Genomic DNA, 107,665 nt, shown 5'->3' with positions numbered 1-107,665 from the left:
CCACCAACCCGTTCCCGTGGATGAGCGAGATCATGGACTTGAAGAAAGAGAAAAACTTCTTCGAGACCCGTGTGATCGAGTATCAGACTGGCGGCGCGTTGAGCTGGGACTAATCAACACGAACCAAAAAATGTGGGAGCGGGCTTGCCCGCGATAGCGGTGTATCAGTCACGGATGTACCCACTGACACACAGCTATCGCGGGCAAGCCAGCTCCCACATTGGCTATTGTGATCCATAGACTTTGCAAGTAAGCCTTTATGCCCAACCACACCATTAAAACCCCCTGCGTCGGGCTGTGTTCCACCGTCTACGGTGACCTGGTCTGTCGGGGCTGCAAGCGTTATCACCACGAGGTGATCCAGTGGAATGGCTATAACGCCGAGGAAAAACAGGCGGTGTGGCTGCGCCTGGAACAACTGCTGGTGCAGGTGATGGCCAGCAAGCTGGAAGTGTTCGACCCGCACTGCCTGCGACAGCAGCTGGAAGCGCGCAAGATTCGTTTTATGCCGCACCAGTCGCCGTATTGCTGGGCATACCAGTTGATTGCGCGCGGAGCACGGGTGATTTCCAAGCTGGATGCCTATGGGTTGACGCTGTTACCGGAGTTTCGCGAACGCCACCTGGCGGATTTGCGCGATGCGATAGATCGAGAGTTTTTTCTGCTGTCCGAGGCACATTACGAGCGCTATATCGCCCCGGTTTTCTTGAAAGAGTCATTCGGCCCGGCGCTGATTGCCACGCGCTGACCCACAGTTGTGTTTAAAATGCCGCCCGCCCGATGACTGACCCTTAACGATGAACCCAGACGCACTCGCTACCCTGCACGCCCACTTGCTCACTGCCCTGGCTGACGCGCCCGCGGAAACCCGGCGCCTGTTCCATGGCCGTGGCCGCTGCTGGCCGGGCCTGGAACAACTGACGGTGGACTGGCTGCAAGGGGTGGTGCTGGTGGCGTTGTTCAAGGAAACCGAGCACCTGCAGGCCCTGAAGCAGACGCTACTGCACATCGACTGGGCCGCTTTCGGCGCGCACACCGTGGCCCTGCAACACCGCTACCTGCCGCAAAGCACCACCGAATGGCTGGTGGGCGAGGCCATCGACGAGTTGACCATCACCGAGGGCGGCCTGCGCTACCTGATCGACCTGGGTAAAAAACAGAACAGCGGGCTGTTTCTCGACATGCGTTACGGGCGCAACTGGGTACGTGAGCAAGCACAGGGCCAGCGCGTGCTGAATTTGTTTGCCTATACCTGCGGTTTTTCCGTGGCCGCCATCGAAGGCGGCGCCGACCATGTGGTGAACCTGGATATGGCCCGTGGTGCCCTCAGCCGTGGCCGCGACAACCATCGTTTGAATGGGCACGACCTGAGCCGGGTGAGTTTCCTGGGCCACGACCTGTTCAAGTCCTGGGCCAAGGTGACGAACAACGGTCCTTATGACCTGGTGATCATCGACCCGCCCTCCTTCCAGAAAGGCAGTTTCCTGCTGACCAAGGATTACCAGCGCGTGCTGCGCCGCCTGCCGGACTTGCTCAGTGCCCACGGCACCGTACTGGCATGCATGAACGATCCGGCCTTCGGCGAAGATTTCCTGATCGACGGCGTGACCCGCGAAGCACCGGGCCTGCGGTTTGTACAGCGGCTGGAAAACCCACCGGAATTTCCTGACATTGATCCGCAGAGTGGACTAAAGGCACTGGTGTTCCGTCAGGGCTGATGCCGAAACATCCTACGCTTGCTACGCTAACGGATACGCCGGGCGGTGAACCTTATCCTCCCCTTCCCGGTCGATACCTGCATTCCCTGGCCAGACTCGACGGCGCTACGTCGTCGGCTGCCCCGTTTGACCTTTTGGAGAACCGCCCGTGATATCGACCCTGCATGTAGCCAGACTCAAAGCCTGGGGCGCCCACGGCTTTACCGCCACCGGTGTGGTACTGGCCTTTTTGGCCACCCTGGCGCTGCTGGAAAACTCCCCCAAGGCGTGCCTGCTGTGGCTGGGCCTGGCACTGGTGGTGGATGGCGTCGACGGCTCGCTGGCGCGACGGGTGAATGTCAGCACGGTGCTGCCCAGCTTTGACGGCTCGGTGCTCGACCTGGTGATCGACTACCTCACCTACGTGTTCATTCCTGCCCTGTTTATCTACCGCTACATCGACCTGCCCGAGTTCACCCACCTGTTTGCGGTGTCGGTGATCCTGGTGTCGTCGCTGTTCTGCTTTTGCAATGTGAACATGAAGAGCAAGGACAACTACTTCGTCGGCTTCCCTGCCGCCTGGAACGTCGTTGCCCTGTGCGTCTATATCATCCAGCCGGATGCCTGGGTCACCTTGCTGACCGTGATCGGCCTGGCGCTGTTGACCGTGACGCCGATGAAGTTCCTGCACCCGTTCCGGGTCAAGCGTTTCATGCCGATCAACATCGCGGTGACCACTATCTGGCTGCTGTGCAGCTTCCTGATGGTGGTGGATTACCCGAATACCAACCCTTGGACATTTGGCTTGTGGTCGCTGATGTCGGCGTACTTCCTGGGTATCTGCATCTGGCGCACGGCCGTGGAATGGCTGGGCGCGCACAAATAACCAGGCGGGCCCGGTAAAAGATGTGGGAGAGGCTTGCCACCTCCCACATTTGAGTCACATCGCAGTAAGATGCTGGCCTTCTGCGGCCCTCCAACAATAAGCCCTGCCCATGCCCTTCGAACTCAGCGTAGACCTCACCACCCTGGCCATCCTGGCCGTTGTCGCTTTTATCGCCGGTTTTATCGACGCCATCGCCGGCGGTGGCGGTTTGTTGACCACCCCGGCCCTGCTCACCGCCGGTATGCCGCCGCATCTGGTGCTGGGCACCAACAAGCTCAGCTCCACCTTCGGCTCGGCCACCGCCAGTTTTACCTTCTACCGCCGCAAGCTGTTCCACCCACGCCAATGGGTGCACGCCATTGTCGGTACCTTGATCGGTGCACTGACCGGCGCGGTCGTCGCTCATTACTTGCCTGCCGAAACCCTGAACAAGATGCTTCCGGTGATCGTCTTCGCCTGCGGTGTGTACCTGTTGTTCGGGGGCACGCCCAAGGCGCCACTGGACGCGGAGGCACCGATCAAAAAGAAATGGCAAGCCACCCAGGGCTTTGGTCTGGGTTTTTACGATGGAGTGGCCGGGCCCGGCACGGGGGCGTTCTGGACGGTCAGCACGATGCTGCTGCACCCCATCGACCTGGTGAAGGCCAGCGGCGTGGCGCGCAGCATGAACTTCGTCAGCAACGCCGCGGCGCTGACGGTGTTCATCATCAATGGGTCGGTGGACTGGATCGTCGGCCTGGCGATGGGTGTGTCGGTGATGTGTGGCGCGTTCTTTGGCGCACGCAGCGCGATCAGCGGCGGCGCCAAATTCATCCGCCCAGTGTTTATCACCGTGGTGCTGGGCCTGACCGTGCGCCTAGCCTGGCAGCATTGGTTCAGCGTGGCCTAGGCGGCGGGCCACGTAGAGGTCGATCAGGTAACGCGCAATCGAGCGTGACGCCGGCAACGGCGGCAGCTCGTGGATATTGAACCACTGCGCGTCCTCGATCTCGTCGGCCTGGGGCACGATATCGCCACCGGCGTATTCGGCGTGAAAGCCCAGCATCATCGAGTGAGGGAACGGCCAGCATTGGCTGCCCATGTACTGGATGTTCTTGACCTCCAACTGCACCTCTTCGCGCACTTCACGGATCAGGCAGTCTTCGGCGGACTCACCCGGCTCGGCAAAACCGGCCAGGGTGCTGTAGACCCCCGTGACGAAACGCGGCGAGCGCGCCAGCAGGATGTCATCGCCACGAGTCACCAGCACGATCATGCTTGGCGAGATGCGTGGATAGCTGCGCAGGTCGCAGGCCTGGCAATACATCGCCCGCTCCCGCGGCACCTGTACCATCGCCTGGCCGCAACTGCCACAAAAACGGTGCTCCCGCGCCCAGGTGCCGATCTGCGCGGCGTAGCCCAGCACCTTGTACAGGGTGTGATCACCTTGCAGCATAAAGCCGCGCAAGCCTTGCCAACTGCACCCTGGCACATCAGCCGGCGAGTCGAGTTCCAACAGGTACACCGGCTCGCCGTCGAGGTGGCCGATGCCGTGTTCGGCAAACACCGACAGGTCCTGGCGCTTGAGCCATTCGCGCGGGAACAGCGGGCCGTTGGTATCGTGTAAAAAGCCTTCGCGGCTGCGGGCGACGGCCCAGCCGCCGGGGGCGTCGTTGTCCAGCAGCGTTGTGGTAATCCAGCCTGGGGTCATGTCAGTCAATCCACGAATTCGGGTTTCTGCTTACTCATATGGGCCGCGATGGCCACGCGCAGGTCGTTGGATTGCAACATAGCCGAGTTCCAGGTGGCAACGTATTCCAGGCCGTCATTGACTGTGTGGTCACGCATGTAGCTGATCATGGCCTTGGTGCCAGTCACGGCAATCGGCGACTTGGCGGCGATTTGATGGGCCAGGTCCATGACACCCGCCAGCAGGCTTTGCTGATCGGCAAACACGCGATTGACCAGGCCGATACTGCGCGCTTCTTCGGCGCCGAATTGACGACCGGTGTAGGCCAGCTCACGCAGCATGCCATCGCCGATAATGCGCGGCAGGCGTTGCAAGGTGCCGACGTCAGCGGCCATGCCGATGTCGATTTCCTTGATCGAGAATTGCGCGTCTTCGGCCGCGTAGCGCATGTCGCACGCGCTGATCAGGTCGATGGCACCGCCAATGCAGTAGCCCTGGATCGCCGCCAGCACGGGCTTGCGGCAAGTGTCCACGGCGTTGAACGAAGCTTGCAGCTCGAGAATCTTGCGGCGCAGCAGGCGCGCATTGCGACCCACGTCCTTGCCAAAATCATTGGCGATCGAGGCCAGCATCATCAGGTCGATGCCCGAGGAAAAATGCTTGCCCGCGCCGCTGAGCACCACGGCACGCACGGCGTCGGTCTCGTCGACCCATTGGAAGATGTCGATGATTTCGGTCCAGAACGCCGCGTTCATGGCGTTGATCTTTTCCGGGCGATTGATCTGCACATGGGCAACGTTGCCACTGAGTTCGACAACGAAGGCTTGGTATTCGGACATGGCAGTGATCCCTGACTGGCGATTGAGAAAGGCCAGACTATATCAAGGGTGCGCCACGGCGCATCGGCCAAAAACGGGACTGGCCACGGTGAAGGAAAAGACGCTGGATAAAACCCGATGCACAGGCCATCCTTTGTGCTTTAAGCCGCGCTGTGCGCGGCGCTCGACGTTTTAAGGATATGCCATGCACGCCCAACCTCTCGCTCCCGCCGATTTCGAATTCATTGACGCCACCTTGCTCAAATACGGCGAAGACCACTCGGTGCTGAACATGGCCGAACTCGACGGTTATTTCACCGCCCTGGTTTCCAGCCCGGCCAAGGTGGATGTGTCCGAGTGGTTCCCGGCGATCTGGGGTGGGCAAAACCCTGAATGGGACAACATGGACGAGGCCCAGGCTTTTCTCGAGCTGTGTGTACGCCATATGAATACCCTGGCCGCGCAATTGGCCACTGACTCCCAGGCATTCAAAGCCCGTTTCGATGAAACCGAACATCAAGGCCAGGCGGTGACCCTTGCCGAGGAATGGTGCTTTGGTTATGTGCGCGGCGTGACAATCGCCAACTGGCCGCCATTGCCCGCTGTACAAGCCGGGCAACTGGAGCGGATTTCCTGGTGCGCCGAACAGGACAATTTCGAATTGCCGGCGGATCTGGATGTAAACGCCCATCAACTGCAGGTCAGCGCAATCGAACCGGCTGCGCGGGCGCTGCATGACTACTGGTTGAGCCAGCGTTAAGGCAGTAGGAGCGCATGCCAATAAATCACGCAGATCACCCACTCACTCGACAAGCATGGCGTGTTTGCCTGATGATTCGGGTCCGCACGTCGGCCACTCCACGCCACCTTGCCTTGACCAGGAGCCTTGTACCTTGAGTTCGCAGAAAACCGTGACCGTTACACCGCCCAACTTCCCCCTCACTGGCAAGGTCGCGCCCCCCGGCTCCAAATCCATTACCAACCGTGCGCTGTTGCTGGCGGCACTGGCCAAGGGCACCAGCCGTTTGAGCGGTGCGCTCAAAAGTGATGACACGCGCCACATGTCGGTCGCCCTGCGGCAGATGGGCGTCACCATCGAGGAGCCGGACGACACCACCTTTGTCGTCACCAGCCAAGGCTCGCTGCAATTGCCGGCCCAGCCGTTGTTCCTCGGCAACGCCGGCACCGCCATGCGCTTTCTCACGGCTGCCGTCGCCACCGTGCAAGGCACCGTGGTACTGGACGGTGACGAGTACATGCAAAAACGCCCCATCGGCCCGCTGCTGGCCACCCTGGGCCAGAACGGCATCCAGGTCGACAGCCCCACCGGTTGCCCACCGGTAACCGTGCACGGCGCGGGCAAGGTCCAGGCCAGGCGTTTTGAGATTGACGCAGGTTTGTCCAGCCAGTACGTATCGGCCCTGCTGATGCTGGCGGCGTGCGGCGAAGCGCCGATTGAAGTGGCGCTGACCGGCAAGGACATTGGCGCCCGTGGCTACGTGGACCTGACCCTCGATTGCATGCGTGCGTTCGGGGCCCAGGTCGACGCCGTGGACGACACCACCTGGCGCGTGGCCCCCACCGGCTATACCGCCCATGACTACCTGATCGAACCCGACGCTTCCGCCGCCACTTACCTGTGGGCCGCAGAAGTACTGACCGGTGGCCGTATCGATATTGGTGTAGCCCCACAGGATTTCACCCAGCCCGACGCCAAGGCCCAGGCCGTGATCGCGCAATTCCCGAACATGCAGGCCACGGTGGTGGGTTCACAAATGCAGGATGCGATCCCGACCCTGGCAGTGCTCGCCGCGTTCAACAACACCCCGGTGCGCTTCACTGAACTGGCGAACCTGCGCGTCAAGGAATGTGACCGCGTGCAGGCGCTGCACGATGGCCTCAACGAAATTCGCCCGAGCCTGGCGACCATCGAGGGTGATGACTTGCTGGTTGCCAGCGACCCCGCTTTGGCTGGCACCGCCTGCACCGCACTGATCGACACCCACGCCGACCATCGCATCGCCATGTGCTTTGCCCTGGCCGGGCTGAAAGTCTCGGGCATTCGCATCCAAGACCCGGACTGCGTAGCCAAGACCTACCCTGACTACTGGAAAGCGCTGGCCAGCCTGGGCGTTCACTTGAGCTACTGACACACAAACCTGTAGGGGCGAGCAAGCTCGCTCCTACAACTGAACCTTGCCGGGAGCGTCAATGACCCTTCGCCAACCCTGCCCACCCGGCGCCTGTGTCTGCAACCGTGAACAACTGCTGGAAGCTCCCGGCGCTGATCTGCGCATTCTGCAACTGACGCGCCAGCAGGAAAAAATCCTGCTGGCGCGCCTGGAGAACCTCAAGAGCCTGCAAGACCTCGAACACCTGCAACAGCGGATGTACGACCAACTGGGCATCCGCGTCCACATCGCGCCCGGGCATACCGAGGTCAAAAGCATGCGCGGGATCCAGATCGTCATCGACGAACTGCCGGGCATGTGCCGCAAGACTCGCCAGTCGATCCCCGCCTCCATTCGCCGCGGCCTGGAGAAAAAACCAGAGATTGCCTACCGCTTGCTGGACGCCCACGACCTGTTTCGCGACGCTTGAATTATCCCGCGACGGCCTCACGCTCAAACAACCCCTGCCCCACCGCCCGGGCCTTGTGCAAATGCGCCTGGGCCGTGCCACTTTCCGAGTCCAACAACAACTCGGAAGTGAGTACCCGCGCCCCGCAATAATCAAAGATGCCGTAGTCGATCTGGGTATTCATGGCCTTGGCATAACCGTGTCGCTCAAATGCACTGTCATCAGCCCCACCCAGGGCCAGCAGATGCACCTGCAAATGCCTTAGTTTCTTCTGCACCGGTGTATCGGGGCCGTAATCAATCGCCCAGCCATTGACGAATACGCGGTCGACCCAACCCTTGAGCAATGCCGGCATTGACCACCAGTAGATGGGGAATGCCAGCACCAGCGCGTCGGCGCGATCGATGCGGGCCTGCTCGGCCACCACGTCGGCTGGCGGCGTCGCCCGAGTACGGTGCACCCGATGGTCGGCCGCGCTGTAGCGTGGGTCGAACCCTTCAGCGGCAAGGTCGGCTATTTCAAAGGTGTGGCCAGAGGCGCTCAAGCCCGCGCCCACCTCGGCGGCCACGCTATGGGTGAGGGATTGCGGGTCGTGATGGGCAACAACGATCAGTGCGTGCATGACTTTGACTCCGTTTCGGCTTAATCTACTTTTAGTAAGTTACGTCGAATAAGTTACTTTTGGTATATAAGCATGTCAAGCAATGAATCCCCTGCCCCCCGTCGTCGTTTGTCCCGTGAAGATCGCCTGCGCCAGTTACTCGACGTCGCCTGGCAATTGGTGCGTGACGAAGGCACCGACGCCCTGACCCTGGGCCGCCTGGCCGAGCTGGCGGGCGTCACCAAACCAGTGGTGTACGACCACTTCGCTACACGCGCGGGGTTGCTGGCCGCGCTGTATGCAGACTTCGACGCGCGCCAGGACCAGGTGTTTGCCGATGCCATCGCCACCAGCAAGGCGACGCTTGAGGACCGCGCGTGGGTTATCGCGTCGTCGTATGTCGATTGTGTGTTGTTGCAAGGTCGGGAAATCCCCGGGGTGATTGCCGCCTTGAGCGGTTCACCGGAGTTGGAAGCGTCCAAGCGCGAATACGAGGCGATCTTCCTCGATAAGTGCAGAGACGCGCTGTCGCCCTTCACCCACGGCGGCAGTATTTCCCAGGCCGGGTTGCGCGCCATGCTCGGCGCGGCGGAAGCCCTGTCCCATGCGGCGGCCAATGGCGAGATCAGCCGCGAGGAAGCTCAGCAGGAACTGCTGGAGACTATCCTCGGGATGGTCAAGCGCGTCAGGCCGTAGGCAGACGGCCCTGGACGAACAGTTGCGCCTTGCGCGTCAACTGGTCCAGGTGCCGATCACGCTGTTTCTCCGCATCGACCATGGCGCGCTTGCCGTGTTTTTGCAGCAGGTAGGTGTGGATCTGCCGCACTTCCAGCGAGCTGTAGATTGAAGCCACATCCAACACGCCCATCAGCCCATCGGTGCCGTAGTTGCGGGTGTTCATCACGACCTGGGTGCCACGCGCACCGCGTACCTGGAAACCCATGGCTTCGAACACCGCAACCTTCTCTACCGCACAGGCCAGTTCGGCGTGGGGATAACGCGCCAACACCTCGTCCAGCATGCTGCGTGCCACACCCTGGCGACGAAAGCCGGCCTGCACCGCCATAAACGCGATGCCACACGCGTTCGGGTCATCCTTCACCGGCAGGTACAGGCAAAAGCCCACCACCGTCTCGTCTTCCATCGCCACGACCACCTCGACGGCGATGCCCTTTTCGCCATTCAACGCCTCAAGGTACAGGTGTACCTCAAACCCGATGGCGTACTGGTAGATGTTGTAGAGCAGGTTGCTCGGTGCCAGCGCTACGCTGCTGATATCGGTGAGGTTGTCCACCACCATCTGCAGGATCTGGCTGTTGACCGGTTCGGGGCACGGCGTGGTGTAGCGTGTAAGGCTGAACATGCAAATTCCTGGGGTTTCGCGTCAAGGCAGCGGCGATTGTACCTGTTGCGCGCCGCTCATGGCCCGCACACCTCGCGCAAACACGCGCGCAGCCAGCGATGGGCCAGGTCGGCATCCTGTCGTGGATGCCACAGCATCGCCACGGTAAACGGCGGCAACGTCACCGGCAGCTCAAAACAGTGCAACCCTCGAGGCGGCACAGTGATGTAGCGCTCAGGCACGCAGGCGATCAGGTCGGTGTCACGCGCCAGGGCGATGGCCGTATTGAAACCGGCGACCACGATGCTGACCTGCCGAACCAGACCTTGCGCCTCAAGGGCCTCATCGATCTGGCCACGGTCCTGGCCGCGCCGCGACACGTAGACATGTTGTCCCTGGGCGAAACGCGCTGCGCTCAAGGGGCCGCGGCTCAGAGCATGGCCCTCGCGCACCACGCCCACCAGGCGATCACGGAACAGCGCCTGGGTCAGCACCTCCGGGCTGGCGCCGACATCGACCACACCGGTTTCCAGGTCGACGCCACCGTCGCGCAGCAGCGCACTGTGCTTGTCGCTCTTGTGCACGAAACGCAAGCGCACCCCTGGAGCCTCCTGGGCGATACGCGCGAGCAATGCAGGGCCGAAGCGTTCGACGAACTCCTCACTGGTGCGCAGGGTGAAGGTACGCACCACCTCACCCAAGTCCAGGGTGTGCGCCGGGCGCAATACCGCATGGGCGTCCTGCACCAGTTGGCTAACCTGTTCGCGCAATTGCAACGCCCGGGGCGTCGGCACCAGGCCGCGCCCGGCACGTACCAGCAGCGGATCGCCAGTGGCCGCACGCAAACGCGCCAGGGCCCGGCTCATGGCCGAAGGGCTCAGGCGCAGGCGCTGGGCGGCGCGAGCGACGCTGCCTTCGGCAAGCAACACGTCGAGGGTGATGAGTAAATTGAGGTCGGGCATGCGGGCTCCTGATCAGGCGTTGGGTGCAGCTATAGCCTGCAAGCCATGCGTCTTCCGCCATGTTAGGCGACGCCGTAGATTTGTGACAGGTGCATTCACTCAAGGAAACGCGCATGCAAATCTCCACACGCGGCGGCCTGGTCGCCTTGTCGCTGTCCATGTTGCTGGCCGCCCTGGGCACCAGCATCGCCAATGTCGGCCTGCCCAGCCTGGCGCACGCCTTCGGTGCCTCGTTTCAGGCCGTGCAGTGGGTGGTGCTCGCCTACCTGCTGGCCATCACCGCCGTGATTGTCAGCGCCGGGCGCCTGGGCGACCGTCTGGGGCGCCGGCGCTTGCTGCTGGCCGGGTTGCTGGTGTTTGCCCTGGCCTGCGCCGGGTGTGCCGCCGCGCCAACCCTGCCCTGGCTGATCGGCGCACGGGCATTCCAGGGCCTGGGCGCGGCGATCATGATGGCGATGACCCTGGGCATGGTGGGTGACACTGTCACGAAAGAGAATACCGGCCGAGTCATGGGCCTGCTGGGCACCCTGTCGGCACTCGGCACGGCCATGGGTCCGAGTGTCGGCGGGGTATTGCTCAGCCTGTGGAGCTGGCGCGCGCTGTTTTTGATCGGCCTGCCCTTGGCGGGTGTGGCTGCCGCCTTCGCCTACCGTTATTTGCCGGTAGATGCTCACCGCCGCGACGCTTGGCCAGGCGATACAGTCTGGGCGCCCCTGCGCGATGCGCCGTTGCGCGCCGGCCTGGCCATGAGTGCCCTGGTGTCGGCGGTGATCATGGCCACGTTCGTGGTGGGGCCGTTCTACCTGTCACGTGGCCTGGGCCTCGATCCCGCCTGGATGGGCTTGGCCATGGCCGTCGGGCCAACGGTCGCGGCGGTGACCGGTGTACCGGCGGGTTACCTGACCGATCGCCTTGGCAGCCAACGCCTGACCCTCGTGGGGCTAAGCGTGATGCTGTGCGGGGCCCTGTTGCTGTCGCAGGCGTCCGGGCTTGGCGTCTATCTCGCGGCGCTGATCGTGTTGACGGCCGGCTACAGCCTGTTCCAGGCGGCCAACAACACGGCGGTGATGAGCGATATACAGGCGACACGCCGAGGCACAGTGTCCGGCCTGCTGAATCTGTCACGGAACCTGGGCCTGATTTTCGGCGCCTCGGCCCTCGGCGCGGTGTTCGCCCGCGCCACCCCGGATGTCAGCCTCGCCGCGCCCCAGGCGGTGGCAGCCGGCCTGCACGCCACCTTCGCCATGGCGGTAGGTTTGCTGTTATTGGCGGTGCTGATTGCCTGGAGACGTGGGTATTCCCTGGCCAGCGCGAAGCAGACAAATATTGACAAGCTAAAATCGTAACGACTATTGTCTGACAACCTGATCACCAAGGTTTTCCCATGCTTGAGCTCCAGCGCCCCGATTCGCTTGTCGTACGGGTTGTCAGCGCCATTCGCGCAGAAATCGAATCCGGCCAACTGGCCCCGGAGTCGCGCCTGCCGACCGAACAGCAACTGGCCGAACAACTCAACGTCAGCCGTTCCGTGGTGCGTGAAGCCATTGCCCAGCTCAAGGCCGACGGTGTGCTCACCGCCCGCCGTGGCCTGGGCTCGTTTATTTCGCAGACCCCTGCGGGCACGGTGTTTCGGTTTCCGCAGCCCAACGGGCGACGACCTGACCTGGCGCAGATGTTCGAAGTGCGCCTGTGGATCGAAACCCAGGCCGCTTCGATTGCCGCCCAGCGCCGCGACAGCGCCGACCTGCAGCGCATGAAAAGCGCGTTGCAGGCCATGCAGGACAACCGCGACGACTTTGAAGCCGCAGCCCTGGCCGATGTGGAATTCCACCGTGCCATTGCCGACGCCAGCAAGAATGACTACTTCGTGGCCTTCCATGACTTCCTCAGGAGCCAGTTGGCCAGTGCGCGTAAAACCGCGTGGGAGAACTCGGCGTCGCGCTTTGCCACCGGTTCGGCCGATGCCACCCAGGAACATCAACAGCTCTACCAAGCCATTGCCGACGGCGACGCCCAACGCGCCGCCGCCAGTGCCGAGGCACACCTGCGTGCCGCGGCGCGACGCCTGCAGCTGGAATTACCGACCACGAACTGATCCACCTTGTTTGCAGCGTGTCCGCGGACACGCCATTTTTTTAACAAAAACATTAGTCTGACAACCTGATAAGCAGACTGAAATGTACAACCTAGGTACTTCTGCAATGATTCATGACTTTTGCATTATCGGCGGCGGCATCGTCGGCCTGGCCACCGCCATGGAGCTGCTCAAGCGCCAACCGGGCGCGTCGCTGGTGATCCTGGAAAAAGAGACGGTGCTGGCCAAGCACCAGACCGGCCACAACAGCGGCGTGATCCATGCCGGCATCTACTATGCACCCGGCAGCCTCAAGGCCGACTTGTGCAAGCGCGGCGCCGAAGCCACCAAGCAGTTCTGCCGCGAACACGGGATCAAATTCGAGGTGTGCGGCAAGCTGCTGGTGGCCTCAAGCCCGCTTGAAATGCAACGCATGGAAGCGCTGTACGCCCGTGCCCAGCTCAATGGCATGCAGGTCGAGCGCTTGAATGCCGAACAACTGCGCCAGCGTGAACCGAACATCGTCGGCCTCGGCGGCTTGTTTCTCGATGCCACCGGGATTGTCGATTACCGCCAGGTGTGCGAGACCATGGCCCAGGTGATTCGTCGCAGCGGTGGGCAGATCTGCCTGGAACGCACCGTCACTGCCATCCACGAAAACACCGACACGGTCACCGTCAACACCGAGGGCGAGACCTGGCAGGCCCGCCACCTGGTGGTGTGCGCCGGCTTGCAGTCAGACCGCCTGGCCCGCCTGGCCGGCATCCGTATCGACCATCAGATCATCCCGTTTCGGGGCGAATACTTCCGCCTGCCCGCCGCCAAGAACAACATCGTCAACCATCTGATCTACCCGATCCCCGACCCGGAGCTGCCCTTCCTCGGCGTGCACCTGACCCGCATGATCGACGGCAGCGTCACCGTCGGCCCGAATGCCGTGCTGGGCCTGGGCCGCGAGAAATACCGCAAGTTTTCGGTGAACTGGCGCGACGTGGCGCAGTACGCCAGCTTCCCGGGTTTCTGGAAAACCCTGTGGCAAAACCTCGGTTCCGGCACCACCGAGATGAAGAACTCGTTGTTCAAGTCCGGCTACCTGGAGCAGTGCCGCAAGTACTGCCCGTCCCTGACGCTCGATGACCTGCTGCCCTACGAGGCCGGCATCCGTGCCCAGGCGGTAATGCGCGACGGCAGCCTGGTGCACGACTTTCTGTTCGCCCAAACCTCACGAATGCTGCATGTGTGCAATGCGCCCTCACCGGCCGCCACCTCAGCCATGCCCATCGGCGCGATGATCGCCGACCGCCTGTTCCACCCCCAGTAAGACCGCACCGCCCGCTCACCCAACAATAACTACAAAGACCCAGAAGGAAGTCCAGCATGTCGGCATCCGCCTCCATTCCCGGTACCGAAACGCCCGAACAAACCCGCAAGCGCCTACGCAAAGTAGCCGCCGCCACCATCTTCGGCTCGATGCTGGAGTGGTATGACTTTTACCTGTACGCCACCATGGCGGCGATTGTGTTTTCGAAGATCTTCTTCGATAACAGCGACCCGAAGACCGCCACGCTGATGGCCTTTTCGACCTTTGCCATCGGCTTTATCGCCCGCCCCTTCGGCGGCATCCTGTTTGGCTACCTGGGCGACAAGTTCGGGCGCAAGCAAGTGCTGGTGCTGACCTTCTGCCTGATGGGCGTGTGCACCACCTTGATCGGCTTGATCCCCAGCTACGCCTCCATCGGCATCTGGGCCCCGATCCTGCTGGTGTTTATCCGCATCATCCAGGGCCTGGGCGCAGGTGCCGAGTTGTCGGGCGCGGCAGTCACCTCCTACGAGCATGCCTCCCAAGGCAAGCGTGGCAGCCAGGGCGCCTGGCCGGCACTGGGCCTGAACCTGGGCCTGTTGCTGTCCTCACTGACTATTTACCTGCTGACCATCAACGGCAACGAGTTCCTGCTGGCCGGCGGCTGGCGCATTCCGTTTATCTGCAGCATCGTGCTGGTAGGCGTCGGCCTGTGGGTGCGCAACAGCATTCCGGAGACCCCACAGTTCGAAGCGCTGAGCACAGAAAAAGCCAAGGCCAAGCCATCGCCTCTCAAAGCCTTGTTCAAGAATGACCTCAAGGGCCTCGCCGTGGTGTTTTTTGTCGCGATTGGCTACAACGCCCTGAGCTACATCTTCAAGACCTTCTCCCTGGCGTACCTGACCCAATTCAAAGGCGTGGACGTGCATGTCACCTCGCTGTCGGTGACCATCGCCAGCCTGGTAGCCATCGTCGCCGTGCCCTGCTTCGGCTGGCTGTGTGACAAGTGGAGCAGCAAGACCGTGTTGATGCTCGGCGGGCTGTGCTCGCTGTTGTTCGCCTACCCGTTCCTGGCCCTGCTCAACAGTGGTGAAAGCCTGATGATTTACCTCGCCATCGGGGTGGGCACCGGAATCCTCGCGCCGATGATGTTCGCCCCCCAGGGTTCGTTCCTGAGCCGGCAGTTCCCGACGCAAACGCGCTCATCGGGCTTTGGCACCGGGCGGGAGATCGGCACCGCCATTGCCGGTGGCCTGGCACCGCTGGGCGCGCTGTCGATGGTAGCGGCCTCGGCCACCCACTCCACCGATGGCGTGGTGGTGATCCTCGCGATTTCTGCCTTGTTGGTGGTGGTGTTTGCCCTCTGCGATCAGGGCGCGAAACACTCGACATTCAAGAACTGAGCAAAAAAAGTTCGGACCAACGGGTGCATGGATGCACCTGGATCGCGCATCATGGGCACTTTCAAGCTCAAGGGTAACGTCCATGCGCGTTCTGTCATTGATGATGGGTCTTACGACGCTGGCCGCCACTACGGTGTTCTGCGCCAGCGCGATGGCGAATGAAGAAAGTCAGTTAGTCCAACAGATCAACCAATACCGCAGCCAGGTGCAACGCTGCGGTGACCAGGGTTCCCAGGAGCTTCCGCCGCTGACCAGCGACACGCGACTGGTGTTGCCGGCCTCCAATGTCGGCGATTTGCAGCAGTCGCTGGCGCGCGCTGCCTACCCGATGGTGAATGTGCAGGCCATCAGCCTGTCCGGGCCCAAGGATGCCGAGGCCGCGATGAAAGCGGTGCGCGAAAGCTTTTGCCGCGTAGTGCTCGACCCGCAATTTGTCGACATCGGCGTCAGCAACAGCGGCCAGGACTGGCGCATCGTGCTGGCCCGCCCGTTGGTGACCAGCGGCCTGGGCGATTGGCAGACCGAAGGCAGAAAACTGCTCGACCTGATCAACACCGCCCGTGCCGAGCCGCGCCAGTGTGGCACCCAGGCGTTCACCGCCACGGCGCCCCTGTCGTGGAACGACACCCTGGCCGGCGCAGCCAACAGCCATACCCGCAACATGGCCAACGGCAATTTCTTCGACCACCTGGACCCCGACGGCCGCACGCCGGGTGACCGCGCCGAGTTGGCGGGGTATATCGCGAAGAATATCGGCGAAAACATCGCCGCCGGCCTCGACACGCCGCGCAAGGTCGTCGACGGTTGGCTCGCCAGCCCCGGCCACTGCGCCAACCTGATGAACCCGCAGTTTCGCGAATTGGGTGCTGCCTACGCCATGGACCCCAAGAGTGACGCGGGCATCTATTGGACGGGCTTATTCGGCACGCAATAAGGTTGGGCGCCGGCCCAACCGGCCAATAATGAAGGCGTGCAAATAGACAGTGAAATCAAAGTGCTATCAGGGAGATAATCGCGCTGAACTGAATGCGGTCATTCCGGTCTGTTGCTAGTCGGTATGACTCTTCAAAGCTAAACAGTACGTAGCAAGCAAGGTGTGAACCCCATGATGAATTGGCTGCAAGGCAGCAGCGAAATGGCAGAGCGGGTTCGTCAGCACGATTGGGCCAGTACGCCCCTGGGGCCACTTGAACACTGGCCCGATGTGTTGAAGACAACCGTTGCGCTGTGCTTCGCGTCGAGTTTCCCCCAGGCCATCGTCTGGGGGCCTCAGTTGATTACCCTCTACAACGACGCGTTCACGCCGATCCTGGGTAGCAAACCCGACGCCTTGGGCCGCCCGTTCAACGAGATCTGGCACGAGGTGTGGGACGATATCAGCCCTATCGCCGACGCCGCGTTCGATGGGCACGCCACCTATATCGAAAACTTCCCGCTGTTGATCCAACGCAACGAAGCGCCGGAACAAGCCTATTTCACCTTCTGCTACAGCCCGATTCGCAATGCCCAAGGTGTAGTGGTCGGTTTGCTCGACACGGTGACCGAAACCACTGCCACGGTGTTCCTCGCCCGTCGTCTTGAAGTGCTGGACGCCATTAGCAATAGCGTGACCAACGCTACCGACGCCGAAACCATCCTGACGTCTACGACTCGCCTGCTGGCCGAACATCTGCAGGTGTCCATCTGTGCCTACGCCGACATGGACGAGGATGAAGATGGCTTTACCATTCGAGGCGACTGGTCGGCGCAAGGCTCGCCGAGCATCATCGGCCATTACAGCCTGGCGGCGTTTGGCGAATGCGCGGTCAACTGCCTGCGTGCCGGCGAGCCACTGGTGATACGCAATAATCTGATCGAGCTGCCGCCCCATGACGCCGCGAGCTTCCAGGCACTCGGTGTGACGGCCACCATTTGCATGCCCTTGATCAAAGACGGGCGGCTCACCGCACTGATGGCCGTACACGACAAAGTGCCGCGTTTTTGGTCGTCCTACGACATCGCGCTGTTGGGCGAAGTCACCGAACGTTCATGGGCGCATATCGAGCGCGTGCGTGCCGACGCCGCCGTGCGTAAGGGCCTGGCCGCCTATGCGGAACTCAATGCCAGCCTGGAGCAGCGCGTGAATGAGCGTACCCGTGCGCTGGCCGAAGCCGAAGCTGCACTGCGCCAGTCACAAAAACTTGAGGCCATCGGCCAACTGACCGGTGGCGTCGCCCATGACTTCAATAACCTGCTGACCATTATCCGCTCATCCGTGGATTTCCTGCGCCAACCGGGCCTGTCCGAAGAGCGTCGGCAACGTTATATGTGCGCGGTATCCGACACGGTGGAGCGGGCCAGCAAGCTCACCAGCCAACTGCTCGCTTTTGCCCGTCGCCAACCATTGAACCCGCAGGTGTTCGATGTCGGCCAGCGCGTGCAGAACATCGGCGAGATGCTCGAAAGCGTCACCGGCGCACGCATTCATGTGCAGGTGCAATTGCCCGATCGGCCCTGCTATGCACGCATCGACCCAAGCCAGTTCGAAACCGCGCTGATCAACATCGCCCTCAACGCCCGCGATGCGATGGACGGCCAGGGTACCCTGACCCTCAAAGTCGCCAGCGAGCAAACGCTGCCACGTATTCGCGGGGATGCCGAGTCGTGCATGCCCTACATCGCCATTTCTCTGGCCGATACCGGCACCGGGATTCCCAGCGATACCTTCGAACGCATCTTCGAGCCGTTCTTCACCACCAAGGCCGTGGGCAAAGGCACGGGCCTTGGCCTGTCGCAGGTATTCGGCTTTGCCAAGCAGTCAGGCGGCAATATCGATGTGGCCAGCACCCTTGGCCAGGGTACGGTGTTTACCTTGTACCTGCCGCAGGTCGAAGGCGAAGCGGCGCCGGATCAAGACCCGCATACAGACTTGCCAGCGCCGCAAGAGGCTGCTCATCAGCACGTGCTGATCGTCGAGGACAACCTTGAGGTAGGACGCTTCGCCAGCCAGATCCTCAAGGACCTGGGTTACCAGACCACGTGGGCGACCAATGCCGAACAGGCGCTGAACCTCGCCGGCACAGACGTCCAGGGGTTCGATGCGATTTTCTCCGACGTGGTGATGCCCGGCATGACCGGCGTGGCCATGGCCAAGCTACTGCGCCAGCGCCGCCCGGACCTGCCCGTGGTACTCGTCTCCGGCTACAGCGAGGAACTGGCGGACAGCGGCTATGAAGGCTTTGAGTTCCTCGCCAAGCCCTACTCCGCCGACCAAGTTGCGCGAGTGCTGGCAAAGGCGATGAGCAAGGATCAGTCGACAACCGCCACCTGATTGCGGCCCGATGCCTTGGCCTGGTACAGGGCCTTGTCGGCGCTGTTCATCAAGCCGTTCAAATCCAGAGGCTGAGCGTGGGTCGATGCCACGCCCAAGCTTGCGCTCACCCCTTGTACCGGGTCGGCGGGCAAGTGATAAATCGTCTGGAGCAACTGCTCGGCAATGCTGCGTGCGGTCTCCAATGAGGTATTGGGCAGCAGCACTGCAAACTCCTCGCCCCCCAGGCGACCGTAGATATCGGTCTGGCGAAAGGACGCGCTGATCACCGCGCCAATCTGACGCAACACCTGGTCGCCGGCCTGGTGGCCGTAGGTGTCATTGATGGCTTTGAAGTGGTCCATGTCCATCATCAATGCACACAACGGCTGCTGCTCGCGAAGGCACTGGGCATACAGCAACTGAGCCTGTTCGTAGAACGCCCGACGGTTCATCAGCCCGGTCAGTTCATCGGTCTGAGCGGCGCGGGTGGAAATATGATGAGCGCGTTCCATTTGCCTCGTCAGGCGAAAGGCTTTTTCCAGGGCATCGGAGAGTTTGCGCGTGGCACCGGCCACAAACGAAGCAAACACCAGCACCGCCAACGCCACGCCGACCTGCATCGGCGAAGGCTGAAACAGCATCCATACCGTACAGGGAAGCAACACCAGCGCCATCGAGCCCAGCGTCATGTAGCGATAGGCTGAATAACAGGACACCGCGCTGACCGACATGCCCACGGTAAACAGCATCACCAGCACCTGGGATAAGCGGTCATCGACCGGCATCACCGCCAGCGCCCCGCCGCCCCAGATACCCGCCGACAGCATCAGCGTGACCCAGTAGCGGCGTTCCCAACGGGCGGGCGTGCGCGCCGCGTCAGGGCAGCGAAACCATTGCACGAACAGATGCAGGCGCACCAATGACGAGCCCGCCAACAGTACCAACCACACCAGGATGACCTGATGATCGAACCGATCCCAGCACAGCCAGCAGAGCATGACGGCGCCCAGGTAGCTGCCGAAGATCGCCGAGAATGATTGACGAAACAGCTGGTGCAAACGGTCGGTTCGCACCTGCTCTTCGATGGAGTGACCCTGGTCCTGCCCGAGGCTATTCATGGGGTTGGCCTGTTTGACCGGCGACGGCAAAGGCGCCATTGTGGCACCTTGCCAGCAAGCCGAACAGCGGCATACGCCGCGCTAGAGCGTTTCAGGCTCTTGAGGTCGCAAAATCAGCACGCCCAGGGGCGGCAGGTTCAACGACAACGACACCGGTTGCCCATGGCGCGGCTCATCCTGGGTAAACACGGCTCCGCCATTCCCGTAATTGGAGCCGGCGTAGGTATCGGCATCACTGTTGATCACCTCACTCCAACGCCCACCAAACGGCACACCGACTGCGTAGCCTTCACGGGGCACCGGGGTGAAGTTGGCAACCACCAACACCGGCTTGCCACCCTTGCTCCAGCGCAGCCAGGCGTAGACGCTGTTGATCGCGTCATCACCGATCAGCCATTGGAAGCCCTGGGGCGCATCGTCCTGTTCGTGCAACGCCGGTTCTTCGCGGTACAGGCGGTTCAGGTCGCCAACCAGCTTCTGCACCCCACGGTGCTCGGGGTATTGCAGCAAATACCAATCCAGTTGCTGGTCGTGGTTCCACTCGCGCCATTGGCCAAATTCGCAGCCCATGAACAGCAGCTTCTTGCCGGGGTGCATCCACATGAAACTGAGGTAGGCGCGCAGGTTGGCAAATTTCTGCCAGCGGTCGCCGGGCATCTTGTCGATCAGCGAGTGCTTGCCGTGCACCACCTCATCATGGGAAATCGGCAGGATAAAGCGCTCCGACCAGGCGTACACCAGCCCGAAACTCAGCTCGTTGTGATGATGGGCGCGGTACACCGGGTCTTGCTGGATGTAATGCAGGGAGTCGTGCATCCAGCCCATGTTCCATTTGTAGTTGAAGCCCAGGCCTCCCTGTTGGGTCGGCTGGCTGACGCCGGGCCAGGCCGTGGACTCCTCGGCAATTACCAACGCGCCCGGCGCTTCAAGGGCAACCACGTCGTTCAGGTGCCGCAAGAAATCGATGGCTTCCAGGTTCTCGCGGCCGCCATGACGGTTGGGCACCCATTCACCGGCCTTGCGCGAATAATCGCGATACAGCATGGAGGCCACTGCGTCCACACGCAGGCCGTCCACGTGGAAATGCTTGAGCCAGTGCAAGGCCGACGCGAGCATGAAACCGTGGACCTCGGTGCGGCCCAGGTTGTAGATCAGCGTGTCCCAGTCCTGGTGAAACCCTTCCAGCGGGTTGGCGTATTCGTAGAGCGCGGTACCGTCAAATTGCGCCAGGCCGTGGGTATCGGTGGGGAAATGCGCTGGCACCCAATCAAGGATCACGCCGATATCGGCCTGATGGCAGGCATTGACGAACCAGGCGAAGTCTTCCGGCGAGCCAAAGCGCGCGCTGGGGGCAAACTGGGATAACGCTTGATAACCCCACGAGCCACCAAAGGGGTGCTCCATGATCGGCATCAGTTCGATATGGGTGAAGCCCAATTGTTGAACGTAAGGAATCAGCCGCTCGGCCAATTCGCGCCAGCCATATTGCCGAGCCACTTCACCGGCCTCGTCCAGCTCGCACTGCCAGGACCCCACATGCAGCTCGTAGATCGACAACGGCGCGGTGGCTTTCTGCTTGTCTCCCCGCGATTGCATCCACTCATGGTCCTGCCAATCCACCTGCAAAGGTGCGGCGACCTTCGAGGCGGTGTCCGGCGGTAGTTGGGTGGCCAGCGCCACAGGGTCGGCCTTGAGCGGCAGAATGCCGTGGGCACCGAGAATTTCATACTTGTAGGCCGCGCCCGGTTGCAGGCGCGGGATAAAGATTTCCCACACCCCCGATGGATGACGCAGGCGCATCGGGTGGCGGCGCCCGTCCCAGATATTGAAGTCGCCCACCACCGAAACCCGCCGTGCGTTCGGCGCCCACACGGCAAAGCGCACGCCTTGCACGCCATCGACGCTGACCACCTGAGCCCCCAGGCAGTTGCCCAGGTCACGGTGATTGCCTTCGGCAAACAGGTACAGGTCCATTTCCCCCAGCAGCAATTGGCTGAAGCTGTAGGGGTCTTCGGTGATCTGCTCACCGCCGGCCCACTGGATTTTCAGCAGGTAGGGCTGGCGAGTGCTGAAGTGCCCAATAAACAGGCCTGGCACCTGGGTGGCATCGAGGCTGCCAAACGGCTCACCTGTGTCACGCGCCAGTACCTGGACACTCAGGGCCTCGGGCAGGAACGCACGGATAAACTGGCCGCCCTGCTCGTCATCATGGGGCCCCAGGATCGAAAAGGGGTCGGGGTGCTCGGCGCGCACCAGCGCATCGACGTCCTTGGACGCCGGCAATGCAGTCAACTTGGGCTGCAGCGGTTCTCTCTGTGTAAAACTCATGACGTCTCCCCACCGCGTACAGGTTTAGATATAGGTGTCAGCCCGCTCAGCAAGCTGTGCAGCCCTTGCAGGGGCACCGGCAGCCAGGTCGGGCGGTTTTCTGCTTCGTAGGCCACTTCGTACGCGGCCTTTTCCAAGCTGAACAAGGTCAGCGCTGCGTCTTGGCCGTTGGCATCCTGCCAGTCATGCGCCAGTGTAGACGCAGCGGCCTGGTAAGCCTGGGTAAATGCTACGCGGGCTTCATTCAGGTAGCGGTCGGTCACGCGTTTGCGCGCAGCGTTCGCTTCTGGCGTGTGATCCACCCCTTGTACATTCAGCGCCATGGCCGCGGCATAATCAAAGGAACGCAGCACACCGCTCACATCTTTATAAGGGCTGTGTTTGCCGCGCCGCTCATGCAGCGGTCGCGCCGGTTCGCCCTCGAAGTCGATCAAGTAGGCATCGCCCTTGACCACCAATACCTGGCCCAGGTGCAAGTCACCGTGGACGCGAATGCGCAATCCGCCCGCCGTGGCTTTGGCCAACGCCTGGACATGCGCCGCGATGGCTTTTTTCTGCGCCAGTAATTCACTGACCAACGCCTGGTCGGCGGGGTTCAATTGGCTTTGATTAAGCTTGAGCAACTGCAAGGCACGGTCGATCTGGGCGCCGACATCCTTGGCCCAGGCTTGGGTGTCTTTGATTGTGGTGGGTTCGGGTTTGAAGGCCTTGTCGGCCGTTGGCGCACCCAGCACCAGGTGCATTTCACCCAGGCGCTGACCGAGCAAACCGGCAAAATCTGCCAGTTCCCCGAGGGCGTTGTAATGCTGTTCCTGTTCAGAGATCGCGTCGGCCAGCTCATCGCGGATCGCCCGCTCCAGGTTGTTCTGGGTCCAGCTCCAGGCATCGCCCTGATTGCTCAAGTAACCCTGGGCAATCATCAGCAAGTTGTCCTGTCCCTGCCCGTCCTGGCGGCTCATAAAGCCCAGCAGCGGCGAGATGTTCGGGTAGCCAGCGGCGGTCAGGTACGCACTCATTTCCAGCTCCGGGTGCACGCCGGCGCTGACTTTGCGAATCAGCTTGAGCACCAGACTCTCACCGACCACCACCGAGCTGTTGGACTGCTCGGCGGACAAGTAACGCACCGGCGATTCACGGGTCAGTTGCAATGCGGCCAAGTGTTGAGTGGCCTCGAATCGCAGATCGCCGTCAGGGGTATTGAGCACGGTGCCGGCCTGCATGGCCTGGATCACCTCAAGGATAAAATGCTCAAGGCTGAAGGCATCGGTCACCAAACCTACCTGGCGGGTGCGTCGCACTCGGGCCAACGCCAATTGCTGGGGCAAGGCGCTGGTGAACCGGTCTTCGCCAAGGAAGCCCAAGGGCAGTTGGTAGCGGCTGACCTGGCCGGCACTGGTCACTTCGATCTCACTGAGCAACACCGGATGCTGCGGGTCGCCAAAACGCACGCCATATGCGATGTGCACCGTGTCGATTGCCGTATCTTTGCCGGCAAACCAGCGCCGCTTGGGCAGCCAGGCGGGCAGTGACGTATGTTCCAGGCTGGTGCGGCAAGGTTCTTCGAGTAGCTCTTCCATGCGTTTTTTCAGTACCAAAGTGGTGAAGTCGGGCATGCTTTGCGCCGGTTCCACATGCCAGCTGGGCATCTGGTTTTCCGCTGCCAGCACGAACCAATAGAAACCATAGGGCGCCAGGGTCAGCAGGAAATTCAGCTGGCCGATTGGCGGGAAGGCATTACCGCCAAGCATCTCCACCGGCACCATGCCGGCAAAGGCCGACAGGTCCAGCTCCGCCGCCTGGGCGCTGCGCGACACGTTGGCCACGCACAGGATGATCTCGGTGTGGCCGTCTTCACCGGTGTACTCACGGGTGTAAGCCAGGATGCGCCGGTTAGTCGGCGAGAGCATTTTCAAGCTGCCACGACCAAACGCCTTGGACTGCTTGCGCACTGCGAGCATGCGCCGGGTCCAGTTGAGCAATGAATGCGGGTCCTGGGCCTGGGTCTCGACGTTGACCGACTGGTAGCCGTATTGCGGGTCCATGATCGGCGGCAACACCAGACTGGCCGGGTCGGCACGGGAAAACCCGCCATTGCGGTCGATGGACCATTGCATGGGCGTGCGCACGCCGTCACGGTCGCCCAGGTAGATGTTGTCGCCCATGCCGATTTCATCGCCGTAGTACAGGGTCGGCGTGCCCGGCATCGACAGCAACAGGCTGTTGAGCAATTCCACCCGCCGACGATCGCGCTCCACCAGCGGCGCCAGGCGTCGCCGAATGCCCAGGTTGATGCGGGCGCGGCGGTCTGCGGCGTAGTAGTTCCACAGGTAGTCGCGCTCTTTGTCGGTGACCATTTCCAGGGTCAGCTCATCATGGTTGCGCAGGAAAATTGCCCACTGGCAGTTGGCGGGAATCTCCGGGGTCTGGCGCAGAATGTCGGTAATGGGGAAGCGATCTTCCTGGGCCAACGCCATGTACATGCGCGGCATCAGTGGAAAGTGAAAGGCCATGTGGCATTCATCGCCGTCATCACCCTTTCTATCCCCAAAGTACAGCTGCGTGTCTTCCGGCCACTGGTTGGCTTCGGCCAGCAGCATGCGGTCGGGATAATGGGCATCGATCTCAGCGCGGATCTGCTTGAGGACGTTGTGGGTTTCCGCCAGGTTTTCGTTGTTGGTGCCGTCCCGTTCGATCAGATAGGGAATGGCGTCCAGGCGCAGGCCGTCGATGCCCAGGTCGAGCCAATAGCGCATCACCGACAGCACCGCTTTCATGACCTGCGGGTTATCGAAGTTGAGGTCCGGTTGGTGCGAGTAAAAGCGGTGCCAGAAGTACTGGCCGGCCACCGGGTCCCAGGTCCAGTTGGACTTTTCGGTGTCCAGGAAAATAATGCGCGTGCCGTCGTATTTCTGGTCATCGTCCGACCACACATAAAAGTCCCGCGCCGCCGAGCCTGGCTTGGCCTTGCGCGCGCGCTGGAACCAGGGGTGCTGGTCGGAGGTGTGGTTGATCACAAGCTCGGTGATCACGCGCAGCCCGCGTTGGTGGGCTTGGGCAATAAAGCGCTTGGCGTCGGCCATCGTCCCGTAGTCGCTGTGCACGCCGCGGTATTCGGCAATGTCGTAGCCGTCATCACGGCGGGGAGACGGGTAGAACGGCAGCAGCCAGATGGTGTTCACGCCCAGGTCGGCAATGTAGTCGAGTTTGGCGATCAGCCCGGCAAAGTCACCAATGCCGTCGTTATTGGAGTCGAAATAGGATTTGACGTGTACCTGGTAGATCACCGCGTCTTTGTACCAGAGCGGGTCTTTGATGAAGGTGGCTGCCTTGGGTTTCTTGGCCATTGCAAACTCCTGAAAATACAAAGTTCTCGAGGATCGTTCCCAGGCTCCGCGTGGGAATGCAGCCCCGGACGCTCCGCGTCCCAAGCGCGACGCAGAGCGTCCAGTGAGGCATTCCCACGCAGAGCGAAGTGAGGCGTTCCCACGCAGAGCGTGGGAACGAGCACTCAGGGGGTGCTGATGCGCCATATCCCGAACGGCATCTGCGGCTCCAGCCGGGTCCATTGGGTCTTGCCGTACCAGGTCCAGCGATGGCCGTTCATCAAGTCTTCGCCCTGGGTCTGGGCATCGTCGGGCAACCCCATCTCCCACAGCGGCAATTCAAAGTGGGCTTCCTGGGCGTTGTGCGGGTCGAGGTTGACGGCGACCAGAATGAAATTGCTGCCGTCCTCGCTGCGCTTGCCGAAGTACAGGATGTTGTCGTTCCAGGCGTTGTAGAGCTTGAGCCCCAGGTGCGTGTGCAACGCCGGGTTCTGGCGGCGGATGCGGTTGAGCTGGGCGATCTCGGCGATGATGTTGCCGGGGGCGGTAAAGTCGCGGGGGCGGATCTCGTACTTCTCGGAGTCGAGGTATTCTTCTTTGCCTGGCACGGGCGCCGACTCACACAACTCAAAGCCTGAATACATCCCCCACAGGCCCGAGCCCATCGTGGCCAGCGCAGCGCGGATCAGGAAGCCTGCGCGGCCGGAGTCACGCAGGAAACCCGGGTTGATGTCCGGCGTATTGACGAAGAAGTTCGGACGGTAGCACTCACGCCAGGGCGATTGGTTCAGTTGAGTGAGGTACTCGCTCAGTTCAGCCTTGGTGTTGCGCCACGTAAAGTAGGTATAGCTCTGGGAATAGCCGACCTTGCCCAGGCGCGCCATCATTGCCGGGGTGGTGAAAGCTTCGGCGAGGAAGATCACCTCCGGGTACTTGGCACGCACGTCGCTGATCAGCCATTGCCAGAACGGCAGCGGCTTGGTGTGCGGGTTGTCGACGCGAAAGGTCTTCACGCCCTCTTCCACCCAGCCCACCACAATGTCGCGCAGTTCTGTCCATAAGCCCGGAATCGCATCCGCCGCATAGAAATCGACGTTGACGATGTCCTGATACTTTTTCGGCGGGTTCTCGGCGTACTTAATCGTGCCGTCGGGGCGCCAGTTGAACCAGCCAGGGTGCTGTTCAAGCCATGGGTGGTCCTGGGAGCACTGGATGGCGAAGTCCAGGGCAATTTCCAGGCCGTGGTCGGCAGCGGCCTTGACCAGGCGACGGAAATCCTCACGGCTGCCCAGTTGCGGGTGAATCGCCTCATGCCCGCCCTCCGCGCTGCCGATGGCATACGGACTGCCCGGATCATCGGGGCCTGCGGTGAGTGAGTTGTTCTTGCCCTTGCGGTGGCTGCGGCCGATAGGATGGATCGGCGGGAAGTACAGCACGTCAAAACCCATGTCGTGGATCATCGACAAGCGCGAGTGCACGTCGTTGAATGTACCGTGGCGGGCCGGATCATCGGTGATCGAGCGGGGAAACAGCTCATACCAACTGGCGAACTGCGCCGCCTCACGCTCTACGTCAATTGGGTAGGCGGGGCTGACGCTCAGATACGCGCGATGATCGGCCTGGGTCATCAGGTGTGCACTGTCTTCGTGCAGGAACAACGCCACCTGCTCGGTTTCCAGCAGGCCCGACAGTTCGTGGTGCAACACCATCAAACGGTCGCGCAATTCGTTGTCACTGCGCTCGGCAGCCTGCAACACCAGGCTGCGGCCTTCCTGCAATTCAAGGCTGACCGGCACCCCGGCCTCATGTTTCTTGCGCAATTCATAGCAGAAGCTGGCGAAGGTATCGATCCATGCCTCGATGCAGTATTCATGCGGCCCGAGTTGGGCGACGGTGAACGCGCCTTCCCAGCCATCGTTGCCGACATCGGTCATGACCACGCTGTGCCAGCTTTCTTCCTCCAGCACGCGCCAGCGGATCAGCACCGCCAGCTTGTCGTGACCATCAGCGAACACTTTGCTGGTGACATTGACACGCTGGCCGACCACAGCCTTGACGGCGAACTCACCATTGTCGATCACCGGCATGGTGCTTTCGATAGCGATCCTGGGTAACAACAGCGCTTGCGACAGCGGCAGTATCGAGCCTTCTGGAGCCAGTGTTTCAGCAATCATCGAGCATCTTCCCCTTACGCCCTGTGGACGCTCTTGGCTTGATCCGAATTCAAAGGCGGCGACGCTTTCCCTGAGCGTGGCCGTATAAGGTCCGAGCCTGGGCGCGCCGCAAAAGTTCAGGTGGATATGCCGCCGCTGGGCAGGGAATCAATTGCCCCAGGCAGCGGTCCACCGCTAGAGCAAAGCACAAAGGAGGCCACACCGATGAATATCCCGATACCACCTGAACCTGAAGATCCGAATATCGACACTCCGCCACTACCGACGCCACCCAGTGAACCGGCGCCCATTCCAGAGAGAGAGCCGCCGGAAAACGACCCACCGCCCGTGCAAGAGCCGCCGACGACCCTGCCTCCGGTGATCGTCTAAATCATCAGAGCAAGAACACGGCCTGCTCGAACACCTAGACGTCCTGGTGTTCGAGCACACAAAAAAACGAGGAGTCCTACGAAGTTCCACGTCAAGGCTGAATGTTCGTTTTACTGTTCCTTTTTATATTGATCTCGCGTGAATGCTCAGCCTTTTTTTCACCTGGCCTTTAGCCCATTTATCACGAGTAGCCCCATGTCGACTATCACCTCCCCATCAACGCCCACTGCTCCAGTCACAACACCCACATCCTCCAATCCCGTCTCCAATCAACAGGCGCTGACACCCGAGCGAATAAATACGTTGCTAAAGGCCGGCCCGAACTGGTCCTCCTCCCCTAAGGCGCCTGACCGCTCACCCCATCCCCCTCTATCGCCAACGACGAAGTCCAACACCTCACCTTCTATGTCGGAGGTAGAGGCGAAGAATAAGTTGGACGACCTGAATACGGCATTGACCCCAGACACCATCAAGGAGATACAACGCAATCCAAGCTCGCCGAAATCTCGCGCAATCACTGAGCAGTTCAACACCACATTGACCCCAGAGAATGTCAAATTAATGTCGAGGGGCGCCAACGCGAAAAAAAACCGCGAAACACTTCGAGAGATCAGGGACAAGCTCGACAAAAAAAATATTGATTCAAACCTGGAGTCTGCCAAGCACCAGGTGATCAATGAGGCGGCCGATAAAATGAGGCTCAAACTTCTGGAAATCATTACCGCCGCGTTCGACGGCGACATCTGGAACACCGTTGACCATCACAAAAATTGGCTCGAAGAACTGGGTGCTTTGAGCAAAAATTTTTCTGCAATGGAGACCAAGTCCAAAGCCCTCACGGATGCAGCTTCGTCCCTGAGCGACGAAAAGCTCGACCAATCGGCGGCGCCTGAAACGCAGGACTCATCGCCTGCCGACACTCGCGCTGCAACCTACAGTTTCAACGCCACCAGTGAATCTACCCTGGAGGCCCCCAGCGAGATCCGCAATTTCAAATCGGGAGATAAACTGGACCTGTCCGGCATCCAGCGGCAGCTGAACACGTCGCTGCGGCCGGTCGATCGGTTTCCAGAAGTAATCGGTGAAATGCAGATCCATCACTCGCCCAGCGCCAACACCAGCGTAATTGTCATCGCCGATGCGCCGGGCAAAGACCCCTTTTTGCTCAAGGTGTTTGGTGAGGTACGCCAAAGCAACATCGTGACCTGATCCGCGGTATGACTCAGGATCACTTTTCCAACAATCTGACGATTCTCGGCATGATGCTGAACACCGCCAGGGCCAGCAGTGTACTGAGTACTGCCGTCGATTCACGCCCCATCCCCGCCGCCACACCAATGGCGGCGGTCATCCACAACCCGGCAGCCGTGGTCAGGCCCTTCACATGCTGGCCCTCTTCATCTTCCTTGCCCTTGAGGATGGTGCCGGCGCCAAGGAAGCCGATACCCGCAATCACCCCCTGAACCACACGGCTCATGGCGTCCGCCTGGTTGCCGGACATCTGCGGCACCAGCACGAACAGCGCCGCACCAAGCGCAACCAGCATATGGGTGCGCACGCCAGCCGCCTTGCCCTTGTGCTCACGCTCAAAACCCAGGATGCCGCCCAGGATCGCGGCGATCAGCAGGCGCACCGTCACTTGGGTGAGTTGCCGGGCATCGCCGATGTCCGCGAATTCGGCTTGCAGTGTTTGCCACACTTGATGCCACCAGGCGTCCATGGATGCGCTCCTTTTATTATGGATAGATAAAGGATGGACAGCGCAGACCGCCAGTCAGTTGCCTGGAACCCCTTGTCATAGGGGTCGCCTAACGTGATAGAGCCCATAGAAAGGAGATCGCCATGCCCCTGCGCATCGAAAACCATTTGTGCTACTTCACGCTCGACGTGGACGGCCAGGAACAAAGCCTGCCAGCCACCCGCGTGAAGATCCTTACCGACCATGACAAAGCCATGTCCTATGTGGAGTTGGCGGGCGAGCGGGTCTATATCACTGAAGCCGAAGCCGACGCGCTGACGGTTGAAGGGGCCACGGATGGCCGTAACCATGTAAAGGCGCAAAAGCCTGGTTCGGTGATTTGATTGATCTGTATCATCGAACCCTTTGAATCCCTGCACCCCTATAGACTCGGGGTGCAGCACATTGACGCACAAGAACGCATCAAGCCTATCTGATCCGCTTTTTATCCTTCCACCTGAGTCTGTTATGCAAACAGTCTGTCGCCCATAGTTCATCCGCCTGATGGAGGCTGATGAGCGAATGACCATGAGCGAACGAATCCCAACCGTGGAAACCTTTGAGCCCATTCACCCAAAGAAGGTGAAGGCCAAATCCAGCGACAACCTGATCCATACCCGCAGTTTTACCGGTGTGTTCCGCACCTTGCGCGTGGGCGGTGCCGGCCTGCTGTTTCTGGCTTTTTTTGGCACTGTGTGGCTGAACTGGGGTGGACGCCAAGCCGTACTATGGGACTTGGCCGAGAGCAAGTTCCATATCTTTGGTGCGACATTCTGGCCCCAGGATTTCATCCTGCTCTCGGCGCTGTTGATCATCTGTGCCTTCGGCCTCTTCGCGATCACGGTGTTTGCCGGCCGCGTCTGGTGCGGCTACACCTGCCCGCAAAGCTCGTTTACCTGGCTGTTCATGTGGTGCGAGAAGGTGACCGAGGGTGAACGCAACCAACGTATCAAACTGCAGGCGGCACCCTGGAGCCTGAATAAGCTGGCACGGCGCTCGGCCAAACATACGTTGTGGCTGGGTATCAGTGTGTTGACCGGGCTGACGTTTGTGGGCTACTTCACCCCCATCCGCCCCTTGGCCGCCGAACTGCTGACGTGGCAGATGGGCGGTGTGAGCCTGTTTTGGGTATTGTTTTTCACGGGGGCCACTTACATCAATGCCGGCTGGCTACGCGAAGCCGTATGCATGCATATGTGCCCCTATGCACGCTTCCAGAGCGTGATGTTTGATAAAGACACCCTGACTATTTCCTACGACGCCGCCCGCGGCGAGCAACGTGGCCCGCGTAAACGTGACGTGCCGCCAGCGCAGGTTGGCCTCGGTGACTGCATCGATTGCCAGCTATGCGTGCAGGTATGCCCCACGGGCATCGATATCCGCGACGGCCTGCAGATGGAATGCATCGGCTGCGCAGCCTGCATCGACGCCTGCGATTCGATCATGGACAAAATGGGCTATGCCCGTGGCTTGGTCAGTTATACCAGTGAGCACCAATTGCAGGGTGGCAAGACTCATCTGCTGCGGCCACGCCTGATCGGCTACAGTGCCGTGCTGGTGGTGATGCTCGCGGCACTGGTGGTGGCCCTGATTGAACGGCCGATGGTGTCGCTGGATGTGACCAAAGACCGTGGCATGTTCCGCGAAAACAGCCTGGGTTTGATCGAAAACATCTACAGCCTCAAGGTGATCAACAAAACCCAGCAGCGCCAGGAATACCGCCTGGAACTGGTGGATGCCGAGGGGTTCCAGTTGCAAGGCAAGACCCAGGTCAGCCTGGCTGCCGGGGAAATTGTCGATATACCGGTGTCGGTAGCATTGCTGGCGGACACACCGGCCAGCAGCTCTCAAACCTTACGTTTTAAAGTCACTGATGTGGATGAACCTTGGATCTATACCGCTGCTGACAGCCGCTTCGTAGCGCCCTTGAATCGCTGATACTTCATCAACAACAGAGATCAAATGTGGGAGCTGGCTTGCCTGCGAAAGCGGTAGAGCAGTAACAGATGCAGTGACTGACACACCGCCTTCGCAGGCAAGCCAGCGCCTACAATTTGCCCTGCGTACACATTCAAAAAGCTAATTAGGCCGCCATGAAACGCTACGAAAAATTTGCCGACGACATCGCAGAACTGATCCGCTCCGGCGTCCTCGGCCCCGGCCAGCGCGTGCCATCGGTGCGCTATGCCAGCCAGGCCTACGGCGTCAGCCCGTCCACCGTGTTCCAGGCCTACTACCTGCTGGAGCGTCGTGGCCTGATTCGCGCACGCCCCCGCTCTGGCTACTTCGTCAACACCCATGCGCCCAGCCCGTTTTCCGAACCGGTGGTGAGTGAGCAGGTGCATGAGTCCACCGAGGTGGGCGTGAGTGAGCTGGTGTTCTCGGTACTGGACTCCATCAAAGACCCCAACACCGTGCCCTTCGGCTCGGCCTTCCCCTGCCCCATGCTGTTCCCGCTGCCGCGCCTGGCCCGTTCCCTGGCCAGCGCCAGCCGCGAAATGGACCCACGCTTGGTGGTCACCGACATGTCGCCGGGCAACCCGCAACTGCGCCGGCAGATTGCCCTGCGCTATATGGTCGGTGGCCTGATGCTGCCGATGGAGGAGCTGTTGATCACCAACGGTGCTCTCGAAGCGTTGAACCTGTGCCTGCAGGCCGTGACCGAACCGGGCGACCTGGTGGCCATCGAGGCGCCGGCGTTCTACGCGTGTTTGCAAGTGCTTGAACGCCTGAAGCTCAAGGCCGTGGAGATCCCGGTGCACCCGCGCGACGGTATTGACCTGAACGCCCTGGCCCAAAGCCTTGAGCGCTATCCGATCAAGGCCTGCTGGACCATGACCAGTTTCCAGAACCCCATGGGCGCCACGCTGCCTGAAGAGAAAAAACAGGCGCTGGTGGAACTGCTGCGCAGCCATCAAGTGCCGCTGATCGAAGATGACGTCTACGCCGAGCTGTACTACGGGCAACAAGCGCCTAAGCCGGCCAAGGCCTTCGATACCGAAGGGCTGGTGATGCATTGCGGCTCCTTTGCCAAGAGCCTGGCGCCGGGTTACCGAGTGGGCTGGGTCGCCGCCGGGCGCTTTGCACAGAAGGTCGAGCGGCTCAAGTTGATGACCTCGTTATGCCCGTCGATGCCGGCCCAGGCGGCAATTGCCGACTACCTGCAACACGGCGGCTATGACCGCCACCTGCGCAAACTGCGCTACGCCCTGGAAGAACAGCAAAGCGCCATGCTCGCGGCTATCGCTCGCTACTTCCCGGCCCAGACACGGGTCAGCCAGCCGGCGGGGGGCTATTTCCTGTGGTTGGAATTGCCGGAGCAGACCGACTCGCTGAAGTTGTTCCAGATGGCCTTGGCCCAGGGCATCAGCATTGCGCCGGGGCCGATCTTTTCCGCAACTCAGCGGTTCAGAAACTGCATACGCTTGAACTATGGCAGCCCGTGGAACGAGGCATCGGAAAAGGCCATGGAGACATTAGGGCGGATTGTGCGATCGTTTTAACGGCCGCCCCCCAAGTCGATAAACGTTCCGGTGGAATACGATGCCTTGTCCGACAGTAACCAGATAATCGCCTCCGCCACTTCATCCGGACGCCCGCCGCGCGCCATCGGGATGCCGGACTCCAGCTTGCTGACTCGGTCCGGGTCGCCGCTCAGGGCATGGAAATCGGTAAAGATATAGCCTGGGCGCACGGCGTTGACGCGAATGCCCTCGCCCGCCACCTCCTTCGACAACCCCAGGGTAAAGGTATCCAGCGCGCCCTTGGAGGCGGCGTAGTCGACATACTCACCCGGCGAGCCCAGCCGCGCCGCCACCGAGGACACGTTGACGATACTGCCGCCCTGCCCGCCATGCCGGGGCGACATGCGTAACACCGCGTGCTTGGCACACAGAATCGGGCCCAGCACATTGGTCTTGAGGATTTTGAGGATACGAAACTCGGACATCTCGTCGACCCGCGATTTTTGCCCCACGGTACCGGCATTATTGACCAGCGCAGTGACACGCCCCAATTCGGCATCCACACGATTGAACAGCGCAATCACCTCATCTTCGATGCTGACATCGGCGCGCACCGCGATGGCCTGTGCTCCGAGGCCGCGCACTTGTTCAACCACAGCATGGGCAGCCTTCTCGTCCGACTGATAATTAATGCAGATGCGATAACCTTCGCGAGCGGCCAGCAAGGCCGTCTCGGCGCCAATCCCTCGGCTGCCCCCGGTGATGATGACGACTTTGTCCATGGCTGCGGTCTCCTGAATCAACCTGATGTTTAGGGTTGGATCCAAGAATACCCGTCACTCAGGGCGTTTGTCAGGCACTGCTGCCTGTTCGGCACTGCGGATATTGGTCATGAAGCTGTCGGCCGGCAATGGATGCCCCAACAGATAGCCTTGCAAGGAATCACACCCCAGGCGGGTAAGGAAATTTTGCTGCGCATCGGTTTCCACGCCTTCGGCGACAATCCGTAAGTCCAGAGCCTGGCCGAGGGCCACGATGGCCGAGACGATGGCGGCGTCGTCGCTGTCGTGTTCCAGGTCACGTACAAAGCCGCGGTCGATCTTCAACTCATTGGCCGGCAGGCGCTTGAGGTACATGAGGCTGGAGTACCCGGTGCCAAAGTCATCGATGGACAGGTCCACACCCATGTCCGACAGTTGCTGCAATACCTTCATGCTCGCGTCGGCATCGCTCATGGCGGTGGTCTCGGTGATCTCCAGCGTGAGGCTGTTGGCCGGTAATTGGTGACGCTCCAGCGCGGCCGCTACGCTGTTGACCAACCCGGCGTGGCAGAACTGCAACGCCGAGAGGTTTACGGCAATGCGCCAGTGCTCATAACCCTGTGCGTACCACAGGCTCATCTGGCGACAAGCTTCATCGAGTACCCATTCGCCGATGGGGATGATCAGCCCGGTTTTCTCCGCCAGTGCAATAAACGTAGCGGGCATCAACAAGCCTTGTTGCGGATGCTCCCAGCGCAACAGCGCCTCGGCCCCCACGGCAAGACCGCTGACGGCGTCGAACTTGGGTTGGTAGTGCAAACGAAATTGCCCCTGCTCCAGGGCATTGCGCAGGTCCTGCAGCAATTGCAGTTGTTTGCGCGCATTGGTGTTCATCGACACATCGAAGAAGCTGTAGCCGTTCTTGCCCATGCCCTTGGCGTGATACATCGCCGCGTCGGCGTTCATCAGCAGTTCCTGAGGACTATTACCGTTACCGGGGAACATGGCGATACCGACGCTGGCCGAGATCTGCAACTCATGCTCGGCCACCGTGAAGGTGCGGTTGATCAGGCTCACCTGGCGCTCGGCCAAGCCCATGGCATCGTCGGGCTGGGTGAGTTGCACCAGCAATACGAACTCATCGCCGCCGATACGGGCCAGGGTGTCCTGGCTGCGCAAGTCCTCACGCAAGCGCAAGCCGACCTCGCGCAGTAACTGGTCGCCCAAGTGATGACCAAAGGCATCGTTGACCGGTTTGAAGCCATCCAGGTCGATAAACATCAAGGCAAAGCAACCGCCCCGCTCGTTCACCGCCTGGATGCCTTGTTGAATGCGATCAGCCAACAACGTGCGATTGGGCAGGCCGGTGAGCATGTCATGCAGGGCCAGGTGAGTAAGTTCCTGATTGGCCAGGGTCAGGGAATCGGCGAGTACGGCGGTGCGCGCTTCCAGGCGCGCATCCAGCACCGAGGTCAAGAGCGCAATGACCAGCACCGCCAGCGAAGTGACCAAGACCAGGTTATCCAGGCCCTTGCCGCTCAAGCCGGTCAATGCGGCGCCGCAGAAGCTGCCATCGGCAAAGCGCGCCGCAGCCATCCCGGTGTAGTGCATCCCCACGATGGCCACGCCCATCACGACGGCGGCGCCACCCCGTGCCAGCCGCACATAAGGTGTGTTGCGCCGCAGGTTGAAGGCGATCCACAGGGCGGCGCCGGAAGCCACCACCGCGATCACCAACGAAGCGCCAAATAAGGTCGGGTCGTAATCAATGCCGGGTGTCATGCGCATCGCGGCCATGCCGGTGTAATGCATGCTGGCAATTCCAGCGCCCATTACCAACGCCCCGAATGCCAGTTGCCAGACCGGCAAGCGTGGCTGGCTGACCAGCCATAACGCGAAACCACTGGATAGCACGGCGATCAACAGCGAAAACAGGGTAATGCCTACCTCAAACCCGAGGGCAAACGGCAGGCGCAGGGCCAACATCCCGATAAAGTGCATGGACCAGATGCCCACGCCCATCGCCACTGCGCCGCCAGTGATCCATAGGTATACAGCCCGCCCCTTGGCGGTCGCGATACGCCCGGCCAGGTCCAAGGCCGTGTAGGACGCCAGGATGGCCACGCACAGGGAAATCACGACAAGGGAGGTTGAATAGCTACCGATCAACATAGGTTTTCTCGCTGGCGACGGGGCGAAAAAGCCCGTGCCGGGTGGCAAAGCGGGCGATTGTAGCGAGTATGAATCCGAGGCAGGTGATTAATTAATCAGTTGGCCATTAGTGAGTTTTTGGCGTCAATCGGATGGCTTCGCCAGGCTGTTTTCAACGACGTCATGGACATCAAAATGTGGCCTGCGCAGATCCCCTGTGGGAGCGGGCTTGCCCGCGAAGGCGGTGTGTCAGTCACCGCAACTACTACTGCACTAACGCTATCGCAGGCAAGCCAGCTCCCACAGGGTACTGTGCTTAACTGACTGGCATTGGGGCAAGCCCACACAGTTGATCTTGCTCCCCCAGGATGCGCGGCGCATCCGGTTACTCCTTTTCAGCCAGGGAGGTCTGGCCGTCCCAGCCTCCGCCCAACGCTGCAATCAATTGCACACTCGCCACCAGGCGCGATTGCAGCAAGGTCAACACGGTGCGCTCGTTGCTCAAGGCCGTTGCCTGCACCGTGACCACATCCAGATAGGCAATCAACCCGGCCTTGTATTGGTTTTCGGTCAAGCGCAAGGATTCACGCGCCGATTCCAGCGCTTCATTGCTGACCACCGCCTCATCGGCGAGCACCTTGAGCTGGACCATGTAGTTTTCCACCTCACGGAAACCGTCCAGCACGGTCTGGCGGTACTTGGCCACGGTCTCGTCATAGCTGGCCACGCTGCGGTCGACTTCCGCCGAGCGCTGGCCGCCATCGAACAGGGTCATGGCCAGTTTCGGCCCCACCGACCAGAAGCGGTTCGGCAGGCTGATCCAATCTTCATAAGTGCTGCTGGAATAGCCGCCCTGCAGGCTCAGGCTGAGGTCCGGGTAATAGGCCGCCTTGGCCACGCCGATATTGGCGTTGGCGGCGATCACCGAGCGTTCGGCCGAGGCAATATCGGGGCGACGCTCCAGCAGTTGGGACGGCAGGCTCACCGGTATTTGCGGTAGCGCCGGAATATCTTTGCTCACCGCCAGATTGAAGTTGGCCGGGGCTTCGCCAATCAGCACGGCTATGGCGTTTTCCAGCTGGGCGCGTTGCCAGATCAAGTCGATCAGGCTGGCCTGGGTGGTCTTGAGCTGGGTTTGCGCCTGGGCAATGGCGTCCTTGCCGGCCACACCGGCGCGGTATTGGTTTTCGGTCATTTTCAATGAACGCTGGTAGGTGTCCAGCGTGGCTTGCAGCAGCCGCGTCTGTTCGTCCATGACCCGCAGTTGCAGGTAGCTTTGCACCAGTTCGGACTGCTGGCTCAGACGCATTGCGGCCAAGTCGGCCGAGCTTGCCTCGGCGCTGGCTTCGTTGGCCTCCAGACCACGGCGCAACTTGCCCCAGATATCGGCTTCCCAGCTCACACCCAACTGGGCATTGAGGGTGTCGCGGATACCACTGCTGGAGCTGCTGAGGCTGGCGCTGCTGCTGCCGGTGCCCTGGCTGGCGCGGGTTTTACCCACGCTCAGGTCAACGCTGGGGTAAAACGCCCCGCGTGAGCTGCGCACCAGCGCCTTTGCCTGACGAAAACGCGCTTCGGCCTGGGCGACGGTCTGGTTGGACGCGTTGAGGCGCACCACCAGGTCATTGAGTTGTCGGTCACCGTACAGCTCCCACCAGGCGCCGCGGGCCAGGGAGTCGCTCGGATTGGCCTGGCGCCAGCCCTGGGCCTCCTTGAACTGCACCGGCTCGATGACGTCCGGGCGTTTGTAGTCAGGGCCGATGGCGCAGGCGCTGAGCAACATGGCCAAGCCCACTGTAGGAGCAAGCTTGCTCGCGAAGACTGCCAACGTTAACGCGTTCATTCTGGATGAGCGCGGCGTCTGGGCCTTTTTCGCGAGCAAGCTCGCTCCTACAGAGGTCGCAGGGGCGTTGGTTGAGTCGGTCATAGCGCAGTGTCCAGGGCAGCATCGGTACGCACGCCGCGCCAGGCGTTGAAGCGATGGCGCGCGCGGTCCAGGTAAAGGTAAACCACCGGGGTGGTGTAAAGGGTCAGGATCTGGCTGAACACCAGGCCGCCAATAATGGTCAGGCCCAACGGGTGGCGCATTTCCGCGCCATCACCACTGCCGAGCAGCAACGGCAAGGCACCGAGGATCGCGGCCAGGGTGGTCATCAGGATCGGCCGCAGGCGCAACAGGCAGGCGCTGCGGATCGACTCCAGCGGGCTCATGCCATCGTTGCGCTCCAGTTGCAGCGCCAGGTCGATCATCAGGATCGCGTTTTTCTTCACCACGCCGATCAACAGGAACAAGCCCAGCAAGGAGATCAGGCTGAACTCGCCGCCCAGCAGGTAAATCGCAAGCAACGCGCCGACACCGGCCGACGGCAGCGTCGACAGGATGGTCAGCGGGTGAATGTAGCTTTCATACAGAATACCCAGCACCAGGTACACCGCCACCAGCGCGCCGAGAATCATGAACGGCTGGCCTTTCTGGGTCGCGGCGAACGCATCGGCAGTACCGGCCATCTTGGCGATCACGTCCTCGGGCAACCCGACTTTGGCAATCGCACGCTCGATAGCCGCCGTGCCCTGCTCCACCGTGACCCCGGGCGCCATGTCGAAGGCGATATTCTCCGAAGCGAACTGGCCTTCATGGCTGACGCGATCGTCGGCCAGGCTGTTCTCATAGTGGGCAATGGTCGACAACGGCACCCGTGCGCCGTCGGCAGTGATCACCTGCATCTGGTTAAGGGTGATCGGGTCCTGGGCGTATTTGGGGTTGACCTCCATCACCACCTGGTACTGGTTGAGGCTGTCGTAGATGGTGGAAATCTGCCGCTGACTGTAGGCGTTGTTGAGCACTGCCGTGACCATGTTCATGTCGATGCCCAGGCGCTTGGCCTGGTCGCGGTCGACAATCAGCGTGACCTGGGCCGCGCCCCGGCCTTCACGGGCGTCGATGGCGGTCAGCTCTGGCAATTCACGCATGGCCGCCACCACTTTCGGGTACCACAGGCGCAGCGCGGCCAAGTCACCGCTTTGCAGGATGTAAGAGTATTGCGCGCTGGTCTGGTCACGGCTGCCGCCAAATTGCAGGTCCTGGTCGGCCATCAGGAACAAGCGCCCGCCCGGCACCAGTGGCACCTCTTTGCGCAGGCGCTCGATCACCGCCTGGGCGGAAATTTTGCGTTCGCCGATCGGCTTGAGGCGTACCAGCATCACCGCATTGTTAGTGCCTTGGTTGCCACCGATAAAGCCGGCCACGCTGAGCACCGCCGGGTCCTTGAGCACCGCCTGGCGAAAGATCTCCATCTTCGGCTGCATCACGCTGAACGACAGGCCATCGTCGCCGCGCACAAAACCGATCAACTGACCGGTGTCCTGCTGGGGCATGAAGGTTTTGGGCACCACCACGTACAGCGCGATATTCACGCCCACGGTGACCAACAGGCTGAGCAAGGTCAGGCGCCGATGGCGCAGCACCCAGTCCAGGCTGGTGGCGTAGCCGGCGACCATGCGGTCGTTGACCTTCTGGCTCCAGCGCTGCAAACCGGTCTGCCGATCCTTGACGTGGGGCTTGAGCCAGCGGGCGCACAGCATGGGCGTCAAGGTCAGCGAGACAATCAGCGAAACGATGATCGCCGCCGACAAGGTGATCGAAAACTCACGGAACAGGTTAGTGACGATCCCGCCCATGAACAGGATGGACAGGAACACCGCCACCAGCGACACGTTCATCGAGAGCAAGGTAAAGCCGACTTCCTGAGCGCCCAGGTACGCGGCTTTCATCGGTGGCACGCCGTCGTCGATGTGCCGGGAAATGTTCTCCAGCACCACGATGGCATCGTCCACCACCAGCCCGGTGGCGAGGATCAGCGCCATCAGCGAGAAGTTGTTCAGAGAAAACCCGTACAGGTACATCACCGCGAAGGTGCCCACCAGCGATACCGGCACCGCCAGGGTCGGGATCAACGAAGCGCGGAAGTTGCCCAGGAACAGGTACACCACCAGGATCACCAGCCCTACAGCGATCAGCAAGGTCATTTCCGCCTCATGCAGGGTGGCGGTAATCACGGGCGAGCGGTCCATGGCCAGGCTGAGCTTGACGCTGGACGGCAGCACCGCCTGCAACGCCGGCAACTGCGCCTTGATCTGCCGCACGGTTTCGATGATGTTGGCGCCGGACTGGCGGTTGATCACCAGCAACACCGCCGAATCATTGTTGAAGAAGCCGCTGTTGTAGCGGTCTTCCACACCATCAGTGATCTTCGCCACGTCCTTGAGGCGCAGAGCGGCGCCGTCCTGGTAGCGAATCAGCAGGGGCTCATAGTCCTTGGCTTTTTCCAACTGGTCGTTGGCCTGGATCTGCCAGTTGCGCTCGCTGTCTTCCAAGGAGCCCTTGGGCCGGCGCTGGTTGGCATTGGCGATGGTGTTGCGCACATCGTCCAGGGCCACGCCGTACTGATCGAGGGCCTTGGGCTCCAGCTCGATACGCACCGCCGGCAGCGAACTGCCGCCGATCTGCACTTCGCCCACGCCCGGCACCTGGGACAGGCTCTGGGACAGGATGGTCGAGGCCAGGTCGTACAACTGGCCCTTCTGCAACACGTCAGAGGTCAGCGACAGCACCATGATCGGCGCCTGGGACGGGTTGATCTTCTTGTAGGTGGGCATGCTGCGCATACCGCTGGGCAGCAGGTTGCGCGACGCGTTGATGGCCGCTTGAACTTCCCGCGCCGCACCGTTGATATCGCGGTCGGAATCGAACGCCAGAATCACCCGGGTAGAGCCCTGGCTCGACGAACTGCTCATGGTGGTGATACCGGCAATCGCGCCGAACGAGCGCTCCAGCGGCGTGGCCACCGTGGACGCCATCACCTCGGGGCTGGCACCGGGCAAGCTGGCCGACACCACGATCACCGGGAAGTCGATCTGCGGCAGCGGCGACACCGGCAGCAAGTTGAAGCTGACGCCACCGAGCAACATGATCGCCAGGCTCAGCAGCATGGTCGCTACCGGCCGGCGAATGAAAGGTCCGGACAGGTTCATGGCTCAACCGGCTCCAGGCGTTGCGGCTCTTTGCGCCAGCGACGGCCAAGACGATCGAAGTACAGGTAGATCACCGGCGTGGTGAACAGCGTCAACACCTGGCTCACCAGCAAGCCACCGACCATCACCAGGCCCAGGGGCTGGCGCAGTTCGGCGCCGGAACCGCTGGCGAGCATCAACGGCACCGCACCGAACAACGCGGCCAGGGTGGTCATCAAAATTGGCCGGAAGCGCAACAGCGCCGCCTGGTAGATCGCCGTCTGCGGGTCCAGGCCCTGGTTGCGTTCGGCGTCGAGGGCGAAGTCGATCATCATGATCGCGTTCTTTTTCACGATACCGATCAGCAGGATGATGCCGATGATCGCAATCATGCCCAGGTCATTGCCACTGAGCAGCAACGCCAGCAAGGCCCCCACCGCCGCCGATGGCAGGGTCGAGAGGATAGTGATCGGGTGGATATAGCTCTCATAGAGCACACCGAGCACGATGTACATGGTGACCACCGCCGCCAGGATCAACAGCAAGGTGCTCGACAACGAGGCTTCGAACGCCTGGGCCGCGCCCTGGAACTGGGTTTGCACGCCCACCGGCATGCCGATGTCCTTCTGGGTCTGGTTGATCAGTTCCACGCCTTTGCCCAGCGCTACGCCGGGCGCCAGGTTGAACGACATCATCACCGCCGGGAACTGGCCGATATGGGCAATCGCCAACTGCGCCTGGCGCTGCTCGACATGGGCCAGGCTCGACAGCCGCACCTGGCCACCGTCGGTGGTTTTCACATGGATCTGGTTGAGGGCCGCCGGGCCGAGGGTTTCGCCGGACTGGGCCTGCAACACCACCCGGTACTGGCTGGCCTGGGTGTAGATGGTGGAAATCTGGCGCTGGCCGAAGGCGTCATACAACGCGTCGGTAATGGTCGAGACACTCACGCCCAGGCGCGAGGCCGCGTCGCGGTCTATCACCAGGTACACCTGCAAGCCTTTGTCCTGGAGGTCGCTGGCGACGTCGGTGAGTTCCGGCAACTGGCTGAGGGCGTGTACCAGCTTGCCGCTCCACAACGCCAGCAACTCGGCGTCCGGGGAGGACATGCTGAACTGGTACTGGGTACGGCTGACGCGGTCTTCGATGGTGAGGTCCTGCACCGGCTGCATGAACAGGCGGATGCCCACCAGCTTGTCGATTTGCGGTTGCAGGCGGGTGATCACCTCGGCTGCGCTCAAATCGCGCTGGCCGTGGGCCTTGAGATTGATCAACAAGCGGCCGCTGTTGAGGGTGGCGTTATCGCCGTCCACGCCAATGTAGGACGACAGGCTCTCGACCGCCGGGTCGGCAAGGATGATCTTCGCCAACTCCTGCTGGCGTTGGCTCATCGCCGCAAAGGAAATCGACTGCGGCGCTTCGGAAATACCCTGGATCACGCCGGTGTCCTGCACCGGAAAAAAGCCCTTGGGCACCACCAGGTACAGCACCACCGTGAGCCCCAGGGTGGCGATCGCCACCAGCAACGTCAGCGGCTGGTGCTTGAGCACCCATTGCAGCTTGCGGCCGTAGGCTTCGATCAGCCAGTCGATCCAGGCGCCGCTGGCCTTGTAGAAGCGGCCCTGCTCTTCCTCCTTGGGTTCGCGCTTGAGCAGGCGCGCGCACATCATGGGCGTGAGGGTCAGGGACACCACCAGGGAAATCAGGATCGCCACTGCCAGGGTGATGGCGAACTCACGGAACAACCGCCCGACCACGTCGGCCATGAACAGCAAAGGGATCAACACCGCGATCAACGACAGCGTCAGGGACACCAGGGTGAAACCGATCTGCTTGGCGCCCTTGAGCGCGGCCGCCATCGGCGTCTGGCCTTCCTCGATATAGCGCGAGATGTTCTCCAGCATCACGATCGCGTCGTCCACCACAAACCCGGTGGCGATGGTCAGGGCCATCAGCGTCAGGTTATTGATGGAGAATCCGGCCAGGTACATCACACCAAAGGTGCCCACCAGGGACAGCGGCACGGCGATGGACGGAATGATCGTAGCGCTGACCCGGCGCAGGAACAGAAACGTCACCATGACCACCAGGGCAATGGCGATCAGAAGCTCGTGCTGTACGTCTTTGACCGAGGCGCGGATGGTCTGGGTGCGGTCGGTGAGCACCGTCACGTCCAGGCCGGCCGGCAGGTTGTCGGTGATGCTGGGCAGGAGGGCCTTGATGCGGTCCACCACCTCGATCACGTTGGCGCCCGGCTGGCGCTGGATATTGAGCAACACGGCCTGGTTCTCATTGGCCCAGGCGGCGAGGCGTTCGTTTTCGGCACCGTCGACAATCTGCGCGACATCCTTGAGCCGCAGCGGGGCGCCGTTGTTGTAGGCCAGGATCAGTTCGGCATATTGCTCGGGCGAGACCAACTGGTCGTTGGCGTCGAGCATCGACACGCGGGTGGGGCCGTCGAAGTTGCCCTTGGGCTGGTTGACGTTGGAGGCGGCGATCAGGGCGCGCACGTCCGAGAGGTTCAAGCCATTGGCCGCCAGGGCCTCGGGGTTGACCTTGATGCGCACGGCCTGGCGCTGGCCACCGGCGATGCTGACCATGCCGACGCCGCTGATCTGCGCGATTTTCTGCGCCATGCGCGTGTCGACCAAATCATTGAGCTTGGGCAGCAACATGGTCTTGGAGGTAATTGCCAGGGTCAGCACCGGGGTGTCCGCCGGGTTGACCTTGTTGTATACCGGCGGCGCCGGCAAATCCTTGGGCAACAGGTTGGTGGCGGCGTTGATCGCGGCCTGCACCTGTTGCTCGGCGACATCCATATTGATGTCGAGGTTGAAACGCAGGGTCAGCACCGACGCGCCGCCGGAGCTGGTGGACGCCATCTGGGTCAGCCCGGGCATCTGCCCGAACTGACGCTCCAGCGGTGCGGTGACCGCACTGGTCATCACGTCGGGGCTGGCGCCGGGGTACAGGGTCATCACCCGGATAGTCGGGTAATCCACCTGGGGCAACGCCGATACCGGCAGCAGGCGGTACGAAATGATGCCGGCCAGGACAATGGCCAGCATGCTCAGCGTGGTGGCGACCGGGCGAAGGATGAACAGGCGCGACAGGTTCATGAACCGACCTTTTGCGCCTTGCCGGCGTCTGCCCCGGTCTCCCCTTTAGCTGCGGGCTTGCCTTGCAGGTGTTCGGTCGGCGTGGTCGGCACCTCGCTGCTGGCGTTGACCACTTCGATCTCGCTACCGTCCTTGAGGCGGTCGGTGCCTTCCAGCACCACGCGGTCGCCAGCGACCAGGCCCTCTTTGATCACGGTATTTTCGCCATCGGTATCCCCCACCACCAGCGGCTGGACCTTGACCTTCTTGTCACCGTCGAGCTTATAGACAAAGGTGCCATTGTTGCCGAACTGGATCGCCGCAGAGGGTGCCAGCACCACGTTCTTCAAGGTATCGGCCAGCAGGTGCACATTGACGAACTGGTTGGGGAACAGCGCCTGGTCCTTGTTATCGAACCGCGCCTTGAACTTCAGGGTGCCGGTGGTGACATCGATCTGGTTGTCCAGGCTTTGCAGTACACCGACCGCCTGTTTTTTCACGTCGCTACGGTCCCAGGCTTCCACTGGCAATTTGTTGCCGGCGTGGTAACGGGCCAACACGGTTTCCAGGGTATTTTCCGGCAGGGTGAAGGCCACGCTGATTGGCTGGGTCTGGGTGATCACCGCGAGGGCGGTAGTGTCGTTGGCCGCAACCAGGTTGCCGACGTCAAGCTGGCGCAAACCGACGCGGCCGCTGATGGGCGCACGGATCTTGGTGAATTCCAAGTTGAGCTTGGCGTCGTCCACCGCGCCCTGGTTGGTCTTGACCGTGCCCTGGTACTGCAACACCAGCGCTTCGGCGGTGTCCAGGGTTTGCTTGGCGATACTGTCCTGGGCGTACAGGTCGCGATAACGCTGTACATCGACCTGGGCGTTCTTCAACTGGGCCTGGTTTTGCAGCAAGGTGCCCTGGGCCTGGAGCAAGGCGTTCTGGTAGCTGCGCGGGTCGATTTCTGCCAGCAGGTCACCGGCCTTGACCATCTGCCCTTCCTCGAAGGCGATCTTGACCAACTCGCCGCCCACCCGGCTGCGCACATTAATGGTGTTCAGTGCAGTGACCGTCCCCAGGGCCTTGTAGTACACAGGAAACTCCCCCAGCACCGCCGGCGCCACACGCACCGGTACCGGCCCGGTGGAACCACCGAAGCCTGGGCGCGCCATGCCGGTCTTGCCCGTGTGTCCCGCCGGAGCATCTTTATGGGCCGCGCCACTGGGCCAGAATTTCCAGCACAGGCCGGCGATAACCAGCAGCACGAGCAGGCCAAACAGCCAGCGGCGGGAGTTGCGGGAGGAGGATTGCATGGAGTGATCAACCATTGGGGGTGAGAGCTTCTTCTTCGGGAGGCTGAAAGATAAGCACTGGGGTGCGTTTAGAAAAGCACCTTTACCGGCTATTTACCTTAGGCTTACAACGTTTAACTTTTTGATCTTAGTCCACCGGCTATTTCGCTAAGCCGCTGACGCTCAAATAAAAACGGCCTGGACTAGGCCAGGCCGCAATCATGCATCATACGTGTTACTGCCAAACGACAGTCATACGTAGAAACAGTTACTTCAACACAGCCAGGGCGGCGTCGTAGTTTGGCTCTTCAGCGATTTCCTTGACCAACTCGCTGTGCAGCACGTTGTCGTTTTCATCCAGCACCACGACAGCGCGAGCGGTCAGGCCCTGCAGCGGGCCGTCAGCGATGGAAACACCATAGTCGACGGCGAAGTCGGCGTTGCGGAAATCCGACAGGTTCTTAACGTTTTCCAGGCCTTCGGAACCACAGAAACGCGCTTGGGCGAATGGCAGGTCGGAGGAGATGCACAGCACCACGGTGTTGGCCACATCGTTGGCCTGGGCGTTGAACTTGCGCACCGAAGTGGCGCAGGTTGGGGTGTCAACGCTTGGGAAAATATTCAGCACTTTGCGCTTGCCGGCAAAGGTAGCCAGGGTGGCGTTGGACAGATCGCCGGCGGTCAGGGTGAAGTCTGCAGCTTTGGCGCCGACTTTCGGCAATTCGCCTTCAACCTGGACCGGGTTGCCTTTAAGGGTGACTTGAGCCATGAACGGAATCCTTATGCTGGGTTTGGTTAAACGAATTCGAGAGGCGGAAGTTAACCACAAAGTGCCGAAGCTACCTACCGCCAGACACAAATTGTCATGTCCTGAGGTTGTGGTTTAATTGCGCGCTTTGCGCTTGCCCTTCAAGGAAACCTTCGTCGATGAATCAGCCCGCCACCAAAGTCCTGGTCATTGGCTACGTCTGGCCCGAGCCCCGCTCCTCGGCAGCGGGCGGGCATATGATGCAAATCCTTGAGAGCTTTCTTACGCAAGGTTGGGACATTACCTTCAGCAGCCCGGCCACCATTGGCGAGCACAAGGCCGACTTGCCGGCACTCGGGATCGCCGAACGCGCCATCGAACTGAATAACAGCAGTTTCGACGACTTTATTCGCGAACTGGCCCCGGATATCGTGCTGTTCGACCGTTTCATGATGGAGGAGCAATTCGGCTGGCGCGTAGAACAATGCTGCCCCGACGCCCTGCGCGTGCTGGAAACCTCCGACCTGCAAAGCCTGCGCGACGCCCGCCACCAGCGTTTCAAAGAACAAGTAAAAGCCAACCCCGACAGCGACGACTTCAGCGCCCTGTTCGCGCCGGCGCTGGAGGACGAATTCCAGCGCATGGCCGATACCGACCTGGCCAAGCGCGAAATCGCCGCGATTTACCGCTGCGACATCAGCCTGATGATCTCCGACGTGGAAATCCGCCTGCTCACCGAACAGTTCAAGGTGCCTGCCGCCCTGCTCCACTGGTGCCCCTTGATGCTGCAACCGCCCACTGCAGCCTTTGCGCCCTTTGAAGACCGTGCGCATTTCCTCAGCATCGGCAACTTCCGCCACGCGCCCAATTGGGACGCAGTGCTGTGGATGAAGCACAGCCTGTGGCCGCTGATCCGCCAACAGTTGCCGGGCGCGCAGTTGCACATCTACGGCGCCTACACCCCGCCCAAAGCCACCGCCCTGCACAACCCGGCACAGGGTTTTCATGTGATGAACTGGGCCGAAGATGCCTTGCAAGTCATGACGGCGGCGCGTATTTGCCTGGCGCCACTGCGCTTTGGCGCCGGCATCAAGGGCAAGTTGGTGGACGCCATGCTGTGCGGCACACCCAATGTCACCACCCCGATCGGCGCCGAAGCCATGGGCGATGACCAGCCCTGGCCCGGCGAGATCGCACAGGACGCCCCGGCCCTGGCCGCCGCTGCCGTTACCCTTTACCAAAACCGCGAGCGCTGGACTCAAGCCCAGGAGCATGGGCGCCAACTCCTGGCCCGACGCTATGACCAGGACGTGCACGGGCCCGCCTTGGTGGAATGCCTGGAACGTTGCCGCAGCAACCTCGCCGCCCATCGCCGGGACAACTTCACCGGCAGCATGCTGCGCCATCACGCGCATAAAAGTACCCAGTACATGTCCCAGTGGATCGAGGCCAAAAACCGCACCCTATAAACACTGCTGCTGGCGAGGTCGCGCGCGACGGGGCATTATCCTACGCAGCGACCACAATAAAGCGACGGCAGCATGACCCGAGCAACGCGCATCACCGACCCTTCCTACGAACTGATGGACGACCACAACGGCCTGTCCATCATCTATCGTCAGCATGGCTTCCCCTGCCCGTTGGTGCGCTGGCACTTCCACAAGGAATACGAACTGCACCTGATCGTCGCCAGCTCCGGCAAGGTGTTTATCGGCGACTACATCGGCAACTTCTACCCGGAAAGCCTGTTCCTCACCGGCCCCAACCTGCCCCATAACTGGATCAGCCAGGTGGAGGAAGATGAAGTGGTGCCCAAGCGTGACATGCTGGTGAACTTCACCGATGAGTTGTTCGAACACGGCAGCCACATCTTCACCGAACTCAAGAGCCTGGCGCCGCTGCTTGAACGTGCGCAATACGGCATCGAATTTCGCTGCAAAAAAACCATCGCCCACGCCATGACCCTGATGCAACGCATCGAAGACGCCCAAGGCATGGCACGCCTGGGGCACTTCTTTATCTTGCTGGAGGTGTTGAGCGCCTGTGAGGACTACCAGTTACTGTCCGGCGTCACCACGCCACAGCAAGCCGACGAACACAGCATCGACCGCACCAACCGCGCAGTGGACTACATCTTTGCCCACTACGCCCGAGAGCTGCCGTTGGAAGAAGTGGCGGAGTACCTGGGGATGAAGCCGACGTATTTTTCCCGGGTGTTCAAACAGGCGACCGGGCGGACTTTTATTGAATTCGTCAATCGGCTGCGCATCAGCAAGTCCTGTGAATTGCTGGCCGATGGGGACAAGGCCGTGACTGATGTGTGTTTTGAGTCGGGGTTTAATAATATTTCCAACTTTAATCGGCGGTTTCAACAGCTTAAGGGGATGACGCCGTCTCACTATCGGCGGTTGGCGGTGCAGCGGCTGACTGAGCAGAATTTGGCTTGAGGTTGATCGTTCATCTAGGTGGTGGGAAACAGAAACGTCTTACAAGGCTTTGAGGTTGCCCCTAGGACACTCGATCTCTAGTCTCCGTACACCGCTGCACAGGCAGCGTCGGGCGTCGCGGCCCGGTTTAATCAGATGCAAAGTGCCATTTCCGCTTTTAGTCGGCGTTTTTTTATCGTCTACTGTGCGGCTTCATGGTGGCTGTGCGCGGGATACCTTCGGGTATGCCGGTTTCCTGATTCCGGTCCGCGAACCTGCGTACGGCTACCACCCCATAGCGTCGCGGCGAAAGGGTGGCAGCTCCACTTAAATCAGGAGTTTCACCATGATCAAACCCACCCCAGCGGCGTTACCACGCGGAGCGTGGGAACGATCAAGCGTTAAGCACTGCACTGAGGATCGTTCCCGCACTCTGCGTGGGCATGCATTCCGTGACGCTCTGCATCACTCGGGGACGCAGAGCGTCCCAAGCGGCGTTACCACGCGGAGCGTGGGAACGATCAGGTGGTCGATGAGTGCAAAAAAGTATCAGTGAGCGTGCGCCCAAGGATTTGTCACCGCCGCTTTTGAAGGCTGTAATCAACGCACACTCTTCCTGACTTCTCGTAGGAAGACACAACAACAATAACCGTCCTTCTGTAGCCCTCTGGGCGCGGAAATGGAGTGCGCGATGAAGTTCACAGCAAAAGCATTGCTTGCCTGTACCTGCATGACCCTCAGCGCCGTCAGCCTTGGCGCGCAAACCCTGACCATTGCCACCGTCAATAACAGCGACATGATCCGCATGCAGAAGCTCTCGAAAACCTTCGAGGCCGAGCATCCGGAGATTAAGTTGAACTGGGTGGTGCTCGAAGAAAACGTGCTGCGCCAACGCCTGACCACCGACATCGCCACACAAGGCGGGCAGTTCGATGTGTTGACCATCGGCATGTACGAAGCCGCACTCTGGGGCGCCAAGGGGTGGCTGGAGCCGATGAAGGACTTGCCGGCTTCCTACGACCTCGACGATGTGTTCCCTTCGGTGCGTGACGGTTTGTCGGTCAAGGGCTCGTTGTACGCCCTGCCGTTCTATGCCGAAAGCTCGATCACCTATTACCGCACCGACCTGTTCAAGGACGCCGGGCTGAGCATGCCTGAGCACCCGACCTGGAGCCAGATCAGCGAATTCGCCGCCAAACTCACCGACAAATCCAAAGAGCAATACGGCCTGTGCCTGCGCGGCAAAGCCGGTTGGGGTGAGAACATGGCGCTGATCACCACCCTGGCCAACGGCTTCGGCGCGCGCTGGTTCGATGAGAAGTGGCAGCCAGAATTCAACGGCTCCGAGTGGAAGAACGCGCTGAACTTCTACGTCGACAACATGAAGAAATCCGGCCCGCCGGGCGCCTCCAGCAACGGTTTCAACGAAAACCTGGCGCTGTTCAACAGCGGCAAATGCGCGATCTGGGTGGATGCCAGCGTGGCCGGCTCGTTTGTTACCGACAAGAGCCAGAGCAAGGTCGCAGACCATGTCGGCTTTACCTTCGCGCCCCATGAGAAAACCGACAAGGGCACGTCGTGGCTGTACTCCTGGAGCCTGGCGATCCCCACCAGTTCCAAGGCCAAGGACGCCGCCAAGGTGTTCACCAGTTGGGCCACCTCCAAGGAATACGGCCAGCTCGTGGCCAAGACCGATGGCATCGCCAACGTGCCGCCGGGTACCCGCCAATCCACCTATAGCGACGAGTACATGAAGGCCGCGCCGTTCGCCAAGGTGACGCTGGAATCGCTGAAAGTGGCCGACCCGACCAAGCCGACCGAGAAGCCGGTGCCGTATATCGGTATCCAGTTGGTGACCATTCCTGAATTCCAGGCGATTGGTACCCAGGTGGGCAAGTTCTTCTCGGGTGCGCTGACCGGTCAGCAAACCGTCGATGCTGCATTGACCGCCGCGCAGAACACCACCGAGCGGGAAATGAAGCGGGCTGGTTACCCCAAGTAAACCAGCCTCACCACCGCAAATACAGGAGCAGAGCTTTTGTGGGAGCTGGCTTGCCTGCGATGCAAACGACTCGGTCTATCCGTAACACCGAGGCGATACCATCGCAGGCAAGCCAGCTCCCACAGTGACCGCGCTCCGACGCAGATTCTGTAGGCATCTGACTGGTTCTGATCACCATGAATACACCCACCAAAAACCGCCTGGCCAACCCCGGCTGGTTTCTCGTCAGCCCCTCGGTGGCCTTGTTGCTGCTGTGGATGATCGTGCCGCTGGGCATGACCCTGTACTTTTCGCTGATCCGCTACAACCTGCTCTACCCCGGCGAAAACCAATTCGTGGGGCTGGAAAACTTCAGCTACTTCATCACCGATTCGGGGTTCCTGCCCGGCGCCACCAATACCCTGTTGCTGGTGGGCAGCGTCTTGCTGATCAGCGTGGTGTTCGGCGTGTTGATCAGTGCGCTGCTGGAGGCCAGTGAGTTCCTGGGGCGCGGCATCGTCAGGGTGATGCTGATTTCGCCGTTCTTCATCATGCCCACGGTGGGCGCGCTGATCTGGAAGAACCTGATTTTTCACCCGGTGTCGGGGATTCTCGCCGCCGTGTGGAAGTTCTTCGGCGCCGAGCCGGTGGACTGGCTGGCGCATTACCCGCTGCTGTCGATCATCATCATTGTGTCGTGGCAATGGCTGCCCTTCGCGATCCTGCTGCTGATGACCGCCATGCAGTCCCTGGACCAGGAGCAGAAGGAAGCCGCACGCCTGGACGGTGCCGGCGCCATTGCGATCTTCTGGCACCTGACCTTGCCCCACCTGGCCCGCCCGATTGCCGTGGTGGTGATGATCGAAACCATCTTCCTGCTCTCGGTATTCGCCGAAATCTTCACCACCACCAACGGCGGCCCGGGCTACGCCTCGACCAACCTCGCCTACCTGATCTACAACCAGGCACTGGTGCAGTTCGATGTGGGCATGGCCTCGGCCGGCGGCTTGATTGCCGTGGTCATCGCCAATATCGCGGCGATCATCCTGGTGCGGATGATCGGCAAAAACCTGACTGACAAGCCTTGAGGGCCGCGCCATGACGCTTCAACAATCCCGCCGCCTGCAAAGCCTGCTGCTCGGCACATTGGCCTGGGCCATCGCGATCCTGATTTTCTTCCCGATCTTCTGGATGGTGCTGACCAGCTTCAAAACCGAAATCGACGCGTTCGCCACCCCGCCGCAGTTCATCTTCACGCCGACGCTGGAGAACTACCTGCACATCAACGAGCGCAGCAACTACTTCGCCTATGCCTGGAACTCGGTGGTGATTTCGTTCAGCGCCACCGCCCTGTGCCTGCTCATTTCGGTACCGGCCGCCTATTCCATGGCGTTCTACGAAACCCAGCGCACCAAGGGCACGCTGCTGTGGATGCTGTCGACCAAGATGCTGCCGCCGGTGGGCGTGCTGATGCCGATCTACCTGTTGGCCAAGAGCTTTGGCCTGTTGGACACGCGCATTGCGCTGATCATCATCTACACCCTGATCAACCTGCCGATTGTGGTGTGGATGGTGTACACCTACTTCAAGGACATCCCCAAGGACATCCTCGAAGCCGCCCGCCTGGACGGCGCCACCCTGTGGCAGGAAATGGTGCGCGTGCTGCTGCCCATCGCCAAGGGTGGCCTGGCCTCCACGGTACTGCTGTCGTTGATCCTGTGCTGGAACGAGGCCTTCTGGTCGCTGAACCTGACCTCCTCCAGCGCCGCGCCGCTGACCGCCTTGATCGCCTCTTACTCCAGCCCCGAAGGCTTGTTCTGGGCCAAGCTGTCCGCCGTCTCGACCCTCGCCTGCGCGCCGATCCTGATCTTTGGCTGGATCAGCCAGAAGCAGTTGGTACGCGGTTTGTCCTTTGGCGCCGTCAAATAATAATTCCCAGCGGAGGGCCCATCATGGCCAACCTGAAAATCAAGAATCTGCAAAAAGGCTTTGAAGGTTTTTCCATCATCAAGGGCATCGACCTGGAAGTGAACGACAAGGAATTCGTGGTGTTCGTCGGCCCGTCGGGCTGTGGCAAGTCCACCCTGCTGCGCCTGATCGCCGGCCTGGAAGAAGTCAGCGACGGCACCATCGAACTCGATGGCCGCGACATTACCGAAGTCACCCCGGCCAAGCGCGACCTGGCCATGGTGTTCCAGACCTATGCGCTGTACCCGCACATGAGCGTGCGCAAGAACATGTCGTTTGCCCTGGACCTGGCGGGTGTCGACAAGCAGTTGGTGGAGAGCAAAGTCGGCGAAGCGGCGCGCATCCTTGAGCTGGGGCCTTTGCTGGAGCGCAAGCCCAAGCAACTTTCGGGTGGCCAGCGCCAGCGCGTGGCGATTGGCCGAGCGATTGTGCGCAACCCGAAGATCTTCCTGTTCGACGAACCGCTGTCCAACCTCGACGCCGCCCTGCGCGTGCAGATGCGCCTGGAGCTGGCGCGCCTGCATAAAGAACTGCAAGCGACCATGATCTACGTGACCCACGACCAGGTCGAAGCCATGACCCTGGCCGACAAGGTGGTGGTGCTCAACAGCGGGCGCATCGAACAGGTCGGTTCGCCGCTGGAGCTGTACCACCAGCCGGCCAACCTGTTTGTGGCAGGCTTTCTCGGCACGCCGAAGATGGGCTTCCTCAAGGGCCAGATCACCCGCGTCGACAGCCAAGGCTGCGAGGTGCAACTGGACGCCGGCACTCTGATCAGCCTGCCGTTGAGCGGCGCCACCCTGAGCGTGGGCAGCGCGGTGACCCTGGGCATTCGTCCCGAGCACCTGGAAATGGCCACACCCGGGCAAACCACCCTGACCGTCACCGCCGACGTCGGCGAGCGCTTGGGCAGCGACACCTTCTGCCACGTCATCACCCGCAACGGCGAACCGCTGACCATGCGTATCCGTGGCGACATGGCCAGCCAGTACGGCGAGACGCTGCAGCTGCACCTGGACCCGGCGCACTGCCATCTGTTCGACACCGATGGCGTCGCCGTGGCCCGCCCACTGCGCGCTGCCGCCTGATTTCGCGAGTATTTCCAGATGAAATTGAATAAAGCCAACCTGACCCAACTGGCGCCCCAAGTGCAGTTGCCTGCGTATGCGATTGCCGACACCCGCCAGGGCATCGCGCACATTGGCGTCGGCGGTTTCCACCGTGCGCACCAGGCGTTTTACACCGATGCCCTGATGAACACTGGCGAAGGCCTGGACTGGGGCATCTGCGGCGTGGGCCTGCGCAGTGAAGACCGCAAGGCCCGCGACGACCTGGCCGGCCAGGATTACCTGTTCACCCTGTATGAACTGGGCGACACCGACGACACGCAAGTGCGCGTGATCGGCTCGATCAGCGACATGCTGCTGGCCGAAGACGGCGCCCAGGCGCTGATCGATAAGCTCGCCAGCCCACAGATCCGCATCGTCTCGCTGACCATCACCGAGGGCGGCTACTGCATCGACGACAGCAACGGCGAGTTCATGGCCCACCTGCCGCAGATCCAGCATGACCTGGCGCACCCGAGAGCGCCGAAAACCGTGTTCGGCTTTATCTGCGCTGCGCTCACCCAGCGCCGCGCCGCTGGCACCCCGGCCTTTACGGTGATGTCCTGCGATAACCTGCCTCACAACGGCGCCGTCACCCGCAAGGCCTTGCTGGCCTTCGCCGCCCTGCACGACGCGGGCCTGCATGACTGGATCAAGGCCAACGTGAGCTTCCCGAACGCCATGGTTGACCGCATCACGCCCATGACCAGCACCGCCCACCGCCTGCAACTGCATGACCAGCACGGGATCGACGATGCCTGGCCGGTGGTGTGCGAGCCGTTTGTGCAGTGGGTGCTGGAAGACAAATTTGTCAACGGCCGCCCGGCCTGGGAAAAGGTCGGCGTGCAGTTCACCGATGACGTCACGCCTTACGAAGAAATGAAGATCGGCCTGCTCAACGGCAGCCACCTGGCCCTCACGTACCTGGGGTTCCTCAAGGGCTACCGATTCGTTCACGAGACCATGAACGACCCTGTGTTCGTGGCGTATATGCGCGCCTACATGGACCTGGACGTCACGCCGAACCTGGCGCCGGTACCTGGTATCGACCTGACCGAATACAAGCAGACCCTGGTGCAACGCTTTTCCAACCAGGCGATTGCCGACCAATTGGAGCGCGTGTGCTCCGACGGTTCATCGAAGTTTCCCAAGTTCACCGTGCCGACCATCAACCGCCTGATTGCCGACGGCCGCGAGACGGACCGTGCCGCCCTTGTGGTGGCGGCCTGGGCGCTGTACTTGAAAGGTGTGGATGAAAACGGCGCGCGCTACAGCATCCCGGATCCGCGGGCAGCGTTCTGCCAGGACCTGGTGAGCGATGACGCGCTGATCAGCCAGCGGTTGCTGGGGGTGGAAGAGATTTTTGGCACAGCTATTCCCAAGTCGGCGGCGTTTGTGGCAGCGTTCGAGCGGTGTTATGCAAGCCTGCGCGACAAAGGCGTCACCACCACACTACAAAACCTGCTGAACAAACCGGATTAAACAGGTGGGAGCTGGCTTGCCTGCGATAGCGGTGGTCCAGTCAACCCTGCGGTGACTGCCAGACCGCTATCGCAGGCAAGCCAGCTCCCACATCGACCGTATTTTCAACCCAATAATAATGCTGAGCACTCCATCATGACCCAGCAAAACCTGTTCCTCGGAATCGACTGCGGCACCCAAGGCACCAAGGCCATCGTCCTCGACGCCTCCAGCGGCAAGGTGCTGGGCCTGGGCGCCGCCGCGCACACCTTGATCAGCGGCGCCAACGGCCGGCGTGAACAACACACCCAGGAATGGCTGGACGCCTTCACCGAAGCCACCCACCGCGCCCTGCAACAAGCCGGGGTGGACGGCCAGGACATCCTTGGCATCGGCGTGTCCGGCCAGCAGCACGGCCTGGTGCTGCTGGACGAACAAGGTGAAGTGCTGCGCCCGGCCAAGTTGTGGTGCGACACCGAAACCGCGCCGGAAAACGACCGGCTGCTGCAGCATCTGGGTGGCGAACGCGGGTCCCTGGAGCGCCTGGGCGTGGCCATCGCCCCGGGCTACACCGTGTCCAAGCTGCTCTGGACCCGCGAACAGCACCCCGACGTCTTCGCACGCATTGCCCATATCCTGCTGCCCCACGACTACCTCAACTACTGGCTCACCGGCCGCGCCTGCGCCGAGTACGGCGATGCGTCGGGCACCGGTTACTTCAACGTGCGCCGCCGCGAATGGGATGTGGCGTTGCTCCAGCACATCGACCCCAGCGGCCGCCTGCAAGCCGCGTTGCCGACACTGATCGAAGCCGACCAAGCGGTGGGCACGATCCTGCCGGCCATTGCCGAGCGCCTGGGCATCAACCCCAACGCGGTGGTGTCCAGTGGTGGCGGCGACAATATGATGGGCGCCATTGGCACCGGCAATATCGCCCCCGGCGTGATCACCATGAGCCTGGGTTCATCGGGCACCGTGTATGCCTTTGCCGACCAGCCCAACGTCAGCCCCCAGGCCTCGGTGGCGACCTTCTGCTCCTCTAGCGGCGGCTGGCTGCCGCTGATCTGCACCATGAACCTGACCAACGCCACCGGGGTGATTCGCGAGCTGTTCGACCTGGACCTCGATGCCTTCAACGCGCTGGTCGAACAGGCATCCATCGGGGCCGATGGGGTGAGCATGCTGCCGTTCCTCAACGGCGAACGCGTGCCCGCCCTGCCCCACGCCACCGGCAGCCTGCAGGGCCTGACCATGACCAACCTGACCCGTGCCAACCTGTGCCGCGCGGTGGTCGAAGGCACCACCTTCGGCCTGCGTTATGGCCTCGACCTGCTGCGCCAGACCGGCCTGCAAAGCCAGAGTATCCGTCTGATCGGCGGCGGCTCGAAAAGCCCGCTGTGGCGGCAGATGGTCGCCGATATCATGCACACCGAAGTGGTGTGTACCGAACAGAGCGAGGCGGCCGCCCTGGGCGCGGCGATCCAGGCGGCGTGGTGCCAGAGCGGCGAACCGCTGGCCAGCCTGTGCGACAAATGCGTGAGCATTGACCCGGCCAGCCGCACCTTACCCGTGGCTGCCCATGTCAGCGCTTATCAACAGGCGTATGAGCGTTATCAACAGCACGTGGCAACCCTTTGAGAGCGAGCAACTATGTATCTGGTGTGTGGTGAAGCGCTGTTTGATTTCTTCAGCGAGGAGGATGCCAGCGGGCAGGCCGCCAAGCTCAACTACAAGGCGATTGCCGGTGGCTCGCCGTTCAACGTGGCGGTGGGTTTGCGCCGCCTGGGGATCGAGTCGGGGCTCTTCGCCGGCCTGTCCACCGATTACCTTGGACGGCGCTTGCAGCAGGTCCTGAATGACGAAGGTATCTGCGAACGCTTTCTGGTGGCGTTCGACGCGCCGACCACCCTGGCGATGGTGGCCGTGGGCGCCAATGGCTCGCCGCAGTACAGCTTTCGCGGCGAAGGCTGCGCCGACCGGCAATTGCAACTGACGCACCTGCCGCCCCTGGGCGATGAAATTCGCGGGCTGCATGTGGGCTCGTTTTCGCTGGTGGTGCAACCGATTGGAGACACCCTGCTCAACCTGGTCAAGCGTGAAAGCGGCAAGCGTCTGATCAGCCTCGACCCCAACGTGCGCCTTAACCCGCAGCCCGATATCCACCTGTGGCGCGCCCGCGTCGCAGAGCTGGTGCAACACGCCGACCTGATCAAGGTCAGCGACGAAGACCTGCACCTGCTCTACCCCGACCAGACACCGGAAAGCGTGCTGCAAGGCTGGCTGCAACACCGCTGCCAACTGGTGTTCCTCACCCGTGGTGGCGACGGTGCGTCGGTGTTCAGCCGCCAGCATGGCAGTTGGTCGCAACCTGCGGTCAAGGTGGTGATGGCCGATACGGTGGGCGCTGGTGACACCTTCCAGGCGGCGCTGATTGCGTGGCTGACGGAACAGCAGTTGGATTCGGTTGACGGGCTGCAACGACTGAGCCGCGAGCAGATCGACGCCATGCTGGGCTTCGCGATCCGGGCTGCCGCCCTGACCTGCGGCAAGACCGGCCCAGACCTGCCCTATCGTCAACAACTGGCTTGAGCTGAGCGGGCAAAAACTCAAAGTGCCATCACGCAGGCCACGTATTCCGTGGCCTGCGCGCCATGCATAAAAAATTGCGCTACTGGAAAACTGTGCTAAACCCAAAAACAGGAGCAGTTATTACAACAAACCTAGGACACACCCATGCAAAAGCCCAGTGGTTTCTCGACCCGGGCCGTTTTAGCTGTCGGCCTCATCTCATTGCAGTACATGAACCCTCAACCCTCCCACGCCGCCTGCGTTCTCACCCCGGGAACCGGCAACGATACCTATACGTGTAACAACGGCAGCAGTGCCGGCCTGACCGATCTTTCCGGGGATAACAGCCTGACGCTCTCCACAGGCGGCGCCATCAATGGCGATGTGACCTTTGGCCCTGGAATAGATACGGTGGAAATCCGCGACGGCCGGGTCACCGGGATCGTGCAGCAAGGCGACGGTGTTGATCGTGTCGTCATGATGGGTGGGCGAATAGGCGGCCTGTTCCAGGGCGACGGCCGCGACGTGCTTGAAATGTATGACGGCATAATCGATGAGGCTTTTGAAGACGGCGATGTGGCCTACCAGCGCGGTGGCAAAATTGGCCGGGTCAATATGAAGTTGGACAAGAACTTCTATGAAATGACCGGGGGGGAAATCCGGGAGAACCTGGTCACCGGTTTCGACACCGACACCATCATCATTTCCGGCGGCACCATCGGCGGCAATATCAGCACCAGCGGCGGCGATGACAGCATCACCGTCAGCGGCGGCGTGATTAATGGTGAGATCCGTGCCAGCGTCGGCAACGATACGTTCAAATGGCTGGGTGAAGGCCGGATCAACTCCCGGGTATTGATGGGTGATGGCGACGACACGGTCCTGCTGCAAGGCTTGAATGAAAGCAAACTGAACCACACGCCCTTTATCGATGGCGGCCTGGGCAACGATCAGCTGATCTTCGACGCGACAACATCCAGCACCGCGGCCCGCTACATCGGCTTGGAGCGCGTCAGCCTCACCAAAAACTCGCGCCTGGACCTGGCCGGGGATTTTTTCCTCGGTGACAGTGGCAGCAATACCGGCATGTTCAACATCGACGGCAGCAGTACCCTGGCCGTGGCGCAAGGCGGCATCCGCCCCTACACCGCCGGGCAACTGGCGACGCTCAATAACGCCGGCACTGTCGACATGACCACCGACAACAGCGCTACCAGCGTGTTGACGGTGCATGGTAACTACGTGGGCAACAACGGCCAGCTGCACCTGCAAACCGTACTCGGCGACGAAAACTCTGCCACCGACAAGCTGGTAGTGTCCGACGGCAACATCAGCGGTCACACCCAACTGAGTGTCAGCAACCTCGGCGGTATCGGCGGGCTGACCCAGAACAACGGCATCGAAGTGGTCCAGGCACTCAACGGCGCCGTCAGCAGCAACGATGCGTTTGCCTTGAAGGGCTCGGTCTCCGCCGGGGCGTATGAATACCTGCTGTTCAAGGGCGGCACCCTTGCCAATACGAAAAACAGCTGGTTCCTTCGCTCCTCAGTGGTGGCCGTGCAACCGCCGGCGGTCCCACCCGTACCGCCGACACCGGCCGTGGTGGTGCCGGTGCCGCCGATCCCCGCCACTCCCCCTGTAGTGGACTCGGATGAACCTTCCGTGGAACCGCCCACTGCGCAACCGCAACCCCCAATCGAGCCTGCCGCGCCACCGCCCAGCCAAGTCGCTGCAGCCACGTCGCCGCAATCAGCGGCGAGTAACCCTGTACTTCCCACCGCCGTGGCGGGTGCCGCGCCGATTCCACTGTATCGCCTGGAAGTTCCGGTCTACTCCGTAGACATCCCCGCTGCGCAACTGATGACGTTGCAGGCGCTGGGCACCTTCCATGAACGCCAGGGCGAGCAAAGCCTGCTGACCGAGACCGGTGCAGTGCCGGCAGGTTGGGGCCGCGCCTATGGCAGTGATTTCAACAAAAGCTGGTCGGGCACCGTGGCGCCGAGTTTTGACGGCACGGTCAAGGGCTATCAGGTTGGCCATGACCTTTACGCCGCCGAAACCAGCGGCGGGCAGACGCAACGCCTTGGCCTCTTTATCGGCCAGAGCCGCCTGCGCGGCGACGTGAAGGGCTTTGCAATGGGCTGGCAGAACCATCGCTCTGGGCGGGTCAAACTCGACGGCGACAACTTCGGCGCCTACTGGACACTCACCGATCCGACCGGCTGGTACGTCGACCTGGTGGCCATGGGTACCCGCCTGGATGGCGACAACAAGTCCGACCGAGGAGTGAAGATGGATACCAAGGGCCACGCCCTGGCGTTATCCGCCGAGGCCGGCTACCCGTTCAGGCTGTCCGAGCATTGGGAGATGGAACCTCAGGCCCAGGTCATCGGCCAGAAGATCGATCTGGATAGTCAGCACGATGGCATTTCCAAGGTCTCATTCGACTCCCAGGAGTATTGGACCGGCCGCATCGGCGCACGGCTCAAGGGTCGCTATCTGGTCAGCAACACACCCGTGGAGCCGTACCTACGGGCGAATGTCTGGCACACCTTCGGCGGTAGCGACACGGTGACGTTCGACGGGGTGGACCGGATCAAGAGCGATCACAAGTCCTCCACGGCTGATATGGGCATCGGTGTTGTGGCTCAATTGTCATCCACGGTCAGTGTTTATATGGAGGGTAACTATGGCACCCAACTGGACGACAACAACTTTGAGGGTGTCAGTGGCAATTTCGGCGTAAGAGCGCGCTGGTAAACAGGAAGGACGTCAACATTGGGCCTGGCAACTACCAGGCCCACGGGGTCAACTTATACTCAAGCATCCGCTAGTGATAACCGCGAGCACCGGCTCGTTGCAGTACCGGTGCGTGGCTTTGCTTGAGGTCTTCACGCAACCCGGTGATCAGGTTGCAAATCGCTCGGCTGCTGTCGAGCTTGTCAGGGTGGATACCTTTGACTTCCAAATCCACCCGATCCCGGTCGCGATCGTCGTAGACCCTGATCGTCAACGAGGCATCTTCGGCTTTGGTGCATTCGCACCGTTTAGGCAGGAAACTTCCTTCAATAATGCTGCGAAGCTCTAGTTCTGAAAGCATGGCTAACCTCTCCTTTTTTGAGACTGCCAACGGTTATATGTATCCGACAGGCACTTGCCTGCCACGTCTTGCCAACCCTGGAAGACGCTTTCAATCAGTAAGCCTACTCGGCAAAAACCGGGGTGGTTGTAACCTTTCCTCATAAGCAAACCGCTTGTTCATATTAAAGAAAACGGCTTGTTTGGCATCCTCGTCGAACTACATCGATTAAACGTTTAACCCGCAGCGTGGGGACCGGCGTTTAGGTGGGAATCCTTTTTTCGGCAACCTATCGCAGCCCATCAACCCATCACCGTTCAGCCGAAGAAGGTTTGCGATCGACATACGAACCATATACGATTCGTATATCAATTAAACACAGTGAACCTTATGGGCATCGTCAAGATCACCGATCAGCTGCACGAACAACTGCGCCTGGCCAGCGCCGCCATGGACCGCTCCATCAACGCCCAAGCCGAGTTCTGGATCAAGATCGGCCTGCTCGCCGAACTCAACCCGCACCTGCCCTACAACGAGCTGATCAACAAGCTGTTGCTGGACAAACCCGACCTGATCCGGGGGCGCAGTTGATGATCAAGACTCCCGCACAGTTGGCCGTGATGCGTGAAGCCGGGCGTCTGTTGGCGCAAGTCTTCGACATGCTCGACGGCTTCGTCGCCGCCGGCCGCTCTACCCTGGAGCTGGACAGCGCCGTCGAAGCCTTCATCCGCAATGACCTCAAGGCCCGCCCTGCCAGCCTGGGGCAGTACGACTACCCCTTCTGCATCAACACCTCGATCAACGAAGTGGTGTGCCACGGCATGCCCAGCGCCAAGCAAATACTCAAGGACGGCGACATCATCAACATCGACATCACCCTGGAAAAAGGCGGCTTCATTGCCGACGCCAGCAAGATGTACATGATCGGCAACGTGACGCCCAAGGCCAGGCGCCTGGTGGACATGACCTTCGAGGCGATGTGGGCCGGCATCCGCCAGGTCAAGCCGGGCGCGCGCCTGGGCGATATCGGCCATGCCATCCAGAGCCACGCGCAAGCCAACGGCTACAGCGTGGTGCGCGAATACTGCGGCCACGGCATTGGCCGGCAAATGCACGAAGAACCGCAAATCCTGCACTTCGGCCGCCCCGGCACCGGCCTCGAACTGCGCGAAGGCATGGTGTTTACCATCGAACCGATGCTTAACCATGGCAGCGCTAAAACTCGCAGCCTGAAAGACGGCTGGACGGTGGTCACCAAGGACAACAGCCTCTCGGCGCAATGGGAACACACCGTGGCGGTGACGGCGGACGGGTTTGAGGTGTTGACCTTGCAAGCCACTCAAACCTTTTACACCCCGTAGGAGCGAGCTTGCTCGCGAAGAGCGCCTAGCCTGCGCGCTAAACCAGGCTAGCCACTTTTTCGTTAACGTTTTTCGCGAGCAAGCTCGCTCCTGCATCTGCCTTGGCCTCAAGCTCGCGCACCAGCGGCAATACACGTTTGCCGAAATACTCTACTTCTTCCTGGAAGTGCAGAAAGCCTGCCAGCACCAAGTCCACACCCACGGCCTTGAGTGCCACGATGCGCTCGGCGATCTGCTGCGGCGTGCCGATCAGGTTGGTCTTGAAGCCATCGTTGTATTGCACCAGGTCCTCAAAGCTGGACTTGGCCCAGTTCCCCTCGCCCTCCGGCGACGCCTTGCCCGCTTGCCTGGCTGCGTCACCAAAGGCGTTGACCGCCTCCGGGTCGGCTTGGTCGATGATCTGCGCCAGCACCGCCCGAGCCTCCTCTTCCGTGTCGCGGGCGATCACAAAGGCGTTCACGCCCACCTTCACCGAATGGTGGTTGGCAGCGGCCTTGGCACGAATATCATCGACCTGGGCCTTGACGCCTTCAGGCGTGTTGCCATTGGTGAAATACCAATCCGACACCCGCGCCGCCATGTCCCGAGCCGCCCGCGAACTGCCGCCCTGGAAGATCTCCGGCTGGCCCAGGGGCTTGGGCTTGAGGGTGTATTGGTTGAAACGATAGAAATCGCCCTTGAAGGTGAAATCGTCCTGGGTCCAGATGCCTTTGAGGGCGCGGATAAACTCTTCGGAACGCCGATAGCGCTCATCATGCTCCAACCAATGCTCGCCAATGGCCTGGAACTCGCCCTTGAACCAACCACTGACGATATTCACCGCGATACGGCCATTGGTCAGTTGGTCGATGGTCGCCAATTGCTTGGCCGCCAACGCCGGTTGCCACGGCCCGGGCAGGATCGCCGCGATGACCTTGAGGGTGGTAGTCGCCGCGAGTAACGCATGGCTGAACGCCACGGACTCATGCTGGTTCTCGGCACCGTAACCTGCGGTGAAGCGAATCTGGGTCAAGCCATACTCAAAACCCGCCGCCTCCGCCAGTTGCGCCAGCTTGCGGTTGTACTCGATGCCCCAGTGGGTGCGTTGTTCAATCTTGCTGACGACCAACCCACCGCTGACGTTGGGTACCCAATAGGCAAATTTCACGGCTTGCTGACTCATCGGACGGTACCTCGCACAGGGGATGTACCAGTGCTTAGGCAGCAAGCGTGCCAGGGGCAGGCAAATGCCCGTAGCCTGGGGGTTGCGGAAAAAAAGGGGGATTGAAGCGATGGCTTGCCAGTGTCTGGGATCGCAGCAGTTTGTGGATCTGCTGTTGCTGGAGCAACAGTTGCGACCAACACCAAGCGTACCCACGATGCGAAGCGAGTAGCTCTTGATCTTGATATGCTTTTGATCTTGATCTTAGGCGCCCCGTTAAACCACGCTGGCCCGAATCGACAGGGATGGATATGTACTCGGTATAACGGTGTCGACTGTGAGGCCGCCTTCGCAGGCAAGCCAGCTCCCACAATTTGATGGCGGGGCGTCAGGTAGGTAGTCGTCGGCTGTGAGGCCGCCTTCGCAGGCAAGCCGGCTCCCACATTTGGAGCGTGGGGTGTCAGGCCACGTGCTCAGAACGCCAACTTATAACCCACCGCCATCAACATCACCGCCAGGCACGGCCGCAGTACCCCGTCGGGAATCCTGCCGGTCATATGGCTGCCCATGTAGATCCCCGGCAGCGACCCCATCAGCAAAAAGCCCAGCAGATGCCAGTCCATGTTCCCCATGCTGGCATGGCCCAGGCCCGCCACCAATGTCAGGGGCACGGCATGGGCGATCTCGGTGCCAACCAGGCGCCGCGTGGCCAGGAACGGGTACAGGATAAACAGCGCCACCGTGCCCAGAGCGCCGGCGCCGATCGAGGTCAGGGCCACCATGGTGCCAAGGATCGCACCTGTCACAACAGTGAGCGCATTCAGATTGCGCGGGCGCAGATGGTAGGAATCGCCAGCATGACGCTGGGCAAACGCCAACAGGCTTTTCTTGAACAGGATCGCCAGGGCCGTCAGCAGCAATACCACGCCAAGGGCCTGCTTGATCACCGCGTTCATCGCACTGGGGTCGGCGTGCAAGCTGGCCAGGAACCATAACGTCAGCAACACTGCCGGCACGCTGCCCAGGGTGAGCCAGCCAGTGATGGTCCAATCGATGTTCTTGTTCTTGCTGTGCACCAGCACGCCACCGGACTTGGTAATGGCAGCGTACAGCAGGTCGGTGCCCACCGCGGTGGCCGGGTTGATGCCAAACCACAGCAGGATCGGGGTCATCAGCGAACCGCCGCCCACCCCCGTCATGCCCACGATAAAACCCACGATCAAGCCGGCAACCACGAAACCAATATTACCTACATCCATCCCAGCTACCCGCGGCCTTATAAATTTCTGGCCGCAGGATAGCGATTTTTCTTATAACCACTTATACCGATGCGATCTGAGTTTATGCCTTTTTGGAAACTCCATTTTTTTTGCACAAAACTGCATCCAATGGGCGGGCCTGGGCCGTAGTCATCAACGTAACCCTGCTGTTCTACCCAATGGAGAAACACCATGAACGCTAAAACACTGCTGTGCCTGTCCAGCTTGCTCCTCGCCGCACCGTCGGCGTTTGCCCAGGCGGGCCTGCCGGACAGCATCAAGGTGCCCGATGGCCACAAGGTAGCGATGCACACCACCGGGGTCGGCGAAATCACCTATGAATGCCGCGACAAGGCCAACGCTGCCGGCCAGACCGAGTGGACCTTCGTCGGCCCTAAAGCCGTGTTGAACGACCGTAATGGCCAGCAGGTCGGCACCTACTTCGGCCCACCCGCCACGTGGCAGGCCAAGGACGGCTCGACCATCACCGGCACGCAATTGGCCGTGGCGCCGTCGAGCCCCGGCAACCTGCCCTATCAACTGGTCAAGGCCAATCCAGCCGAGGGCAAAGGTGCAATGAGTGGCGTGGTGTATATCCAGCGGGTTGCGCTCAAAGGCGGGGTCGCTCCGGCTGCGCCCTGCACCACGGCGAACAAAGGCGCCAAGGAAATGGTGAAATACCAGGCGGACTACCTCTTCTGGGCCGCCAACTGAGCAAACTCAGCTACGCTGGCCAGGTAGGCGCGAGCAACCTCGCGCCTACCACGCGTAGACGTCTCCTCAGTGGCAGGAATTCTGGTTTGGCTGAACTCATCTTTGATTATCAAGTGTGCCTGTTAGCCTGCGCCCGCGGCGATCATCGCGCCCTGCACCAGCTCTATGAGCAGGACAGCAGCCGCTTGCTCGGTGTGGCGCTGCGCATTACCCGCAACAAGGCACTGGCCGAGGACATCGTGCATGACGCCTTTATCAAGATCTGGCACGGCGCACACAGTTTCGACCCCCTGCGAGGCTCCGCACGGGGTTGGGTGTTCAGCGTGACCCGCCACCTGGCCCTGGACGTGGTACGCAGCGCCGGGCGTGACGTGCCATTGGACGATCAGTACGAGCCGCTGGCAGAGCCGGCCCAGTCCATCGAGTTTGCCGCACGCTCCGGGCAGATCCACCAGTGCCTGGAACGGCTCGACCCGACGCGTCGCACCTGCATTCTGCACGCGTATGTGGACGGTTACTCCCACAGCGAAATCGCGCAAAAACTCAGTACCCCGCTGGGCACGGTCAAAGCCTGGATCAAACGCAGCCTCGCCGCCTTGCGCGAGTGCATGGCATGAACGACAGCCTGGATGAACTGGCCAGTGAATACGTGCTGGGGACCCTGCCCGCCGAACAGCGCGCTGAGGTACAACAACGCCTGGCCCATGATGCGGCACTGCGCGCAGCGGTGGATGCCTGGGAGCAGCGTCTGTTGCCTCTGGTGGCGCTGGCGCAACCGGTGCCGCCTTCGGCACAGCTGTGGCGGCGCATTGAACGCCGCATCAAAATCGCCGAAACGGGCGTGGCGTGGTGGAACCTGCTGGCGTTCTGGCGCGGGCTTTCTGCCGTCGGCCTGATGGCAAGCGTGGTGCTGGCGGCTTTATTACTGACGCGCCCGCCCATGACCGCACCCAGCTTCGTGGTGGTGCTGATGGCGCCACAAAGCCAGGCACCGGGCTGGGTGGTGCAGGCCAGTGATAATCGGCAGATCCAGTTGATCCCATTGGGGGTGATGGAGATTCCCGCAGACAAAGCCCTGGAGTTCTGGACCAAGGCCGATGGCTGGCAGGGTCCCGTATCCCTGGGCCTGGTCAAGCCTGGGCAGACCTTGTCGGTGCCCCTGGACAAGCTGCCGCCGCTGGCGCCGAACCAGTTGTTTGAACTGACGCTGGAAGGGCCCAATGGCTCGCCTACCGGCAAACCCACCGGGCCGATTCACGGGATCGGCCGAGCAGTCAAAGTACTTTGATCACGAAAGGTTAGGCAGCCACACACGAAACCGCGCTCCCCCCAGGGGCGACGCCAAGGCCGTCAAGGTGCCGCCCTGGGCCTCCAGGGCGCGCCGGCTGATCGCCAGGCCCAGGCCAAAGCCGCCGGTTGCGCGGTCGCGGCTGCGGTCGAGGCGGTAGAACGGCTCGAAGATGCGCTCGCGCTGGTCAGCCGGTATGCCGATGCCATCGTCGTCCACCCAGATTTCACAGCCTTTGGGGCATACGCGCACGCCCACCTGGATGCGCTTGTCGCAGTAGCGCGTCGCATTGCGCAGCAGGTTCTGCAAGGCTCGGGCAGTCAGACGCGGGTCGAGGCTGAAGCGCTCGACGGCACAATCAAGCGCCACATCGATGACGATCTCGGGGTTTTCCAACTCATCGTCGACGCTGCCCAACACGCTGTCGATAAACTCGTCGAGCGCTACCTCTACCCGCTCGGGCAATTGCGCCGGGTTTTGCAGGCGGCTGTAAGACAGCAATTCCAGCACCAATTCATCCAACTCCCGAATATGCGCCACCAGGCTTTGCAGACGCTCGCGGCTGGCCAGGGGTAAGTCTTCGGAAAGCGCCAGGGCCAGCCCGAAATCCAGGCGGGTAAGCGGCGTGCGCAGTTCATGGGAGACAGCATTGAGCAAGTCGCGCTGCTGGTTCAAGAGATGCTCGATATCGTCGGCCATGGTGTCGAACACCGCCGCCAGGCCGCCGATGCTGGAGCTGGGTGCAAGCCCCGTACGGGCCTCCAAGTGGCCCTTACCCAATAGCGCGGCGGTACTTTTCAGACGTTCCAGGTCACGCCAGTGCGGACGTAGCCACACCAGCAGGCACGCCAACAAGGCGGCGCCGACCAGCACGTTCATCGACCAGTACAGCAGGTTCATGTCCAACGGGTCTGGCGGTACGGTCAGCTTGACCGCGAACTGCTGGTTGATCGGCGAACTGATTTCCTCCATCCAGCCCCACTCGCCCAGGCGGATCACCGGTTTGCCTTGCTCCAGTAACTGTTCTTCCTCAGGGGTGTAGCGGGCGTCCTGGCGCAGCAACAGTTGCACTTTCAACGGTGCAAAATCGCGGCTCAACTGGTCGGTCACCTGGGACCAGCGCTCCACCGGTGCGCGCTGGTACTGCTTGACCATGAGTTTTTGCAGGCCGCGGGACTGTTCGATGTTGTAGTTCATGTAGCGGTGTTCGAACAGCTGGATCACCAGCTTGGGAATCAGGTAAATCGCCGCACTGTAGGTGACGATGGTGATCAGGTAGAGGCGCAGCAGTACGCGAAACATGGTTCAGCATTCCCACTCGGAACGGCTGAACAGATACCCCTTGCCCCACACCGTCTTGATCTTGCGCGCCTCGCCCGCATGGTCGTCGAACTTGCGCCGCAGCTTGGAGATGGCCACGTCCACCGAACGGTCGGTACCGTTGAACTCGATACCGCGCAGGCGTTGCAGGATCTGATCGCGGCTGAGCACTTCGCCGGCATGCCGGGCCAGCACCACCAACAGGTTGTATTCTCCGCTGGACAGCTCCACCGCCTGTTCGCGCCAGGTCACGGTGCGCTCGGACAAGTCGATGCACAGGTTGCCCATGACGATCTGGTCGCTGGCCACCTGGGGTTCGGACAGGCTGCTGCGCCGCAGCAATGTGCGCACCCGGGCCAGCAATACGCGCGGCTCGCAGGGTTTGGTCACGTAGTCGTCGGCGCCCATCTCAAGGCCCAGAACCTGGTCGTGGCTGTCATCGCGGGCGGTCAGCATCAGGATCGGCAGGCCCGCAGAATCGGCGCGCAGCAAGCGGCACACCTGCAGGCCGTCGAGGCCCGGCAGCATCAGGTCGAGGATCACAAGGTCCGGCGGGTTCAGGCGTGCACGTTCGCGTACATGATCGCCACGGCTGAGCACGCTGACGTGGTAGCCATTGCGTTCCAGGTAGCTGGCAATCAGCTCGGAGAGTGCGGCGTCGTCTTCCACCAGGAGGATGTTGGGCATGGTGTTTCCAAATAATGCTGTTTGTTGGTGTGTTGCAGGATTGTGCAAGGATATACGCCCCCGACGCCACGTGCGCCGTACCTTACACTTCTTCACAGACCCGCTACACAGCTTCACAGCACCACGGCGCAGGTGCCTCTAGGATGCGCCAGTCAATATTGGGATAAGAGCATGTCGAAGAATCTATTTGCGCCGTTTTGCCTGTTGGCCCTCACACTGGCGCTGAGCGCGTGTGGTCAGTCGGCAGACGAGACGCCACAAATGCCCCTGGCCAAAGTGCGGATCGAAACCCTGCAGGCCAAGCCCCTTTCTATTACCAGCGAACTGAGCGGGCGCATCGCCGCACCGCGTATCGCCGAGGTACGCGCCCGGGTCGCCGGGGTGGTGATGCAGCGGGTGTTTAAAGAAGGCCACGACGTCAAGCAAGGCGACGTATTGTTCCGTATTGACCCGGCGCCGTTCAAGGCCGACCTGGACAGTGCCCTGGCCAACCTGAGCAAGGCCGAGGCCAATGCGTTCCAGGCGCGCCTGCAAGAACAGCGCTACAGCCAATTGGTCGAAGGCAACGCCATCAGCGGCCAGGAGTACGACAACGCCCGCGCCGCCCTGCGCCAGACCAACGCCGAAGTGGCCGCCAACAAGGCCGCCGTCGAGCGTGCCCGGCTGAACCTGGGCTATGCCACCGTGACCGCACCGATTTCCGGGCGCATTGGTCGCGCCCTGGTGACCGAAGGCGCGCTGGTCGGCCAGAACGAAGCCACGCCGCTGGCGATTATCCAGCAACTGGACCCGATCCACGCCGACCTCACTCAGTCCACCCGTGAGCTGAACGACCTGCGCCGCGCCTTTCGTGCCGGCAGCTTGAAGCAGGTCGGCCAGGACCAGGCCAAGGCCACCTTGATCCAGGACGACGGTAGCCTGTACCCCTTGCCGGGTAAATTGCTCTTCGCCGATATCAGCGTCGATCCGGGCACCGGGCAGATCATCCTGCGCAGCGAGTTCCCCAACCCGGACCTCGACCTGTTGCCCGGCAGCTTTGTGCGGGTGCGCGTGGAACAGGCCGTCGACAAGCAAGGCCTCAGCGTGCCGCAACGCGCCATCACCCGTGACAGCGCCGGTATCCCGATGGTGTTGCTGCTGGACGCCGAGCAGACCGTCAGCCAGCAGCCGGTGGAGTTGGGTGCAGTGGTCGACAATCGCTGGATCGTCACCAGTGGCCTCAAACCCGGCGACCGCATCATCGTCGAGGGCGTGCAACACGCACGCCCCGGTGAAAAAGTTGAAGTGGACGACAGCCCGCTCGTAAAGGAATAACCCGTCATGCCGCAGTTCTTTATTGACCGCCCGATCTTCGCCTGGGTGGTGGCCCTGTTTATCCTGCTGGCGGGCTTCCTGGCGATCCCGCAATTGCCGGTGGCGCAGTACCCCAACGTCGCGCCACCCAAGGTGGAAATCTACGCGGTGTACCCCGGCGCCTCGGCCCAGACCCTGGATGAGAGCGTGGTCAGCCTGATCGAGCAAGAGCTCAACGGCGCCGATCACCTGCTGTATTTCGAATCCCAGAGCAGCCTGGGCTCGGCGACCATTACCGCCACGTTCCAGCCGGGCACCGACCCGGAAATGGCCCAGGTGGATGTGCAGAACCGCCTCAAGGTGGTCGAGCCGCGCCTGCCCCAGGCCGTGACTCAGCAAGGCTTGCAAGTGGAAAAAGTCTCCGCTGGCTTCCTGCTGCTGGTCACATTGACCTCCAATGACGGCAAGCTCGATGACGTCGCGCTCAGTGATTACCTGGCGCGCAACGTGATGAACGAGCTCAAGCGCCTGGACGGCGTCGGCAAGGCCCAGTTGTATGGCGCCGAACGCGCGATGCGTATCTGGATCGACCCGCAGAAGCTGATCGGTTTCAACCTCACGCCGGCCGACGTCAACGCCGCGATCAGCGCCCAGAACGCCCAGGTCTCAGCGGGCAGCATCGGTGACTTGCCGGGCACCCACACCCAGGAGATCACCGCGGCGGTGCTGGTCAAGGGGCAACTGTCCACCCCGGCCGAATTCGCTGACATCGTGCTCAAGGCCAGCCCCGACGGCTCCACCGTGCGCATCGGCGATGTGGCACGGGTGGAGGTCGGCAGCCAGGAATACCAGTTTTCCACGCGCCTGAACGGCAAGCCGTCTACCGCCGTCAGCGTGCAACTGTCGCCCGGCGCTAATGCATTGAGTACCGCAACGCTGGTGCGGGCGAAAATGGACGAGTTGTCACGCTACTTCCCTGCCAATGTGGAATACAAGATTCCCTACGACACCTCGCCCTTTGTCAAAGTCTCGATCACCAAGGTGGTCTACACCTTGCTGGAGGCGATGGCGCTGGTGTTCGCGGTGATGTTTCTGTTCCTGCAGAACGTGCGCTACACCTTGATTCCCACGCTGGTAGTGCCAATTGCGCTGATGGGCACCTTCGCCACCATGTTGCTGCTGGGCTTCTCGATCAACGTATTGACGATGTTCGGCATGGTGCTGGCCATCGGTATCCTGGTGGACGATGCCATCGTGGTGGTGGAAAACGTCGAGCGCATCATGGCCACCGAGGGCCTGTCGCCCAAGGAAGCGACGAAGAAAGCCATGGGCCAAATCACCGGAGCCATCATCGGTATCACCCTGGTGCTGGTGGCGGTGTTTCTGCCGATGGCCTTCATGCCGGGTTCGGTGGGGGTGATCTACCAGCAGTTCTCGCTGTCGATGGCCACCTCGATTCTGTTCTCGGCGTTCCTGGCCCTGACCTTGACCCCGGCGCTGTGCGCCACGCTGCTCAAGCCGATTGCCAATGGCGAACACCATGCCAAGGTTGGTTTCTTCGGCTGGTTCAACCAGCGCTTTGAGCACCTCACCAACCGTTATGAAGGTTGGGTGGCCTATGCCCTCAAGCGCAGCGGCCGCTATTTGCTGATCTACCTGGTCTTGCTGGTGGGCATGGGGCTGTTGTTCAGCCGTTTGCCCTCCTCGTTCCTGCCGGTGGAAGACCAGGGCTACACCATCACCGATATCCAGTTGCCACCGGGCGCCAGCAAGAACCGTACGGTGCAGGTGGCCGAACAGATCGAGGCGCATAACGCCGGCGAGCCTGGGGTGGGTGATACCACCATGATCATGGGCTTCAGTTTCTCCGGTTCCGGGCAGAACGCGGCGCTGGCGTTTACCACGCTCAAGGATTGGTCAGAGCGTGGCAGTGATGACTCCGCTTCCTCGATTGCCGATCGCGCCAACATGGCCTTCAGCGAACTCAAGGACGCGATTGCCTACGCGGTTCTGCCGCCGCCGGTAGACGGCCTGGGCACTTCCAGCGGTTTTGAGTTCCGTTTGCAGGACCGTGGTGGCGTTGGCCATGCGGGGTTGATGGCTGCGCGTACTGAACTGCTGGACGCTGCAGCGAAAAGCCCGATCCTGGCCAACGTGCGTGAAAGCGCCCTGGCCGAAGCACCGCAAGTGCAGCTGGAAGTGGACCGCAAGCAGGCCAACGCCTTGGGCGTTTCGTTTGCCGACGTGGGCAACGTGCTGTCCTCCGCGATTGGTTCGGCGTATATCAACGACTTCCCCAACCAGGGCCGCATGCAGCGCGTGGTGGTACAGGCCGAAGGCGACCAGCGCAGCCAGGTGGCCGACCTGATGAAGATCCACGTGCGCAACAACGCTGGGAAAATGGTGCCGCTGTCAGCCTTTGTCGAAGCCAAGTGGACCCAGGGCCCAACGCAGTTGACCCGTTACAACGGCTACCCGGCCATCGCCATCAGCGGCGAAGCGGCGCCGGGGCACAGCACGGGCGAGGCCATGAACGAAATCCAGCGCCTGGTCAGCCAGTTGCCTGCCGGGCTGGGCCAGGAATGGACGGGCTTGTCGTTGCAGGAGCGCTTGTCCGGCTCCCAGGCACCGTTGCTGTTGGGCCTGTCGCTGCTGATCGTGTTCCTGTGCCTGGCCGCGCTGTATGAAAGCTGGTCGATCCCCACCTCGGTGTTGCTGGTGGTGCCGCTTGGGGTGCTGGGCGCGGTGTTAGCCGTGTCGCTACGCGGGATGCCTAACGATGTGTTCTTCAAGGTCGGCCTGATCACCATCATCGGCCTGTCGGCGAAGAACGCGATCCTGATCATCGAGTTCGCCAAGGACCTGTATGACCAGGGCGAGGATTTGATCGACGCCACCTTGAAGGCGGCGCGGTTGCGCCTGCGACCGATCATCATGACCTCGATGGCGTTTATCCTCGGCGTGGTGCCATTGGCAATTGCCACCGGGGCCAGTTCGGCCAGCCAGCAGGCGATTGGTACCGGTGTGATTGGCGGGATGATCACAGCGACATTGGCGGTGGTGTTTGTGCCGGTGTTCTTCGTGGTGGTGATGAAGCTGGTGCGCAAGCGCCATAAAGCAAACTGATCAACGCCGCAGCCAAATGTGGGAGCTGGCTTGCCAACTCCCACAGGGTTATTGATTGCATTCATGATCAGGTACACCCGAATAAGCTATGGTGCTCACACATAGTTCTTTGTGAGCCACCATGCCCTTCCTCGCCCGCACCCACCCTCGCCTCTCATCCGCCGCCTTACTCGGCCTTGCCGTCGGCCTCCTGGTGCCGGCCGACACCCTCGCCAGTAAAATCCTGATCGGCTGGAACGCCGGGGTCTGGACCTACCTGATACTGATGCTGTGGCTGACCATTCGCGCCAAGGCCGAGGACGTCAAGCGCATCGCCGAAATCGAAGACGAGAACGCCGGCCTGGTGCTGTTCATGGTATGTATCGCCGCCATCGCCAGCTTGGCGACCATTACGTTCGAACTGGTCGGCAGCAAGGACCTGGCCACCTCCGAGCGCCTGCTGCACTACGGTTTCACCGGGCTGACGGTGATCGGCTCCTGGCTATTGATCGGGGTGATTTTCAGCGTGCACTACGCCAGGCTCTATTACACCTGGCCAGGCAAGGAGCCCGCCTTGCGTTTTGCCGAAGGCTTGCTCACGCCCAACTACTGGGATTTCCTGTACTTTTCCTTCACCATCGGCGTAGCGGTACAAACCTCGGATGTGGGCGTCGCCACCCGTAGCCTGCGCAAGGTGGTACTGGGGCAGTCGTTGATCGGTTTTTTGTTCAACACCGCCATTCTGGGCTTTTCGATCAACATCGCCGCCGGGTTGTTTGGCTAGACTGCACAAACCTTCTAGACGCCCACTGAGGCGTCGCCGCTAATAACCCTTCACTTTCCGCCTCGGTGTTGTATGCCTGCGCACAATTGGATCGACTTGTCCCAGGACGCCGACACCGGCATCGAGACCCTGCGCGCGCATTTCGAAGGCCATGCGTATGACCCCCATTGGCACGACAGCTACCTGGTGGGCGTCACCGAACAAGGCGTACAGCAATTCAACTGTCGGCGCATGCGCCATGACAGCGTGCCGGGGCAGGTATTCCTGCTGGAGCCAGGGGAGCTCCACGACGGCAATGCTCCGACGGTCGACGGCTTCACTTACCGCATGCTCTACCTCGACCCGCAGTGGCTGGAACGGGAAATCGCCAGTGTCTTCGAGGAAGCACCCGCCCATCATCAGCTGAGTTTCGCCCGCACCTTGGCCAGCGATCCACGCCTGGCCCTGGCCACCAGCCAGGCGTTTGAGAGTTTGCACCACGGCGAACTGCGGATCGTGCGGCAAAGCGCTCTGGATCAGTTATTGGAACGCCTCACAGGCCAGCTTTACTGGCGCATGCGCTACCGCGATGACCCGCGCTTGCCGCAGGTGGCGCACAAGGCGCGGGAATACCTGCACGCCCATCTGCATCAGGACGTCGGCATGGATGAACTCGCCCTGACCTGCGGCGTCGACCGCTTTCGCCTGAGCCGCGCGTTCAAGAGTGCCTTCGGCCTGCCGCCCCACGCTTATCTGGTGCAACTGCGCCTGGCCCGTGCCCGGTATCTATTGGCCAAGGGCGATCAACCGGCAGACGTGGCGATGGCCCTGGGTTTCGCCGATCAAAGTCATTTGGGCCGCTGGTTCATGCGGGCTTATGGGCTGACACCGGCCGCGTACCGCAAGCGCTGCACAAATCTTCCAGACCGGTAACGCCCGGGCTTGTGAAGATGGTCGCTCTAAATGAGCCCGCCGGAGTCACCCGCCATGCTGTCCACCTTCGTGCCTTTCATGCTGTTCGCCTTTGTCGCCTCCATCACCCCCGGCCCGACCAATATCCTGGTGCTCAGCAACAGCGCCCGTTACGGTTTCAAGGCTGCGCTGCCAATCATCATTGGGGCTTGCGTGGGGGCATCGGGGATTGTGCTGCTGGTGGGTTGCGGTGTGGGTCAGTCATTGGTGCAACTGCCCAACGTGCAAACGGCGATGCAGTGGGCCGGTGTGGCTTGGCTGAGTTACCTGGCCTGGCAGATCTTCAGGGCGCCAGCCCAGGCCATCAATGCCGATGACACGCAAAAACCCTTGGGCCTGTTGGGCGCCGCGGCCCTGCAATTGATCAACCCCAAAACCTGGATGATGGCACTGGCGGTGGTCAGTGTGTTCGCTGGCCAGGGTGGGCAGCGCCAGGTGGTGTACCTGTCCCTGATGTTTTTCCTGATCGCCTTGCCCTGCCTCGGCGCCTGGGCTTTATTGGGTGCCGGGTCTAGCCGCCTGTTGCGCTCCCCCAGGACCGTAGGCGCATTCAACCGAGTCATGGCCTTGCTGCTGTTGGGCTCAGCCTGGCTGAGTGTGCTGATCTGAAGGCGAAAAAAAGGGGAAGCCTAAGCCTCCCCTGTTCGGGTGGATGGATGAATTAAAAGTCGTAACGCACGCCGAAGTTGACACCCCATGGCTGGTCGACGGTTTTACCACGTGTATGCTCGAGGTCCGCATGCAGCTTGACGTTCTGAGTCACCGACATCGCCACACCACCGGCCATTTCAATGCGCGAACCGAATACATCGTTGTTGAAGCGCTCGCCGTTTACCGTGACCTTATTGTTGTGGTTGAACTCATGGGCCAACGCAGTACGCAAGTACGGTTGCAACACACCACCGCTGTCCAACTGGATATTCTTGCCCACCGTGACGCCAGCCTTGCCCACGACCGAGGCCGAACGGTCACCTTTGGCGTGCAGGCCATTGTCCAGGTCATAACTCTGGGCCTGGGTGATCGCAGCGTTGAGTTGTCCGTAGGGTTCTACGAAGTAGCCGTCATCCAGTTTGATATGCCGACCGACTTCCACCGAAGCCCCCACGGCGTTCTGGGTGTAGTTGCCCTTGGCTTTTTTGCCGTCGCTCATGCTCACGTTGACTTCGTTGTGCAAGCGGTTGAGCTTGACCACACCGTCGAAATACAGGCCGCTCTCGTCATCGAGCCACGTGGCATAACCGCCCAGGTAGTAGCTGTCGACTGTACCGCCACCGGAGCGGTTGAGGTCGATATCGGAGGTGCTGTGACCGGCCATCACACCGGCCACCCACTGCCCATCGCCGCCGTACAGCGGTGTGTCGATACCCAAGGTAAAGCCGCGCTGGTTCTGCGTGTAGCCGCCACCATCCTGATTGCCGCTGACCTCGTACTTGTTGCCGTAGCCGCGCATCCAGAAACCTTCGTTGTTGCCCTGGCTGAAGCGCAGCTCACCCATGCGGGTACGCAACAAAGTCATCTCGCCGTACAACACTGTGGGCGAGGTGTTGAACAACGCCATCACCGCTTTGGTGCTGTTGCTGGTGCCGCGCCGGTTAGGGTCCAGGTACCAATCGGTGTCTTCCTGCTTGAGCCCGTAACTGTAGGCACCTGCGTCAACCGTTCCGCCGACCAGGGCGAACTGTGCATCACCGCCCTCGGTGCTCACCACGCGAATCGGCTCGGCCGTGGCCAACTCCGACCCCGTGGCCGCCAGCAACAGGCTGTGGTTACCTTCGGCGATGCCATTAACGGCGAGCAAGTCGGTCTGGCCGCTGCCAAAGTCGGTATGCATCACGAACGTGCCTTCGCCCGACAGGCTGTCGACATCCAACCGGTAGAACTCATCAGGCCCACCAAAATGCACGCTGCCGCCCGCCATTTTCAGGTCACCGACTTCGCTGTCACCCACCAGCGCCCAGTGGGAGGCGTTGTTCACGCTTAACTCAGCTACGTTTTTCAACTGGCCGGTCAACCACGAGCCGTTGTTGAGCTGCAACTTCGCGGTGCTGCCCTCCTCGACCACGACGTCACCGAACAAGGTACTGCCGTCGACATTCATGTTGGCGAAGGAGCCACCGGTGACTTCGAGGATATTGCCGTTGCCGCCCTTGAGGGTCGCACCGTTGCGCACATCTATAGTTGCATTAGCCGGTGTACCCGCCTTCGAGCTTTCGACCAGAATGGCTGCGCCCGCTTTTCCTTCCACGTATGAGCCATCAAGGATCAATGCAGCTGGCACGTCGGGGCTGCGGTCCATATCCAGCCGCACGCCATTGAGCTCACCGGTGATGGAGCTATCGATCGCAATGGCTTGACCGAACAGATACAGACCCACGCCATTTTCGCCAGTGCCTGCAACGTCGGTTTGGTAGAGGGCCAACGCGCTGTTACCACCCACACTGACGCCACGCGTGGTGCCGGTGATGCTGCTGTTGAATACAGAGGCAATTGCCCCCTCGTCACTGCCGATCGGACGAGAAACGACCAGGCCAACGCCATTGCTGTGGGTAAGTGTGCTGTTCTTGAGCGACAGCGTCCCGCCACTCATGAACACTGCTGCCGGCTGTGTCGCCCGCGCAGTGATCTCGGCGCCATCAATATTCACGTTCGAATTGAATGCCGTGATGTCTTGAGTTTTGCTGCCCGGATTAACGGTCAAGTTGGCAGACTGGGCACGGATTTGTTTGGTAGTGGCCCCTTCCACGGTGAGACCCGAGCCGGGCCTGAGCTCGAAACTGTCAGGTGGAGGGCCTGGCCGAACTGTTTCATTCGGGCCCGTAACCACGCGGGCTTCGGCCACACTTGACATAAGAACTGCTAATGAAACCGCGTTGGCCTTCAAGGCAAAACTCAACGGCTTGAGCTTAAAATTAAACATTGACGACATCGAAAAACCCTCTGGGTTTGGCATTCCTATTGAAGAAATTGGCCGGTACCTAAGAGCGTGGAACCCTGCCAATCAAGCGGTGCCAAAGTTATCCAGAGTTGTTCCCTATTTATGTAGGATTAATCTTAATACCCCCGAATCAATCTCGATGCGCACGGTGAGAACAAATAAGTTGTCCCTCTATGAACCCTGGGAGCAGCGTGGCTGCTCCCAGGCTGTTTTCGCAACCACGTCAAATCGCTGCGGGTACCGGCGTGTCGTCGCAGTAGGTGGGGGAGGAGCCGGTTTTGACCGAGCGTGCCCGATGCAAAGCGTCGCTCGATGTTAAAGGCCCTGTTGGCAGTTGGATGGTGTAGTTGATCCTTGCTGCCCCCTGGAGCCGTAGGCCTACGTGTGTATGAATCGTCTTCATGAGGGTGGAGAAAGGCGCGTCTAGGGTCACCAAAAACCCCTGCGCGATCATGGAGGCGGTCAACGGAGGGGAGTCTTTGAACCCTACGGATGCAAACACTGGGTTCGTGCCATCATTATCACTGTAGCCTTGCCAGTTCACCCGGACCACCATGGTCGGCTCAAACAAGTCCGACGGAGGAATACGAACAGTGATACGTCCGTCCATATTCAAAGGCCTGAAGGTAGTACAGTTGATCACGCCTGGAGCACCGCCAATTAAATCCAGGTCCTGGACCTCGGGCATGACAAGGGCCTGGACATTGGCCTGTACGTCCACCGAGGTCACCTCAGACTGCTGCCGATTCGTACCGAGGCCCGCGTCGATTGTGTAATGCACCTGTTTCATAGGCGGTGCATTACCGTGCTTGGCGATCAGCGCCCACGGAATCTGCAGCGGCGGGGTGACCGGGGCGCCGGCAACCCCGCCCGTTATCTGGCGAGTGGCGGCGAGTTCACCCTCGTACCACAGCCGGATGAAAAAATCCTCGGCGTCAGGGGTTGGGGCCTCATCCCACAACGTGATATGGGCATTGGCGGGCCGATTGGCGTGCTCCGGCAATAGCTCGTTGTCAGCGCCCTCCATGCCAGCGGCATTTACCCCCTTGATCACCACCGGATCCAGGTCGGTATTCGTGAGTTCCGGAGGATCGGTAGGAGTCGGCCCGACCACGTGCAAATTCAAATTGATGATCGTCGACGGCGCAGCAGGATACGTGACGGATCGACGGCGGATGACGTAAGTGACCGTCAACAGCTCGTCACCTGTCAACGCGCCATAGAGAATTTGCAAAATATGAAGTGGAACAACAATGGGCACTGGAAAGCTCGTACCGTTGCCCAATGCCGTACCCTCGATGGTTTCGGTACGGACGCTGGTCGACAGTATGACGTCAAAGACATCACCATCATTGCCCCGCTGCGGATGGTCATAAGCGGGAATTCTTACAATCATTCCCAGGTCAATGGAGGCGTCAATCCGGTCGAAGCGGTTATCTCCCGGAAACGCCCTGCCGATCAAGGGCTGCTTCAGATTAGCCGGTGCAGGTAGCAAGGCCACATCCAACCGCAAGGAGGAGGAAAGCTGGCTGGGATTGCCCGCGGCGTCCAGTAACTGATATCGAAGCGTGTTAAACGCGTCCGGTCCAGCCGAAACAACACCCTTGGGCAACGGGAACCTAAGGTCCGTCACCGGCCAATCCACCTCGGTAGAGGGAGGATCAGGAGCATATGGGGTATCGGAACCGCCGTAGAACGCCCTCAGCCTGTCACCCGGCGCACGCCCGTGGAGAACATAATCTGGAATTGAAAAAAACAACCGATCATTGGGAGCAGCTGGAAAATCGGCCTCGTCAATGGGCAGTGTCAAGCCTGCCGGTAGGGTAGGCGCTGGCGGAAGACTCGGAGATGATGCGTACGGTGCATCAGTATCGACAATCAAACGCATCTCGGTCGATTCGCTCAAGTTATCCGCACGTCTGATATACACCTCGTACTTGATATCCCAGTGACCTGGCGGACGCCTGCCTCGGGCGATATTTGCAGTTGCATAGGCTTGTGGCAGTGTTGCATCGAAATTAAAAGTGAACGTTAGGAACGGTTCTCCATACTCCGCATCATCTACCGGCTTTATAAACACTCTCACGATATCCTGATCGCCACCACTGTCGCTGTAGTCTTGCCATCGTGGCATTCGCAGTTCCAAATATTCGGACAACGCCTGTTCCCGAGAAAGCAATCCTGGAAAACCTGGAACAAAATCAACTTCTGGCGGATACAACTGTGAGAAAACAACTGTCGACGGGCTAACAGCAGAGTTTAATCTGGCAAAATAATCACGCGTTTTTTTATTCATCATCGTTCTCCATTAGTGACAATATGGGCGACGAACAACTGCGAAAAATATTCGTTTAACCCTATTCGTTTAGTACAGCCATTTGCCGGCTAGAAGCACCTGTGCCCGCCGCTCATTTCAGACGCCCTGCACCGATGTCATCAACTTTTCTTTATCAGGGTGGGCACGCCGTCACTTGAACACTGAATAATGTCGCCTGCCTGGCAGTAACCACCTGCGGGATAAGCCAGGTCAACTCTGAAGCGCCGCAGGATGGATTCGCCGATTTTGCGCCCACCACGCCACACCTCATACCACGCGACAGCAGTACTCTCCTGGCGCAGCGAATACACCACTGGATCGAAAGGCGTCACTGTAAAGTCCAACCCATTGACCAAGTCCGCCGGCGTATCAAATGTCTTGCCTTGAGTAAATCGACTGTCCTCCACCACGGGGTCATCCCAGCCGTTATTGTTATAGCCATGGGTAAAAAATCGAACTTCATCGTTCAAATCAAAATCGCCATGAGCGACAACTTTCCAACTCACGCCGGCGAATATCTCTGGGGATGAGCAACAGGTGAGAAACGTACCCGTGCTACCCACCAGCGTGTGCTGAATAATCGGAGTAGGAAAGCTGAGCAGCGGCCCGGTATGAACATCGACTTCAGTATGTCGGGACTGTTGCTGGTTAATCCCATTATCGGTGGTGTAATGCACAGGCAACGAAGCGTTAATAGTGCCCTCCATCACCGCCCATGGAATAACACTGGAGAATACTAATTGGCCGGCGACTTCCCCGACTTGAACTGTCTTGGTAGCCACAGGCCCTATACCATTCCAAAAGAATCTCAATACCTGGCCTGGCTGTGGGTCGTCATAGAGAAACACCCGGGCACGGGCGCCTACATCCTTGTCGCGAAGGTCAACCAGATTGGCCTCATCTGACACCAGGCCACGTACTTCAGCCAACGGTAGATCGGGGTTTAGCAGTGCGGGCGCACCCGCATGGTCTTGCCCGGCAACCGTGAAATCCTGGCTGATACGACGCCGGTATGACGGGTAGATCGTCAGACCGCGGATGATTTCGTAACGTATCCGGATCTCTTCTGCCACCAGGACTGGGGATGGCCCCCGCATAGTGGCCCAGGGAACCGGTACCTGTGTTACGACGCCGTCGAACACCGGCACATCTGCGAGCGGCCGCTCGTCCCAAAAAGCCCGGGCGTGATCTCCGGCGGCCCAATTGATATAGGGGTCAATCAGCAGCACCACCGCGGCCCGGGCGTCGTCGCGCTTGATGATATTGTCATCGTAGGCCGGCGGCATGATAGTGGGTGCAGGCAGCGGTACATCTGGACCTGCTATCAGATCGAGTGAAAACGGTAAACCGGCACTACGCGTACTGAAATTCCCGGCCTCGTCGAACACTTGATAAAAGATATAGGCTGGGCCGTTATTCAGGCGACGAAACGCAGCCGCTGGCAACTCACAGACCAGAGGGTCTGAAACATCTACCAGTACATAGTCGCCGTCCGGCGCAGCAGCAGCTGGGTTCGGACTATTGGATAGCACCATTTCGATACGATCATTTCGCTCACGCCCCCGATAAGGCGGAATATTGAAGCGCACCGGGTCATTGCTCGCCAAATAGGCTTCATCAACACCTGTGACGGGTGGATTCACGAAGCTGAGTTGGTCATCAGGCCGGAGCAATTCCGGGGATTCCAAATCAATGGTCAACGTGACCTTTGGATCAAGCTCGCTGCGTTGTCCCTCGGAATCGATCACGCGATAAAACAGTTTCACAGTGCCTGAACGCTCTCTGAGCATGGCTAATGGCACGTGCATTGGCACAAACGCAGGCAGAGGTGGAGGTGGGGCATCGATAAGCTTCAGATCAGCCTGCCTTTCAATACCGTCTCGCTCCCAGAGAAGTTGCACCCGGTGGGGTGTATCCAATGGTTCAGGCGCCGGGAGCCACATAGGTATCCTGACCAACAGAGGCGCAAGAGTCAGTGAGACCGGTACGAGACCGTTTGGGTCAAGAGGATCGACACCTGGGATGTCCATCGGGTCTAGCGCAAGTACACCGCCACTGGTCGCTTCAGGAAGGTGACTCACTTTTGAGATGGACATGTTCTTTCCTCTTTTAATTTTAACGGCGGGTTCACAGAACCGTCCTCCCCCGTCAAGTTATGGAAAAGTAAACGCCAAACCGTCCTTTCTGGGTACTGTCAGATCTAACAGGTTGCGAGTGCCATTCGTCAGTTGTCTCGAGCTTGCCGCGTCTGAATGTCGAAGATTAACTTGACGGTTTCTTATACTTGGTGTTTTCTGAAACCGGTTTCAGCGTCTCTCCCAACTCCAATAAGAAAGGCTTTAGCGTGACTCCATTCTCCGCCGCCCAGCGCAGCCGCGTGACCATGCAGGACGTCGCCCAGCGCGCCGGAGTATCCAAAGCCAGCGTGTCGCGCTTTATCGGCGATGACCGCGCCCTGCTCTCCGATGCCATCGCCCTGCGCATCGAACAGGCCATCGACGAACTCGGTTATCGCCCCAACCAGATGGCCCGCGGCCTCAAACGTGGACGCACGCGCCTGATCGGTATGCTGGTGGCTGATATCCGCAACCCTTATTCCATCGCGGTGATGCACGGCGTCGAAACCGCCTGCCGCCAGCACGGCTACAGCCTGGTGGTGTGCAACACCGACCGCGATGACGAGCAGGAGCGCCAACATCTGGCCGCGCTGCGCTCGTACAACATCGAAGGCTTGATCGTGAACACCCTGGGCCATCACCTCGACCAACTGCTCGAACTGCAACGGGAAATGCCCCTGGTGCTGGTGGACCGCAAGGTCGAACCGCTGCACAGCGACCTGGTCGGCCTGGATAACCCAGCGGCGGTGCGCATGGCGGTGGAACACCTGGAGCAACAGGGTTACCGCGACGTGTTGCTGGTAAGCGAGACCACCGATGGCACCAGTTCACGTTTGGAGCGTCTGGAGAGTTTCAACACCGAGATTGCCAAGCGCCCGGCGCTGAAAGGTGCCGTAGTTGAACTGGACGGTGAACTGGAAAACCGTCTGCAAGCCTTTCTCGCCAAACCCGGCCCCAAGGCATTGTTTTGCGCCAACGGCGTGGCAGCACTGGCCTGCACCCGTGCACTCAAGGCCCTGGGTTGCGAGCTGTTCGGCGACGTGGGCTTGATCGCCCTGGATGACCTGGACTGGTACCCGCTGGTAGGTAGCGGCATCACCGCCCTCGCCCAACCGACGCAAGCAATTGGCGCCAGCGCCTTTGACTGTTTGCTCAAGCGCCTGCGCGGCGATACCGCCCCCACGCGCACCCTGGATTTTTTACCGGAGCTGATTATCCGTGGCTCGACACACTCCCCTGTGGGAGCGGGCTTGCTCGCGAACGCGATAGATCAGCCACTCTTGCGCTGACTGACACACCGCCTTCGCGAGCAAGCCCGCTCCCACATTTTGTTTTGCGTATAAAAATGAAACCGGTTTCAGAGGTAAACAACAATGCATAAATACCCCGTCTCCATCAGCCTTTCCAGCTACGGCGCCGACCTGGTTCGCCAGCAGGGCCAATTGAGTTTTGTCGCGCTGCTGAGCGCCGCTGGTGCCCAGCGCATTGAATGGCGCGAAGAATTGCTCACCACCGAGCAACCGGCCGAGCTGGCCCTGGCCGCTGCAGAACAAGGCCTGGAATCAGTATTTTCCTCGCCCTTGGAGCTGTGGGTCGCCGGCCGTGCCCAGCCCAATGCCGAGCTGGCCGCCACGCTGGACCGCGCCCAGGCCTTTGGCTCGGGCTGGCTGAAGGTCTCGCTCGGTTACTTCACCGACACAAACGACCTGGAAAGCCTGCACGCCCTGCTCAACCGCCACCCGGTCAAGCTGCTGGTGGAAAACGACCAGACCCTGCACGGTGGGCGCATTGAACCGATGCAACGGTTTTTCACTGAAGTCGAACGTCTCGGCCTGCCGGTGAAAATGACCTTCGACATCGGCAACTGGCAGTGGCAAGACCAATCCGCGCTCACCGCCGCGCGGTTGCTGGGTCGGCATGTGGATTACCTGCACTGCAAGGCCGTGGCCCGCCGCGCCGATGGCAGGCTCGTCGCCTTGCCGCCGGGCGCCACCGACGTGCATCTGTGGGAACAACTGCTCAAACACATGACTCAAGGTATTACCCGCGCGGTGGAATTTCCGTTGCAGGGCGATGACCTGATCGAGGTTACCGCACAACAGGTCGCGACCCTGGCCCGCCTTGGCCAACCCCATGTGGAGAACGCCCATGTCTGAGATCGATATCCTCTCGTTTGGCGAAACCATGGCGATGTTTGTCGCCGAACAGACCGGCGACCTGGCCCAGGTCGGGCAGTTTCACAAACGCATTGCCGGCGCCGACAGCAACGTCGCCATCGGCCTGTCGCGCCTGGGGTTCAACGTGGCCTGGCTGAGCCGCGTGGGCAACGATTCCCTCGGACGTTTTGTGGTCGATACCCTGACCAAAGAGGGGCTCGATTGCCGCCATGTGGCCGTCGACCCGCTGCACCCTACCGGCTTTCAACTCAAATCCCGGGAAGAGGCCGGCGCAGATCCTCAAGTGGAGTACTTTCGCAGAGGCTCGGCGGCCAGCCACTTGTCCATCGAGGCCATCCACCCAACGCTGCTGCAAGCCCGCCATCTACACGCCACCGGCATTCCACCAGCACTGTCCGATGCCACTCGCGCACTGTCGTTCGAGCTGATGGCGCAAATGCGCAAGGCCGGGCGCAGTGTGTCGTTCGACCCGAACCTGCGCCCGTCCCTGTGGGCCAGCCAGGCGCAGATGATCCGCGAGATCAATGCGCTTGCCGCTTTGGCCGACTGGGTCCTGCCGGGCCTGGGCGAAGGTCGCCTGCTCACTGGTTTCGACGACCCGCAAGACATCGCCGCGTTCTATCTCGACCAGGGCGCCGAAGCCGTGGCGATCAAACTCGGCTCGGAGGGCGCCTATTACCGCACTCATATGGACCAGGGTTTTGTCGCCGCCGTACCGGTAGCCAAGGTGGTGGATACCGTGGGTGCCGGCGATGGCTTTGCCGTGGGCATGATCAGCGCCCTGCTGGAAAACTCAAGCTTCCCCGAGGCGGTCCAGCGCGCTAACTGGATCGGCAGCCGTGCCGTGCAGAGCCGCGGCGATATGGAAGGTTTGCCCAGCCGCGCAGAATTACCCACCCGATCCGTTGCGTAACCCATTACCTGTTGCCACAACTACAACAAGCTCAGGAGCAACCCCATGGAAACCGTGAAACTCGCCACCCGCCGTTGGTGGTACATCATGCCTATCGTGTTTATCACCTACAGCCTGGCCTATCTGGACCGCGCCAACTACGGCTTCGCCGCCGCCTCCGGGATGGCCGAGGACCTGATGATCACGCCGGGCATGTCCTCGCTGCTTGGCGCGCTGTTTTTCCTCGGCTACTTTTTCTTTCAGGTGCCGGGGGCGATCTATGCGCAAAAGCGCAGCGTCAAGAAACTGATCTTCGTCAGCCTGATTCTGTGGGGCGGCTTGGCGACGCTGACCGGCGTGGTGTCCAACGCCTACATGCTGATCGTCATCCGCTTCATGCTCGGGGTGGTCGAGGCGGCCGTGATGCCGGCCATGCTGGTGTACCTGTGCCACTGGTTCACCCGTGCCGAACGCTCGCGGGCCAACACTTTCCTGATCCTTGGCAACCCGGTGACCATGCTGTGGATGTCGGTGGTGTCGGGCTACCTGGTGCAGCATTTCAGCTGGCGCTGGATGTTCATCATCGAGGGCCTGCCGGCGGTGTTGTGGGCGTTTATCTGGTGGAAGCTGGCCGATGAGCGTCCCAAGGATGCCAAGTGGCTGAGCGACGCCGAAAAGCACAGCCTGGAAACCGCCCTCGCCGCCGAGCAGGTGGGGATCAAGGCCGTGAAGAACTACGCCGAGGCGTTCCGTTCGCCCAAGGTGATCATTCTCGCCCTGCAGTTTTTTTGCTGGAGCATTGGCGTGTATGGCTTCGTGTTGTGGCTGCCATCGATCCTCAAGGCCGGTTTGCAGATGGACATGGTCGAAGCCGGCTGGCTCTCGGCCCTGCCCTACCTGGCGGCGGTGATTGGAATGCTCGTGGTGTCCTGGGGTTCGGACAAGCTGCAGAAACGTAAGCGTTTTGTCTGGCCGCCGCTATTGATTGCGTCGATTGCTTTCTACGCGTCCTACGTGCTGGGCGCCGAACACTTCTGGTGGTCCTACACCCTGCTGGTGATCGCCGGGGCCTGCATGTATGCACCCTACGGCCCGTTTTTCGCCATCGTCCCGGAAATCCTGCCGGCCAACGTCGCCGGTGGCGCCATGGCACTGATCAACAGCATGGGCGCCTTGGGCTCGTTCGGTGGCTCGTATCTGGTGGGTTACCTCAACAGCAGCACCGGCTCGCCCGGCGCTTCGTACCTGCTGATGAGCGGCGCGCTGCTGCTTTCGGTGGTGCTGACGATTTTCCTCAAGCCCGGCGCCAGTGATCGCGCGCCGGCGCCAACCTTGGAGTTGAAGGTAAAGACCTCATGAAAAAGTCCGTTGTGTTGTACAAGAAACTGTCCGCGCCGCTGATGGCCCGCCTGCATGAGCAGGCCGAGGTCACGCTGATTGATGCACTGGATGAGACCGGCCTGGCCAAACTGCGCGATGCACTGCCCACTGCCCACGGCCTGTTGGGTGCAAGCCTGCGCCTGGACGCCCGATTGCTCGACCTGGCACCCAAGCTGGAAGCAATAGCCAGCGTCTCGGTGGGCGTCGACAACTACGATATCGATTACCTGACCCAACGCGGCATCCTGCTCAGCAACACCCCGGATGTGCTCACCGAAACCACCGCCGACACCGGCTTTGCGCTGATCCTGGCGACCGCCCGGCGCGTGGTGGAACTGGCCGACATGGTACGCGCCGGGCAATGGAACAAAAACATCGGCCCGGCGCATTTTGGCAGTGATGTACATGGCAAGACCCTCGGCATCATCGGCATGGGCCGCATCGGCGAAGCCCTGGCCCAGCGCGGGCATTTTGGCTTCGGCATGCCGGTGATCTACCACAGCCATTCGCCCAAGCCGGCGGTTGAAGCGCGCTTTGGCGCGCAGTACCGAAGCCTCAAGGACTTGCTCAAAGAGGCTGATTTTGTCTGCCTGACCCTGCCGTTGACCGCTGAGACCGAGAAGTTGATTGGCGCCGAGGAATTCGCGCTGATGGGGCCGGAGACGATTTTTATCAATATCTCCCGAGGCAAGGTGGTGGACGAGGCGGCGCTCGTGCAGGCGTTGCAGCAACGCACTATCCGCGCGGCGGGGTTGGATGTGTTTGAGAAGGAGCCGCTGGATCACGCGTCGCCGTTGTTGCGGTTGAACAATGTGGTGGCTACGCCGCATATCGGCTCGGCCACCCATGAGACGCGGGAGGCGATGGCCAAGTGTGCGGTGGATAATCTGTTGGCGGCACTGGCTGGCGAAAAGCCGGTAAACCTGGTGAATCCAGGGGCATGGCGGCACTGACACAACACAAGAGCAAAGGTGGAAGCTGGCTTGCCTGCGATAGCCATAGGTATCTACACAACTCTGAAGCGATCGACGGTAACCACGATGCTAAGCGAGCCGCTCTTGATCTTGATCTGGCTTTTGATCTGAAGCGCCCCGTCAAACCACGCTGGCCGAACGCAGGCTTGAAGTCGTGGGCAACCCGGCAGGACGCCGGGTTAGCCGCCCCGCGCCATGGATGGCGCGTGGCGGCGGCCCACGACTTCAAGCCTGCGTTCGGGCACACCGAGCCTAGGCGAGGTGCCGAGTGGTGGGGCGAAGGCCTTTTGGTTACTTTTGGGCCTTTCCAAAAGTGACCCGCTGTAAGAGCGGAACCATAGGTGGCCGTTACCGCAGGAACGGATATGTACGCGGTCAGATCCAACATCCTGGTCGGCTGTAAGGCCGCCATCGCAGGCAAGCCAGCTCCCACATTTGGATTGCGGCGCGTCAGTTAGATCAGCGTCGGCTGTCAGTCCGTCACGGGAGCAAGCGCCCTCGCCACAGGTCAGCACCGGCCCAAGTTGTGTAGATCCCTATGCTGCGATAGCGGTAAGCCAACCCATGATGTGCTGACTGTAAGATTGCTATCGCAGGCAAGCCAGCTCCCACAGGGTTTTGTGGCGGCTGTTAGACGACGAACCTGGCCACCATCCCATTCAAATCCACCGCCAACCTCGACAGCTCATGGCTGGCCGCGCTGGTCTGGTTGGCGCCCGCCGCCGACTGGGTGGCCAAGTCACGGATGTTGACCAGGTTGCGGTCCACCTCGCGGGAGACCTGGGCCTGTTCTTCCGACGCGCTGGCAATCACCAGGTTGCGTTCGTTGATCAGGCTGATAGACGCCGTGATCTGCTCCAGTGAGGCGCCGGCTGCGCGTGCCATTTCCAGGGTGGTCTGGCTGCGCTGGTTGCTCTGTTGCATGGACTGCACCGCCTCACCGGTACCGTTCTGGATGCCGGCGACCATTTTCTCGATTTCCTGGGTCGACTGCGCGGTGCGATGGGCCAGGGCGCGCACTTCATCGGCGACCACCGCAAAGCCACGTCCGGCCTCGCCGGCACGGGCGGCTTCAATCGCCGCGTTGAGCGCCAGCAGGTTGGTTTGCTCGGCAATCGCACGGATCACATCCAGCACCTTGCCGATATCCCGGCCCTGAGCGGCCAGGCCTTCAATCATCGCGGAGGTATTCTGTACGTCCTGGGTCATGGTCTGGATCGCGCCGACGGTTTCCATCACCCGATCACGGCCTTCCCGCGCGGCCTGGTTGGACTGCCCGGACGCCTCGGAGGTGGAAACCGCGTTACGCGCCACCTCCTCCACTGCCGCCGTCATCTCATTGACGGCCGTGGCGGCCTGGTCAATTTCATTGTTCTGCTGTTGCAGGCCACGGGAGGCTTCCTCGGTGACCGCGCTCAACTCTTCCGCCGCCGAAGCGAGCTGCGTGGCCGAACCGGCGATGTGCTGGATGGTCTGGCGCAGGCTGGCTTGCATGGTCGACAGCGCACTGAGCAACCGTGCCGGTTCGTCCTTGCCATCGTCCTCGATGGTTTTGCTCAGGTTGCCGGCGGCAATGGTTTCAGCCACTTCCACAGCCTTGCGCAACGGGGTCACGATACTGCGGGTCAGCAACCAGGCCAGCAGCACGGTGAGCAATGCCGCCACCACGGAGACTGCCACCACACCGGTGATCGCGCCTTCGTAGCTTTGCCCGGCATCCTCGTCGGCCTGCTTGGCGTCGGCCGCATTGATGGCAATCAGCTTGTTCAGTTGCTCGCCCATCTGGTCAGTGCCGTCCTTGATACGGCTGTTGATCAGGGCGCGCATCTCATCGACCTTGCCCTGTTTGGACAATGCCACCATCTCGGCCTGGGCCTTGAGGTAATTGTCCAGGGTCACGCCAAAGGTCTTGTACAGCGCTGCCTCCTCCGGGCCGGCAGGCAGCGTGGCGTATTTGGCCTGGGCGGTCTTGACCTTGTCAGCCAACACACCGATGCGGGTCTCGGCTTCCTGCAAGGCGGCAGGCTCGCGGTTGACCAGCACACGAAACGACAGAATGCGCATGCGCAGCACGTTTTCGGTGATGGTGCCCAGGTGGGTCATGCTGGGCAGTTGGTTGGCGCTCATGTCCTGGGAGGATTGGCGCATTTGCGTCATGCGGTTGACCGCAAACACGCCCAGCAGCACCACCAGAACCGCAATGAAGGCAAAACCGATAAACGCGCGAGGGGCAATATTCAGGTGACGGAGGGACATAGGGCTGCTCTCAGAAGTAGTGTTTGCGAGCGTCCTTGCCGCGAAACGATCCGTCAGCGTCAACGCGCTGCCCAGACCTTGGTCACCACTGTTGTCGTTGTAGTGTGGGCCTATGCTTGATATCGGCTGGGCCACGGCTTTAGCGCAGGTTTTTTATAAATATTTTTTTACACTTCAGGCGCCTGGCACTTTCTGGCATCCTGCGCCTCCATTTTCTGACCCGAGCCATCATTTTGTCTGACGCTCAAGCCCCCCGCCCGCGCTATAAATCCGACCTCATGTACGGCCTCGAAGACCGCCCGCACTTCACCGCCGCGATTTTTGCCGCGTTGCAGCATGTGTTGGCGAGTTTTGTCGGAATCATCACGCCCACCCTGATCGTCGGCGGCGTACTCGGGCTGGAAAGCGAAGTGCCGTACCTGGTGAGCATGGCGCTGTTTGTCTCGGGGCTCGGCACCTTTGTGCAGGCGCGCACCTTCGGGCCGGTGGGTTCGGGGCTGTTGTGCCTGCAAGGCACCAGTTTTTCTTTTATCAGTGTGATTTTGAGCGCCGGGTTTATGGTCAAGGCCCGGGGCGGCGGCACCGATGAGATCCTCTCGACGATCTTTGGCATCTGCTTTTTCGCGGCGTTTATCGAAGTGGTGCTCAGCCAATTCATCGGCAAACTGCGCAAACTGATCACCCCGGTGGTCACCGGCACCATCATTACCTTGATGGGCTTGTCGCTGATCAAGGTGGCGGTCACCGACATGGCCGGCGGCTATGGTGCCAGCGACCTCGGCGCCGCAGGCAACATGGGCCTGGCGGCGTTGGTGCTGCTGACCATCGTGGTACTCAACCGCTTCAACAACCCGTTCCTGCGCCTGGGTTCGATCGTGATCGGTTTGACCCTGGGCTTTGTAGTAGCGTGGCTGCTGGGCCGCGTCGACATGGCCGCCCTGCCCCAAGTACCGCTGATCAGCGTGCCCGTGCCGTTCAAATATGGTTTCTCGTTCGACTGGGTGGCGTTTATCCCGGTGGCGGTGATCTTCCTGATTTCGCCCCTGGAAGCCGCCGGTGACCTGACCGCCAACTCGATGATTTCCCAGCAACCGGTCAAGGGCCCGCTGTACATCAAGCGCATCAAGTCCGGCCTGCTGGCCGACGGCCTCAACTCGGCGATGGCCGCCACCTTCAACAGCCTGCCGATGGTGACCTTTGCCCAGAACAACGGCGTGATCCAATTGACCGGCGTGGCCAGCCGCTACGTGGCGTACTTCATTGCTGGCCTGCTGGTGCTGCTGGGGCTGTTTCCGATGATCGGCGCGGTACTGCAACTGATGCCCAAGCCCGTATTGGGTGGCGCGACTCTGATCATGTTCGGCACCGTGGCCGTGGCCGGCATCAAGATCCTCGCTGAAGCGGGCCTGCATCGACGTAATGTGCTGATCGTGGCGATTTCCCTAGGCATGGGCCTGGGCGTCGCCGCCGTGCCGGAAGTGCTGCGCGAGCTGCCCAAGGCGCTGCACAACATCTTCGAATCGCCGATCACCGTGGGCGCATTCTGTGCAATCCTGCTGAACATTTTCCTGCCCGAAGAGTTCATAGAGCTGGAAGAAGATGAATTCGAGCCGGAGTCCTCTACCCTCAAGGTCATGCAGGACCCGGACGTTACCCAAAAGTAGGAGCATTTCTTTATGCGCAAGCTCATGGTTGTATCGCTGTTGCTGCTGACCTTGAGCGCCTGCGCACTGTTCCCCAACCGCGACCCGGTGAACATCAATGTGGTGGGCATCGAGCCGCTGCAAAGCCAGGAACTGGAAGTGCGCTTTGCGGTGAAGCTGCGGGTGCAAAACCCCAATGAAGCGGCAATCGACTACAACGGCGTGGCGCTGGATCTGGAGGTCAATGGCCGGCCACTCGCTTCTGGCGTCAGCGATCAGGCTGGGAGCATCCCACGCTTTTCTGAAACCGTACTGATGGTGCCGGTCAGCGTTTCGGCGTTTTCGGTGTTGCGCCAGACCCTGGGCCTTAGCCAGACCCAAAGCCTGAACAACCTGCCCTACGTGCTGCGCGGCAAATTGGCGGGTGGCCTGTTTGGCACCATGCGTTTTGTGGAGCGTGGCACCCTGGACTTACCGAACACTGCCACCTGGTAAGTGGCTGAAAACCACATGTGGGAGCTGACTTGCCTGCTCCCACAGGTTGATTGCGTTCAGTCAGTGATATAGCGAACGCCTGGCTTGGCGCGCTCGTCGACCACCAATTCAAAAATATCCGGCCGGGCGTAATGCCCCACTACGTCGTAGTCGTAGCGGGCCCGCACCAACTGATCAGTATCGATCTGCGCCGTCAACAAACCCGCTTCGCCCACCAACGGCCCCGCCAGAATATCGCCCATGGGTCCAACGATCACGCTGCCGCCGGCAATCAACGGACGGTCCACCGGCCAGTTGGCAACCTCCACACCCAAGGCTTCAGGCGATGCCTGCACCTGGCAGGCGCTGACCACAAAGCAACGCCCTTCATGGGCAATATGGCGCATGCTCACCTGCCACATGTCGCGCTCGTCCACGGTGGGTGCACACCACACCTGGACGCCCTTGGCGTACATCGCGGTGCGCAGCAACGGCATCATGTTTTCCCAGCACACCGCGCCGCCGATACGCCCAACCGCGGTGTCAATCACCGGCAGGGTCGAGCCGTCGCCCTTGCCCCAGATCAGCCGCTCGGTGCCGGTCGGCATCAGCTTGCGATGCTTGGCCACCAGGCCGCCCGAGGGTTCGAAATACAACACGCTGCAATACAGCGTACTGCCACTGCGTTCAATCACGCCCAGCACCAGGCTGGCACCGGTACGCGCCGACATCCCGGCCAGCGCCTCGGTTTCTGGCCCCGGCACGTCAATGGCATTGGCAAAATACCGTGCAAAGGCTTCCCGGCCCTCGGGCAGGCGATAACCCAATTGCGTGCCAAAGCTTTCGCCCTTGGGATAGCCGCCCAGCAACGCCTCGGGCATGACCACCAAGTGCGCGCCACTGCGCTGGATTTGATCCTCATAGGCCAGGATCTGCGCCTGGGTGTCAGCCTTGCCGCCAGGCAAGGCGCCGATTTGCAGGGCTGCGACAGTCGATACGGGCATCAGGCTTACTCCGATAGATAGGGGTTGCCCATTCTCTGGCCAGACTCGATCATGAATAAAGCCCACCTCAGTGCTAAATGATATGAGCCAAATGAATATCGCCCAGGTTGACCTCAACCTGCTCAAAACCTTCGAAGCCCTGCACGACGAGTCCAGTGCCAGCCGTGCGGCGCTGCGACTGGGTGTGACGCAGTCGGCGATCAGCGCGGGCCTGCGGCGCTTGCGTGAGCTGTACGGCGACCCTTTGTTCGTGCGCACCGGACGCGGCCTGGCGCCCACATTGCGAGCCAATCAGTTGAAACCGGTGATCAGTGAGGCATTGGATCGCTGCCGCCAGAGCCTGGCGATGATCAGCCCGCAAAACTCGCACTACGAGGGCCGCTCGGTGGTGCTGGGGCTGTCGGATGACTTCGAGATTGCTTATGGCCGAAGCCTGATGGAGGCCATCGCACTGCGCCTGCCCAAACTACGGGTGATCTTTCGCCAGACCTACAGCCAGATCGTCGCCGCCGCCCTGCTCGACCGCACGCTGGACCTGGCCATTACCGCCGGCGGTTTTACCGAGCGCAGGCTGAGCCGACAGGTGCTGGGGGAAGGTGACTATCGTTGCCTGGTAGACCCCCATAGCCTGGCGCCGGGCCAGGAGGCTATCGACCTGCAGGGGTTTGTCACACGGGAACATGTATTGGTGTCGTCAGGCGGGTTTATCGGCATTACCGATGAAGGTTTGGCCGCCCACGGGCTGCGCCGCCACGTGTGCGCGTCCACCAGCCACTTTGCCGCGCTGCCGTATCTGCTCCAAGGCAGCACCGCCGTGGCAACCATTCCCGGGCATGCAGCCCACGCCATTGCGCAAATGACCGGCCTGCGCGTGCTGCCCTGCCCGCTGGCGCTACCGCATTACCCGGTGGAGTTGGGCTGGCGCACCCAGGCTCAGTTGGACCCGCTGTTGCTCAAGGTACGCGAAGCGATTGTGGCGTGCTTTACTTCGCCGCCGCCATCAGCTTGTTGACTTCACTGCGCACCATGTTGGAAAACTCCGGCGGCGACATGCCGTCGAGTTCGGCACGCACCCATTCGGCCCACTTGCCCTTGCGCTTGGCGCGCTCACCGAACAAGCGCGCGGCTTCGCCCTTGGCCTTGCCCAGGTTGGTTTGCCACAGGTCGTAGAGGCGCGACTTTTCATCTTCCAGCTCGGCGCGTTCGGCGAGGGTCTTGTTGGCGAGATTGAAGCTCATGTTGAATTACCTGCTGCACAAATAGGTGACATCTTACACTGTAGGCTCAAAGTTCCCGATCCGGATTTTGCCTCGGATGAGCGCATGGGGAAAAAAACTGCAACTTTTGCCTCCCCCCGATACTCCATTGTTCACTGCCACATCCACCTGCAAGGAGTCACTCAATGGCCCGCAAAACCGCCGCCCAAGCTGTCGAAGATCAAATCAAGGACCAAGCGTTCAGCGAACTGAGCGCGTTGATCGAAGAGTCGGACAAACTGCTCAAAAGCAGCGCATCCCTGGTGGGCGAGGAAGGTGAAACCCTGCGCGAGCAGGTTGCCATCAAACTCAAGCAAGCCCTGGAATCGGTGTCCAATGTGCGTGAACGCAGCAAGCCGGTCGTGGATGCCACCGAGACTTACATCGGCGGGCACCCATGGCAGACCGTGGCCATTTCCGCAGGCTTTGGCCTGGTGGTCGGCCTGTTGCTGGGTCGCCGTAACTGATCCATTCAGGCTGCGCCCCCCGCGCAGCCTGTTTCACCCCGCCGCCAACGCCCTCAACTCGCGCAACGCCTGCGCGTCCAGTTCGATCCCGGTTTCCTGCGACTTCGCCCGCGTACGATGGCGTCGGTCCCCCGGCAATCGACGCAACCCCGCCGCATGCATCTGCCGCACCAGCTCCTGGCTGCGTTGGGCGAAGCTTTGCCCAGCGGTTTTACTCGGGTCGATCACGATCAGAAGCTGGCCTGTCCACGGCGTGCGCGCGCCTGGGTGGTCCGTCCAATCGAATTCAAAAGAGAAGTTGCCGCCCGTCAACGCTGCCGCCAGCAACTCCACCATCATCGACAGTGCCGAACCCTTGTGCCCGCCAAATGGCAACAGTGCGCCGCCTTCCAGAATGGCTTTAGGGTCCTGGGTCGGCTGCCCGAGGCTATCGACGCCCATGCCCGGTGGCAACCGCTCGCCTTTGCGCGCGGCGATTTGCACGTCGCCATGGGCGATGGCGCTGGTGGCCAGGTCAAACACAATCGGCGCACCGTCGGCCCGGGGCGCCGCAAACGCGATGGGGTTGGTGCCGAACAACGGACGATCCGCGCCGTGGGGCACCACGCAGGTCATGCTGTTGACCACGCTGAGTGCCACCAGCCCCTCCTCGGCAAACGGCTCGACGTCCGGCCACAGGGCAGCAAAGTGATGGGAGTTATGGATTGCCAGCAACGCGATGCCGGCGCTGCGTGCCTTCTCCACCAGCAACGGGCGCGCCGCCGCCAGGGCCGGCTGGGCAAAACCATTGCCCGCATCGACGCGCACAAAGCCTGAGGCCACATCGGTCACGCTGGGGACGGCGGTGCCGTTGACCCATCCACTGGCCAGCGTCGAAAGGTAACCGGGGATGCGAAAAATACCGTGACTGTGGGCACCGTCACGCTCGGCACTTGCGCAGTTGTGCGCAAGAATCGCAGCAACCTGCGCCGATGTGCCGTGCCGAACGAACACCTGATGAAGTAACTCCTCCAGTTCAGCGAAGCGGATCGAGGCACAAGCGGTGGCAACTGTCGGGGACTGCGCAGACATTTGAAGCTCCGTTTTTATGATTGGAAGGGGCAACGAATGGGACATCCAGACCCTCGATTAAACACCACGCACGCTCTGCGTTGTCAACGTGCGCAGCGCTGAATATTTACCGCCTTGCACCACGGACGCCTGCCTACCCTGTGCTTTTCCTGGCACGCCGGAGACAGGCTGTGGTTCGCTTAACGCCCCCGTATTTCTTCCCTGAGTTTCTCAAACCCCAAGGCAAAGCCTCGCCCACCGCTCGTGAACGTACGCTGGGGCTCACCGCCAAAGACCTTGATTGGCTGTACAACCTTTACCTGGCTACCGACGAGTCTCGGCAGGACACAAGCCGGCATGATCACCCCATGCGTGTTGAAAAGGTCCTGATCAACATTTCCGGCAAGCCCCCCATTCCCCTTGCCGGCGCGTTCGCGATCAGCCCGACACCCGACGCCGCCAAGGCATTGCTCTACACCCCGGATAACGGCATACAGGTCTATGACAGCCACGCTGCCCTGCTGAGCGAATTGATCGAGCAATTGGAAGACCCACTGCAGAGCGCCCCTTTGCTGAGCTACCTGTCGATGGACCAACGCAATGCGCTGGGCGCTGACACGCCCATGGTGTTGACCACTCAGCTCATCGAAGATGAAGTCATGCCGGAGCAGGCACGCATGCTCCAGGCCTGCCAGCTGGATAACGTCAAGGCCATGCTCGACCACCTGCAAAAAACCCCGACCTTGCCTGACATGCTCGACACGCTGCTGAGCGTCATGGCCCGCCCCCATTTCAAACACCTGGATCAACGGGACACACGGGTCAATGTCTTAACCCGCGAAGCTGAGCAAGCAACGCCACGCTGGGTCAACTCGCAGACCTTGAGCGAAGCGCTGCTGCAATTTTATGTGCGTCACAGGTGGCCCAAAGGGCAGATACGCGAATACTCGAACCCAAAACATGACACCACTGGTTTCACTGCCTCCGAACGGGAAGAAGATCACCGGCGTTGGGAGGCCTTGATCGAACAAAGCTCCAGTACTCTCTCGAAGCTGTTGGAAAGCCTGTTGCAGACCTACTGGAATGAAGATATCGACAGCGGCACCTCGCGCGTGGATTTTTTTGCTCAAGGCGTGGCGCAGAAGTTTCGCCTCGATGTGTTGCTCAAGCGCCAGGGCGAGATTATTACCGCCGAGGAAAGCCACGCACTTCAGGCCCTGTTCCTCAGCGACCAAAGCGCCCGCAGCGCCCATGCCGAAAACCTCAGCGTGGAAAAGGTGCGCCTTTATGCCCCTCATCAACATTACGTTGAACCAGCGAGCACCTTGATGATCACCGAGCACCACGCGTACCTCTACACCCAATCGCGCGGGTTACAGGTGCTGGAAAACCTCGACGACCTCAAAGACCGGTTACTGAGCATGCTCAAGGCCGAAGGCTACGAGGACGAATGGCTCAACTTCCTCTCATTGGATGAGCGCGACACGCTGCTCGGCCTGGACCCGATCACCATCGCGGCAAGGCCGATACCCGGCAATGTGTTCGTGACCTTGGTACAAGACATTGCGCGCAAGCAAACGGACAACCTTAACCACGCCCTGGAAATCTACCGGCGCAGCGATGGCCAAGTGGACCTCACAGCCCTGCTCGACAGTGCCCTGGACGTACGTGCCTTGCTGGACAATCAACTGGCCACACTAGAGACCAACGGGCGCTGGACGTTGCATCCGGTCACCCGTGGTAATGGCCGCCCTACGACCGTCAAGGCCGAGCGCGCCCGGCTGCAGCTTCAGAACCTGCGGGCGATTGAGCGTGCGCTGGCGATGGAGCGCGCGCACCACCCGACCTTACGTAGCATCGTCGCTGACACGCTCAACGCTGAACTGCAACTGCAGCAACAGTCAGTCAAAGCCGAAGAGGTGTTTATCAATACCTACGCCACGCGTGCCCAGGAGCGTGAAGAGCGTGCGCCAGTGCAGTCATTGAGCATGCTTGAGCACTTCATTGAACGTCTGGCCCAAGAGGCGCCTGCGGTGCCCTTCTCGTCCAGGACGAAGTTCTATACGCGGGGCGAAGGCAATGTCTTCGTGCAATTGCCAAGCATGACGCTCAAGACGTTCAACACCGTCATCGAGCGCGTCCTGCTGCTGTTTTCCAAGCACGCCATGCGCCAGCAACCCCATGAGTTTCTGGTCAAGACTCACGCCAAACACGCCCACTCGATGCTGGTGGGGTTACGCAGCGAAGCCGAGCTGAGGTCGCTGGATAAAACCCTGGCGCCCACAAGCCAGGCCATTCTCGACACGCTACTTCAGCCCGACAGTCTGTCGCGCTTGACACGCCATGGCCTTAACGGATTTTTGCCGGATGCCTATGGGTTGACGTTGGACTTGAACGCCGTCGATACGCCACAACCGCTGGCCAATACGTTCGTGATTACTGAGCGCGGCGGTATCGACCCGCAGCGCTCGGGCCAGGCGCTGCTCTGGACCCCGCGCCTGGGCTACGAAGTCTTTGCCTCGATCAACGCCCTGCGCGATGAAATCACCCAGCGCCTGGCGCACCCGATCAACAGCTTGAGCCTGCTGGAAAATCTGCCGTTCAGCTTGCGCGAGCCCCATCAGGCATTTCGCCAGGGCCCGCTGCAACGTATTGATCAGGACCTGTTGAATGACCGAGTAGACAGCTACAACGACGCGGTCATGGAAGGCGTGGATCACCTGCTATCCATGGGCCTGCGCGCCCGTGCCTTGCAGGATCGGTTGGACGCCGTCATCGAACAGCCTCCGCCCACCAACCTTGGCAGGGCAATCACACTGGCCGATGCCATGGTCAACCAGCAGGCACTGCCGGTGTGGCTGGGTATGGCGCCGGCCCAGGACCAAATCCACCAGGCTGAACTTCTGGAGCAGTACTGCAACAACGCCGACGAGGAACATGACTACCTGCATGACATCCAACCCCTGCGTGCTTATGCCTTCACCACGCTGATGACGCTGCTTGAGGCGCGCTTTCCCGGCCAGGCGCTCAACCCCGATCACATCCTGATCCCCACCGATGCAGTGCTCGATGTGAATGTCGACAACCTGACCGACTTTGCGTTGCGGCACTGGCCAAATCTGACGGTTCAACACATCCGCCCACGTTCACGCACGGCAAAGCCATTACCGCAAGCCCTGGACGCAAGTGCCGTAATACAAATGGTGCGACAGCTGGATCTCAAAAGCGCTTATCAGCAACAGGTGCGAAGCCACCTTGAGGCGCAAACCGATGATGCACGCCAACGCAGGCGTCTGTTTTGCCGTCAGTTGCCGTGGCAAGCGCTGCAACACGCCGACGAGCAACGGTTGCAGGAGCGGCTTTCCACCCGAGCCTTGAGCCTGGTCCAGCAGATTTTCGATATGCCGGACACCGTGGCCCGAGCTTCACTCAGCGGGACCACGGCGATGATTCGACCGCTGGAACTGATCGCCACCGAAGGCGCCAGTACCGCCAAGGTGCTGGGTGTGTACCTGATCGGCCCGCAGTTTCCTGGCGAGGGTCCATGGGTGCTCTACGCGCCGTACAGCGAACAGCATGTGTTCAAGGAATACGCGGATGAAACGGCCTTGCTGGATGAGATACAAAGGCCCGGCATCCTGCAGGACTGGGTGCTTATGCACCTGGAAGACCCGCACCAGGCCACTTACCGCCATTTGCTGAAAAACAACCAGCATAGCCCGTCCGATATCCGCCTGGCCGCTTCGGCAGTGACGGGCAATGTGCTGCATTACCTGTTCAGCGAGAACACATTGATGTTGCTCAAGGTACTGGGCAGCCAATTCGAAGAAGGCACCAAGACCTTGTGGGATCATGCGACCCGCTTGTTCGGCACGCAAATCCCGACGGCGGTGCAGTTCATGGCCGGCAAACTCGCCTACCCGCTGGTGGTATGGCGTAGCTACACCTTGTTCAAGCGCTCGGCCGAAGCCTTGCAGCTACACCAGTGGCAGGCTGCATTCAAGGATTTCGTCAGGGGCGTGGCGCAAATGGCCGCCCTGCGCAGTGCGCTGGACGGCACCGCCCTTGCCCCACCCACTGAAAAGGAGCGCTCGCTGGCCGAGCTGACAGATGAGTCACTGCCCGCAGCCACCACCCTCGCCACCTGGCATGTCACCTGCCCTTCGCGCACCCGGCTGCAACCGTTCGAGGCACAGGACGTGGCGTTGCAAGACCTGAAAAAGAGCACGCTCAGCCAGGTGTATGAAGACCAGAAAAACGCGAAATACTACGTGCCGCTGGCCGGCAAGGTGTATAGCGTCAAGAACGCCGCACAACATTGGCGCCTCGCCAACGACGAGCAGGTGGGGCCGTACATCGGCCGTAATGCGCAGGGCATATGGGTACTGAAGCTGGACGGCCAGGAGCCGCGCTTCGGCAGGGCCCAGTCGTACCTCAAGACGTGGCGCAATGAGGTACGGGACATCAACATTGAAGCGGTCGGTATCCGCGATATTGGCGCGTTGACCTATTGGAAAGCCCAGGCCATCACCGAAGCGTTGAACTTTGCGACTTATTACGCGCTGAACTGCCGCCGCAACGTTGCGCAATTTGCTGTACAACGCGACCCTGACAGCCGGGTTGGGCGGTTTTTAGGGGAAATGTTTGGTGTCGTCACACTGACCCCGGACCAGGTCTTGAGAGTCACAAAAATAATCGACGAGATCATCGATGAACTCACCGACCCCAGCTTGACCGGTCCGAACTCCATGCGTTTTGTCGCGGGCACCAGCCGACAGGACCCGGCGTCGGATTATGCATTCATAATTCCCGCTGACACAGAACGCAAGCTGTATCTTCTGAGCCGATTCTTCGACCCTAATCTGGACGTCTACCAGAACCGTCTGCTGGAGAATGTGGCGTTCAACATATCGACGCACGCCAGGGCCAGCACGCTGATTCACGAATTATCGCACTTGAAGCTCGACACCGTGGACATTGCCTACCTGGACAGCATGCGACCCTTCCCAGACTTGATCAATATCGAAAGGCCCGGCGCCGAAGTGCTTAAAACCACCCTGGAGGATCTGCGCAGCACCGCGTTATCGACGATGACGCCTGCAACGATGCTGTTCAAGACTCAAGACACCCTCACCGAACTGTGGGAAGACTTCAAACCAGGTTCTGCAATTGAAAAGAAAATTTTCAAGGCCACCGGTGCCAAGACCTTGCAGGACGCGAGGATCATTTTCATGTCAGTCCCTGATAAACGGATTGACACCATTCTGGCCAACGCCGACTCGGTGACGTACCTGATCACCCATCTTGGCCGCCAGGTGGAGCCGGGCGCCTGAACGGCCCCCGGCGAGTGCATCAGTCTTTCTGGTCACGCAGCACGTTACCGGAAGCGCCATCGATGCGCGCCTCATACACGATGCCATCGGACTTGCGACCTTTGACTTCCCAATAGCCATTGTCATCCGCTTCAGCGGCGTAGACCTCAATGTAGCCGGCCTTGGTTTTCGCCACCTCGATGGCTTTCTCAATGGTGATCCAGCCTGCACCCGGCTTGTCGGCCATGGCGGCGCCAGCGCTCAACAGCGCGGAAGTAGCACACAGGGCGATCAAGGTTTTCTTCAACATTTTCGTACTCCATAGTGGACGACAGGTTAATTCCTGAATTTTTAGGCGCACACAAACAAGAATAAGTTCCAATTGATGTGCAATCGCCATGATGCAGTTCTCGCCGTCCACCTTGGGAGGTTAGAATGTGGGAAATCAGGATGAGTTAATGAGCGAAAAGCCCCTTTCAGAAACCGAATATGACGCCATCACCGACGCCGCCGCGCATTGGTGCATGCGCCTGCATGCTGCAGATTGCACGGCGGGCGAACGTCAGGCTTTTACCCAGTGGCACGATGCCCATCCGCTGCACGCCTTCGAATATGCAGCCATGCTCGAGATCTGGGACGTGGCCGACCACCTGCCCCGCGACAAGCCTGAGGCGGTGGTGGTCCCAATCAAGAAGCCAGCCAGCCGCTTGCGCACCTACGCGGTGGCCGCAGCGGTGTGCCTGGCGGCATTGCCGCTTGCCGCCTTCACCGGCTGGGAAGCGGGCTGGTTGCCCAGCTCCTATGAACGGTTCGAAGCAGCCAATGGCTTGAAAAAAGTCACCCTGGGCGATGGCAGCCAAGTGGAGTTGAACCTGGGCACCGAGTTGGTCTACAGCCATTACAAGGACCAGCGCCGTGTCACCCTGAAAAAGGGCGAAGCGTTCTTCAACGTCACGCACGACAGCCACCACCCGTTTATCGTGCGGGCCGGCGAAGGCCAGGTGCGAGTGACCGGCACGCAATTCAATGTCTGGGAATATGAAAATCAGGTGCGGGTGATGTTACTGGAGGGCTCGGTGCAGATCTCCAGCGACGGCGAGCATGCCAGTGTGCCGCTTAGCCCAGGCATGCAAGCCAGTTTCCATCAGGGTGACGCGACCCCGCAGGTCGCCGCTATCAATCCCGATGACACCGCGCTGGCATGGCGCCAGGGCAAGCTGGTGCTCGACAACCTGACCCTCACGGACGCCTTGCCCCTGATCAACCGCTACCTGAAAAAGCCGGTGATGCTCGCAGACGCCAGTACCGGCGCGATTCGCGTCGGCGGTATCTACAACATCAATGAGGTCAACAACCTCGTGCCCTCCCTGCCCAAGGTGTTGCCGGTGTACCTGACCCAAAACCAGGACGGCAACCCCGTGCTCAACTCCATTCCGCGTAAAGCCCCCAAGGGCTGAGCCCGCTCGCACGAAGCGGGACGTTTGGGCCGCAGGTGTCCATTTTTGAAACACCTCCCTCACCTGCATCGCCCGCCGTATGCGGATTCATGGTTCTGTCACAGGCAGTGTTACATGGCTGAGACAGCGTGAGATGAGCATGGGCCTATCTCACGCCTTTGAGACTGTTTCAACCCTGAAACAGGGTTGCCATCACTTTGCCTCGACTTTCTCCCAACCCCTTGAATAACCACATCTAATAAAAAGCGGCACGCCTTCTGCTCTTTCCCTGACACCGCTGTTTAGGGTCAGCGTTAAGAATAAGGACTGCCGCCGTGAACACACTCACACACGCCTCGTCGATAAACGTACTGCTGATCAGTTGCGTGCTCAGTGCAGGTGTCAGCCTGACGAGCCAGGCGGGTGACGGTGTGATCGTGACCGGGCGTACGGTGCAGGGCCACATGTACGGGCGCACCTCGCTGCCCGACCCCTACCCCAACACCGCCAATGCCAACCCCAGCAAAGAGATCAACAACGCTTTGACCGGCGAACTCAGCGACAGGGATATCGGCGGCATCAGCAGTGGCTCCAGCCTCGCCCGCTCCCTACAGCCCAACGGCAGCCTGTCAGGCCTGGGCGCCACCCAAAACAGCATGTCGACACTCGGCGCTGGCGCAGCGGCAGGCCATGGTGCGGGCAGCGGCAGCAGCATGGGCGGGCAGATCAGCGACTCGATCCAGCGTGGCATGGCGCCGCTCAACAACCTCGGCAGCATGATGGGGGGCAAGTGATGAAGCGCGCCCTGTTGGTGCTTGCCCTGCTGGGCAGCGCCTCGGCCATGGCCGACAACACCGCCGTGATCAACCACAGCGGCCAGCAATACGACGGCGTGCTGTCGATCAACCAGGCCGCCGGCACGGGGCAACAAATGTCCAACAGCCGCGCCATCGCGCTCGGTGGCCAGGCCACCAACGTCGACATCCAGCGTGTCGACGGCAAGGTCGACCCGTCCCTGAACGCCAAGGCCGCGATCCAGGGCAACTCATTCAGCAGTGGCAACGGCGTACTGGGCATCAACCAGTCTGCCGGGGCTAATAACCAATCCATCAACGCTGTGCGGATCAGCCTCAACCCTGGCCCGCAGAGCATCGATGACAGCGTCCTGTTGCAACAGAACACGACGACGCTGGCAACCGACTCAGGGCTCACCCCCACCACTGGCAGCCGCCAGGTCGTGACCAGCGACCAGGCCTTCACCGGCAGCCGAGGAGTGACACAGGTGAACCAGAGTGCCGGGGTGGGGAACCGAGTGGCTAACACCCTGGGCATCACTATCAAGTAACCGCTTGGTAGACGTTCGTTAGACCGTACCAACACTTAACCAACTAATTAGAAGCAAGGAGAAACACCATGAAACCTCAAATGGCTCTGAAACCAATGGTTTTCGCTCTCGCCGCACTCATGGCTGCTGCTGCTCAAGCGGGTGGCTGGCATCCAACCCCACAACCCACCGGTACTGTGGCCGCTGTGGTCACTGACGTACAGAAAAGCGAACACAACAAATTCGACGACACCAACACCGAGAACAACGCATCAGCCGACAACTCGGTAAATAGCAACAGCGGTAATGTCGGGGTCAACGCACAATCAGGTTCCGGCAACCAGGCTGACAACGCCGGCGCCATTTCCAGTGCCAAAGGCGACTTCGCCACCGTGTTTGCCGTGATCGATGTCGACCAAGGCAGCTCGCATAACAACTTCGTCAACAAAGGCACGCAAAACAACGCCTCCCTGGACGGTTCCATCACCGGCAACTCCGGCAACGTGGGTTACAACGGCCAGGCCGGCCAGGGGAACCAGGGTAAAAACAACCTGGCCATCACCACCGCTGACGGCAAGAACATCGCAGCAGCGTCCAACACCGAGCAGAACTCGCTCAACAACAGCTACCTGAACACGGCCGCCAGCAGCCATGGTTATGGCAAGCCTCAGTACGTGTCCAACAACGCAAGCCTCGACAACTCGGTTAACCGCAACTCCGGCAACGTAGGTGTCAACCTGCAATCGGGTGCGGGCAACCAAGGCAGCAACAGCCTGTCGATCGGCCAAGGTTGCAGCGTCTGCGCCAGCGGCGTGCGCTTCTGATCCAACGGGGCCTTGGCGACAAGGCCCTTTTTTATTCCAGTGTCCAACAGGTCATTCGATCATGCGTATCGCGACCCTCACCCTCCTGATGTTACTCACCGGCACGACCTGGGCAGGCACCATGGCGATTTCCGCCATGCCCGGCGGTGCGGTGATTTTCAAGAAGGTCGAGAGCATTCGCGAGCGCCGGTTCGCCAACCTGGTGGAACAGAAAACCGACTTCAGCTGCGGTGCCGCAGCACTCGCCACCATCCTGCGCCAGGCCTATTGGCTGGACGTCGACGAAGCACACATCATCAAAGGCATGCTGGTCACCGCCGACCAGGACCTGGTGCGAACCCAGGGCTTTTCCATGCTGGACATGAAGCGCTACCTCGAGAGCATCGGCATGCGTGCCCGGGGCTACAAGATCGCGCCTGAGACCCTGCTGACCGTGAAAATCCCCGTGGTGGTGCTGCTGGAAATTCGCGGCTACAAGCACTTCGTGGTGTTGCAACGGGCCGACAAGGACTGGGTGTACATCGGCGACCCCGTATTGGGCCACAAGCGCTATTCCCGTGACGATTTCGTCAAAGGCTGGAATGGCATTGTCTTCGCCGTACTGGGTGAGGGTTACGACAAGGCCAACGTCTTGCTCGACCCGCCCCTGCCGCTGACCGCCAAGAGCCAGATGAATGAGTTCAGGCCTGTGGGCGATGCCGAGCTGATGGATTTCGGTTTTATCCAGAGCGACTTCTTCTAGAAGCGCAATAAGGGGCAGGACGCCCCAGGAGCAGCAGATGAACACTTCCCGTTGGCTGACGGTCTTGTGTCTGGCCGCCTCAATGCCTGCTTATGCGTCCTCGGGGTTCAAGCCCATCGAACTCAAGGACGCCGAAATGGCCGAGCTGCGCGGCCGTTATGTGATGCCGGGACGCATCATCAGCTTTGGCATTGTCATGAGCAGCACCTGGACCAATGCCGAAGGTAGCAACATCACCGGCACGGCCAACATGCAGATCGACAAGACCACCATTACCCCACAGTTCTACGTGCAAACCACCGGCTCGACCGGTACCGGCACGCGCCCCAACACGGGCACCGGCAATGTGGTCGGGGGTGCCGGCCTCGGCAGCGGCCAGGGCGTGACCCAAAGTGTACGCACCGCCGGCGATGGCAACGCCGCCTACAACAATGTGGGCATCAACGTCGAAAATGGGGTTAGCCCCGCCAATAACCTGCAGTCCGGCCAGGTGCTGGTGGCGGGCGGTACAGTGACCGGGGACAGCGCCGCGGGCCGTGTCAGCGTATCGGCCAACAGTGGCGGCGTGCAGATGGCCATCCAGGCCAATCACAACCAGGGCAACAGCCTGCAACAGATCGGCGCGGGGAACGTGCTGCAGGGCACGGTATTGACCGGCGATAGCAACCTTGTCAGAAACATCACCCAGATCAACGTGGTGATGAACAATAACGGGCTGAACAACGCCGCGTTGAACTGCAACCTGGATCAACTCAAAGGCCTACGCACGCTCGGTTATTGAACTACGCTGACCCTCGACACTTACGCATTAGAAAAGGACGGCTTATTTCATGCATCGATCGTTATCGCTACGTGCGGTGGTTTGTTTGAGTACGCTCTTGCCCGCATCCGTGCTGTATGCCGCGCCAGACGCTGACATCGAAACCCTGAAGAAGGAACTGCTGGAACTCAAGCAACGCTACGACGTGCAGCAAAAAGCCTTGGCCGTGCTGGAGCAACGTGTGCGCCAGGTCGAGGACCAACCGGCAACGCCCGCCCCCAGGCGCCTGGCCAAATCACCGGCCGACTTCAAGAACGGCGCTAACACTGTCGCGGCTAGCGGTACGGGCGCAGCCGCGGCATCCGGTGGCGCTGGCGGGGGTGGCAGCTCCTACGGCCAGGCCCTCAAGGACGACTCGGCCCCTGCGCAAAGTGTGAGCAACCTGTACAACGAGGCCAGCGGCTTTTTCGGCAATGGCAAGTTCAGCGTGGAAACGGGCATCACCTATGCCCGTTATGACGCGCGCCAGTTGACGCTCAATGGTTTCCTGGCGCTGGACTCGATTTTCCTGGGCAACATCAACCTGGACCGGATCAAGTCCGACAGCTGGACCCTGGACCTTACCGGGCGCTACAACGTCGACAACCGCTGGCAGTTCGACCTGAACGTGCCGGTGGTGTACCGCGAGTCCACCTACCAGTCGGGCGGCGCCGGCAACGACGCCACCGCCACCTCCGAAGGTTCCGTGACCCGTGACCCGACCATCGGCGATGTCAACTTTGGCGTGGCGTACAAGTTCCTCGACGAAACCTCGACCTTGCCCGATGCGGTGGTGTCGGTGCGCGTCAAGGCCCCGACGGGCAAAGAGCCCTTCGGCATCAAACTGGTCAAGCAACCTAACAACGATAACCTCTACGTGCCCGAAAGCCTGCCCACGGGTAACGGGGTCTGGTCGGTCACGCCGGGCATCTCCCTGGTCAAGACCTTCGACCCGGCCGTGCTGTTCGGTTCGTTGTCGTACACCCACAACTTTGAAGATTCTTTCGATGACATCAGCAGCGAAGTCAATCAGAAGGTAGGAGGCAAGGTACGCCTGGGCGACAGCTTCCAATTCGGGGTCGGCGTCGCCTTTGCCTTGAACGAGAAGATGAGCATGTCGTTCTCGGTTTCCGACCTGGTGCAGCGCAAGAGCAAGCTCAAGCCCGATGGCGGCGACTGGCAATCAGTGGTGTCCAGCGATGCCAACGCCGGCTATTTCAACGTGGGCATGACGATTGCCGCCTCGGATAACCTGACCATCGTGCCGAACCTGGCGATTGGGATGACCGATGATGCGCCGGACTTTACGTTCAGCCTGAAATTCCCGTATTACTTCTGATTGGTTTGCCTGCGGGCGGTGTGTCAGTTACTGCATCTGTGACTGCACTCCCGCTTTCGCAGGCAAGCCAGCTCCCACATGGGCCCTGTATTGCCCACAGAATCAGCGCCTGACACAAATCCCCTGTGGGAGCGGGCTTGCCCGCGATGGCGGTGTGTCAGTTGCTGCATCTGTGACTGCACTACCGCTTTCGCAGGCAAGCCAGCTCCCACATTGGCCATGCATTGCCCACAAAATCAGCGCCTGACACAAATCCCCTGTGGGAGCGG

General features: G+C 60.8%; 87 protein-coding genes. 57 read left to right on the top strand and 30 right to left on the bottom strand.

Translation table 11 applies throughout. The annotated features are described in order from the left end of the window. The 5 genes from BOP96_RS30580 to BOP96_RS18740 all read left to right on the top strand — a co-directional run. The coding region (locus BOP96_RS30580; RefSeq protein ID WP_238346834.1) for a hypothetical protein at positions 1-113 on the top strand (113 nt) is incomplete at its 5' end. Between the two features lie 146 nt (positions 114-259). Then, positions 260-748, top strand: coding sequence for a DUF1289 domain-containing protein (locus tag BOP96_RS18755; protein ID WP_014718664.1), 489 nt, complete (start codon positions 260-262; stop codon positions 746-748). Between the two features lie 49 nt (positions 749-797). Beyond that, the gene (locus BOP96_RS18750) at positions 798-1,718 is read left to right on the top strand and encodes a class I SAM-dependent methyltransferase (protein ID WP_073453656.1); all 921 of its coding nucleotides are present in this window, start codon (positions 798-800) and stop codon (positions 1,716-1,718) included. Between the two features lie 148 nt (positions 1,719-1,866). Then, positions 1,867-2,583 carry a phosphatidylcholine synthase gene (gene pcsA, locus BOP96_RS18745; RefSeq protein ID WP_014718666.1) on the top strand — a complete coding sequence of 239 codons (717 nt, stop codon included), beginning with the start codon at positions 1,867-1,869 and terminating at the stop codon, positions 2,581-2,583. 109 nt (positions 2,584-2,692) lie between these two features. After that, a complete protein-coding gene (locus BOP96_RS18740; protein ID WP_003191011.1) occupies positions 2,693-3,472 on the top strand; it encodes a TSUP family transporter in 780 nt (259 codons plus the stop codon). Here the strand turns inward: BOP96_RS18740 and nudC are convergent. Both nudC and BOP96_RS18730 read right to left on the bottom strand, forming a co-directional pair. Beyond that, a complete protein-coding gene (nudC, locus tag BOP96_RS18735; RefSeq protein WP_073453654.1) occupies positions 3,440-4,273 on the bottom strand; it encodes an NAD(+) diphosphatase in 834 nt (277 codons plus the stop codon). The genes BOP96_RS18740 and nudC overlap by 33 nt on opposite strands. 5 nt (positions 4,274-4,278) lie before the next feature. Next, entirely contained in the window at positions 4,279-5,091 is an 813-nt protein-coding gene (locus BOP96_RS18730) for a crotonase/enoyl-CoA hydratase family protein (RefSeq protein ID WP_014718668.1), read from the bottom strand. Between the two features lie 184 nt (positions 5,092-5,275). On the opposite strand from BOP96_RS18730, the gene BOP96_RS18725 reads away from it, so the two are divergent. The 3 genes from BOP96_RS18725 to BOP96_RS18715 all read left to right on the top strand — a co-directional run bounded on the left by BOP96_RS18725 (position 5,276) and on the right by BOP96_RS18715 (position 7,671). Continuing rightward, on the top strand, positions 5,276-5,830 hold the full coding sequence (locus BOP96_RS18725) for a UPF0149 family protein (protein ID WP_019816886.1): 555 nt from the start codon (positions 5,276-5,278) through the stop codon (positions 5,828-5,830). A gap of 133 nt (positions 5,831-5,963) precedes the next feature. Continuing rightward, positions 5,964-7,220 (top strand): 3-phosphoshikimate 1-carboxyvinyltransferase, encoded by a 1,257-nt coding sequence (aroA, locus tag BOP96_RS18720; RefSeq protein WP_073453652.1) that lies wholly within the window; start codon positions 5,964-5,966, stop codon positions 7,218-7,220. A 61-nt stretch (positions 7,221-7,281) separates the two neighbouring features. After that, a complete protein-coding gene (locus BOP96_RS18715; protein WP_020301139.1) occupies positions 7,282-7,671 on the top strand; it encodes a hypothetical protein in 390 nt (129 codons plus the stop codon). Position 7,672: 1 nt separating this feature from the next. Here BOP96_RS18715 and BOP96_RS18710 read toward each other — a convergent pair whose 3' ends face one another. Next, positions 7,673-8,272 (bottom strand): NAD(P)H-dependent oxidoreductase, encoded by a 600-nt coding sequence (locus BOP96_RS18710; RefSeq protein ID WP_014718672.1) that lies wholly within the window; start codon positions 8,270-8,272, stop codon positions 7,673-7,675. A gap of 72 nt (positions 8,273-8,344) precedes the next feature. On the opposite strand from BOP96_RS18710, the gene BOP96_RS18705 reads away from it, so the two are divergent. Next, positions 8,345-8,947 (top strand): TetR/AcrR family transcriptional regulator, encoded by a 603-nt coding sequence (locus tag BOP96_RS18705; protein ID WP_073453650.1) that lies wholly within the window; start codon positions 8,345-8,347, stop codon positions 8,945-8,947. Here BOP96_RS18705 and BOP96_RS18700 read toward each other — a convergent pair. Beyond that, the gene (locus BOP96_RS18700; RefSeq protein ID WP_019816881.1) at positions 8,937-9,614 is read right to left on the bottom strand and encodes a GNAT family N-acetyltransferase; all 678 of its coding nucleotides are present in this window, start codon (positions 9,612-9,614) and stop codon (positions 8,937-8,939) included. The genes BOP96_RS18705 and BOP96_RS18700 overlap by 11 nt on opposite strands. Positions 9,615-9,670: 56 nt before the next feature. Further along, entirely contained in the window at positions 9,671-10,555 is an 885-nt protein-coding gene (locus tag BOP96_RS18695; protein WP_073453648.1) for a LysR family transcriptional regulator, read from the bottom strand. Between the two features lie 113 nt (positions 10,556-10,668). On the opposite strand from BOP96_RS18695, the gene BOP96_RS18690 reads away from it, so the two are divergent. The 6 genes from BOP96_RS18690 to BOP96_RS18665 all read left to right on the top strand — a co-directional run bounded on the left by BOP96_RS18690 (position 10,669) and on the right by BOP96_RS18665 (position 18,642). Beyond that, positions 10,669-11,901 carry an MFS transporter gene (locus tag BOP96_RS18690; protein WP_073453646.1) on the top strand — a complete coding sequence of 411 codons (1,233 nt, stop codon included), beginning with the start codon at positions 10,669-10,671 and terminating at the stop codon, positions 11,899-11,901. A 38-nt stretch (positions 11,902-11,939) separates the two neighbouring features. Then, a complete protein-coding gene (locus BOP96_RS18685; RefSeq protein ID WP_019816878.1) occupies positions 11,940-12,650 on the top strand; it encodes a FadR/GntR family transcriptional regulator in 711 nt (236 codons plus the stop codon). Positions 12,651-12,756: 106 nt separating this feature from the next. Further along, positions 12,757-13,950 carry an L-2-hydroxyglutarate oxidase gene (gene lhgO / locus BOP96_RS18680; RefSeq protein ID WP_073453645.1) on the top strand — a complete coding sequence of 398 codons (1,194 nt, stop codon included), beginning with the start codon at positions 12,757-12,759 and terminating at the stop codon, positions 13,948-13,950. Between the two features lie 56 nt (positions 13,951-14,006). Then, the gene (locus BOP96_RS18675; protein ID WP_014718679.1) at positions 14,007-15,332 is read left to right on the top strand and encodes an MFS transporter; all 1,326 of its coding nucleotides are present in this window, start codon (positions 14,007-14,009) and stop codon (positions 15,330-15,332) included. Positions 15,333-15,414: 82 nt separating this feature from the next. Then, positions 15,415-16,266, top strand: a complete 852-nt coding sequence (locus BOP96_RS18670; protein WP_014718680.1) for a CAP domain-containing protein — start codon at positions 15,415-15,417, stop codon at positions 16,264-16,266. A 171-nt stretch (positions 16,267-16,437) separates the two neighbouring features. Then, on the top strand, positions 16,438-18,642 hold the full coding sequence (locus tag BOP96_RS18665) for a GAF domain-containing protein (protein ID WP_014718681.1): 2,205 nt from the start codon (positions 16,438-16,440) through the stop codon (positions 18,640-18,642). Here the strand turns inward: BOP96_RS18665 and BOP96_RS18660 are convergent. The 4 genes from BOP96_RS18660 to BOP96_RS18645 all read right to left on the bottom strand — a co-directional run bounded on the left by BOP96_RS18660 (position 18,621) and on the right by BOP96_RS18645 (position 27,567). Next, entirely contained in the window at positions 18,621-19,781 is a 1,161-nt protein-coding gene (locus tag BOP96_RS18660) for a GGDEF domain-containing protein (RefSeq protein ID WP_019816876.1), read from the bottom strand. The genes BOP96_RS18665 and BOP96_RS18660 overlap by 22 nt on opposite strands. Before the next feature lie 42 nt (positions 19,782-19,823). Next, positions 19,824-22,070, bottom strand: a complete 2,247-nt coding sequence (gene glgB, locus BOP96_RS18655) for a 1,4-alpha-glucan branching protein GlgB (RefSeq protein ID WP_014718682.1) — start codon at positions 22,068-22,070, stop codon at positions 19,824-19,826. Beyond that, a complete protein-coding gene (gene treS, locus BOP96_RS18650) occupies positions 22,067-25,414 on the bottom strand; it encodes a maltose alpha-D-glucosyltransferase (protein WP_073453643.1) in 3,348 nt (1,115 codons plus the stop codon). The genes glgB and treS overlap by 4 nt, the downstream gene beginning before the upstream one ends. Before the next feature lie 164 nt (positions 25,415-25,578). Further along, the gene (locus tag BOP96_RS18645) at positions 25,579-27,567 is read right to left on the bottom strand and encodes an alpha-1,4-glucan--maltose-1-phosphate maltosyltransferase (RefSeq protein ID WP_073453641.1); all 1,989 of its coding nucleotides are present in this window, start codon (positions 27,565-27,567) and stop codon (positions 25,579-25,581) included. Between the two features lie 204 nt (positions 27,568-27,771). On the opposite strand from BOP96_RS18645, the gene BOP96_RS30115 reads away from it, so the two are divergent. Beyond that, positions 27,772-27,936, top strand: a complete 165-nt coding sequence (locus BOP96_RS30115) for a hypothetical protein (protein WP_165835081.1) — start codon at positions 27,772-27,774, stop codon at positions 27,934-27,936. Positions 27,937-28,131: 195 nt separating this feature from the next. Continuing rightward, on the top strand, positions 28,132-29,145 hold the full coding sequence (locus BOP96_RS30575; protein ID WP_232246219.1) for a M10 family metallopeptidase C-terminal domain-containing protein: 1,014 nt from the start codon (positions 28,132-28,134) through the stop codon (positions 29,143-29,145). 19 nt (positions 29,146-29,164) lie between these two features. Here the strand turns inward: BOP96_RS30575 and BOP96_RS18630 are convergent, their stop codons facing one another. Continuing rightward, positions 29,165-29,656: an MgtC/SapB family protein gene (locus tag BOP96_RS18630; protein ID WP_014718686.1), complete on the bottom strand. Its 492-nt coding sequence runs from the start codon at positions 29,654-29,656 to the stop codon at positions 29,165-29,167. A 122-nt stretch (positions 29,657-29,778) separates the two neighbouring features. Here BOP96_RS18630 and BOP96_RS18625 point away from each other — a divergent pair, with 122 nt between their 5' ends. The 3 genes from BOP96_RS18625 to mapR all read left to right on the top strand — a co-directional run bounded on the left by BOP96_RS18625 (position 29,779) and on the right by mapR (position 33,177). Next, on the top strand, positions 29,779-30,018 hold the full coding sequence (locus tag BOP96_RS18625; protein ID WP_019816870.1) for a DUF3203 family protein: 240 nt from the start codon (positions 29,779-29,781) through the stop codon (positions 30,016-30,018). Between the two features lie 184 nt (positions 30,019-30,202). Continuing rightward, a complete protein-coding gene (ccoG, locus tag BOP96_RS18620) occupies positions 30,203-31,612 on the top strand; it encodes a cytochrome c oxidase accessory protein CcoG (protein ID WP_038452177.1) in 1,410 nt (469 codons plus the stop codon). Between the two features lie 155 nt (positions 31,613-31,767). Further along, positions 31,768-33,177 (top strand): GntR family transcriptional regulator MpaR, encoded by a 1,410-nt coding sequence (mapR, locus tag BOP96_RS18615; RefSeq protein ID WP_073453639.1) that lies wholly within the window; start codon positions 31,768-31,770, stop codon positions 33,175-33,177. Here the strand turns inward: mapR and BOP96_RS18610 are convergent. The 7 genes from BOP96_RS18610 to tpx form a co-directional block, all read right to left on the bottom strand. Further along, positions 33,174-33,920, bottom strand: a complete 747-nt coding sequence (locus BOP96_RS18610; RefSeq protein ID WP_073453637.1) for an SDR family oxidoreductase — start codon at positions 33,918-33,920, stop codon at positions 33,174-33,176. The genes mapR and BOP96_RS18610 overlap by 4 nt on opposite strands. Before the next feature lie 54 nt (positions 33,921-33,974). Next, positions 33,975-36,071: a putative bifunctional diguanylate cyclase/phosphodiesterase gene (locus tag BOP96_RS18605; RefSeq protein WP_038450352.1), complete on the bottom strand. Its 2,097-nt coding sequence runs from the start codon at positions 36,069-36,071 to the stop codon at positions 33,975-33,977. A gap of 364 nt (positions 36,072-36,435) precedes the next feature. After that, the gene (locus BOP96_RS18600) at positions 36,436-37,893 is read right to left on the bottom strand and encodes an efflux transporter outer membrane subunit (RefSeq protein ID WP_371925428.1); all 1,458 of its coding nucleotides are present in this window, start codon (positions 37,891-37,893) and stop codon (positions 36,436-36,438) included. An 80-nt stretch (positions 37,894-37,973) separates the two neighbouring features. Beyond that, positions 37,974-41,081: an efflux RND transporter permease subunit gene (locus BOP96_RS18595; protein ID WP_073453635.1), complete on the bottom strand. Its 3,108-nt coding sequence runs from the start codon at positions 41,079-41,081 to the stop codon at positions 37,974-37,976. Further along, positions 41,078-44,179: an MdtB/MuxB family multidrug efflux RND transporter permease subunit gene (locus BOP96_RS18590; RefSeq protein WP_073453633.1), complete on the bottom strand. Its 3,102-nt coding sequence runs from the start codon at positions 44,177-44,179 to the stop codon at positions 41,078-41,080. Before BOP96_RS18590 ends, BOP96_RS18595 begins: the two co-directional genes overlap by 4 nt. Beyond that, positions 44,176-45,474, bottom strand: a complete 1,299-nt coding sequence (locus BOP96_RS18585; protein ID WP_014718695.1) for an MdtA/MuxA family multidrug efflux RND transporter periplasmic adaptor subunit — start codon at positions 45,472-45,474, stop codon at positions 44,176-44,178. Before BOP96_RS18585 ends, BOP96_RS18590 begins: the two co-directional genes overlap by 4 nt. Before the next feature lie 232 nt (positions 45,475-45,706). Next, positions 45,707-46,207 (bottom strand): thiol peroxidase, encoded by a 501-nt coding sequence (gene tpx / locus BOP96_RS18580; protein WP_003190967.1) that lies wholly within the window; start codon positions 46,205-46,207, stop codon positions 45,707-45,709. Between the two features lie 158 nt (positions 46,208-46,365). Here tpx and BOP96_RS18575 point away from each other — a divergent pair, with 158 nt between their 5' ends. From BOP96_RS18575 to BOP96_RS18530, 10 genes are all read left to right on the top strand, one after another. After that, positions 46,366-47,655: a glycosyltransferase gene (locus BOP96_RS18575; RefSeq protein ID WP_032901625.1), complete on the top strand. Its 1,290-nt coding sequence runs from the start codon at positions 46,366-46,368 to the stop codon at positions 47,653-47,655. Between the two features lie 72 nt (positions 47,656-47,727). Further along, complete coding sequence (locus tag BOP96_RS18570; RefSeq protein ID WP_003190965.1) at positions 47,728-48,633, top strand: AraC family transcriptional regulator; 906 nt, start codon at positions 47,728-47,730, stop codon at positions 48,631-48,633. Between the two features lie 670 nt (positions 48,634-49,303). Then, positions 49,304-50,614, top strand: a complete 1,311-nt coding sequence (locus BOP96_RS18565; RefSeq protein WP_060767707.1) for an ABC transporter substrate-binding protein — start codon at positions 49,304-49,306, stop codon at positions 50,612-50,614. Positions 50,615-50,790: 176 nt separating this feature from the next. Further along, the gene (locus BOP96_RS18560; protein WP_014718700.1) at positions 50,791-51,681 is read left to right on the top strand and encodes a carbohydrate ABC transporter permease; all 891 of its coding nucleotides are present in this window, start codon (positions 50,791-50,793) and stop codon (positions 51,679-51,681) included. Positions 51,682-51,691: 10 nt separating this feature from the next. Continuing rightward, on the top strand, positions 51,692-52,522 hold the full coding sequence (locus BOP96_RS18555) for a carbohydrate ABC transporter permease (protein ID WP_005788583.1): 831 nt from the start codon (positions 51,692-51,694) through the stop codon (positions 52,520-52,522). Positions 52,523-52,545: 23 nt separating this feature from the next. Further along, positions 52,546-53,649 carry an ABC transporter ATP-binding protein gene (locus BOP96_RS18550; protein WP_060767706.1) on the top strand — a complete coding sequence of 368 codons (1,104 nt, stop codon included), beginning with the start codon at positions 52,546-52,548 and terminating at the stop codon, positions 53,647-53,649. 18 nt (positions 53,650-53,667) lie between these two features. Next, entirely contained in the window at positions 53,668-55,149 is a 1,482-nt protein-coding gene (locus tag BOP96_RS18545; RefSeq protein ID WP_060767705.1) for a mannitol dehydrogenase family protein, read from the top strand. A gap of 135 nt (positions 55,150-55,284) precedes the next feature. Beyond that, positions 55,285-56,766 (top strand): xylulokinase, encoded by a 1,482-nt coding sequence (gene xylB / locus BOP96_RS18540; protein ID WP_073453631.1) that lies wholly within the window; start codon positions 55,285-55,287, stop codon positions 56,764-56,766. 12 nt (positions 56,767-56,778) lie between these two features. Beyond that, the gene (locus BOP96_RS18535) at positions 56,779-57,717 is read left to right on the top strand and encodes a carbohydrate kinase family protein (protein ID WP_019816861.1); all 939 of its coding nucleotides are present in this window, start codon (positions 56,779-56,781) and stop codon (positions 57,715-57,717) included. 144 nt (positions 57,718-57,861) lie between these two features. Next, positions 57,862-60,456: an autotransporter family protein gene (locus BOP96_RS18530; RefSeq protein WP_073453629.1), complete on the top strand. Its 2,595-nt coding sequence runs from the start codon at positions 57,862-57,864 to the stop codon at positions 60,454-60,456. 70 nt (positions 60,457-60,526) lie between these two features. Here the strand turns inward: BOP96_RS18530 and BOP96_RS18525 are convergent, their stop codons facing one another. Next, complete coding sequence (locus BOP96_RS18525) at positions 60,527-60,796, bottom strand: DUF1652 domain-containing protein (protein WP_014718706.1); 270 nt, start codon at positions 60,794-60,796, stop codon at positions 60,527-60,529. A 369-nt stretch (positions 60,797-61,165) separates the two neighbouring features. Between BOP96_RS18525 and BOP96_RS18520 the strand changes: the two genes are divergently transcribed. Both BOP96_RS18520 and map read left to right on the top strand, forming a co-directional pair. Next, complete coding sequence (locus BOP96_RS18520) at positions 61,166-61,366, top strand: ParD-like family protein (RefSeq protein ID WP_003190946.1); 201 nt, start codon at positions 61,166-61,168, stop codon at positions 61,364-61,366. Beyond that, positions 61,366-62,136, top strand: coding sequence for a type I methionyl aminopeptidase (gene map / locus BOP96_RS18515; RefSeq protein ID WP_019816859.1), 771 nt, complete (start codon positions 61,366-61,368; stop codon positions 62,134-62,136). Before BOP96_RS18520 ends, map begins: the two co-directional genes overlap by 1 nt. 37 nt (positions 62,137-62,173) lie before the next feature. On the opposite strand, the gene sfnG is transcribed toward map, so the two are convergent. After that, positions 62,174-63,298, bottom strand: coding sequence for a dimethylsulfone monooxygenase SfnG (gene sfnG, locus BOP96_RS18510; RefSeq protein ID WP_019816858.1), 1,125 nt, complete (start codon positions 63,296-63,298; stop codon positions 62,174-62,176). A 452-nt stretch (positions 63,299-63,750) separates the two neighbouring features. Then, positions 63,751-64,536: a sulfite exporter TauE/SafE family protein gene (locus BOP96_RS18505; RefSeq protein WP_073453627.1), complete on the bottom strand. Its 786-nt coding sequence runs from the start codon at positions 64,534-64,536 to the stop codon at positions 63,751-63,753. A gap of 192 nt (positions 64,537-64,728) precedes the next feature. Here BOP96_RS18505 and BOP96_RS18500 point away from each other — a divergent pair, with 192 nt between their 5' ends. The 3 genes from BOP96_RS18500 (at position 64,729) to BOP96_RS18490 (ending at position 66,538) form a co-directional block, all read left to right on the top strand. Next, positions 64,729-65,250: a DUF3455 domain-containing protein gene (locus tag BOP96_RS18500; RefSeq protein WP_014718710.1), complete on the top strand. Its 522-nt coding sequence runs from the start codon at positions 64,729-64,731 to the stop codon at positions 65,248-65,250. An 86-nt stretch (positions 65,251-65,336) separates the two neighbouring features. Continuing rightward, positions 65,337-65,867, top strand: a complete 531-nt coding sequence (locus BOP96_RS18495; protein ID WP_014718711.1) for a sigma-70 family RNA polymerase sigma factor — start codon at positions 65,337-65,339, stop codon at positions 65,865-65,867. Continuing rightward, positions 65,864-66,538 (top strand): anti-sigma factor, encoded by a 675-nt coding sequence (locus BOP96_RS18490; RefSeq protein WP_014718712.1) that lies wholly within the window; start codon positions 65,864-65,866, stop codon positions 66,536-66,538. Before BOP96_RS18495 ends, BOP96_RS18490 begins: the two co-directional genes overlap by 4 nt. On the opposite strand, the gene BOP96_RS18485 is transcribed toward BOP96_RS18490, so the two are convergent. Both BOP96_RS18485 and BOP96_RS18480 read right to left on the bottom strand, forming a co-directional pair. After that, a complete protein-coding gene (locus BOP96_RS18485) occupies positions 66,539-67,840 on the bottom strand; it encodes an ATP-binding protein (protein WP_019816856.1) in 1,302 nt (433 codons plus the stop codon). It abuts the gene before it with no gap. 3 nt (positions 67,841-67,843) lie between these two features. Beyond that, a complete protein-coding gene (locus tag BOP96_RS18480) occupies positions 67,844-68,545 on the bottom strand; it encodes a response regulator transcription factor (protein ID WP_003190934.1) in 702 nt (233 codons plus the stop codon). Positions 68,546-68,716: 171 nt separating this feature from the next. Between BOP96_RS18480 and BOP96_RS18475 the strand changes: the two genes are divergently transcribed. From BOP96_RS18475 to BOP96_RS18455, 5 genes are all read left to right on the top strand, one after another. Then, the gene (locus tag BOP96_RS18475; protein WP_073453625.1) at positions 68,717-69,859 is read left to right on the top strand and encodes an efflux RND transporter periplasmic adaptor subunit; all 1,143 of its coding nucleotides are present in this window, start codon (positions 68,717-68,719) and stop codon (positions 69,857-69,859) included. A gap of 6 nt (positions 69,860-69,865) precedes the next feature. After that, positions 69,866-72,964: an efflux RND transporter permease subunit gene (locus BOP96_RS18470; protein ID WP_073453623.1), complete on the top strand. Its 3,099-nt coding sequence runs from the start codon at positions 69,866-69,868 to the stop codon at positions 72,962-72,964. A 121-nt stretch (positions 72,965-73,085) separates the two neighbouring features. After that, positions 73,086-73,727 carry a DUF1345 domain-containing protein gene (locus BOP96_RS18465; protein ID WP_060767814.1) on the top strand — a complete coding sequence of 214 codons (642 nt, stop codon included), beginning with the start codon at positions 73,086-73,088 and terminating at the stop codon, positions 73,725-73,727. A gap of 72 nt (positions 73,728-73,799) precedes the next feature. After that, positions 73,800-74,639, top strand: a complete 840-nt coding sequence (locus BOP96_RS18460; RefSeq protein WP_014718717.1) for an AraC family transcriptional regulator — start codon at positions 73,800-73,802, stop codon at positions 74,637-74,639. Between the two features lie 54 nt (positions 74,640-74,693). After that, positions 74,694-75,287: a LysE family translocator gene (locus tag BOP96_RS18455; protein WP_014718718.1), complete on the top strand. Its 594-nt coding sequence runs from the start codon at positions 74,694-74,696 to the stop codon at positions 75,285-75,287. A 52-nt stretch (positions 75,288-75,339) separates the two neighbouring features. On the opposite strand, the gene BOP96_RS18450 is transcribed toward BOP96_RS18455, so the two are convergent. The 3 genes from BOP96_RS18450 to BOP96_RS18440 form a co-directional block, all read right to left on the bottom strand. Continuing rightward, on the bottom strand, positions 75,340-77,604 hold the full coding sequence (locus BOP96_RS18450; protein ID WP_073453622.1) for an autotransporter outer membrane beta-barrel domain-containing protein: 2,265 nt from the start codon (positions 77,602-77,604) through the stop codon (positions 75,340-75,342). 232 nt (positions 77,605-77,836) lie between these two features. Beyond that, positions 77,837-79,912, bottom strand: coding sequence for a hypothetical protein (locus tag BOP96_RS18445; protein ID WP_073453620.1), 2,076 nt, complete (start codon positions 79,910-79,912; stop codon positions 77,837-77,839). A 137-nt stretch (positions 79,913-80,049) separates the two neighbouring features. Beyond that, positions 80,050-82,026, bottom strand: a complete 1,977-nt coding sequence (locus tag BOP96_RS18440; protein WP_073453618.1) for a hypothetical protein — start codon at positions 82,024-82,026, stop codon at positions 80,050-80,052. 248 nt (positions 82,027-82,274) lie between these two features. On the opposite strand from BOP96_RS18440, the gene BOP96_RS18435 reads away from it, so the two are divergent. From BOP96_RS18435 to BOP96_RS18415, 5 genes are all read left to right on the top strand, one after another. Beyond that, positions 82,275-83,336: a LacI family DNA-binding transcriptional regulator gene (locus BOP96_RS18435; protein WP_019816850.1), complete on the top strand. Its 1,062-nt coding sequence runs from the start codon at positions 82,275-82,277 to the stop codon at positions 83,334-83,336. An 84-nt stretch (positions 83,337-83,420) separates the two neighbouring features. Next, positions 83,421-84,203, top strand: coding sequence for a sugar phosphate isomerase/epimerase family protein (locus BOP96_RS18430; RefSeq protein WP_072434070.1), 783 nt, complete (start codon positions 83,421-83,423; stop codon positions 84,201-84,203). Further along, positions 84,196-85,137 carry a sugar kinase gene (locus BOP96_RS18425; RefSeq protein WP_073453616.1) on the top strand — a complete coding sequence of 314 codons (942 nt, stop codon included), beginning with the start codon at positions 84,196-84,198 and terminating at the stop codon, positions 85,135-85,137. The genes BOP96_RS18430 and BOP96_RS18425 overlap by 8 nt, the downstream gene beginning before the upstream one ends. Before the next feature lie 45 nt (positions 85,138-85,182). Continuing rightward, the gene (locus BOP96_RS18420) at positions 85,183-86,475 is read left to right on the top strand and encodes an MFS transporter (protein WP_073453614.1); all 1,293 of its coding nucleotides are present in this window, start codon (positions 85,183-85,185) and stop codon (positions 86,473-86,475) included. Continuing rightward, entirely contained in the window at positions 86,472-87,449 is a 978-nt protein-coding gene (locus tag BOP96_RS18415) for a bifunctional glyoxylate/hydroxypyruvate reductase B (protein WP_014718726.1), read from the top strand. The genes BOP96_RS18420 and BOP96_RS18415 overlap by 4 nt, the downstream gene beginning before the upstream one ends. A gap of 651 nt (positions 87,450-88,100) precedes the next feature. Here the strand turns inward: BOP96_RS18415 and BOP96_RS18405 are convergent. After that, the gene (locus tag BOP96_RS18405) at positions 88,101-89,726 is read right to left on the bottom strand and encodes a methyl-accepting chemotaxis protein (RefSeq protein WP_014718728.1); all 1,626 of its coding nucleotides are present in this window, start codon (positions 89,724-89,726) and stop codon (positions 88,101-88,103) included. Between the two features lie 233 nt (positions 89,727-89,959). Here BOP96_RS18405 and BOP96_RS18400 point away from each other — a divergent pair, with 233 nt between their 5' ends. Both BOP96_RS18400 and BOP96_RS18395 read left to right on the top strand, forming a co-directional pair. Continuing rightward, on the top strand, positions 89,960-91,390 hold the full coding sequence (locus tag BOP96_RS18400) for a nucleobase:cation symporter-2 family protein (RefSeq protein WP_032901653.1): 1,431 nt from the start codon (positions 89,960-89,962) through the stop codon (positions 91,388-91,390). Positions 91,391-91,402: 12 nt separating this feature from the next. Next, entirely contained in the window at positions 91,403-91,864 is a 462-nt protein-coding gene (locus BOP96_RS18395; protein ID WP_073453612.1) for an LEA type 2 family protein, read from the top strand. Positions 91,865-91,920: 56 nt separating this feature from the next. On the opposite strand, the gene BOP96_RS18390 is transcribed toward BOP96_RS18395, so the two are convergent. Continuing rightward, entirely contained in the window at positions 91,921-92,847 is a 927-nt protein-coding gene (locus BOP96_RS18390) for a carbon-nitrogen hydrolase family protein (protein WP_073453610.1), read from the bottom strand. 91 nt (positions 92,848-92,938) lie between these two features. On the opposite strand from BOP96_RS18390, the gene BOP96_RS18385 reads away from it, so the two are divergent. Further along, complete coding sequence (locus tag BOP96_RS18385) at positions 92,939-93,859, top strand: LysR family transcriptional regulator (RefSeq protein ID WP_020301094.1); 921 nt, start codon at positions 92,939-92,941, stop codon at positions 93,857-93,859. Here the strand turns inward: BOP96_RS18385 and BOP96_RS18380 are convergent. Further along, positions 93,831-94,085 carry a hypothetical protein gene (locus BOP96_RS18380; RefSeq protein ID WP_003190904.1) on the bottom strand — a complete coding sequence of 85 codons (255 nt, stop codon included), beginning with the start codon at positions 94,083-94,085 and terminating at the stop codon, positions 93,831-93,833. The two genes, BOP96_RS18385 and BOP96_RS18380, sit on opposite strands and share 29 nt — an antisense overlap. A gap of 164 nt (positions 94,086-94,249) precedes the next feature. On the opposite strand from BOP96_RS18380, the gene BOP96_RS18375 reads away from it, so the two are divergent. Continuing rightward, the gene (locus tag BOP96_RS18375) at positions 94,250-94,570 is read left to right on the top strand and encodes a DUF883 family protein (RefSeq protein ID WP_019817806.1); all 321 of its coding nucleotides are present in this window, start codon (positions 94,250-94,252) and stop codon (positions 94,568-94,570) included. A gap of 33 nt (positions 94,571-94,603) precedes the next feature. Here BOP96_RS18375 and BOP96_RS18370 read toward each other — a convergent pair whose 3' ends face one another. Continuing rightward, positions 94,604-95,641 (bottom strand): Ldh family oxidoreductase, encoded by a 1,038-nt coding sequence (locus BOP96_RS18370; RefSeq protein ID WP_020301093.1) that lies wholly within the window; start codon positions 95,639-95,641, stop codon positions 94,604-94,606. A 170-nt stretch (positions 95,642-95,811) separates the two neighbouring features. On the opposite strand from BOP96_RS18370, the gene BOP96_RS18365 reads away from it, so the two are divergent. Next, entirely contained in the window at positions 95,812-100,953 is a 5,142-nt protein-coding gene (locus BOP96_RS18365; RefSeq protein WP_073453608.1) for a dermonecrotic toxin domain-containing protein, read from the top strand. 19 nt (positions 100,954-100,972) lie between these two features. Here the strand turns inward: BOP96_RS18365 and BOP96_RS18360 are convergent, their stop codons facing one another. Further along, positions 100,973-101,242, bottom strand: a complete 270-nt coding sequence (locus tag BOP96_RS18360) for a PepSY domain-containing protein (RefSeq protein WP_014718736.1) — start codon at positions 101,240-101,242, stop codon at positions 100,973-100,975. A 148-nt stretch (positions 101,243-101,390) separates the two neighbouring features. Between BOP96_RS18360 and BOP96_RS18355 the strand changes: the two genes are divergently transcribed. From BOP96_RS18355 to BOP96_RS18325, 7 genes are all read left to right on the top strand, one after another. After that, positions 101,391-102,389, top strand: a complete 999-nt coding sequence (locus BOP96_RS18355) for a FecR family protein (RefSeq protein WP_014718737.1) — start codon at positions 101,391-101,393, stop codon at positions 102,387-102,389. A 314-nt stretch (positions 102,390-102,703) separates the two neighbouring features. After that, the gene (locus tag BOP96_RS18350; protein ID WP_019817803.1) at positions 102,704-103,162 is read left to right on the top strand and encodes a hypothetical protein; all 459 of its coding nucleotides are present in this window, start codon (positions 102,704-102,706) and stop codon (positions 103,160-103,162) included. After that, positions 103,162-103,713: a hypothetical protein gene (locus BOP96_RS18345; protein ID WP_020301092.1), complete on the top strand. Its 552-nt coding sequence runs from the start codon at positions 103,162-103,164 to the stop codon at positions 103,711-103,713. Before BOP96_RS18350 ends, BOP96_RS18345 begins: the two co-directional genes overlap by 1 nt. A gap of 68 nt (positions 103,714-103,781) precedes the next feature. Further along, complete coding sequence (locus BOP96_RS18340; RefSeq protein WP_003190893.1) at positions 103,782-104,516, top strand: hypothetical protein; 735 nt, start codon at positions 103,782-103,784, stop codon at positions 104,514-104,516. A 61-nt stretch (positions 104,517-104,577) separates the two neighbouring features. Next, positions 104,578-105,258: a C39 family peptidase gene (locus BOP96_RS18335; RefSeq protein WP_020301091.1), complete on the top strand. Its 681-nt coding sequence runs from the start codon at positions 104,578-104,580 to the stop codon at positions 105,256-105,258. Positions 105,259-105,295: 37 nt separating this feature from the next. Next, entirely contained in the window at positions 105,296-106,039 is a 744-nt protein-coding gene (locus BOP96_RS18330; RefSeq protein WP_032901657.1) for a hypothetical protein, read from the top strand. 49 nt (positions 106,040-106,088) lie between these two features. Continuing rightward, positions 106,089-107,396 carry a hypothetical protein gene (locus BOP96_RS18325; protein ID WP_032873010.1) on the top strand — a complete coding sequence of 436 codons (1,308 nt, stop codon included), beginning with the start codon at positions 106,089-106,091 and terminating at the stop codon, positions 107,394-107,396. Positions 107,397-107,665 lie beyond the last annotated feature (269 nt).

Origin of the sequence: Pseudomonas sp. FSL W5-0203, assembly GCF_001896155.1 — a bacterium.
Taxonomy (GTDB): Bacteria; Pseudomonadota; Gammaproteobacteria; order Pseudomonadales; family Pseudomonadaceae; genus Aquipseudomonas; species Aquipseudomonas paracarnis.
This window is presented reverse-complemented; position numbering and strand designations above follow the sequence as displayed.

Excerpts from the sequence above, each read along its gene's own strand:
- BOP96_RS18430 (WP_072434070.1), top strand. The coding sequence starts at position 83,421 with ATGCATAAATACCCCGTCTCCATCAGCCTTTCCAGCTACGGCGCCGAC.
- BOP96_RS18520 (WP_003190946.1), top strand. The coding sequence starts at position 61,166 with ATGGGCATCGTCAAGATCACCGATCAGCTGCACGAACAACTGCGCCTG.
- BOP96_RS18355 (WP_014718737.1), top strand. The coding sequence starts at position 101,391 with ATGAGCGAAAAGCCCCTTTCAGAAACCGAATATGACGCCATCACCGAC.
- BOP96_RS18570 (WP_003190965.1), top strand. The coding sequence starts at position 47,728 with ATGACCCGAGCAACGCGCATCACCGACCCTTCCTACGAACTGATGGAC.
- BOP96_RS18545 (WP_060767705.1), top strand. The coding sequence starts at position 53,668 with ATGAAATTGAATAAAGCCAACCTGACCCAACTGGCGCCCCAAGTGCAG.
- BOP96_RS18490 (WP_014718712.1), top strand. The coding sequence starts at position 65,864 with ATGAACGACAGCCTGGATGAACTGGCCAGTGAATACGTGCTGGGGACC.
- BOP96_RS18500 (WP_014718710.1), top strand. The coding sequence starts at position 64,729 with ATGAACGCTAAAACACTGCTGTGCCTGTCCAGCTTGCTCCTCGCCGCA.
- BOP96_RS18335 (WP_020301091.1), top strand. The coding sequence starts at position 104,578 with ATGCGTATCGCGACCCTCACCCTCCTGATGTTACTCACCGGCACGACC.
- BOP96_RS18445 (WP_073453620.1), bottom strand. The coding sequence starts at position 79,912 with ATGATGAATAAAAAAACGCGTGATTATTTTGCCAGATTAAACTCTGCT.
- BOP96_RS18455 (WP_014718718.1), top strand. The coding sequence starts at position 74,694 with ATGCTGTCCACCTTCGTGCCTTTCATGCTGTTCGCCTTTGTCGCCTCC.
- BOP96_RS18370 (WP_020301093.1), bottom strand. The coding sequence starts at position 95,641 with ATGTCTGCGCAGTCCCCGACAGTTGCCACCGCTTGTGCCTCGATCCGC.
- BOP96_RS18700 (WP_019816881.1), bottom strand. The coding sequence starts at position 9,614 with ATGTTCAGCCTTACACGCTACACCACGCCGTGCCCCGAACCGGTCAAC.
- lhgO (WP_073453645.1), top strand. The coding sequence starts at position 12,757 with ATGATTCATGACTTTTGCATTATCGGCGGCGGCATCGTCGGCCTGGCC.
- BOP96_RS18565 (WP_060767707.1), top strand. The coding sequence starts at position 49,304 with ATGAAGTTCACAGCAAAAGCATTGCTTGCCTGTACCTGCATGACCCTC.
- BOP96_RS18360 (WP_014718736.1), bottom strand. The coding sequence starts at position 101,242 with ATGTTGAAGAAAACCTTGATCGCCCTGTGTGCTACTTCCGCGCTGTTG.
- BOP96_RS18605 (WP_038450352.1), bottom strand. The coding sequence starts at position 36,071 with ATGTTGATCGGTAGCTATTCAACCTCCCTTGTCGTGATTTCCCTGTGC.
- BOP96_RS18440 (WP_073453618.1), bottom strand. The coding sequence starts at position 82,026 with ATGTCCATCTCAAAAGTGAGTCACCTTCCTGAAGCGACCAGTGGCGGT.
- BOP96_RS18695 (WP_073453648.1), bottom strand. The coding sequence starts at position 10,555 with ATGCCCGACCTCAATTTACTCATCACCCTCGACGTGTTGCTTGCCGAA.
- BOP96_RS18505 (WP_073453627.1), bottom strand. The coding sequence starts at position 64,536 with ATGGATGTAGGTAATATTGGTTTCGTGGTTGCCGGCTTGATCGTGGGT.
- BOP96_RS18415 (WP_014718726.1), top strand. The coding sequence starts at position 86,472 with ATGAAAAAGTCCGTTGTGTTGTACAAGAAACTGTCCGCGCCGCTGATG.
- BOP96_RS18380 (WP_003190904.1), bottom strand. The coding sequence starts at position 94,085 with ATGAGCTTCAATCTCGCCAACAAGACCCTCGCCGAACGCGCCGAGCTG.
- BOP96_RS18485 (WP_019816856.1), bottom strand. The coding sequence starts at position 67,840 with ATGTTTCGCGTACTGCTGCGCCTCTACCTGATCACCATCGTCACCTAC.
- BOP96_RS18610 (WP_073453637.1), bottom strand. The coding sequence starts at position 33,920 with ATGGACAAAGTCGTCATCATCACCGGGGGCAGCCGAGGGATTGGCGCC.
- BOP96_RS18460 (WP_014718717.1), top strand. The coding sequence starts at position 73,800 with ATGCCTGCGCACAATTGGATCGACTTGTCCCAGGACGCCGACACCGGC.
- BOP96_RS18590 (WP_073453633.1), bottom strand. The coding sequence starts at position 44,179 with ATGAACCTGTCGCGCCTGTTCATCCTTCGCCCGGTCGCCACCACGCTG.
- ccoG (WP_038452177.1), top strand. The coding sequence starts at position 30,203 with ATGAGCGAACGAATCCCAACCGTGGAAACCTTTGAGCCCATTCACCCA.
- BOP96_RS18740 (WP_003191011.1), top strand. The coding sequence starts at position 2,693 with ATGCCCTTCGAACTCAGCGTAGACCTCACCACCCTGGCCATCCTGGCC.
- BOP96_RS18345 (WP_020301092.1), top strand. The coding sequence starts at position 103,162 with ATGAAGCGCGCCCTGTTGGTGCTTGCCCTGCTGGGCAGCGCCTCGGCC.
- BOP96_RS18330 (WP_032901657.1), top strand. The coding sequence starts at position 105,296 with ATGAACACTTCCCGTTGGCTGACGGTCTTGTGTCTGGCCGCCTCAATG.
- BOP96_RS18395 (WP_073453612.1), top strand. The coding sequence starts at position 91,403 with ATGCGCAAGCTCATGGTTGTATCGCTGTTGCTGCTGACCTTGAGCGCC.
- BOP96_RS18690 (WP_073453646.1), top strand. The coding sequence starts at position 10,669 with ATGCAAATCTCCACACGCGGCGGCCTGGTCGCCTTGTCGCTGTCCATG.
- BOP96_RS18730 (WP_014718668.1), bottom strand. The coding sequence starts at position 5,091 with ATGTCCGAATACCAAGCCTTCGTTGTCGAACTCAGTGGCAACGTTGCC.
- BOP96_RS18665 (WP_014718681.1), top strand. The coding sequence starts at position 16,438 with ATGATGAATTGGCTGCAAGGCAGCAGCGAAATGGCAGAGCGGGTTCGT.
- BOP96_RS18480 (WP_003190934.1), bottom strand. The coding sequence starts at position 68,545 with ATGCCCAACATCCTCCTGGTGGAAGACGACGCCGCACTCTCCGAGCTG.
- treS (WP_073453643.1), bottom strand. The coding sequence starts at position 25,414 with ATGGCCAAGAAACCCAAGGCAGCCACCTTCATCAAAGACCCGCTCTGG.
- BOP96_RS18525 (WP_014718706.1), bottom strand. The coding sequence starts at position 60,796 with ATGCTTTCAGAACTAGAGCTTCGCAGCATTATTGAAGGAAGTTTCCTG.
- BOP96_RS18450 (WP_073453622.1), bottom strand. The coding sequence starts at position 77,604 with ATGTCGTCAATGTTTAATTTTAAGCTCAAGCCGTTGAGTTTTGCCTTG.
- BOP96_RS18535 (WP_019816861.1), top strand. The coding sequence starts at position 56,779 with ATGTATCTGGTGTGTGGTGAAGCGCTGTTTGATTTCTTCAGCGAGGAG.
- BOP96_RS18465 (WP_060767814.1), top strand. The coding sequence starts at position 73,086 with ATGCCCTTCCTCGCCCGCACCCACCCTCGCCTCTCATCCGCCGCCTTA.
- BOP96_RS18715 (WP_020301139.1), top strand. The coding sequence starts at position 7,282 with ATGACCCTTCGCCAACCCTGCCCACCCGGCGCCTGTGTCTGCAACCGT.
- BOP96_RS18375 (WP_019817806.1), top strand. The coding sequence starts at position 94,250 with ATGGCCCGCAAAACCGCCGCCCAAGCTGTCGAAGATCAAATCAAGGAC.
- BOP96_RS18755 (WP_014718664.1), top strand. The coding sequence starts at position 260 with ATGCCCAACCACACCATTAAAACCCCCTGCGTCGGGCTGTGTTCCACC.
- BOP96_RS18405 (WP_014718728.1), bottom strand. The coding sequence starts at position 89,726 with ATGTCCCTCCGTCACCTGAATATTGCCCCTCGCGCGTTTATCGGTTTT.
- BOP96_RS18425 (WP_073453616.1), top strand. The coding sequence starts at position 84,196 with ATGTCTGAGATCGATATCCTCTCGTTTGGCGAAACCATGGCGATGTTT.
- BOP96_RS18725 (WP_019816886.1), top strand. The coding sequence starts at position 5,276 with ATGCACGCCCAACCTCTCGCTCCCGCCGATTTCGAATTCATTGACGCC.
- mapR (WP_073453639.1), top strand. The coding sequence starts at position 31,768 with ATGAAACGCTACGAAAAATTTGCCGACGACATCGCAGAACTGATCCGC.
- BOP96_RS18585 (WP_014718695.1), bottom strand. The coding sequence starts at position 45,474 with ATGGTTGATCACTCCATGCAATCCTCCTCCCGCAACTCCCGCCGCTGG.
- BOP96_RS18475 (WP_073453625.1), top strand. The coding sequence starts at position 68,717 with ATGTCGAAGAATCTATTTGCGCCGTTTTGCCTGTTGGCCCTCACACTG.
- BOP96_RS30575 (WP_232246219.1), top strand. The coding sequence starts at position 28,132 with ATGTCGACTATCACCTCCCCATCAACGCCCACTGCTCCAGTCACAACA.
- BOP96_RS30115 (WP_165835081.1), top strand. The coding sequence starts at position 27,772 with ATGAATATCCCGATACCACCTGAACCTGAAGATCCGAATATCGACACT.
- BOP96_RS18675 (WP_014718679.1), top strand. The coding sequence starts at position 14,007 with ATGTCGGCATCCGCCTCCATTCCCGGTACCGAAACGCCCGAACAAACC.
- BOP96_RS18660 (WP_019816876.1), bottom strand. The coding sequence starts at position 19,781 with ATGGCGCCTTTGCCGTCGCCGGTCAAACAGGCCAACCCCATGAATAGC.
- BOP96_RS18470 (WP_073453623.1), top strand. The coding sequence starts at position 69,866 with ATGCCGCAGTTCTTTATTGACCGCCCGATCTTCGCCTGGGTGGTGGCC.
- BOP96_RS18420 (WP_073453614.1), top strand. The coding sequence starts at position 85,183 with ATGGAAACCGTGAAACTCGCCACCCGCCGTTGGTGGTACATCATGCCT.
- BOP96_RS18710 (WP_014718672.1), bottom strand. The coding sequence starts at position 8,272 with ATGCACGCACTGATCGTTGTTGCCCATCACGACCCGCAATCCCTCACC.
- BOP96_RS18390 (WP_073453610.1), bottom strand. The coding sequence starts at position 92,847 with ATGCCCGTATCGACTGTCGCAGCCCTGCAAATCGGCGCCTTGCCTGGC.
- BOP96_RS18750 (WP_073453656.1), top strand. The coding sequence starts at position 798 with ATGAACCCAGACGCACTCGCTACCCTGCACGCCCACTTGCTCACTGCC.
- BOP96_RS18385 (WP_020301094.1), top strand. The coding sequence starts at position 92,939 with ATGAATATCGCCCAGGTTGACCTCAACCTGCTCAAAACCTTCGAAGCC.
- BOP96_RS18340 (WP_003190893.1), top strand. The coding sequence starts at position 103,782 with ATGAAACCTCAAATGGCTCTGAAACCAATGGTTTTCGCTCTCGCCGCA.
- BOP96_RS18530 (WP_073453629.1), top strand. The coding sequence starts at position 57,862 with ATGCAAAAGCCCAGTGGTTTCTCGACCCGGGCCGTTTTAGCTGTCGGC.
- xylB (WP_073453631.1), top strand. The coding sequence starts at position 55,285 with ATGACCCAGCAAAACCTGTTCCTCGGAATCGACTGCGGCACCCAAGGC.
- BOP96_RS18575 (WP_032901625.1), top strand. The coding sequence starts at position 46,366 with ATGAATCAGCCCGCCACCAAAGTCCTGGTCATTGGCTACGTCTGGCCC.
- nudC (WP_073453654.1), bottom strand. The coding sequence starts at position 4,273 with ATGACCCCAGGCTGGATTACCACAACGCTGCTGGACAACGACGCCCCC.
- BOP96_RS18705 (WP_073453650.1), top strand. The coding sequence starts at position 8,345 with ATGTCAAGCAATGAATCCCCTGCCCCCCGTCGTCGTTTGTCCCGTGAA.
- sfnG (WP_019816858.1), bottom strand. The coding sequence starts at position 63,298 with ATGAGTCAGCAAGCCGTGAAATTTGCCTATTGGGTACCCAACGTCAGC.
- BOP96_RS18600 (WP_371925428.1), bottom strand. The coding sequence starts at position 37,893 with ATGAACGCGTTAACGTTGGCAGTCTTCGCGAGCAAGCTTGCTCCTACA.
- glgB (WP_014718682.1), bottom strand. The coding sequence starts at position 22,070 with ATGAGTTTTACACAGAGAGAACCGCTGCAGCCCAAGTTGACTGCATTG.
- BOP96_RS18685 (WP_019816878.1), top strand. The coding sequence starts at position 11,940 with ATGCTTGAGCTCCAGCGCCCCGATTCGCTTGTCGTACGGGTTGTCAGC.
- BOP96_RS18595 (WP_073453635.1), bottom strand. The coding sequence starts at position 41,081 with ATGAACCTGTCCGGACCTTTCATTCGCCGGCCGGTAGCGACCATGCTG.
- BOP96_RS18630 (WP_014718686.1), bottom strand. The coding sequence starts at position 29,656 with ATGGACGCCTGGTGGCATCAAGTGTGGCAAACACTGCAAGCCGAATTC.
- BOP96_RS18645 (WP_073453641.1), bottom strand. The coding sequence starts at position 27,567 with ATGATTGCTGAAACACTGGCTCCAGAAGGCTCGATACTGCCGCTGTCG.
- BOP96_RS18550 (WP_060767706.1), top strand. The coding sequence starts at position 52,546 with ATGGCCAACCTGAAAATCAAGAATCTGCAAAAAGGCTTTGAAGGTTTT.
- BOP96_RS18555 (WP_005788583.1), top strand. The coding sequence starts at position 51,692 with ATGACGCTTCAACAATCCCGCCGCCTGCAAAGCCTGCTGCTCGGCACA.
- tpx (WP_003190967.1), bottom strand. The coding sequence starts at position 46,207 with ATGGCTCAAGTCACCCTTAAAGGCAACCCGGTCCAGGTTGAAGGCGAA.
- BOP96_RS18560 (WP_014718700.1), top strand. The coding sequence starts at position 50,791 with ATGAATACACCCACCAAAAACCGCCTGGCCAACCCCGGCTGGTTTCTC.
- map (WP_019816859.1), top strand. The coding sequence starts at position 61,366 with ATGATCAAGACTCCCGCACAGTTGGCCGTGATGCGTGAAGCCGGGCGT.
- BOP96_RS18325 (WP_032873010.1), top strand. The coding sequence starts at position 106,089 with ATGCATCGATCGTTATCGCTACGTGCGGTGGTTTGTTTGAGTACGCTC.
- BOP96_RS18670 (WP_014718680.1), top strand. The coding sequence starts at position 15,415 with ATGCGCGTTCTGTCATTGATGATGGGTCTTACGACGCTGGCCGCCACT.
- BOP96_RS18625 (WP_019816870.1), top strand. The coding sequence starts at position 29,779 with ATGCCCCTGCGCATCGAAAACCATTTGTGCTACTTCACGCTCGACGTG.